Raw genomic sequence first — 115,343 nt, 5'->3', positions numbered from 1 at the left:
ACCTGGGCGCTGTATGACAGCAACAACGTCAAGATTGCCGGTAACTCATTCAATGGCGGATTGCTGATTGGCGGCAATATTGATATTGCCCTCAGCGGGGTAGTACTGCACCCCGGCAACTATCGCCTCGACTATACCGGCAGCGTCGGGGCTCTGGGGCTGGGGAATATCACCATCACCCCCAGCGTGAAAGGCACGATAATCGACCTGCAAAACTTCGAGACTTCCACAGCGAATAGCGTCACCGGCAATATTTATGACGGAGACCATATTGCCAGCGTGCATACCTTGCTAACGGTGAATGGCACGGGCGGCAGCGCCGCCACGCTGGATCCGCTGAGCAGCACGACCAGCGCCATCATTAACGGGTTGTACGGCAAACTGACCATTGGCATTGATGGTCATTACACCTATGCCCTCAACAGCGATGTCTCGCTCTCCACCATCGTCACCAAAGAGACATTTACCTACACCCTTAACGACCTGAATGGCCATACCGATACCGCTACGCTGACCATCAATATGAATCCGCAAGTGGTGAGTACCGTCGATGCCGATCGCCTGACTGGCAGCGCCTACGGCGATACGCTGATTTATCACCTGCTCAATGCCAACGACGCTACCGGCGGTAACGGAACAGCGGACACCTGGACCAACTTCTCGCTGGCCCAGGGTGACAAAATCGATATCGGTGACCTGCTGGTGGGCTGGAACGGGCAGAACGCGACGCTCGGCAACTACCTCACCGTTACAACAAGCGGTAACAACACGGTTATTGCCATCGACCGTGACGGTACGGGCAACACTTATCACTCAACCAATCTCATCACGCTGGAGAACGTACACACCACGCTCGACGAGCTGGTGCAACAAAATCACATTGTGCCCTGAAGTGAACATATAGCGTTAAAGCGCCATAACTACAGCCCCGGATGCGATGACATCCGGGGCAATAACAGTCGTCGCTGCCGTATTTTGTAAGGGATAATCTATGAGAAATGTCGCGCCTGTTGCCTTACTGCTGGCATTAACGCTCTGTACCCTGCGGGTGAATGCCGAAGATGAACCGCAAATTATTACGCCGGAAGGACTGGCCACTAGCCAGATGCTTCCCTCGCTGGACGGCGCGGTTGCCGATCTGCCGCTGAGCGCTGCCGCTCCCGGTAGCCTGACGCTCAACGACGCGGTGAGTCGTGCCGTGAGCTGGCATCCTTCTATTCGTGAATCCATCGGCAAACTGCTCTCACAAAACGAGCAAATCGACGTGGCGAAGTCAAAATATTACCCGCAGGTTTCTGCCGGAATGAACAACGGTTACAGCAATACCTACACCGACCACGGCTTTAGCCCGGCGCTGGTGATTTCGGTATCGCAAATGCTGTACGACTTCGGCAAAGTGGCAAGCCAGGTCCGCGCCGAGACCGCCGGAGCCGCACAACAGCAGGCGAATGTGTTACTCAGTATTGATACCATCGCCCACGCCACCGCCAACGCGATAGTCCAGGTGCAGACGTGGCAGCAAATGGTGGACGCCGCCGAAGAGCAGCTCACCGCCTTAAACGGCATTGGTCGGCTGACCCGTCAACGCAATGATGAAGGGGCAACCTCGCTGTCAGACGTGGTGCAAACCGATGCGCGTATCGAGTCTGCACGTTCTCAGTTGGCGCAGTATCAGGCCAATCTCGACAGCAGCAAGGCAACGCTGATGAGCTTCCTCGGCTGGAACTCGCTTAACGGCATCAGCAATGAATTCCCGGTCAAACTGGACAGCAGTTGTGATGTGGTCAAACCGGACGATAAACTGGTTCCCGCGGTCCTGGCGGCCTGGGCACAAGCGAATGTAGCGCAGGCAAATCTCGACTACGCCAACGCGCAGATGACGCCCACCATCTCTCTGGAACCGTCGGTTCAGCACTATCTCAACGACAAATACCCCAGCCATGAGGTACTCGACAAAACCCAGTATTCTGCATGGGTAAAAGTTGAAATGCCGCTGTATCAGGGAGGCGGACTCACCGCCAGACGCAACGCCGCCAGCCATGCGGTAGAATCTGCACAATACTCCATCCAGCGCACCCGACTCGAAGTACGGCAGAAATTACTGGAGTCCCGCAGCCAGGCGATGAGCCTCGCCACCGCCCTGCAGATTCTGCGTCGCCAACAGCGGCTGAGCGAACAAACGCGCGAGCTTTATCAACAGCAATATCTTGACCTTGGCTCGCGCCCGCTGCTCGACGTGCTTAACGCCGAGCAAGAGGTGTATCAGGCCCGTTTTGCTGAACTCCAGACTCAAAACCAGCTGCGCCAGCTCCAGTTGAACTGTCTCTATAACACCGGCTCGCTTCGCCAGGCGTTCGCCTTAAATAATCGCAGCATTCAATCGGTGGAGATCAAGCTATGAGCGACCTCGATTCACATGCGGATGATGTAATTGGCGAACACGCCCTGAGCCAGTGGGCGCAGGCGATGACGCATATTGCCAATCACTATCGCGTGGCCTGTTCTCCTGGCGCAATCCAGGCCAACGCCCCATGGTTTGCGGGAAAAAGCCGGGCCACGGCCCTGTCGCAACTGGCGCGTCAGGCGGGACTGTCATTTCATGCGCTGAATACCGCCGCGCAGGCGTTCGGTCAATGGCGCCTGCCAGTGGTGGCGGAACTGCGCGACGGCCAACTGATGGTAATAGAACATTTCAACGGCGAAGATACGTTAGATGTTTTCATCATCGCCGAAGAGGGCCAGCGTAACAGGTTAACGATTGCAGAACTTCTGCCGGAGATCGTGAGCATTACCGCGCTGCGCCCGCTGTCGGCGCTGAAGGACAGTCGGGTAGACCGCTATATTTCGCGCTTCAAGCCCGACTGGATGCGCGAACTGGTGTTAAAGGACATCCGCCCTTACCTGCCGGTCATGATTGCCGCCTTTCTGATTAACGTCCTGTCGCTCGCCGGGATTATCTTTTCCATGCAGGTCTATGACCGGGTGATCCCCGCCCAGTCTTATCCAACGCTGTATGTTCTCTCTACCGGTGTTCTGGTGGCGGTGCTGTTTGGCTTTTTGCTGCGCGAAGCGCGTACCCACATAATGGACCTGCTCGGCAAACGCGCCGATATGCGCATTTCCGATCGCGTGTTTAGCCACGCATTGCGGCTGCGCAACAGCGCCGTCCCCCGTTCGACGGGGAGCTTTATTTCTCAATTGCGCGAGCTGGAACAAGTTCGCGAGATGATCACCTCCTCAACCATGTCGACCATTGTCGATCTGCCGTTTTTCTTTCTGTTTATCGTGGTGCTGGCCTGTATTGCCCCACCATTGGCGTGGATAGCCCCCGTCGCGGCCCTGTTGATGATCCTGCCTGGCTTGCTGTTACAGAAGAAGCTGGCGGTGCTCGCCAACCAGGCTGCCCATGAATCCACCCTGCGCAACGCGGTGCTGGTCGAAAGCGTCCAGGGGCTGGAAGACATCAAGCTGATGCAGGCGGAAAACCGCTTTTTACAGCAGTGGAACAGCTATATCCGTATTACCGGAGAGTCAGGGCTACGCACGCGTAAGCTGACTCAAGGGCTGATTGGCTGGGGCATGTCGGTACAAAGCCTGGTCTACGCCGCCATCATTATGTTTGGCGCGCCAATGGTCATTGAAGGCACGATGACCACCGGCGCCGTGGTGGCGGCTTCAATGCTCGGTTCCAGAATGATTGCCCCGATGGCTAATCTGTGCGGCGTGCTGGCCCGCTGGCAACAGGTCAAGGCGGCGAAGATGGGATTAGACAACATCATGCAGCTTCCCACCGAAACGCAGTATGACGAAGACAGGGTGCATCAGGAGATTTTTCACGGCCATTATCTTTTTGAAAACGCACACTTTCGCTACCACAGCGACGATCAGCGCGTTCCACTGCGGATCACGCGTCTGGAGGTCATGCCCGGCGAACGGGTGGCGATCCTCGGGCGTAACGGTGCCGGAAAATCAACGCTGCTACAGGCCATGGCGGGTGGTGTGGAGATTATCCAGGGCGATGTCCGGCTCGATAACCTGAGTCTGGCGCAAATTGATATGGCCGATTTACGCCGCAACATCGGTTTTCTCAGCCAGAATGCGCGACTGTTTTTCGGCACCCTACGCGAGAACCTGACCCTCGGCGCACCGCACGCCAGCGACGCGCAGATCTTCGAAGCGCTGGAGGTCAGCGGCGCGGCTGCTTTCGTTAAACAGCTCGCCAAAGGGCTGGCGCATCCCATTATGGAAGGCGGCAACGGTTTGTCCGGTGGACAACGGCAGTCGATCCTGCTGGCTAGAATGCTGCTGCGATCGCCCAATATCGTGCTGCTCGATGAACCCAGCGCCTCGCTGGATGAACATACCGAGCGGGAATTTATTCAGCGCCTCAACCAGTGGTTGGGTAACCGCACATTGATTGTCGCCACCCATCGCGTACCGGTTCTGGAACTGGTCGAGCGTGTGGTGGTGTTGAAAGAAGGTCAACTGGTCATGGATGCCCCGAAAGCGCAGGCGTTGAATGCGAGCCGGGCACCTGCCCCAACTCACGGTCGGGAGTGGAAAAATGAAAACCAATCCGCATGATGCCGCCATGGACGACCTCGATATCCGCCGCGAGCACCGTTTTTCCGGGGCCAGCCGCATTATTCTGCTCAGCACGCTGTTGTTTGCCGTCCTGGGTATCTGGGCATATTTCGGCAAGCTGGATGAAGTCTCAACCGGCAGCGGGAAAGTGATCCCCAGCTCGCGTGAACAAGTCTTGCAATCACTGGATGGCGGTATTCTCGCCGAACTGACGGTCCGCGAGGGAGATAAAGTCCAGGCTAATCAAATTGTTGCTCGCCTCGACCCTACCCGTTCAGAGTCCAACGTTGGGGAGAGCGCCGCCCGTTATCGCGCCTCACTGGCCTCCAGCGCAAGGCTCAATGCCGAAGTTAACGATCTGCCGCTGGTCTTTCCCGATTCACTGCGCGCTTGGCCGGATCTCATCGCCTCCGAAACTCGCCTGTATAAAAGCCGCCGCGCACAGCTTGCGGATTCAATGGCGGAACTGCAGGATGCGCTGGTCTCGGTAAATAAAGAATTGGCCATTACTCAGCGACTGGAGAAAAGCGGTGCCGCCAGCCACGTAGAAGTGCTGCGCCTGCAACGCCAAAAAAGCGATCTGGGATTAAAAATCACCGACCTGCGCTCGCAATATTTCGTGCAGGCGCGGGAAGCGCTGTCAAAAGCCAACGCCGAAGTGGATATGCTGGCGGCTATTTTAAAAGGACGCGAGGATTCCGTCACCCGCCTGACCGTACGCGCGCCGATGCGCGGTATTGTGAAAAATATCCAGGTCACCACCATTGGCGGCGTTATTCCGCCTAATGGCGAGATGATGGAGATTGTACCGCTGGACGATCATCTGCTGATAGAAACCCGCCTGTCGCCGCGTGATATCGCGTTCATCCATCCCGGCCAGCGGGCGCTGGTGAAGATAACCGCCTATGACTACGCCATTTACGGCGGTCTGGAAGGCGTAGTCGAAACCATCTCACCGGACACCATTCAGGATAAAGTGAAACCGGAAATCTTCTATTACCGCGTGTTTATCCGCACCCATCAGGACTTCTTACAGAACAAACTGGGACGCCATTTCTCCATCGTACCGGGCATGATTGCAACAGTGGATATAAAAACAGGTGAAAAAACCATCGTCGACTATTTAATCAAACCGTTTAATCGCGCAAAAGAAGCGCTGCGTGAGCGCTAAATCCTTGAGGATTAGGGGTTGCGGGGGCTGGTCACGCGTGTCACAAGTCTGTTATACTTGTCCTAACACATTGGGGCTGATTCTGGATTCGACGGGATTCGCGAAACCCAAGGTGCATGCCGAGGGGCGGTTGGCCTCGTAAAAAGCCGCAAAAAAATAGTCGCAAACGACGAAAACTACGCTTTAGCAGCTTAATAACCTGCTCTGAGCCCTCTCTCCCTAGCTTCCGCTCTTAAGACGGGGATCAAAGAGAGGTCAAACCCAAAAGAGATCGCGTGGATGCCCTGCCTGGGGTTGAAGCGTTAAATCTAATCAGGCTAGTCTGGTAGTGGCGTGTCTGTCCGCAGGTGCCAGGCGAATGTAAAGACTGACTAAGCATGTAGTACCGAGGATGTAGGAATTTCGGACGCGGGTTCAACTCCCGCCAGCTCCACCAATCATGATTGGACAGTGATAGTACATCACTAGCAAAAACAGGAAGTTAGAAGTCTCAGCAGAACACCGACCAGACGGTGAGGGGACAAAAAGGATACGCAAGGGAGCCGCGGCTCCCGAGTGACAAAAAAAGCCCGCTTATGCGGGTTTTTTTATGCTCTTTGACCCGTCCTGAATAGCGTTGGCACGTTCCAGACTTAAATCCGGAGAACGTGATGATAGATGAATACGAACAAGCAGATTAATTTCCTGATACCCCTTTTTATTTAACAGTGAACGACCAGGCTTAAATAATAGCCCTATAAGCTTAAAATCGGCACTATAAAAAGAAACGTATTTTTTAGAACATTCACCATTTAAACGTTCGACATCGCCAGACAACCCCGACAGAGAATCGTGTAAAAACATCCAGTTAACTTTTCCATGAACAACTCTTGAATTTTCCTACTAAATACATATATTACGCATCCCGTTCAGTACATAGAATAACCTTTGATTTTTTTAATTGATATTGGAGTTACGAATGTCAAATAAGAAAATTTCGCGGAGCAATGGGGCAACAGGCCCCGTTAATAAGGTTGTCGCATGGTCAACAATCGCTTTACAGGCCCTGTATCCTGCCCTTCTTAGCTTCACGCCAACTATTAGCCATGCGTCAGCCGTTAAGGCATCGCAGACCGCCGCAGAACAGCAAGAACTGCGCGGCCTGTCTTCTCTCGCCGCGCAAGCTGGCAGAAGTATTGAAAACGGTCATGCGGGCAGTTTTGCTGCCAATACCGTCTCAGCACAGGCAACGAAGGAGGTGGTAGAGTGGCTACAGAAGTACGGTAATGCGCGTATTCAACTCAACGTCGATGACGCTTTCTCGTTGAAAGATTCGTCGTTCGATTTCCTTTATCCGTGGATTGATACAAAGCAGCATGTTTTATTTAGCCAGACATCGCTTCACCGTACCGATGACAGAACCCAAACTAATATCGGTATGGGTTATCGCTACTTCACGGCGGATAATTCAATGCTGGGCGCAAACTTATTTTATGACTACGATTTAAGTCGTCATCACGCACGTATGGGTGCAGGCGTTGAGTATTGGCGAGATTATTTACATGCAGGCGCAAATGCTTATTTAAGATTATCAAAATGGAAGGATTCCCACGATCTGGATGATTATCAGGAACGTCCGGCGGATGGATGGGATATCTATACCCAAGGTTGGTTGCCATCGTATCCGCAACTGGGCGCATCGCTTAAATATGAAAAGTATTACGGCAAGAATGTCGGCCTCTTTGGCAGCGATCATCTTCAGGAAAATCCGTACGCCTTTACAGGCGGGATCAGCTATACGCCGGTTCCGCTAGTTACGCTTTCCGCTGAACACAAGCAGGGGCAGAGCAATACTCATGATTCACGCTTCGGCGTAGAGATTAACTATCGCCCCGGCATCCCGCTGGCGAAGCAGTTGGATAGCGACAATGTTGCGTTGATGCGCGAAGTTCAGCACGGACGCTACGATTTTGTCGAACGAAATAACAATATTGTTCTGGAATACCGCAAAAAATCGGTTCTGAAAATCCGCCTGCCTGAAAGCGTACAGGGGGAAGGTGGCGCCGTTGTTCCGGTGACTATTTCACTGGATAAATCCCACTGGGGCATTCAGTCGGTAGAGTGGAACGATAGCGCATTTGCCGCCGCTGGCGGGCGCATTTCCGGTAGCGGCACGTCATGGCAACTGACGTTACCCGCTTATACACCAGGCGGCACCAATCAGTGGCAGATCGGCGCAACGGCGCGAGATGTTAAAGGAAACGTCTCTAACTATGCAGTGATGAGCGTAACGGTGACGGGGAATTCAGCCTCTGTCGGCACAATGGATTTTACATTGAACGACGAGCAGCAACCGATCATCGCGGCTGATGGGAAGTCACAGCATCCGGTTAAGCTGGTGATTAAAGATACCAATGGCAATCCGTTAACAGGGCTCGCACATGACATTGAATTGTCTTTGGCATTTACGCCTGACGCACAGAGAAATCGTGAGCGTTCGGCACAGGCTCCAAAGCTTGGTGAAGTGCAGGAAACCCGTTCAGGGGTGTATACCGCTATGCTGACGCCGGGTTTAACGGCGGGGACGGCACGCATAACCGCTAAAGTCCTGGGTAAAACAGAAACCCTGACAGTGACACTAAAAGCGGTTTCCGCCGAGTCGGCAAAATCGACATTCACGGTAATGCCCATGGAGCAGGTCGTAGGGCACCCGATTAACCTAGCGTTAGAAGCAAAAGATAAAGACGGGACTGCCATCACCGGCGACGACAGCTTACGTTTTTATGCTGTTTCGGCCAGCGGCGAGATCCGTTTTACTGCAGTAGAAGAGAAAGACGGCGTGTACAGCGCTAAGGCAACGTCTGAACTGGCTCAGGCGACACGCATTGGTGTGACGTCACAAAAACATGATTTCTCCGGGCTGGAAAAACAAGCCAACTGGATTGCAGACAAAACGCAGCCGGTGGTGCAGGCGTTTAACCTGACCAGGGACAATGCGCTGGCGGATGGCAAACAGAGTAATGTCGCGGTCGTTACCCTGACCGACCCTTATGGTAACGCGCTATCCGGATACACGGTCACCCTGGCGTTACCGTCACAGGTCAAGGTTGCGAATGGCGAGAACGTTGCCACCACCGATGCCAAAGGTGAAGCAAGATTCTCACTGACCAGTTCAACGCCGGGAACCTATGAGGTTACGCTGAACGCGGGGAACATCAGCTCATCGCTAAGCGTCACATTTGCCTCTGCAATGGAGGGGGCAACATTGTCTCTGACAGCTAAAGACAATGGCGCAATCACCGATATTGCAGCAAACGGTCGCGATGGTGCCACGCTTGAGATCATGCTCAACAATACCAACGCGTCGGTTGAAGGACAGAAAGTGGAGCTTATCGTAACGCCACAAGGGCTCGTGTACCCGGACAAAATCACCACCAATAAAGAGGGTTACGCGACGGTAACGTTAACAACGGTTAAGGCGGGTCATTACACCGTTAATGCCAGGGTTACAGATGGGCAACACAGCGTTGAGTCCTCAAGCGTTGACCTGGAATTCGTACCTGATATTAACAGCGCAGTGCTGAATTTGGCGGCACCTGCTGAGAGCATCGTGGCAAACGCATCAGCTACGCATGAAATTCAGGTACAGGTTGTCGACGGTGAGAACAACCCATTTAGTGGCAACGTGCACCTGACCAGTACCCCTGCCAGTGGATTAAAACTGGGCCAGTCAGAACTGACATTGGATGAGAAAGGAATGGCATCAACAACCTTTGTTGCCACAGAAGCCGGGCACTATCAATTGCAGGCAACCTTCATCAAAGAGGGTAAACGCGTTACGGCGGGTAAGGCGATTGAGGTGGTATCAGATCTGCAAAATGCAGCGTTGACGATCGAACCGTCAACCACATCCGCCGTAGTGAGTGATGTGGATAACGTGGCGTTTACCCTGCATCTGAGCGATACATCGGGGAACAGCGTCAGCAACCGTAAGCTGAAGATTACGGCCACAGGCCCATCGCCACGCGATCCTCTGGTGATTGATAATACGCTTGTCACCACCAATGCTTCCGGTACTGCGACCGTAAATGTCCACGGTCAAAAGGCGGGTCGTTACACGCTGACCGCCACATTGGCAGAACACGGTAGCAACGTCTCGGCAAATGCTTCGCTGATGCTGAATGCTGATGCCCAGAATCCAATACTCACTCTGGAGCAGGATTTTGGCTACGTCGTTGCCAACCTTGAGCCGATGGGCTTTATGGCCCGATTGCGGGATAAATTTGGCAATCCGTTAAACGGCAGTGTCGAATTTAGCGCAGGCAGCAGAGCCAAACCCGACAGCGGAACCTTTACGATGACACCGGATAAAACCAACTTTAAGTTAGGAAATGCCTACTCTGAACTGAGAACGGATACTGCTGGTGAAAGTTGGGTGAAAGTGAAGGCAACGACGGGAGATAAAACGTTGGAAAAAGAACTCACCGTCTGGGTAGTTGAGAATCATCAACCGAATTCCTGATCAGGATATAAACAGGAGATAGCCGCAGCATGGCGGCTATCTCCCTTTCTATATATTGCCCGCACGTCTTCTACCCACTAAGACTCAGAACTGTAATAGGTATAGCAAAGCTAAGTTCACTCTCGACGATTCCCCCTCCCCCGTTGATTTGAAAACAAGCAGCAATATAATAAAGGGGCTGGAAATATCAGCAAAGCCTCAGGTAAAATATTTTCAGACTGATGGCTATATTATCAAAATTAATTTATCACGTGACAAACTACGCAGGGAGACTTGAATCGAGTATCCAGTACCGATGTTTACATCACATTAATGACACATGACATATATCATCAATTCGGAGATCTGCATTTTCACTCTCAAAAATGTAGCCCGATAAATACCTTACCAAAAAAGTGTTAAATTTTTATTATGATTATTTTGCGGAGAGTTTATGAACAAAATATATCAAATAAAATGGAATAAAGTCCGTAATTGCTGGTGTGTGTGCTCCGAACTGGGAAGGAAGAACACGAAAAAAAAGTCCAGGGCGTTATTAGCCGGTGCTGTAGCGCTATGTTCATCAATGGCCTTTGCTAATGATATTGATGTCAGCACAGATAACACCGTTGATTTTGGCGAAAAAAACCAGTCTATTAATTACCATATCAATGTAAAAGATAATGCTAACCTGGTAATCAATGCGCCGGACTCTCGCCCCCGCCTGACCTTCACATCAGGTGGTGGGCTGGATATTACCCAAGGAACAGTGCGTATCAATGGTGAGCTAAACGTCCTGCTGAGAGGTACGGGTTACCTTAACGTGTCCAATGCAGGCAGCGAACTCTATGCTGACGACTTATATGACAGCGCATCAGACAACTGGCGAACTGGCGGTTATTTTAACGTGTCTGATGGCGGTAAGATTCATGTTAAAGGGACCAGTCGTCTTACCTATGAAAGGGGAAACATTAGCGGCGAAGGTAGCCAGGTAAATACACAAACATTCTTTATGGGTGTTTTCAAGAGCTACGGTGGCGATCAATTCCTGTCGGTTAATAACAAGGGTGAAATTAACGCCAGTGAGAAATTAAGCCTGGGGTATTACAATCAAGATTCAAATACCACGCTGGTGGTATCTGACATGGGGAAAATATCTGCCCCAGAAATTAGCTTGAGTACGAACTCAGAATTAGCATTAGGCGCTCAAGAAGGTGAGAAAGCTAAATCTGCTGGAGTTATTGACGCCAAGAAAATAGAGTTTGTCTGGGCTAGCACAGACAATAAAAAAATCACACTGAACCACACCAGTGATAACGCAAATATAACAGCTGATATATCAAGCGGCAGTGAGGGGCTGGGTAATATCAATGCGCTAAATGGTACAACGTTTTTATCTGGTGATAACTCAAAATTTAGCGGCAACGTAAAAATTGCCAGGAATGCCACCCTTGGGGTTACGCAGAACCTGGGAACCGCTGATATTAGCAATAGCGGCAAACTCTTACTGAACGCCCAGGACAACATGGCGTTTACCAATAAGGTTTCGGGGAACGGCATTATCTCCGTCGGCGCCGGAAATGTGGCGTTATTAGGTGATAACACCGCCTTTAAAGGAAAGATCAATGTTGAATCGGGTGCCGTTGCAACCGTGTCCGATCAGAAAAACTTGGGCTCTGCCGGGTTATCCGTTGACGGGAAACTGCAGCTCAATAGCACCAGCGACTGGTTGTTTAGCCACCAGATTTCTGGGTCTGGCATCCTGGGGGTCGATACGGGAAATCACGCTTTCTCTTTTAAAAATAGCGCAGCGACCTCTGGGTTCACTGGTGATCTGGCATTACAAAATACGACATTCAACCTGCAGGGAACCAACACCGATGCTCTTGCAAAAGCAGGGCTGATTGCAGGAAAAGGGAGTGAAATTTCACTGGGCACAGGCACACAGTCCATCGGAAGTCTGGCCTTTTCTGGCGGTACCATTGAGTTTGGTAACATTACCCCCGGCATACACCAAACCGACAAAATGGTGAATGTTAAAGACCAGTTAGACCTGACGGGATCTGGTGCTGTGCAGGTGAATCCTGTGGGCGTAGTGGACGCCATATCTCAAGGTATTGATACCGGTCTCTCCTTAATGGAGCAGGAAGACGCCAATGCGGAAATTAAACTGGTTTCCACCAATTCAGCAACCGTTGTAACAGGAGATGCCGGAAACCTGCAACTGCAGGATCTGAACGGTAACGCGATAACAGACGCTGTTCAGCATGACATCAGCCAGGACGGGCAGGTTGTAGCAAAGGGAACATACGACTATCGCCTGACCAGCGGGCAAAACCATGACGGCCTTTATGTGGGCTACGGTCTGACGCAGATTGAACTACAAGGACAGGGTCAGAATGCACTGATCCTGAACGCCAACGGAAAAGTCGGGGCGGCTGCGGAATTGAGTTCCCGCCTGACCGGCTCCGGGGATCTGGCGCTCGACAGCCAGAAAGGCCACACAGTTTCACTATCTGGTTTGAATAATGATTACACCGGTTTGACCGATTTGCGCAGCGGTAATCTACTGATGCTCAATGACAATGTTCTGGGCCATACAGCAGGTCTGCAGATGGCAGAAGAGACCGTTTTGGATATGAATGGGCATAGCCAGACGATTGGGCAGCTAACCAGCGCAGCGGGATCAGTTCTGAATATTAATGGCGGTAGCCTGACGATTTCTAACGGCGGAACATCCGCGGGGGCATTGGTCGGCAGCGGTAATCTGAATATCGATAACGGTGTCTTTAGCGTGAAGGGCTGTAATGCGTCCTTAAACGCAACAACGGCCATCGCCTCCGGCGCAGAGGTCACTCTGGATAATGTTCAGGGATTGGGAACCGGGAAGATTATTGCCGATGGTCATCTCAACCTCAATGCCGTTGAGGGACACTTGTCCAACAACCTTAGCGGTAAGGGTGAAGTTTCATTCAGCGAATCTAACGTCGCTCTTAAGGGGGATAACAGTGGATTTAGCGGCCAGCTTAACCTGGATAAAAACACACAATTAGTGGCGTCAGCCGCCGAACATCTGGGGGAGGCGACGATTCACAATCAGGGTGACATGATCCTTAGCAGCATGGATGACTGGACCATGCAAAACCAGGTCGATGGCAGCGGTAATATCATCAAGCAAGGCCAGGGCACTGTCACTCTGACTGCGAATTCCACCTATACCGGCACCACGGATCTTCAACAAGGGAGGCTGATGCTGGGTCAGGAGGATGCGCCTGTTACTTTAGCGAGCCAGCAGGTCAATATATCTTCGGCCGGTATGCTTTCAGGCGCGGGAACGGTACTAGGCAGTATCCATAATGCCGGACTGTTTGTTGCCGGAAATGGAGCATCAGGCCACTTTACTGTTGGCGGAGATCTCACCAATCAGGGTGCGATCTCTTTGGGGAATATTGGACAGTCCGCCGGCAACCAGCTGATTGTTGAAGGAAATTACCACGGCAACAATGGTCATATTAATTTTGATACGGTTCTGGGGGACGATCGTTCGGCCACCGATAAGCTTATTGTAAAAGGTGATACCACTGGCAATACTCAAGTAAGTGTCACCAATGCAGGAGGCCAGGGTTCACAAACTCTGGAGGGGATTGAGCTTATTCATGTTGATGGCCGTTCTGATGGTGATTTTGCTCAGAGCGGGCGTATCACTGCGGGTGCGTATGATTATTCATTGGTTCGAGGTCAGGGGGCTAACAATAATCACTGGTATCTGACCAGTCAGTTGATTAAGCCTGAAAATCCCGAAAAACCGGTTTCGCCCACAGAGCATATGCTTCGCCCGGAAGGAGGAACCTATACCGCGAACCATGCTGCAGTAAACACCATGTTCAACATGCAGCTACACGATCGCTCGGGCAAAGCTCAGTACACAGATGTGTCAACCGGAGAGATGAAAACCACCGGTATGTGGATGCGTCAGGCAGGTAGCCACCAAAGTTGGTATGACGGTAGCAGCCAGTTGCGTACTCAAAGTAATCGCTATGTGATGCAGCTCGGCAGTGATATCGCGCAGGGCTCAACCAACGGGCATGATAGCTGGCGTCTCGGGATCATGGCCGGATACGGTCATGACAATAATCAGACCCGCTCATCAGCAACGGGTTACACCTCGCGAGGTAGCGTCAATGGCTATAGCACTGGCCTTTATGCCACGTGGTTTGCCGATAACACTGATCATAAAGGCCTGTACTTCGACGGTTGGGCACAATATGGATGGTTTGATAACCATGTCAAAGGTGAAGGACTGGCTTCTGAGTCCTATAAATCCAAAGGTCTGACGGCATCTGTTGAAACAGGGTATACCTTTAAAGTTGGCGAATTCTCTGGCAGCAAAGGAACCGTTAATGAGTGGTATGTTCAACCGCAGGCGCAGGTTACCTGGATGGGGGTCAAATCTGATGACCATCGGGAAGCTAACGGAACGCGTATCGAGATGAATGGTAACGGTAATATTCAAACCCGTCTTGGAGCCAGAGCCTATCTGAAAAGCTTTAATAAAATGGATGAGGGCAAAGGCCGCGAATTCCAGCCATTTATTGAAGCTAACTGGCTCCATAATACACGCAGTTTTAGCACAAAAATGGACGATGTTAGCGTCAGCCAGGAAGGTGCACGCAATCTGGGAGAGATTAAACTGGGTGTCGAAGGCCAGATTACGCCAGATTTAAATCTGTGGGGTAATGTGGGCGTCCAGATGGGAGACAACGGTTACAACAACAGCGCGGCAACGTTAGGACTGAAATATCATTTCTAATCAGCCCGCAACAAAATATAGCCGGGGTGTTTTCGACAGCACCCTAGCTACTGCCATAACCCCAAATATATCGACGCTTGCATTATTCTCATAGCCAGGCGAGCTATGAGAATAATGAGCACTTAAATAGTACCAACCGTCATCCCATTCCTCCCATTTTACTGATCAAAGGGAGGGAAAAAACGACTCGCTTTTAACAAAGCCATTCAAAACCTTATTTATCAACTGGATACTCGCGATTAATCCACGCATGTTCATCTTCCCAGGTGAACATCCATTTGCGTACCGGGCCCGCCATCACGTTGAGGTAGTAGCTGTCATATCCTGCCAGGGTTGCCACCGGGTGATACCCTTTTGGCACCATCACGACATCACGGTTATAGACAGCCATACACTCGTCAAGCGATCGGTCGTCGGTGTATACCCGTTGCAGACAGAATCCCTGCGGCGGGTTGAGGCGATGGTAGTAAGTCTCTTCCAGATAGGTCTCCTGCGGCGGATTGTCGGTATCATGCTTATGACTTGGCCAGGAACTGGTACAGCCTTCGTTGGTCCACACCTCCACCACCAGCAGGCTGTCGGCGGGTTTATCTTCCGGTAAGATGTTGTGCACGTAGCGCTGGTTATGACCTTTGCCACGCGCTTCGCCGTCGATATCCTTAGGTGCAATCAGCCGCGTCGGATACGTTCCTTTCCCTGGTGCCGCGCAGACCGCCAGCTCCAGTCTGGTCACCGCCTGGACCTGTATTGCCTCGCCAGAAGTGACATACACCGCCCACGGTTTGATACGCTCGAACGGGCTCATTCGCTCGCCGATATCCGTAAAGGTTGCGCCCGGCGTGGTGACGGTCGCGCGTCCGGCGACCAATACCAGACAACGTTCTTCGCTGACGGCGGGCAGCGTAAGCTGCTGCCCCTCTTCCAGTTCGTACGCTTTAAAGCCAACATATTCCCAACCGGCGCTTTCCGGCGTCACTGACTGCGTACGCCCCTGCGCGTCCGGCTGCTGCCAGCGTGATAATAAACGTGACATATCACCTCCTCAGATAAGACCAGCGTCACGCGCCAGACGGCTAAGGTTGTTATAGCCCAGACGCGCATACGTTAGCGGATGCGCGATGGCCGGATCCTGCTCCGCCTCCACGACTAACCACCCCTGATACTGGTTCGCCTTCAGCAAGGCCATGATCGGCGGATAGTCAACGCAGCCATCGCCCGGCACGGTAAAGACCCCACTCAGTACCGCATCGAGAAAGCTGGTTTTGCGATTTTTGACATCCGCCAGCACGTCGGCACGCACGTCTTTACAGTGAACATGGTTGATACGCGATGCCCAGCGCTGCGCCACCGCCAGCGGATCGGCCCCGGCGAAGGTCAAGTGTCCCGTGTCGAGCAGCAATCCCACTTCCTCACCGGTATGGGTCATCAGGTTGTCCACGTCATCGGCGGACTCAATCACCGTTCCCATATGGTGGTGATAGGCAATCTGTACCCCCTGCTGCTGGGTGTAGCGCGCAAACTCGGTGAGCTTTTCACCGTATTCTTGCCAGCGCTCTTGCGGGAAGCGCGGACGCAGATGTACCGGCGTCTGCTGCTCGCCGTGAATGCAGCCACTGACTTCGGCAAAGACCAGCACCTTGGCCCCCAGCTCGCGCAGTAACGTCAGATGTGACTGCACGGCGGCAATCTCCTCCTCCACACTGCGTTCCAGTAGACGTCCGGAGTACCAGCCGGAAACCAGTTGCAGGTCGTGACGCTGCAAAATGGGGCCGAGCAGTCGCGCCTCGCGCGGGAATTTATTACCCAGTTCGAAACCAGCAAATCCGGCCTCTTTGCCCTCGCTCAGACAAGTATCAAGCGACGTCTCAGCGCCCAGTGAAGGAAGATCATCATTCGTCCATGTCAGTGGATTAATACCTAATTGTACCGTCATTATCTTCTCCTGAATTATGCTTGTCCGCGCTCGCGCCACCAGGCGATAAGCTGCAGGTAGTTATCTTTAATGCGCGCCACCAGTTGCGCATCGTCAATATCGTGTTTCAACCACGCGCGGGAAGCGTCGCCAAACAGCGTGCGTCCCACGGCAAATCCTTTCACCACCGCATGACCCGCAGCCGCTTTGAAATCCGCGCGCAGTTGCTCTGCCGGTGCGTCCAGACCAAGGATCACCACGCCACGGCAGTGCGGATCGCGCCGTTCGATAATGTCACTCAACGCCGTCCAGCCAGCAGAAGTCAGCGGTGGGAGTTTCCACCAGTCGGGGTAAATCCCTAAGTTGTAGAAGCGGGAAATAGCGCGCAAATACAGTTCATCACTGCGCGGCATACTGGCCGGCAAAATCACCTCCAGCAGCAGCTCATGACCAGACTGGCAACAGGCGCGGTACACCTCGGCGATTTTCTGTTCTTGCTCCAGACGCAACGCATGGGCATCTTCCGGATGGAAAAAAACCAGACACTTCACCACATGTTCCTGCGGCCAACTGATGAGCTGCGAGCCAATATTGCCGTGTTCCATCTCCAGCGGGCGAGATCCCGGCAGTTCGATAGGGCGACCTATCCACCAGCCCTCTCCGGTTATCGAATTCAGCGCATCCTGACCAAACGTACCGTCGCAAAGCAGCCCGGCCTTGCCCTCCAGCCCGGCGCTGTTGGCCGCTTCACGGCTGGCCTGCAAAATAAGCTGTTTCAATGCCGGAATACGCTTCAAAGACGCGCCGCACTGTAGCGCCATCTCTTCAAGCTGACTGCGGTGATCGAAAGCCATCACGCACAGTTCCGGCCATGTGCGACGGCGAGTCGTCACGCGATGCAAATGGTTGAGATGCGGATCGAGATCCGGACGCGGAACCTCCGCAGCACGAGAAAGATAATCATCTAGCTCAACTTTGCTCGGCATCGCCGGCGCACAGCCGTGACGAGATACCACCAGCGCACCGCAGGCATTAGCATAGCGGCACGCCTGCTCCCATCCCTCATCGTTGAGGTAGCCGCGCAGCAGGCCGGACATAAAAGCATCCCCCGCCCCCAACACGTTCAGCACCTCCACGCGTACGCCGGTCACCGTCAGGCCATCGTCCAGCCGGGCCGGGATCGCGTCGGTATACACCGAGCTACCGAGCGCACCGCGCTTGCAGACCAGCGTCGCGTTACTCACGCCGCGAACCTGCGACAGCGCCTGCAGCGTATCGGTACTGCCGCCCGCGATATGAAACTCCTCCTCGGTGCCGACAATCACATCAAAAAGATGCAACACCTCCTGCAACTGACGGGTGACCTGATCGGCGGCGATAAAACGTGTTTCGCCGTCGCCTAAGGATGTAAGCCCCCACAGCACCGGGCGATAGTCGATATCCAGCGCCGTACGCACGCCGTGACGGCGGGCGTAAGCGAGCGCCGTCAACACCGCCTCGCGGGTTTGCGGATGAGAAAGATGCGTCCCGGTGATAGCAAGACAACGAGCAGAAGCGATGTACTGTTCATCAACATCGCTGGCGGTAATCGCCATATCCGCGCAGTTATCACGGTAAAAAATCAGTGGGAAGGTGTCCCGGTCTTTAATGCCGAGTAGCACCAGCGCTGTCAGGCGGTCTTTATCGGTAATCAGATGGCTAGTATCGCAGCCTACCTGGTTTAATTCTTCACGCAGGAAACGCCCCATATGTTCGTCGCCAACCCGCGCCAGCATTGATGAACGCAGTCCCTGTCGCGCCGTTCCGTAGGCCACATTGCCGGACGATCCGCCAAGATATTTGGCAAAGCTCGACACATCTTCCAGGCGTGCGCCAATCTGCTGACTGTAGAGGTCAACCGCCACGCGGCCCATGCATATCACATCAAACTGCTTTTCCACGTTGATACCTCTTCAGACAATGTCGTTCACATTCAGCCAGCGGCCTTCCTGGTGCGAGAGTGCGATGGCGTCAAGCACACGCGACACCTTCCAGCCCTCTTCGAAGTCCGGCCACATCGGCGCGTCGGCGGCAATGCCGTCCACCAGGTCGCGCACTTCCACTGTTTTCTGGTCGTTAAAGCCGATGCCATGCCCGGCTCCCATACAAAACGCGCCGTAGTCCGGATGCGCCGGACCAACCAGTAAAGTGCGAAACCCCTGGCGGTTGACCGGATCGTCATGCAAATAGAGCTTCAGCTCAGCCATGCGCTCCTGGGTAAAACTGATGGTTCCTTTGGTCCCGGTAATCACATACGACAACCCCATCTTGCGGCCACAGGCAACGCGGGAGGTTTCAATCACCCCTTGCGCACCGCCTGCAAAGCGCACCATCGCGTGGGCCTGATCTTCGTTCTCTACCGCCACCATTTGCGAGGAACCGACCTGCGCCGGACGCTGTGGCACCACGATCTTCAGGTCGCCGCAGACCTGATGAATATCCCCAACCAGGTACTGCGCCATATTGACGATATGCGCCGCCAGATCGCCAAGTGCCCCCAGACCCGCCGTTTCTTTAAAACAGTGCCAGTGGATCGGCGCAAGCGGATCGGCCATGTAGTCTTCGTTGTGGGTGCCGTAGAAATGGATCACCTCGCCAATTTCTCCGCGCTCAATGATCTCTTTCGCCAGCTGCGCCGTTGGGTTCTTCATATAGTTGAACCCCACCAGGGTTTTCACTCCTGCCCGCTGTGCAGCCTCAACCATTTCACGCGCGTCGTGGGCGTTCAGCGCCAACGGCTTTTCCGAGTACACATGCTTGCCGTGGCGAATCGCTTCCAGCGCCATCTCTTTGTGCAGATGGTTGGGAGAGCAGATATCCACCACATCAATGGCCGGGTCGGCCACCAGCGCCCGCCAGTCTCCGGTTGAGCGATTGAAGCCAAACGCCTGCGCCCGCTCGGCGGCCAGCTCCGGAGAAACTTCCGCTACCATTTCACGCACCAGTTTGCCGCGCAGGTTAAACACCGTCGGGGCCTGGGCATAGGCGATAGCATGCGCCTTGCCGATATACCCGGTGCCAATCAATCCAATACGAACTTCTTTCATCATGATCCTCACAGTGCGCCGCGACGGCTCTTGGCGTAGGTATCGAACGCCACCGCCAGAACGATAATTAAGCCAGTAATAATTTGTTGGTAGTAAGCCGAGACGTTCATCAGCACCAGACCATTAATCAGGATGCCCATGATGATCGAGCCGATAATGGTGCCGCCGATACGTCCGTACCCACCCATCAGCGACGTGCCGCCAATCACCACCGAAGCGATGACGCGCAACTCAAAGGAGATCCCGGCGACCGCTTCCGCACTGCCTAAACGCGCACTGAGGATGAAGCCCGCCAGCCCAGCCAGACAGCCAATCAATACGTAGACGCTCACCAGCACGCGCTTCACATTGACCCCTGCCAGACGCGCCGCCTCCGGGTTGCCGCCGATGGCGTACACGAAGCGCCCCCAGCGGGTTTTATGCAGTGCCAGGTAACCGCCAATAGCGACCAGAGCAAAGATCCAGATTGGAATCGAAATGCCGAGCAGCTCGCCGCGTCCCCACCAGCGGTATCCCGCGTCGAAACCGGCAATCGGCGCGCCGTCGTTGATCACCAGCGTCAGGCCGCGCCAGATGGTCATCCCGCCGAGGGTGACGATAAACGGCGGCAGACGCAGGCGGGTCACGCCGAGGCCATGCAGAAAACCAATCGCGGTGCCCATCGCCATACAGATGCCAAGGCCAATCAGCCAGCTCATGCCGCCCCAGGCGTTCGGATCGACGGTGGTGAAGTTGTCGCCCTTGATCACATACGCGGCGGTCATAGCGCAGACCGCCAGGATAGAGCCCACCGACAGATCGATGCCGGCAGTCAGAATGACAAACGTCATACCCACCGCCATGATCCCGTAAATGGAGACTTCGGTCAGAATGTTGAAAATGTTGCGTTCAGAAAGAAAATTGCTGTTCTGCAACTGAAAGAAAATCAGCAGCAGGATCATAAAAATCAGCACCCCAAAGCGCTCAAAAAAGGCAATGGGATCGAGACGTCCACCGCGTTTGGCTGGAACCTGCGTTTTAGAAATAATCTGCGTCATGAGTCACTCCGTTATGCCGCATTCAGGGCGTTGTGGTTGATGGCCATCATCGTCATTAGCCGCTCTTCGTTGGCGTCATCGCCGTGGATCTCGCCAGTCACCCGGCCTTCACTCAACGTGATGATCCGATCGGAAACCGCCATGACTTCCGGCAGATCTGAAGAGATCACAATCACCGCCACGCCCTTTTTCGCCATATCAAACAGCACCTGATGGACTTCTGATTTGGTGCCAACATCGATGCCGCGCGTCGGTTCATCCACAATCAACACCCGAGGGTTAAGCGCCATGCAGCGCGCGAGGATCACTTTTTGCTGGTTTCCGCCGGAGAGCTTGCGCACCTCCTGCGCACTGTTGACCATTTTGATCTGCAGCGCCTGGCGGTAAGACTCAATCAGGGCATCTTCTTTGCGGGTATTCACAAACCAGCGCCAGTGCAGCAGTGACGACAGGCTGGAGAGCGACAGGTTGTCGCGGATCGACAGTCCCAACACTGCACCCTCTTTTTTACGATCTTCCGGTACCAGCGCCAGCCCCTGATCCAGCGCAAACAGCGGATCGCGCGGCTGATACGGCACGCCATCAAGTTCAAAGCTGCCGGAGGTAAAACCGTCGGCGCCAAACAGGCAGCGGGCCACTTCGGTGCGCCCGGCACCCACCAGTCCGGCAATACCTAATACTTCGCCAGCATGCACGTGGAAGCTAATGTCGTGCAGCGCGATGCCATGCGGATCCAGCGGCGGTTTTTCGCGGCTAAGCCCCTTCACCGCCAGACGCACAGGTTTATCTTCATGGTGAGTTTCGCTGGCCGGGCGGCGATTAAAGGCCACATCGCGCCCCACCATCAGGCGGATCAGCTGTTCTACGGTGGTCTGTGCAACCGCGCCATTCCCGGTGAATCGTCCATCCTGAAAAACGGTGAACTGGTCGCAGAGTTGAAAAACTTCATGCAGGCGATGGGTGACGTAGATAATGCTCACGCCACGCCCTTTAAGTTCCCGCACCACCCGGTGCAGACTTTCTACTTCGCTGTCGCTCAGCGCGGCGGAAGGTTCGTCCATGATGATCAGCTTTGCGTTCAACGTCAGCGCCCGCGCAATTTCCACCATTTGCTGCTGCGCCACGCTCAGTCGGGCCACGGCTGTGGTTGGCGCAACGTTCAGTTGCAGGTAATCCAGAATCACCTGCGCCTCCTGATTTACCGCCTTTTCGTCCACAATCAGATTGCGTTTACGCGGTTCGCGTCCGAGGAACATATTCTCGGCGACGGTCATATTGGGCAGCAGATTAAATTCCTGATAAATCGTGATAATGCCCTTGTTCTGCCGCTCAACCGGAGAGTCTTCTACCGGCAATGTTTCGCCGTTGAACCAAATATCCCCGCGTGTTTGCGGCTGTGCGCCCGCCAGCGCTTTCAGCAGGGTCGATTTTCCGGCACCGTTCTCACCTAACAGCGCATGAATTTCGCCTGCTCCGACAGTCAGTTGTGCGCTGCTCAGCGCCCAAACGCCGGAAAAGCTTTTCGCCAGGTCGGTCACTTTCAGTAAGGGTTGCGACATCGGTCTGCTCCTCCTCATAGAGAGCCGCCACTTGCGCGGCGGCTGCGGACATATCAGTTACCGGCTTCGTTAATACGCTCGGCCTGCTGCAGGTTCTCTTTGGTGATAAGCGTTGGCGGGTAGTCAGCCCCGGTGATCGCAGTCTTCTCACGGACGTTATTCACCAACTGGCTCATGGCCGTTTTCACCGCAAAGCCAGGACGTTGATCCGCCGTCACTGCCAGCCAACCGTCGCGCACACGCGCCAGTGCTTCCGGCACGGCATCGAATCCCGTGACCAGAACTTCACCCGGCTTCAGTCCTTGTCCCTGTAATGCTTCAATCGCGCCCAGCGCCATATCGTCGTTAGCGGAGAGGATCACCTGCGGACGCTTCGGCAGCGAAGGCAGCACGCTTTCAACAATGCGCATCCCTTCAGAACGCATCCAGTTACCGGTCTGATCGGCAACGATCTTGTACTTTTCACCACCCGCCTTCAGGCTGTCGCGAATACCTTTAGTACGTTCAATGTTGGAGGAGGAGCCTGGCTGGCCGGTCAGCAGAATAATGTCTGCCCCGTCTGGGAATTTGGTTTTGACAAAGTCGCCAATCGCCTGGCCGCCTTTGTAGTTGTTCGCGCCGAAGTGCGGCACTTTTTTCTGGCTGTCAACGGAGCGGTCGAGCGTGACCACGGGCAGTTTCGCATCCTGAATTTCATCTACCGCGCTGGATACCGCGTTGACATCGTTCGGCGAAACAATAAAGCCCTGTGCGCCACGAGTTATGGCGTTTTCCAGGTCAGCGACCTGTTTTGGCGAGCTACCCTGCCCGTCCAGGACCTGTAAATTCACGCCCATCTCTTTTGCGGCTTTCACCGCCGTGCGCTGCATGTGAACTTCAAATGGCATCGCCAGGTTTGGCGTACTGAAAACAATTTGCTCATTTTCAGCAATGGCTGCCCCGGATGTCATGGCGATGAGGACAGCTAAGATCAATTTTTTCATTATTATGTCTCTCTGTGTAGGGTAGGTTGTGGTGACAATCAGAGGAGAACTTCACGCTGGCTATGCAGTGACTCCAGCGCTTTATCCGCCAGATACAGCGCACGCTCGCCATCGTCCCCGCTGCAATCAGGGACCGCTTCGCCGCGCAGTACCGCAACAAAGTGTTCCCATTCCGCGGCATAGGCCGATTTATAACGCTGCAGGAAGAAGTGTTCAGGTAACGCGCTGGTGCAGCCCTGTTTGCCGTAGTGCTGCACCTGGTTTTCGAGAATATTGCCCGCGCACAGCAGCCCTTCAGAGCCGTGCAGCTCAAGGCGCTGATCGTATCCGTAAGAAGAACGGCGGCTGTTGACGATGGTCGCCATCGCGCCGGAGGCATATTTCAGTACGATGAACGCGGTGTCGATATCGCCCGCTTCGCCAATCGCCGGATCCACCAGATTACTGCCCTGGGCATACACCGAAACCGGCTCTTCGCCCATGATAAAGCGCGCCATATCAAAATCGTGGATGGTCATATCGCGGAACATACCGCCGGACACACGCACATATTCCGCAGGCGGCGGCGACGGATCGCGGGAGATGATCAGCAGCGATTCCGGCTTACCGATACGCCCGGCCAATGCGTCAGTTTTCACGCGGCGAAACTGCGGATCGAAGCGGCGGTTGAAACCGATAAACAACGGTACGTCGTACTCTTTGACCACTTTCAGGCAGTCGCGTACACGGGCCAGATCCAGGTGGACCGGTTTTTCACAGAAGATGGCTTTGCCGTGGCGTGCGGCCATTTCAATCAGATCCGCGTGGGTATCGGTCGCGGAGGCAATCAGCACGGCGTGAACGTTAGGGTCCGTCATCGCCTCATCCAGGCTTTGCAAACGAGCCTGGTACTGTGTGGCAAGACGAGTGGCAAATTCCTGATTCGGGTCGACGACCGACCAGAGGGTAGTAGCACTGTGACTGGCAATGTTAGCTGCATGTACCTGGCCAATTCGGCCAGCGCCCAGTAAAGCAATGTTAAACATAACGGCTCCCGGTGTTGGTGAATGCGATGAACTAACGACCCTTTAAATAAAACATTTATTTCATTTTTATAAATAGTGAAAATTATGTTTTTGGGTGCAAGTTAACACTTTTGAGATGATCGAGATAAAATTTGTTATCAATATCACAACATAAAGACAGGAAAGATGAAGGAATTGGCCCCCTTCCGTTCAGGAAGGAGGTGATGGATGAAGAGAAAGGAAAAATGAAATGAAAATTTCGTTGTCGCAGGTTGCCGGATGACGATGCTAACGCCTTATCCCGCCAGAAGGTAGAATCCGCTGTAGGCCGGATAAGCGCAGCGCCATCCGGCATTAATCGCTTTTAGTACTGACGTGCGTTTTTCACCTGCTCAAACGTCTGCTCAGCCGCTTTTCGCACCGACGGAGAGTCTGCCACCTGCGCATCGCCAGTGCGCCACCAGGAGGCATAGTCGTGGGTCATGGTTTTCGGCAGAACTTTGATATCCAGCAGCACAGGCCCCGAATGCACACGGGAGGCTTCCAGCGCCGCCAGCAGGCTTTGCTCGTCATGTACGCGCCATGCCCGACAGCCGTAGCTTTCCGCGTTTTTGGCAAAATCGACCTTCACCAACGGTCCATCTAACCGTCCGGTTTGCGGGTTGCGGTGGCGGTTTTCCGTACCGAAACTCCCCATCCCATGCCCCATCTGCAGGTTGTTAATGCACCCGAAGCTGGCGTTATCAAACAACAGGATAGTGACTTTTATCCCCTCCTGAACGGCGGTTTGTAGCTCGGAATGCAGCATCATGTATGAGCCATCCCCCACCATGGCATAAACCGGCTGCTGTGGCTTCGCCAGCCTGGCCCCAATAGCAGCCGCAATTTCATAGCCCATACAGGAGTAGCCGTATTCCAGGTGATAGCTGTCCGGGGTTTTGACCTGCCAGATACGCTGTAAATCGCCAGGCAGCGATCCAGCGGCCCCCACGACGATAGCGTTATCTTCAATGTGCTGATTGATAAGTCCCAGCACCTTCGTCTGGGTCAACCGGGTGTTTAGCGTGTCGCCATATTCCGCTAACTGAGCGTCAAGATGCCCTGCCACTTCGGGTTCGTCGTCGGGACGCCAGTCGCGATCCCATAAACGTTGGCACTCATCGCGCCAGGCCTCTTGCGCCTGCGTGACCTCCTTCCCCCAATCGCTGCGGTAGTCTTTCAGCGTTTCAGTTAACGCCGTCAGTCCGGTACGGGCGTCGGCGATAAGCGCGGTGGCATCAAACTTCAGTGCGTCAAACTCCGCCACGTTCAGCAGCAGGAACTCAACCTCCGGATGAGAAAACAGCGCTTTCGAACCGGTGGTAAAGTCGGTGAGGCGCGTACCGATGCCGATCACCAGATCGGCTTGCGGTGCGAGCTGATTCGCTGCCATCCCTCCAGTTACCCCAATGCCTCCGAGGTTAAGTGGGTGGTCACTAACCAGTGCGCCTTTTCCGGCCTGAGTTTCGGCAAACGGCAGTTGCAGCGTTTCAACAAACGTACGAAACGCCTCATGCGCGCCGGAATATCGTACCCCGCCGCCGCATACCACCAGCGGACGGCGTTTGCGGGCAATCAGCGCCCGCGCCATCGCCAGACGCTGTGGGTCGGGCGGTCGACGTTCAATCAGATGAACGCGGCGCGCAAAGAAACTCTGGGGATAGTCCCAGGCTTCTCCCTGTACATCCTGTGGCAGGCAGATGGTCACGGCACCAGTATCTGCGGGGTCAGTAAGCGTTCGCATCGCGTTTAGCATCGCACTCATTAACTGCTCCGGGCGGTTAATCCGGTCCCAGTAACGCGAGACCGGGCGGAAGCAGTCGTTGGTGCTGATGCCGAGGTCATGGTATTGCTCAATTTGCTGCAATACCGGGTCCGGCTGACGGCTGGCGTAGACATCGCCTGGCAATAACAACAGAGGAATACGGTTCGCCGTTGCGGTCGCCGCTGCGGTCACCATGTTTGCAGCTCCCGGCCCAACCGATGACGTCACGGCAAAAATACGCTGGCGCCGATGCTGTTTGGCGAATCCGGTCGCCATGTGCGCAATTCCCTGCTCATTACATCCCTGCATCACCTGCAAATGACCGGGATCCTGCTCCAGCGCCTGGCCAATGCCAAGCACATTACCGTGACCAAAGATGGTGGCGACCCCCTCGACAAAGGGCGTTTCCACGCCATCGACACAGATATATTGTTGATTAAGGAATTTGACCAGCGCCTGAGCCATGGTCATACGTTCGGTTTGCATAACCCCTCCTGTCAGCCCAGCGTTGGCATGGAGAACGCTGCCCCTGTGTCCTGCAGCATCTCCGGCCAGCGTGCGGTGACGGTTTTCATCCGGGTATAGAAGCGCACGCCATCATTGCCGTGAACATTGAGCGCACCAAAAATGGACCGCTTCCAGCCGCCAAAACTGTGGAACGCCATCGGCACCGGAATAGGCACGTTAACGCCCACCATGCCCGCCTGCACCTCTTCGCAGAAACGACGCGCACAGCCGCCATCACGTGTGAAAATTGCCGTGCCGTTACCATATTCATGACGATTAATCAGTTCCACCGCGCTGCTGTAATCTGCTACGCGCACCACAGAAAGCACCGGTCCAAAAATCTCTTCTTTATAAATGGTCATCTCCGGCGTGACGTTATCAAACAGGGTCGGCCCAACAAAATAGCCCTGCTCATGACCTTTGACGCTAAAATGCCGACCATCCACACGCAGGCTGGCCCCCTGCGATTCCCCACTGTCGATATACCCGAGCACTTTATTCCGATGCACCGAGGAGATAAGCGGTCCCATTTCGTTTTCCGGTGTCTGATCAAGCCCCGGCCCGACACGCAGCGCCGCAATCTGTTTTTCCAGTCTCGAGCACAGCTCATCTGCCGTTTTATCACCCACCGCCAGCACGACAGAAAGCGCCATGCAGCGTTCACCCGCCGCGCCGTAAGCGGCCCCCATAATGGCGTTGGTCACCATATCCATGTCGGCATCCGGCATTAAAATGCAGTGATTTTTAGCACCACCTAACGCCTGGCAACGCTTACCGTGGGCTGACGCTGTCTGATAAATGTATTCCGCAATCGGCGTAGAGCCGACAAAGCTCACGGCTTGCACGCGCGGGTCAGTCAGCAGCACGTCGACGGACTCTTTATCTCCCTGTACGACGTTGAACACGCCGTCCGGCAGGCCCGCCTCTTGCAGCAGTTTCGCCAGAGCCAGGGCGAGAGAAGGATCTTTTTCCGAGGGTTTCAGCACAAAGGTATTCCCGGTTGCCAGCGCGATGGGGAACATCCACATCGGTACCATTGCCGGAAAGTTAAACGGCGTGATCCCGACGCAAACCCCGAGAGGTTGCATCAGCGAATGGCTATCGACGCCGGTGCCTACGTTGGCTGAGTGTTCGCCCTTTTGCAGATGTGGGATGCCGCAGGCAAACTCCACCACTTCCAGGCCGCGGGTCAGCTCACCAACTGCGTCAGAGAACACCTTGCCATGCTCTTCGCTGATGATGCGAGCCAGCCTCTCCATGTTTTCTTCCAACAGCGCCTTAAAGCGGAACATCACTCGCGCACGTTTTAACGGAGAATGGCGCGCCCACCCGGGGAATGCGTCGTGCGCTGCCGCAATGGCCTGCTCGGTTTCCTGTATCGTACTCATCACCACCTGGCGGATCTGCTCGCCGGTGGCCGGGTTGAAGATTGCCTGAACGCGCTGGCCTGAACCGGTGACACATTCGCCGTGGATAAAATTCGCTACTGTCTCCATCCTTAACCTCTCGCTGTTGATACGTGACTGTTACCTGAACACTGTTATCTGTGTACTATATATGAAACAAACATTCCATTTTAAGTTGAAATAAAATAAATAATGATTAATGTGATCAAGGATGGGTTTTTATGTTAACAAGCGGAATCGCATGATTAGCGTGCACTGGCAGAACGTTTCAGCGAACGGCAAACCTGAAGCTTTTGTTTCGTTTTTACAGCCAGATGAATGAGTGACATTTCAAAGACGCGGTTTTGCGTTTAGAATCATAAAACTATGTACCAGGAGGTAAAATGACAACAGCAACCAGCCTGAACGAGCTGCAGCAGCAAATCCGCGATCGCTACGATAGCCTGAGTAAGAGGCTGCAGCAGGTGTCCCGCTATGTGCTGGATAATACCAATAGCGTGGCCTTTGATACGGTTGCCGTCATTGCTGAACGTGCCGGAGTGCCACCCTCAACGCTGATCCGCTTCGCCAATGCCTTTGACTTCACCGGCTTCAACGAAATGAAACAGCTGTTTCGTATGAACCTGGTGGAGGAAACCGCCAGCTACAGCGACCGCGCGCGCATGTTCCGTGAGATGGAAAGCGAAGCCGTGCCGGAAACCCCGCTCGATATCCTGCAGGAGTTCGCCCGTTCGAATACTCAAGCGCTCCAGCAGCTGGCAGCCCGTGCCGAACCTGAAATGCTGGAACGCGCCGTACAATTGCTGGCAGAAGCCGACACCATTTACATCGCCGGTTTACGTCGTTCGTTTAGCGTCGCCGCCTATCTCACCTACGCCCTGAGCCATCTTGAGTGTCGCCCTATTTTGCTCGACGGAATGGGCGGAATGCTGCGCGAGCAGATTAACCGCATTAAAGCGCGCGATATCGTGGTGTCGATAAGCTTCTCGCCTTATGCGGAAGAAACGGTGATGGTCAGCGAAACTGCAGCCAATGCCGGCGCGCGCCAGATCGTGATTACCGACAGCCAGATAAGCCCGCTGGCAACGTTCAGCGATCTCTGCTTTGTGGTGAAAGAGGCGCAGGTCGACGCGTTTCGCTCCCAGTCAGCGACGCTGTGCCTGGTACAGTCACTGGTCGTGGCGCTGGCTTACCGGCTAGGTGACGGGAGTAATGAACGCGGTCATTCTGTCGGTTGATGAGCGACGCGAAAATTGATGATCCGCTTTATTACATTCCCGCCAGCGTGACGTGAAATCGTGATGTCTGCAGTTACTTTTATGGTCGTTGAAAATATCACCATCATTCAGCGACCGGATAAAATACAATCCGTTATTACCATGAGCTACAATTATATTAATTTTAGATAATCAACAATGCATGTGCTGACAATAATACGCAAAGGTTTACTATAGCCCTGTCTTTTTTAAGCAGGAAAGTAAAATGAAAAATACAAAAGGGTTGATGATTATTGCCCTTGCTTTCACCCTGGCATCATGTGCCGCCATTCCTGAGAATATCAAAGGTAATAATCAACCCGATATCCAAAAAAACTTTATCTCCGTGCATAACCAGCCTGGTTTATATACCGGTCAGCAGGCCCGCTTTGGCGGTAAAGTCATCAATGTGATTAACACCAAAAAAGATACGTTGCTGGAAATCGCCGTTTTGCCACTGAACGACTCTGCTAAGCCACAAATTGACGCGAGCTATCAGGGACGTATTCTTGCCCAGCAGAAAGGTTTCCTCGATCCGGTAAACTACAGAAACCATTTCGTGACTATTTTGGGAACAATTCAAGGAGATGAGTCAGGTTTCATCAACAAAGTCCCGTACAACTTTGTTAAAGTTGATTTACAAGGTATCCAGGTTTGGCATTTAACTGAGTCTGTCAACACCACTTATAATATGTGGGATTATGGTTACGGTGCGTTCTGGCCAGAGCCGATGTGGGGAGCGCCTTACTACGCTAATACAGTAACTCAGGTAACTCCGGAGCTAGTGAAATAATCCCAGAGGTAAGATGGCGCGACTATATTCCGGAGTCAGGTGTTGGCAAACAACCCTTCTCATTACCCCGCGTTTATCTTATTGCGCCATCCTGCTTCAGGAGATCCTTCGCTTAACATGCATTCTTCCTGTTACATATAATTTTTAACCGCTAATTCTTTAGCGAAGAAATGGGCTTTACCCTTCTCATGCCTGACCATCTTTTGTTATTTACCGACAACTCCCCCACCCTGCATGCAATAAAAGAACATTTGTGTTTACACATTATTCAGGGATTACTATGAACAGAAAATGCTTACTGTTGATACCATTATTCTTTAGTAGCGTCATCATCACTGCCTGCGATAATAAACCTGCAGTAAAAACCACCATTGAGCCCGAAGTCGGCGTTGTTACCTTAGTCCCCTCCTCAGTAAATATTAAAAGTGAACTTCCGGGTCGCGCACTTGCGTTCGAGATCGCCGAAATCCGCCCTCAGGTTGGTGGGATCATCATAAAACGCAACTTTGTTGAAGGTGATAAAGTCAGCAAAGGAGAATCACTGTATCAAATTGATCCAGCCCCACTGCAGGCACGACTGGACTCAGCCAAAGGCGCGTTGGCAAAGGCACAGGCTACCGCCAATAATGTTCGTCTGACACTAAATCGGCAGTCAGCATTAATAAAATCTAATTACGTCAGCCGCCAGGACTATGACACCACGCGTTCACAGCTTAATGAAGCGCAAGCCAATGTTGCCGTCGCTAAAGCGGATCTTGAACAAGCCACCATTAATCTTCGATATGCCAATGTTACCTCGCCCATTGATGGCATTAGCGGCAAATCTTCCGTGACCGTGGGTGCCCTGGTTACTGCCAATCAGGAAAACTCGCTGGTCACCGTTCAGAGATTAGATCCGATCTATGTTGATTTAACGCAGTCAGTACAGGACTTCTTACGCCTGAAAGAAGAGAAAGCTAACGGCAAAATTGCCCAGCAACAAGGCAAAATTCCGGTTGAGCTGATGCTGGAAAACGGCAAACCCTATCGCCATACCGGTACGCTTGAGTTTTCCGATCCCGCTGTTGATGAGACCACCGGTTCGGTAACCCTGCGCGCCGTATTTCCCAATCCTGAAGGTGAAATTTTACCCGGCATGTATGTCACTGCGTTGCTGGACGAAGGCAGTCAACAAAACGTGTTGATGGTCCCCCAGCAAGGAATTACGCACAACGAGCAAGGAAAAGCCACCGCGCTGATCCTTGACCAGGAAAACGTAGTGCAACTGCGTGAAATAAACGCAGTGAAGGCCGTTGGTAATCAATGGTTAGTGACCGCGGGATTACGCCCCGGCGATCGGGTCATTGTGTCCGGATTACAAAGAATTCGTCCGGGAAGCAAAGCCCGGGTCCTCCCTTCAAAACTGAACACACCTGACACGGTAGCTGAACAGTAATATTTCAGGTATTAAGGACACTTTCTTTATGGCCAACTTTTTTATTGAGCGCCCAGTTTTCGCCTGGGTGCTCGCTATTATCATGATGTTTACGGGCGGTATCGCGATAATGAACCTGCCAGTCGCCCAATATCCACAAATTGCGCCCCCAACCATTACCATCAGCGCGGCCTACCCCGGGGCAGATGCAAAGACCGTTGAAGACTCCGTCACCCAGGTGATTGAACAGAATATGAATGGTCTTGACGGCCTGATGTATATGTCATCCACCAGTGATGCGGCAGGTAATGCCTCGATTATCCTGACCTTCAAAACGGGTACGTCACCCGATATTGCGCAGGTTCAGGTACAGAATAAACTGCAGCTGGCGATGCCTTCCTTGCCACAGGAAGTACAACAGCAAGGGATCAGCGTTGATAAATCCAGCAGCAATATCTTAATGGTCGCCGGTTTTATCTCTGATAATAACAGCCTGAGCCAATATGATATTGCCGACTATGTGGCCTCGAACATTAAAGATCCGCTAAGCCGCACTGCCGGGGTGGGGAGCGTGCAGTTATTCGGTTCGCAATACGCCATGCGCATCTGGTTGGATCCGCAAAAGCTCGACAAGTATAACCTCACTCCCGAGGACGTCATTACCCAGCTCAAAGTACAGAATAATCAGATATCTGGCGGGCAACTGGGGGGCATGCCTCAGTCAGCCGATCAGCAATTAAATGCGTCGATAATCGTCCAGACGCGTCTGCAAACAACCGATGAATTTGGCAAGATCTTCCTTAAAGTTCAGCAAGATGGTTCTCAGGTTCTACTGCGTGATGTCGCACGCATTGAGCTGGGTGCGGAAAATTATGCCACGGTTGCACGTTACAACGGCAAACCCGCCGCCGGGATTGCAATTAAACTTGCCGCAGGCGCCAATGCCCTTGAAACGTCCCAGGCTGTTAAACAAGAGCTGAACAGATTATCAGCCTGGTTTCCGGCCAGCATGAAAACCGTTTATCCCTATGACACCACGCCGTTTATCGAAATTTCGATTCAGGGTGTTTTTCATACTTTGATCGAGGCAATCATTCTGGTATTCCTCGTCATGTACCTGTTTTTGCAAAGTTTTCGTGCGACGCTCATCCCCACTATCGCCGTTCCGGTGGTTATCCTTGGCACCTTTGCCATTCTCGACGTCGCCGGTTTTTCGATTAATACGCTCACGATGTTTGGCATGGTGCTGGCGATAGGGTTGTTAGTCGATGATGCTATCGTGGTGGTTGAGAACGTAGAACGTATTATTGCTGAAGAGCACTTGTCTCCAAAAGCGGCAACGCATAAAGCAATGGGTCAGCTCCAGAGGGCGCTGGTTGGTATTGCCGTGGTGTTATCCGCCGTATTTATGCCGATGGCATTTATGAGCGGCGCGACAGGAGAAATTTTCCGTCAGTTTTCCATCACCTTGATCTCCTCCATGCTGCTGTCGGTGTTTGTGGCGATGAGCCTGACGCCAGCACTCTGCGCCATGCTGTTAAAAGCACATGATGACGAGCAGGCAAATACACATTTTCTGTTTACCCGATTCAATCATTTCATGGAGAAATGCACTCAGCACTACACGGACAGCACCCGAAAACTGTTACGTTGCACGGGCCGTTACATGGTCGTTTACTTAGTCATTGGCGCGGGCATGATGGTGCTGTTTTTACGTACGCCGACCTCCTTTTTGCCTGAAGAAGACCAGGGGGTATTCATGACCACGGCGCAATTGTCCTCAGGTTCAACGATGGTGAACACCAGCAAAGTGCTCGGGGAAATAACGGACTACTACCTGACGAAAGAACAGAAAAACGTTGCTTCTGTTTTCACCGTCGGCGGATTTGGTTTCAGCGGTCAGGGACAAAACAATGGCCTGGCGTTTATCAGCCTGAAGCCGTGGTCAGAACGCGTTGGCGAAGAAAACTCGGTTACCGCCATTATTCGACGGGCAATGATGGCCTTAAGTACCATCAATAATGCCGTCGTTTATCCGTTCAATTTACCCGCGGTCGCAGAATTGGGCACCGCATCAGGGTTTGATATGGAGTTGCTGGATAACGGTAATCTTGGGCATGAAAAAATGATGCAGGCCCGAAACGAGCTTTTGGCTCTGGCCAACCAGTCCTCAGGTGAGGTCGACGGGGTGCGCCCAAACGGCCTGGAAGATACGCCGATGTTCCGCATTCACGTCGACGCCAAAAAGGCTGAAGCTATGGGCGTTGCGTTATCGGATATTAATCAGACCATCTCCACCGCGTTCGGTAGTCGCTATGTCAATGATTTCCTGAACCAGGGGCGCGTAAAAAAAGTGTATGTCCAGGCCGATACGCCGTTCCGTATGTTGCCGGACAATATCAATCACTGGTATGTACGTAATGCCTCTGGCGCGATGACCCCACTTTCCGCCTACTCATCAACCGAGTGGACCTACGGCTCTCCACGCCTTGAACGCTACAATGGTCAGCCAGCAATGGAAATTCTGGGCCAGCCGGTAGAAGGGAAAAGCAGCGGTGATGCGATGAAATTTATGGCATCACTGATTAATAAACTGCCCGCAGGCGTCGGTTATGCCTGGACCGGTCTGTCTTATCAGGAGGCGCTATCCACAAACCAGGCACCAATGCTGTACGGCATTTCGCTGATCGTCGTATTTCTGGCGCTGGCGGCGCTGTATGAAAGCTGGTCGATCCCTTTCTCGGTGATGCTGGTTGTGCCAATCGGGGTGGTCGGCGCGTTGCTGGCCACCGATCTGCGCGGCCTGAGCAATGATGTTTATTTCCAGGTCGGCCTACTCACCACGATGGGGCTATCGGCTAAAAATGCTATTTTGATCGTCGAGTTTGCCGTCGAGATTATGCAGAAAGAAGGGAAAACGCCGCTTGAGGCCGCGGTGGAAGCCGCGCAAATGCGCTTACGTCCTATTCTGATGACCTCACTGGCCTTCATCCTGGGGGTAATTCCACTAGCAATAAGCAACGGCGCGGGCTCTGGCGCGCAAAATGCCGTCGGTACGGGGGTTATCGGTGGGATGCTGGCCGCGACGGTACTGGCGATCTATTTTGTTCCAGTATTCTTTGTACTCGTTGAAAATACGTTAGCGCGATTTAAAGCCCGACGTTGATCCCCTGCTCTATCCCTGGGTTTAGATTATTAAATCCAGGGATGGGACTTCATTTGTCAGGTCTACAGTTATTAGCGGGCACGGCTATCCAGCGAGTTTCTCGTGGATAGCAGGGTAAGCATTACGCGGACTTTTCTTGTAGGGGAACAACTGGGGCAGGTACAGAGGTTGTCAATTCTAACTAAAGCCAGGCTATCAAAACGGTTAATCAATAGTGCAGACCGGAACCTTTCAGATTTACAGCCAGTTCACCCAGTTTTGTATTCGGATGCTGATGACACATTTTAACCATTTTCGGTACAGCTTCCGTTTCCACCTCATGCAGGGGAACATAATCATCGCCTTTAAAGTCCGAATTTTTATTAACAATCACAAAGGCAATTGCCGTCTTGTATTGCTGACTCATATCAACGAATTCTTTACAGGTCATATCTTGTGGCGCAGCTTCCGTTGCCTGAGTAGCAAAAGCACGGGTCATTGGCGCCATAACAGAGGTCACAAGAATAGCTGCAGAAACCATCATTTTAATATTCACTATGCGCTCCAGAGGTAGCATTAATTTTTATCGGCGAGCTTATCAGTTTTTACCAGCGTCGCATTTCTACGCAGACTGATAAAAGCTAAAGAACTAAAGATCATCTCGACACCAATAAAAATTGAGGTAAATACATACGATCTGTCGGGATCCATATTCAGCCACACGCCGGCAATAAGCAGGTCAAAAATACCAATAAAAATGTTCCATCCATAACCCGGACTGTGGAACAGTTTGACCCCAGATGCGATACGAAAAATACCACCCAGAATAAACAGGCAGCAAAATACCATTGCCAATGAATTCATGCCTATCACAGGATTCACCAGGAAACAGTAACCCAGCAGTAACCACGCGATAGCAAAAAAGGCATAGGTAAATTTGGCTTTCAATTGCTTTTTACTTGAGCTAAACAGGCTATAAATAGAATAAAAACCACATACCAGGAACATAAAGCCAGTTGCATAGCTTAAATAAACACCTGCAGCAATCGGATAAATCAAGCAGCAGATGCCACAAATCAACATCAACACCGCCATAATCGTCGCATGCTTTTTATAATGAACGAGTGTTTTTTCATTAAACGCTCTCAGGCTACGCTGATTAAAAACAAACATACATCCTCCGTTATACATAAACGCAATGTAACCTGTTGACACAAGAATTATTACTCACTCAACATATGTTACTTACAATGGAATGATAAGACTTCCGCTAAGGAAGCGTATATAAGAACAAGAGAATGTCGCTATGCGTATATTCCTACACATGTCAGACATCTGACACTTGTAAGATTAAACGGTCATTATTCTATCGTGGTTCTGATTTCGCTCTTTAACATTATTTAATATGCTTATTGCGTTTGGTGACATATACCAAATTTATTCAGGAGAAAGTAATGAAAAAGATTATTCTTGCGGGTGTGCTTGCAACCATGATGGGTTCAGCACCAGTGATGGCTGCTACTGCTACCACAACTACTCCGGCGCAAGCTACTACCGCAAATGTACAAAAAGAAGCTGCCGATATTATGCAGGTCGCAGTGCAAGGCGCAAATGCGATGCGTGATATTCAGCTTGCTCGTTTGGCCCTGTTTCATGGACAGCCTGACAGCGCTAAAAAATTAACCGATGACGCCGCTTCCCTGCTGGCAGGCGACAGCAAAGATTGGGCGAAATTTGTAAAAACTGCGCCTAAAGCCAAGATGATTGACGATCAGTACGTGGTTATTAACGCTACGATCGCGCTGTCAGAAGACTATATTGCCACTCCAGCCAAAGAATCCGCTATCAAAACAGCGAATGGCAAAATGGCCAAAGGCGACTGGAAAGGTGCAGTGGATACCCTGCAACTCGCTGGTATCAGCGTGCTTCAGACCCAATACCTGATGCCCCTGAATCAGACTCGTAAAGCCGTTACCAGCGCGCAAAAACTGCTGTCTTCCGGTAAATATTATGAAGCAAACCTTGTGTTAAAAGGTGCTGAAGAAGGTATTGTGATCGATAGCGAGATGATCGGCGCAGGCCAGTAATACTCAGCACTACGGAGTGTTGAACCAGGACTTTCTCTCCTGATCGGGCAGCTACGGCCACCCGATCAGGGGGATTAATGGCTAATCAGACTGTCTATCTCAATCTCAATTTCCCGCATAACAGCAATAATCTTCTGCAATGCCTCCTGGCGTACTGCCAGAGGAAGATCGTCAGGTCGTCTGGATTCGAAAGGTTCGCACAGGTTTTGTAGCGCAGTGATGCCCAGAATTTGCGCCGAGCCATGCAACCGGTGAAGAGCGCGCAAAAACAGCTGAGGTTCATCTTGCAGAACAGCTTTCTCAGCCGCTTGTATATCATTCAGCGTTGCCTCGCGAAATGTCTCGAGAATCTCGTTCATTAGTGCGCGATCGCCGCCGGTATTCTCCGTCAACACATTGAATTTCAAATGCCGGATTGAACAAGGAGACGAATAACCGGTTTCGATTTTACTCAACTCATGTGTCAGTGTCTGAATCGACACAGGCTTGAACAGGCACAAATTCATACCATTTTGCAGGCATCGATCGCGTGACTGTGGAAGTGCGCTGGCCGTCAGTCCCCATATTTGTAAATTCGGCTGTTGACGACGTAGCGAAGCCGCGAGATCAAACCCGTCTTTTTTCGGCATATTTACATCGGTTATCAGCAGATCGTACGATTTTTTCGCCAGTTTGGCTTCTGCCTCCTCCCCATCACACGCTTCATCCACATTGTAGCCAATGGCATTCAACTGTCGCTTGAGCAGCAGGCGATTGGTTGGGTTATCGTCTGCAATCAAAATAGACAGACACGGAAGCGGTAACAGAGTACCAGGCGCATCGCCATCCGGTACAATCGACTGTCGAGCCGTTTCAACCGGCAGCGTTATGGTAAACGTGGTTCCTTGCAACGGGACGCTCATCAACTCCAGCGTCCCACCCATCAGCGTCACCAGTTCTTTACAGATAAATAACCCCAGACCGGAACCGGTTTGTTGACGCCCGCAACGCCCCTGAGCGTAACGATGAAACAGCCCCGCCTGCTCCTCTTCACTAATCCCGCAACCGGTGTCGCTAATGGCAATGGTCAGGGTACCGTGATTCTCCCCGTCAGGCGTCAAACGGGCCGTCACATGAATACTGCCCTGCTCGGTAAACTTCAACGCATTGCCTACCAGGTTGGTGAGAATTTGCCGCAAAGCCTGCTGATCGACAAATACCCGTTCGTTTGCCGGCAACTGGCTAACGCAAGCCAGCGTAATTCCTTTCTGTCTGGCTAAAGCATCGAAAGAGTGGCACTGCAATTCAATGAGCTGCGAGAGATCCGTCCATTGAGGAACAACCTGGTATTTACCAGACTCAATCTTATCCAGATCCAGAATCTTACCGATCAGCCCAAGCAATGACTGGGCTGTCGCCCCGGTAAGGGCAATCGCCTCTTTTCGCTGTGCCGGGCTGAGTTCTGAACTCGACAGTAATTCCACAAAGCCAACAATCGAACTTACCGGGGTACGTAATTCATGGCTCATACTCGCCAGAAAGCGACTTTTGGCCTTGGTTGCTTCAATCGCTTTATTCTTTTCGTTTTCCAGTTCTTGAGATAATGCCTCTTTGAGATGAAGCTGCTCTTCCAGTAGCCGCTGAGATAGTTTCCTTTTCTTTACCTCACGGGAGAGTGAGATCCCCCAGATCAGGCTAATCGCTATCAGCAGCAGCGCGAATATCCCCAGTTGATAGAACTGTTTGCTATATCGACTCCATAAATCAACCTGCGTATTGGAAATTTTCGACCACTTCTCCGTCATCTGCAAAATCTCACGTGGCGGTATGGCCTGTAGCGCTTTATCCATAACAGACTTCAACATAGGCTCGTGAGAAGAAATCGCAAAACTTACAGAGGCACCAGGCATATCTGGAAGCCTAAAAAAGTGCATATTTTTCTGATAGTAATGATCGACCATAAACCTTGCTGACAATTCGGTAGCAATTGCCGCATCAGCGCTGCCCTCCTTGACCATGACCATCGCAACACTGCTAGTATCAGCATTAACCCAGGTGGCCTGCGGATAGCGTTGCTTCAGCTCGCTTTCCAGTACATGCCCGGCTGGTAGCGCAATACGTATCGGCTTCTCCAGTAGCGAGTCGGCGGTTTCCTCACGGGAAGTGATCATCACAAATGCCACATTCATCAGAGGATCGCTAAAGGTCGAATTGTGCGGGTTTTGATGAGTGAGCGTGATAGTGGGATACATATCCCACTGTTCGCCGCTTATTTGCTTTGTCTGCTCACTTTTAGAGTTAGCTAAAATGGGTTCAAAATCGAGCCCCGTTTGCAGATGAATAATATTCAGTAAATCGCCAAGAATACCGCGTAATTCACCGCTGCGATCGACCAGCGTATAGGGCGGGTAATCTGGGTTGATTAAAATGCGGATGACATGCTTTTTCTTCAACCACGCTTTTTCCTGAGTGGTGAAAGGTATAGGTGCATTCAGATAGGCAAGGTTGCCGCGGTTCAGCCAGTTCTGCATGACTTGCATATGAATTTCATTACTGATTGACGTAATGAAACCATCAAGAATATTTCTTAATACCGGCTGATCTTCGTTAACGACAAAATAATTATATTGTTCTTGCTTATCAAAGTAGTGCGTAATAACCAGTGATTGTGAGAAGTATCGAGAGATGCAATGGCTGCTGGTGATATTGTTACCAATATAATATTGGTTATCACCATTCACTACCGAGGCCATGGCCTGATACTCGTCATCATAAAATGAGACTTTAGCCTCAGGAAAAGCCTCCTGGATAACATCGAGAAAAGGGCAATCCCGCACACACGCGACGCTAACCTGATGGTTCGTGGTCAGCGGCAGCATAGTGTTTTTTAGTGATGTTACAAGCGTCGGCCACGTCGTCAGCAATACCGAAGTACGCAACAAATTTCCGCCCACATCCTGGCGTCGGGACAGTTGGGTTATCAGCGTATCAACATCGTTATTGGCGAGCGCGGCCAGCGCCTCTTGCTCATTATCATACTGCTTTATAATGATTTTCAGATTGAGGTTCTTTTGCATTAACGCAAGGTAATCTGCGTTGACTCCCCGATAATATTCGCCGCTATTTTGATAAACAATGGGGGAGACTTCAGGTAACCAGGTACCAACAACCAAGGTTTTTTTATGCGCTAACCAGTTTGTTTCTTCCCTGTTCAAGCTGATATTTTGTACTGAAGTATTATAATTACTTTTTAGCTCAACTTGCCGAGCTGAGCTTACACCCGTAGACAACCCGATGGTAAATATGACCATCAAAAAAATAAACAAGCGTTCCAGCATTACTCTATCCTATTTTATTTCTCTGCGCATAATCATAAATTTCCATTAATGATGAACAATCTAATTTTTCCATCAACCGGCTTTTATAGGTACTCACCGTTTTATTACTGATATTCATTTTGCTGGCAATTGAGCTGTAATCCATGCCATTAAGGATATAACGCAATACTCTCATTTCCTGATTCGACAACGTATCAAGCTTATCCTGCTCGCTGACGGATGAACCAGTAAAATGCTCAAGGGAAAAGGGAAAATAGCTATAGCCATTTTTTGCTGCTTCGATTGCGGCAAGAATATTATTCATACCTTCTTTTTTACTCACAAATCCGTTGGCACCGTATTCGGCGCTACGTTTACCGTAAAAAAATTCATTTTTGGCTGAAATGATAATGATTACACCAGCATAGTGCCGCTTTCTCAGCTGCTCCAGCACTTCGATGCCACTGATACCGGGAATATCTACATCGATAATCAACAGCTCCGGCTTAGTTTTTTCAACGGTTTGAACCACTTGATCTCCGCTGTCGAGTTCGGTGGTCACAGCGATACCATTAGTATCGAGTAAGTTGCGGATGGCAATGCGTGCCAATGGGTGATCGTCAACAATTATCGCGTTCATTGCGTATAAGAATCCCGATAAATAAAGAGAGGCGATGGCTATAGAGCAGGCGAGCCTTCAACATTATAATTTCTGAAAATAAGGCTTTATCAGGTAAATCCTAACATAATCACGCGTATATTTTATTCATTTTTTATAAAAAATGCAGAACAAGGTATAAACGCAACACTGTAATTTACAAATTTTAAACCTTGAGCCTATCTAAATATCAAACCATTAACACAACATAAAAGGAATATTCCTACACGCGTAGGACAAATCTCTCATTTATTATGATTTATTCTTAATGCTTTGGGACATATAACCGGGATATTGTTCATCAGAACTGCGAGGGGGGATATGCGAATAGCTATCTAAAAATAAATTTCATACCTGGTCAAATATGGAGAACAAGAGTACAAACCTGCTGAATTTAGAGAGAAACTCCCCGCAGCTCTGGAGCAGCAGTGCCACAGGGAGGCAGCGATTAATCAGGCTTTACTGGGCAATGCCCCTACTGCATGCGAGCTTTTCACAGTCAGTGTAACGACGGCAGAACACAACAGTGCGGCAATCATAAAGATAAAAGCGCTGTTATAGCTTCCGCCGCTACTTTGGATCAACCAGCCGATGATGGGCGCTGATACAACCCCTGCCATCTGGCCGCCAAAGTTAACAATACCGGATGCCCGCCCCATGATGTTGCTGGGAATGGTATCCATCAGAATACCCCAGAACGTTGCCATAGCGAAAAACATGAACAAGGCTGAAATACACTGATAAACCACCGCCATATCTGCACTGCTCACGCTGAAGGTCAGATACAGGAAACCCGCGGCAATAACAGAGGTTACGACATACAGCGTTTTACGCTGGGGTTTGAATTTGTCTGAGCAATAACCGCCTAATAATGTTCCGCCGGCCCCGAACAGGAAGGGAATGGCTGCCATGACACCGGTCTTTGCCAGAGAAAACTCTCGTACGGTAATCAGGTAGCTTGGCAGCCAGGTTGAAAAACCCCAGAAGGTGATATCAAACAAAAACCAGATACTGGCCATTTGCCAGAGCACCGGCATTTTGAGTACGTCTTTAAACGCGATAGCACTGGTGTTTTGCAGGCTCCCCTGGTCGTCAGCAGCCAGCTCCGCCAGGTCTTGTTGCGTAATGGCAGGGTGATCTTTCGGGTTGTCACGCGTAAATAAGTAGATACCTGCGGCGATAAACAGACCGGGAATACCCAGCACGATAAAAACCATGTGCCAGCCAAATGCCCCGATGATGCTTGCCGCCACGACTACCGCCAGCGCTGGGCCTAAGGTGTTTACCGTTGACTGAATCGCCGTGGCGCGACCACGCTCTTTCGACGGGAAATAGGTTGATATCATCTTCCATGAGGCCGACGGGAAACATCCCTCACCAATACCAAAGAAGAAACGTACTGCTAACATCAGCGGCAGCGTCAGCACAGCGCCGGTTAAGCTGGTGAACACAGACCACCATGCAATACCAATGGCCATGATTTTTCGCGAGCCAAACTTATCCGCCAGTAATCCACCGGGAATTTGAAACGCGGCATAACCAATAAAAAAGGCGCTAATAATTAAACCTTGTTGAGTCGTATCAAGATTTAAATCTTTGCCAATATAAGGGAGTGAAACGCTCATCACCATTCTGTCGAGAAAAGAGAGCAGCCACGCCAGCCAGATCAGTGTCAGGACGGTATATCTTGCTTTCCAGGTCTTGGGTTTACCTGAAGGTAAAGACGTTTGTAGGTTCATTGTGATGTCCTTAGGGTGTAGTGATCTACCGCGGCCATAAATAGTCGCGATAGATCCATGCGTGTTTAGCGTTATTTATTAATATTGTTTTCTAATAACCGTACCGCTACAGGCATAACTTTCCGTGCCATTGATTAAGGCAATGCGCCCATTAACCATGACAATTTCAATCCCTTCCGGGTACTGATTGGGTTCAACAAAAGTGCCTTTATCCGCAATTGTGTTCGGATCGAACATCACGATATCCGCTGCATAACCGACCTTCAGCAGTCCGCGATCCTGCAAACCCAATACTTCAGCAGGTTTCCCCGTCATCTTGCGGATTGCCGCTTCCCAGCTCAGACATCCCTCTTCACGAACATATTTACCGAGCACGCGAGGGAATGCGCCAAACACGCGCGGGTGCGGTTTGCCAGCCCCCATCAAGCCATCGGTACAGACGTTTTGTTCAGGTCGACAGAGAAACTTAATCACGTGCTCTTCGGTACCGTAGAAGTCGACCATCCCCACGGCGTTTTCCTCTTCAAAGAGCAGATCGAAGGTGGCGTTGTACGGATCTTTTCCACGCAGCTCGCCCAACTGGACGAGGTTCAAACCGACAGCATCCTGATTTTTTGCCGTTTTCACGCTGGTGACAAAAATCTGGTCCAAACCGGCAAAATCGATAAAGTTATCCCAGCCAGGAATACCCTGCTGAATATCGTCAATCATTTTGGCGCGCAGTTCGGGCGAGGCGAGACGCTCAAGTAATTTGTCTGTACCACCGGAGTGAACCCAGGGCGGCAGGATCACGCCGAGCATCGTGCTGCCCGCCACATACGGATACTGGTCGAAAGAGATACGAATCCCCTCTTTCTGCGCCTGTTCCAGCATGCCCAGCATTTGGTCGATCAGCCCCCAGTTTTTCTTGCCGCAAACCTTCATATGCGAAATATGCAGCCAGACGCCGGTGGCTGTGGCTATATCAATCAGTTCCTGGGTTGAGTTGATAATATCGTCAGCTTCACTGCGCTGATGCACCACAAAAATCCCGTCATATTTCGCCGTGACCTTACACAGTTCAATCATTTCGGCAGTATCACCAAAGGCGCAAGGCATATAGATAAGACCAGTGGAAAGTCCAAATGCCCCGGCTTTTAACTCCCGCTCAAGGACCTCACACATCTTCGCCACATCTTCACGGGTCGAAGGACGCCCATCCAGGCCCATCGCTTCCATGCGCACGTTGCCATGAGGAACTAAATACGCGAGGTTTGTCGCCGGATGACGCGATGCCAGCAGATTGAGATAACCGTCTGTATTTTTATATTTCCAGTCAATTTTGTCGGTGTCACCGTCCAGTCCGGCGATATTTTTACGCCAGGCTGGAATATATTCTTCCGGTAGCGGTGCTAAGGCGACGCCATCCTGGCCCAACAGTTCGGTGGTGATACCCTGACGAATTTTTGCCGACAGAGCGGGGTTAATAATGGCTGACAGGTCAGAGTGCGTATGGGTATCAATAAAGCCAGGGCAAACTATTTTTCCTGTTGCATCAATAACCTGCTCATTGACACCAACCTCAATTTGGCCGATTGCGACAATACGTCCTTCATCAACCATCACATCGGCAATTCTGCCTTCACTGCCCGTCCCATCAATTACATTTCCGTTTTTGAAAATGGTTTTCATCGTTATTCTCCATGGCGGTGCTGCTGAGCTACACCGCCTGTAAGGTAAGAGGTGGTTATCTTTATTTTTATTGGCGATAGAGTGTCTGGATAATGCTGTAATAGCCGCTGGCCGAGCCGGTTAATTGCTCGATCTCGATATACTCATCAATGGTGTGTGCCAGGTTTTCTCGTGAAGGACCGAAGCCGATGGTTTTGATTCCCGCTTCGCCCGCATAGTGGCTACCGTTGGTACAAAATGAGTACTGCGTAATGGTTGGATTAAAGCCAGCCTCACGAACGCCCGCCAACGCTGCCTGCACGAATTCGTCGGACTCGTCGTACACCCAGCCAGGGAAGAACCGCTCTCCCTCAATCGTGGCGCCGGTATAGCAAGACTCCTGACCCACCGCGTAGGACACTCGGGCCTTAAACTGCGGATCCTGAGCAATAAGTTCCGCAAGCGCATTTTCCAGCGGAGCAATCACGCTTTCTTTGGTTTCACCCACCAGCAAACGGCGATCGTAGGTTGCGCGACAGTAATCCGGTACCACCGAGGCCCCCGGGTACGGCGAAGATTTAATGTCGGTCAGTTCCAGAATGCCAGGCCCCAGAACCGGATGCGTTGGCGGCGTGATCGTGCGAATTTTGTCGATCAATTGCGCCATTTTGTACACCGCGTTAATCCCCGCCTGCGGGTTAGCGGAGTGCGCGGGTTTACCAAATGTTTCGACCACAATTTCAGCGCGGCCACGCTGACCAATTTTCAGGTTTAACTCGGAAGCTTCACCGATGATCACATAGTCTGGCTTATAGCGCTCGCTGACCAGGCGAGCGGCAATACCTTCGAAACACTCTTCATGCACGATGCACGCAACGTAGATTTTCCCGGCAAAATTTCGCTGATTGTCCTGACCGAAAAAGCCCACGGCGGAGATCATCGCCGCCACGGCACCTTTCATGTCAGTTGTGCCGCGACCATAAATTTTGCCATCTTCAATATCGCCGCCGTATGGGTTGCGGGACCACTTCTCTTCGTTCACCGGCACAGTATCGATATGTCCATCGAGAACCAACGTTTTCCCTGGCTGGTTGCCGACAATACCGCCAACAATGTTGCCGTACTTATCAACGTGGATGTCATCGAATTGGTAATGCTGCATCATTGTTTTTATGGCATTAACCACTTCACCTTCCTGACCGGAATAACTTTTTTGTTGGATCAGTGCCTGACAGTTTTTAATGACTTCTTCAATGCGGTTTGCAGATAACATGGGTTTCTCCGTTATATCTCTTAATCAGGGAATTATTTGTTGATGCCCGGGTACTGTCCGCCCCAGACAATATCCAGATATTGTTGCGGGTCGGTATCCCCTTCGGTGCTGACTAACAGCACGCGAGAATGCGCATCCAGCCCCAGTTGCTCACGCGTTTGCGCCAGTTCAGGTGAGGTCATCAACAGCGCCAGCAGACCGGTAGTAACCGCACCTGACTCACCCGAAATAATCTGTGGATCGCCTGCCAGCGGGTTGCCCAACATGCGCATGCCTAACGCTGCAACTTCATCAGGGCAGGAAGCAAATGCGTTGGCATAGTCGCGCAGCAGTTTCCAGCCGATACTGTTCGCCTCACCGCAGGCGAGACCGGCCATCACGGTTTGTAAATCACCGCCCACCGCAATGGCATCCCCCTCTTTCGAACGGGCTGAGCGGTAGAGGCAATCGGCAATTAACGCTTCGGCGACGATCACTTTCGGGCGATTCTCACCCCAGGCTGCCGTCACCATTCCCTGAACCATGCCGGCAAACGAGCCGACGCCTGCCTGCACAAAAATGTGAGTCGGCGCAACCTGATGCAGCTGATCTATCGCCTCCAGCATCAGCGTGCCGTAGCCCTGCATAATCCACTGCGGGATCTTTTCGTATCCTTCCCAGGCGGTATCCTGCACGACAATCCAGCCATACTTTTCGGCCTGCTCTGCGGTCATACGAACCGCATCGTCATAGTTCATATCGACGATCTCAGCGGTAGCGCCTTCGTTACGGATAGAGGTCAGACGTTGCTGCGAAGAGCCCTTTGGCATATAAACCACGGCGTTTTGCTTCAGTTGGCGCGCCATCCATGCCACGCCGCGACCGTGGTTGCCATCAGTGGTGGTAGCAAACGTGACGGTTTGCAGATCGTGGCGTACCTCTTCGCTGGTCATCACGTCAAACGGCAGTTCACTGATATCCTTACCAACTAATTCAGCGATATGGCACGCCATCGCATAGGAGCCACCCAGCGCTTTGAAGGCTTTCAGGCCAAAACGCTGAGATTCATCTTTGAGGTAGATATTTTTTACGCCCAGTTTTTGTGCAAGCGCCGGTAACGTATATAGCGGCGTCGGCGCGTAGCCCGGAATAGACCGATGAAAATTCAACGCTTTTACCAGTTCCTGGCGGCTAAACGGTGCCAGCGGCGCGTTCGGATGTTCGGTAAACGGTGTCTGGTTGATAAAAAATGATAAGTTTTCCTGCATCATAAAACCTCATTGTCCTGGTATTTCACTCCCTGTAATCGGTGCAATACAGAGATATTTCCGTTATCGGTAATGGCAATAGAGCAAAATACTTACCAGCTTTTTATGAATTGAGTAAATTCTTATAAATATTTTAATAAAGGCTTTAATTTCAATAAATTAAATAGAATTTGAAATTGACAACCAAAAATATCAACGCATCAGTTTATCGCTTCATTTTGATAAATTCTCATCATTGATAAATAGTGTGATCGCGGAAGATAAAATAAGAAAAACATTCAAAAACAGCGTTGTGGATTGATTTTTCGCAAATCATTTTTGCATTGTTTCGCCTATTTATCATTTTCCTTGAGAAATGTGACACACCGCCGGAGAAGTACCATGATTTCAGTACTCAGCAATATTCAGGATGATATATGCAATTACGCCGACGCTATTTCTGGCATAACGGGCACGGACGTTGAAATCATTGATGAATCTTTAATGCGCATCGCGGGTACCGGGAAATACCGGCATATGCTCAATGAGAACGTGGCCAAAAATGGCTACATTTATCATCACGTATTGCAGGTGCGAGAAACGGTACTGATCAAAAACCCCGGCGAGCATCCGCTGTGTCAGTTATGTGAAAAACACCACTACTGTTCTGAAATGCTGGATTTGAACGCACCTATTTTTCTCAATAATCGCGTGATTGGCGTGATCGGGATTATTTGCTCAACCCAGGCACAGCGTGACACGTTACTGAACCAGATTGATAAATTTGTCACCTTTATTGAGCAAATCGCCGTAATGATCTCCAGTAAGGTCTTTGAATGCCTGGAACGTTTACGCGCACAGGAAACGCTTGGCGCATTTCGGCGTCTGATCGATGCCATGGACCGCGGCGTGGTAGCGATTGATGGCAAGGGTCTTATCTGGCATGCCAATCATTCAGCCGATCGCATCCTCAACCGCGAGGTTCAGGGATTACCTCTGACCATTGAAACAACCGGGGACAGCCTGTATGGCGATGAAGAAGCGTGGCTGACGCTTGAAGGTCAGAAACATCATGTACTGTGCAAACAAATTTCGCTCTCCTCGCAGGATAACGATCGCTTAACCATGGTTATCTTTCGTGATGCACACGACTACCTGAGTAACCTTACTCCATCCCCTTATGAGTCCGACATACAGGTACGACTAATTGGTCACTCTCCCTCAATGGAACAGCTCAGAAGTACCATAGGTAAAATCGCCAACAGTTACGCCAGCGTGCTCATCACCGGGGAAAGTGGCTCGGGGAAAGAGGTCGTGGCATTTGCCATTCACCAGAGCAGTCCACGTAAAGCCGCGCCTTTCGTAACAATCAACTGCGCGGCTATTCCAGAACAACTGCTGGAAAGCGAACTGTTTGGTTATGTTCGCGGCGCATTCAGCGGGGCTGATCCCAAAGGGCGAATGGGGAAATTTGAACTGGCCAACGGCGGCAGCCTGTTTCTGGATGAGATTGGCGATATGCCACTGCACCTGCAGGCCAAGCTGCTCAGGGTATTGCAGGAAAAGGCGATCACCCGCGTTGGCTCTAATAACACCATCAATATTGATGTGCGCATTATTGCTGCAACTAACAAAAACATTAACGCGATGGTGGAAAATAATCAGTTTCGTGAAGATCTTTTCTATCGCCTGAACGTGGTCCCTCTGGTACTTCCTTCCCTGCGTGAACGCCGAGCTGATATTGCGGTCCTCGCACAGTATTTTGCCGATGAGTTTTCGGTCAGTTACCAGCGACCACCGCAAAAACTGCCTGATGACGTTATTAATCGCCTTTATGCCTGGCACTGGCCGGGTAACATTCGTGAATTACGCAACGTGATCGAATACATTTTTGTGATGCGCGGAGAAGCCGCTGGGATCAACGCCAGCCATCTTCCCCCTTACCTGCTTACCGCCGCTGACGGTAGAAAAACGACGATGACCGCGCAACCCCGACAGCTTGCCAGCAAAGGAAAACAGGCGGAAAGGGAGGCTATCGAAAACGTCATCCAGCGATTCGGCTCAAGCGTTGAGGGAAAAAAGCAAGCCGCGACAGAACTGGGGATCAGCATTGCCACGCTCTATAGAAAAATAAAACTGTACGGACTGTAAGCTTTCCTTATTAACTGAGAAGCCCGCACAACGCGGGCTTCTCATAGGTAGAACAGAGCAAATTAAGCCCGAAAATACTTAATCAAACACACCATTAATTACCGCGGTGACAATCGCCGTACTAAGTGCAATCAACACCAGATTGTCGCCCACAACCTGCCATTCATAACCTGGATAATACGGCAATTGGTTCAGCATAGAGGATGGAACACTTTTCTTAGCGATCCCCGGAGGAAGCGGCTTTCCTCGCGCCAGATTTTTGGCGATACCCGGAGGCAGTGACTTATAGCCCGTCAAACCATATCTGACGGCATACTGTCTGGCCACGTTATAGCTGATGTCACTATCAACATGGTCCGGCTTACCATAATTTTTACGTTGTTCTGCCTGCGAATTGCCTTTCTGGCTATTGCCCTTATTCCCGCTATTACCATGATTGCTACTATTTCCATGGTTGCCACTATTACCATTGCCGTTGCCATTACCGGGGTTAGCCAATACAGGAGTGGTACACATCGTCATCGCAGCAACGGCAACTACCGCTGCGACTAAAGTACGAAGCTTGGGCATGATGATTCCTTAACCTGTGGATACAAATAAAAATGTACGGTATTCGATGAATACTGGCTATCGCTACAACTCCGATTTATGGGCAAATAAAGGATGTTGTTTTGCCATGAGCTCCCCAGTTTGAGCGTTTTTGAGATTACAGCTCGCCATTCCCGCTATCTCAGATCGACAAGCGACAGGCACAGGATCTGAGTTTTCGGGAATAACTTCGCGAAAATGGAGAGAAAACGACGTTTTTTTTCGGTTAAGCTATGTTCATGCTTTGGCGTTACCCCATGGCCGGAATCACTATCCAGGAACCCAACCATAATGGCAAAAAGTACCCCGCAGCTGCCGCTCGACCCACATATGTGTCGCAGCTATGAGAAAAAGTCGCGAAGTCCGCTGGCGCTCTATTCAGAGTATCAGCGTATGGATGTCGAACTGCGGGCGCCACTGGCCATGACCTACAGCCACTGGCATGGTCAGGTTGAGGTGAATGTGCCGTTTGATGGTGATGTGGAGTATCTTTTTAATGACGAAGTGGTGAAGAGCAAACAGGGCTTTATCACCTTGTTCTGGGCCTGTACTCCCCATCAACTCACGGATGCCGGGCACTGTAAACAGATGGCCATCTTCAACTTACCGATGCATCTGTTTTTGTCCTGGCCGCTGGACAGGGATCTGATTAATCACGTGACCCATGGGATGGTGATTACTTCGTTGGCTTCACAGCAGCTGAGCGCGTTTGAAGTGCAGCGTTGGCAGAATGAACTCAATAGCGATAACGAACAAATTCGCCAGTTAGCCATTGATGAAATCGCGCTAATGCTCAAGCGCTTTAGCCTCGCTGGCTGGCGGCCGGTACTGGGTAACAAAACGTCGCGCACCCAGAAAAACAGTATTTCACGGCATTCACAGTTTTACGTCAGCCAGATGCTGGAGTTTATTGCCGCCAACTGCAACAAACAGCTTACGGTTGATGCTATTGCCGAACACGTTAAGCTCAATCCAAATTATGCGATGGGTATTTTTCATCGGGTGATGCAACTGACGATGAAACAGTATATTACCGCGATGCGCATCAACCATGTGCGGGCTTTACTCAGCGATACGGATAAAACAATTCTGGATATCGCTACAATTGCAGGTTTTCGCTCCAGCAGTCGATTTTACAGCTCATTCCATAAATACGTCGGCATGCCGCCGCAGCAGTATCGCAAACTGAGTCAACAACGCCGACATCATTCACCTTATGCCGAGGGGTAATTTATTCGCCAAACGTTCTCTTACCTTACTTCTAAAATATAAGCATCAAAATAGCAGGTCAAAAAATATAATCTGCAGCAGTTAATAAAATAGGGTTCAGCCATGAGCCCTGGCAACTATGTCACTCAGATATGAGTGACCTGTAGCAGGTATTTATTTGACGTGTTCAACCATTAACGATTGGGATGGAATTATGGAATTAAATAACTGCACCGCCAACAACAGAAAGCCATTGTCTTTCTTTTGGTCAGTTTTACCCATGGTAGTCATGCTGGGCGGGATTAGTATCGGATATTTTATCTTCAATATTCGTGCTGAGCCCATGATCCTGATGGGAACGGCAACCGCCTCGTTTATCGCCATCGCTCACGGCTATACGTGGGATGACATTCTACAATCTATTTGCAATAAAATATCTGAAGCGCTGCCGGTCATATTAATCGTCGCCAGTATCGGTTTCTTAATTGGCGCATGGATGGTGTCAGGCACTATTCCAATGATGATTTATTATGGTCTGAAGTGGATTAACCCGCAGTATTTCTATATCTCGGCATTTATGCTGGGAGCCTTAATCTCAGTATGCACCGGTACCTCCTGGGGTTCTATCGGGACCGTTGGTATTGCCATGATTGGCGTCGCAATTGGTCTGAATGTCTCACTGCCCGTTGCCGCTGGTGCCATTGTTTCAGGCTGCTGGTTTGGTGATAAGCTCTCACCGGTTTCTGATTCAACCAACATGGCCGCACTGGCTGCCGGGGTAAATCTGTACTCGCATATCGGCCACCTGCTGTGGACTACCGGCCCAGGTTTTATTATTTGCTGCGTCGTTTACAGCTATATGGGCATGGGCATTGATGCCTCGTCCAGCGCACCTGAAAATATCACCAACTTGATGAATTCTATTGGTCAGATTTATCACTTTAATATTCTGCTGCTGCTCCCGCCGATCATCGTTTTATATGGCTCACTGTCAAAAAGACCGCCCATTCCGATGCTCTTTTTATCTACGATTGTTTCAATGATATTAGCGTTAGTCTTTCAGCAATTTACCGCATCCTCTGTCGGTGAATCCGTGGTTAGTGGCTTTAAGCTCGCAATGCTTACCGGAGATAATCTGCCGACACTGTCTTCCGATGTTTCCCGCTTACTGGAGCGAGGCGGCGCTATTTCAATGTTTAGCAGCTTCGTTACCGTCTTCAGCGCCTTCAGCTTTGCCGGAGCAATGAGTGCGACAGGCTCTCTGCACACCGTAATAAACGCACTGACAAAAGGCGTTAAATCCACATTCCGCCTGGTGGCTACCACGATTGTGACGACATTTACCATCTGTGCCTGCACGGCAAATGGGACCTTGCCGCTACTGCTGTGCGGTGATGCCTTTAAAGAGGAGTACAAAAAACGAGGGCTTGCGGCAAAAAACCTCTCGCGAACCACTGAAGATGCCGGAACCGTTGTCGAACCGATTATCCCCTGGTCCGCTTCAGGCGTTTATTGCGCCACTATGCTGGGTGTTGCCACACTTGATTATTTGCCCTGGGCAATCCTCTGTTACAGCGGCGTCATCTTTGCCCTACTGTGGGCGGCAACCGGTATTGGCATTGCTAAATATGAGCCTAATGAAACCACTGAGAATATGGTTGAGCAAAAATCATAAACTATTAATTAGCTAAATATTAGCTATCACCAGGGTAAATTTAATATATCCATTAGATATACATAAATATTCTTCGCTTTTAGCGTGGCTTACACTATTTTCAGAGACTTTCCAGGAGTCAGCAATGTCTTTGTTTGATGATATTGTCACAAGGGATGTTAATTGTCGTAAATACGGGCAATTACAACAGATGTACGGTACCACCGATGTAGTACCGCTGTGGATTGCAGATATGGATTTTGCGACACCAGAGCCAATCATGAGCACGCTGCGTTCGGTGGTATCGCAGCCGGTGCAAGGCTATAACCTGGATTATCCACAATGGAAAGAATCTGTTATCCATTGGTATGCACAACAGTATGATGCCGATATCAAGGCAGACTGGTTACATTTTATTCCCGGTGTCATAAAAACTATCGTACTCTCTTTAATAGCGCTTACCCGTCCGGGCGATAATATTTTAACCTGTACGCCAATCTATGATCCCTATCCTAATCTGGTAAACACCAGCGGCAGGAATTTGATTCAGACGCGCCTCATTGAGAAGAACGGGCACTATGAATTTGACTGGCATGATTTCAGCGAGAAACTCAAGCAGTGCAAAATGTTTTTGTTCCCTTCACCACATAATCCAGGTGGAATGGTTTGGTCGCGGGAAACGCTGGGAAAAATAAGCCACTATTGCCAGCAGGCTGGCGTCATCATTCTGTCTGATGAAGTGCATAGTGATTTAACCCTGCCAGGGAAGCATCATTTGCCGTTTTTTACTCTTGATGAAGCGCCAGATAGTCGGGCAATCGTGCTTACTTCCATCAGCAAGACCTTCAATACGGCGGCGATCCAGGGTGGAATCGCCATTATTAAGAATGATGAATTACGCCATCAGTTCTACCACTTTCTGGATAACTGCTACCTTGCCGAGACGCATTCATTGCAGCAGGCGGCTATTTATAGCGCTTTTACCCATTGCGCCGACTGGCACCAAAAATTATTAGCCTATCTGGCCGACAATGTAGCGTTTGTAAAAAGTGAAATCGAAAGGCACTGTCCCTTGATTTCCATTGTGTATGGCGGCGCATCGTATCTTTTATTTCTGAACGCGGAAAAAATGGAGCTAAGCGATGATCAGCTAAGCGCTTTTTTTGTGCATGACGCCAGGCTTGGCCTTTCGCCTGGCGCGCAATATGGTCCCGGTGGAGAGGGGCACATGAGGCTCAACGTTGGCTGCTCACGTTCCATCCTGGTAGACGCGATGAACAGGCTAAAAGCGGCATACCAGAAATGGCAGAACGCATAGCGTACATCACACGATTTGCCCTGCCACGGTGGGGCAAAATTATCCAAAGATGTTGCTGAACTGCTATAAAGTCTTTCTCTTCTGTCGGCTGGTGTTAAACTGGAAAGTGTGATCTTCATCATAACCTGCTTAAACAGAGACAAGAGACACTGCTATGCAACATATCATCGAGGGCTTCCTCAACTTCCAAAAAGAGATATTCCCTCAACGCAAGGAACTCTTCCGCAGCCTGGCATCCAGCCAGAATCCTAAGGCACTTTTCATCTCCTGTTCTGATAGCCGCCTGGTACCTGAACTCGTTACTCAGCAAGATCCAGGACAGCTTTTCGTTATCCGCAACGCCGGTAATATCGTACCGTCATTTGGTCCGGAACCGGGTGGTGTATCCGCAACCATCGAATACGCGGTTGTCGCACTTGGCGTAACGGATATCGTCATCTGCGGTCACTCCAATTGTGGCGCGATGAAAGCCATTGCCGATAGCCAGCCCTTGGATCCGATGCCCGCTGTCGCTCACTGGCTGCACTATGCTGATGCCGCGAAAGCCGTGGTCGAGAAAAAAACCTGGGATAACCCAATCGACAAAGTTAACGCCATGGTAGAAGAAAACGTTATCGCACAGCTTAACAACATTAAAACGCATCCTTGTGTCGCGGTTGGGCTGCGCAATAATGCGCTTCGTCTGCACGGTTGGGTGTATGACATCGAAAGCGGTGAAATCCGTACCCTGGATAAAAACAGCAAAACCTACGTTTCCCTTGCAGAAAACCCACAAGTGCATTTCGAGTAATTCCTCCACTGGAGCAAGGATGCTCTGGACATCTCCTCCCCCTATTTCTGTTAGTGGACAAAAAACGGACTTGCGACTAGCTTTAAAGTGGCCACTGGTGTTCCCACATCGGTTTTCGCACATTTTATAAAATATTGCGACAGGTCTCATTTCCTGAGTCGCAAACAGCTGTTCATACATGGTGCAGGCGATAAAAGGAGCCGGTACGAATGCAAGCAAAAATAAAAAGAATAATGAATATGTTATTTTATCATGAGTCGTGGGATATCATGCTTATTAAGGATAATGGCACACACTTATTCCCTGATAACACCCTGGAGATATTAAGCAAATCCACTGCACAGCAGTTAAAAAAGAAATATACATTTCAGGCTGACCCTTTTCTGGTTGAAAAAGACGATAAACTGTATGTTTTCTATGAAGCTCTTAGCTTTCGCAACTCAAAAGGCACGCTACGATGTCGCGTTCTTGACCGTGAACTGGTTGAACTTGATGATATTAAGCTTGAGGGCTTTGACGACTTAAAGTGTCATTTGTCATTCCCTTATCTGATTCATATCAACGATCAACTCTTCATGATCCCCGAGTCTTCAGAAAGAAAAGAGGTAATACTGTTTCAGTCAATAGAGTTCCCTGCACGCTGGAAGCAAGTTAAAGTTTTAATCTCTGATATCGAATTAACCGACAACGTATTTATATCAATTAATGAAGCCTGTTATCTTTTGTCCACCACGATGGATAATGAAATAATTATTCATTCGGCAGATCATATTTATGGACAATGGCAGCGGATTACCCCCTCATTGAAGGTGAGCAATCCTCATCATCGAGGCGCAGGAGCCTCCTATCAGGTCGAAAATAAAATGTACTTCCTTACTCAGGAGTGCACACCTGAAACTTATGGAAAATCAATCTATATCAAAGAATTAGTGACACTGAACGACGCTAATTTTGATGAGAACCTAATCGAACAAATCAATTCGTCGATCAACCACAGTGACGGCGTCCACACGCTGAACTTCTCAAATAACTATATTGTTTATGATACAAAAATAAACCAATTCAGCTTTTTATCTATACTTAAAAAAATATCTTATAAATGCATGGTGAGGTATCGCAACTATAACCTTACCAAACGTCACCAATAACGCGTTCTCTATGGTACTGGCGTGACTCAATCCCCGTTTATCTGGAGTCTGTATGGCAATTCTGGTCACTGGTGGTGCAGGTTATATTGGTTCACATACTGTTTTAACGCTACTGGAAAGAGGCGATGATGTCGTTGTCATCGATAATCTGGCGAACGCCAGTCAAATCTCGCTGGACAGGGTCGCGGAACTCACTGGAAGAGAGCCTATTGTCTATATCGCCGATGTTCTCGACAGGCCGGCATTGAAAAACATTTTCGCCAACCATAACATCACCGATGTCATTCATTTTGCCGGGCTTAAATCGGTTTCAGAGTCGATAAAAGAGCCCCTCGCCTACTATGAAAACAACGTCACCGGAACGCTGGTTTTACTGGATGAGATGCTGGCCGCAGGCGTTAATCGTTTCATTTTTAGCTCATCCGCCACGGTATATGGTAATCCGGAAAGCGTACCGCTTAGCGAGCAATCGCGTACGGGCGGCACCACCAATCCGTACGGCACGTCTAAGTTGATGGTCGAACAAATTCTGGCTGACTTCTCTCGTGCACAACCCGATTTCCGCATTACCTGCCTGCGCTATTTCAACCCGGTCGGCGCCCATCCATCGGGTCGGATTGGTGAGGATCCTAACGGTATCCCCAATAATCTGGTTCCGTACATCTCCCAGGTCGCGATTGGTAAGCTGGAAACCGTGTCGGTGTACGGTAATGATTATCCCACTCCCGACGGTACCGGCGTGCGTGATTATATTCACGTCATGGATCTGGCGACCGGTCATTTAGCCGCGCTGGATTGCCTGAACAAAGGCGCGGCTTACAAGGTGATTAATCTCGGTACCGGTGTCGGTTATTCCGTGATTAAGTTGATTGAAGCATTTGAAAAAGCAGCGCAGACTAAAATTAATTATAAGGTTGTCGCCAGAAGACCTGGAGACATTGCCGAATGTTGGTCTGACCCATCGCTGGCATATAAGGAGTTAGGTTGGAAGGCCATCTACAGCCTTGATGAAATGATGCGTGACACCTGGAACTGGCAAAAAAACAACCCGAATGGGTATCAAATTTAATGTTCACAGCAGCGAGCCTAACCGTCAGGCTCGCTGCTGTGTCTGACTATTGTACTGTTATTGTTGATACCCGGTACCAGCCGCTGTTCTGCTTCCCTTCATTGGCAAAGTTAATTCTCGCCGCACCCGACTTATCCAACATCGCAACCTCAATCGCGTACTGCCCTTTTGCCAGTCGGCCTGGCATAGATAACGCATAACTGACCTGATACTTACCGGGGAGCCAGCGGCGAATATCCTCCGCGGAATTCCCCTGTGCCACCACCTTATTAGCATTGTCCACAACACGGAATGCCAGCATATAAGGCAGATAAATCGGAGCGATACCCTCATTGTACCAGGTACTGTTCAATGTCAGCGTTTGTCCGCTGTCCCACACGGACTCATGGCTCAGGGACGCCAGGCGAAATCGATAGCCCAATTTGGTCAGCGCATCGTCGACAATAGGTCGATAGTCGCTCGGTATCGCTCTCGATTTCAGGTTAATGGTACTGGCGTGCTGTTTGACCGCCCAGTCAAAAATCCCCTGCACTTCAGCACGTGTATAGTGAAAGGTATTCTTCCAGTCCTGCATATACGAGCAGATCTCCAGGCTCACCGGCGCACGTTTCCATGCGTCGTTGAACCCTGAATAACTCTGCTGCGCAGCCAGCAATCGCTGCGGGTAATCATCAGTCATATGGTTCCAAGAGTCCGAAAATACGCGCAGGTCCCCCCAACAGTCCGCACGCCATCCTGCCCCACGCTCCACCGCATTCGCCAGACTTTGTCCGCCGCTTATCAGCATGGTTTTTGGCGTCACCGGAAAAGCAGAAAAGTGCATCGCGACGTAGCGATCCAGTTGCGCCGTGGTGTATCGCTCCAGTAATGGCTTCAGGTTCGGGAAGTTGCTGTTATGCCATTCTCCCCATGATCCCACCATGCCAATATCAACAAACGCGAGATTCTCATTACCATCGTAGCGCTTACCAAATGCGTTCAACAGACGCTGGCTGTATTGAATAAACAGAGGATCGTCTAAATCCGGGGCAAATGTCTTTTTATCCGGCGTCCAGGTACCTTTCACGCCTTTTTTAATCAGCCAGTCAGGAATTTGCGAGCCGCTTTCCGGCTCTGCCAGTACCATAAATCGTAGCCCGACATTCATCGCTGGACGATGTGCCGCCGCGTATTTGAAGGCATCATCCACCAACGCAAAATTGTACTGGCCTTCGACTGGCTCCAGGTCCCGCCAGTAAAAACGCTCGTATTCAAATCCGGTATTGGGATAGTCCGCCAGCCCCAGCGTTTCACCGTATCCCTGATGAAAACTTGCCACGCCAATCCCCGGATTGGTTAGCGGGCCCGTCAATGCTTTGGGGGTAACGGTCGTCAATGCGGCCATGACCGTCAGCGGGAAAAACATGCTCAACAACGCACAAACCCATTTACGTTTCATCGCAATGACATCCTCCACCAATTTGTAAACGCTAGCGGTCTTTAAGGCTTAACCACCAGTCCCAGATACCTACGTGAAAATTTTGGAACACATCAATACCTAACGCGGATTTGATCATATACAGCGTCAGCAATATGCAGCAGGTGACGAATAGCACGGCAATCAACAGCAAAAATGTGAGCAGCATTCTCGACAGGGTTGATTCCTGGCGATGCTGACGGCGTAAATCTCTGCCAAACAAAAAAACCAGATAATAACGCTTACTGAAAAAGGGAAAGCTTCTGCGAATATCGATCTGATGCCGCGAAGCCAGCGTCGAGGCCAGGATCGCATTTTCCACCCCTTCTTTTTGTTCAGGGGTCAACCCCTGCGCAATCGTCTCATCAAGATGAGTATAAAATCGTTCGATTACGGGGGGACGATTTTGAGGACTGGTCAAAATTAACCTATATCTTTATCAATTGAGTGATAGACGTTAACCGTCTTTTTGGCGATTTCATGCCAATTGTAGTTTTGCAAATATACACGATAGTCCACGCTATTTGCTGTTACCCCTTGGCCTAATTTTTCGGCCAGACCGGTTACATCTCCCACCTTAAAATAGGTCTCGGCAGGCAGTTGAACTTCAAGGTTAGCAGGAATATCGCTGACGACGGCCGGAAGAGAAAATGACATTGCCTCCAGCAGCGCAATGGGCAATCCTTCATGGTATGAAGGCATCACAAATAGCCTGGCCTGCGAAAACACCGCCTGCAGCTCATCACCACGTAAGAAACCGGTCATCACTACGCCTGGCGTGTCGGCGGCAAGCTTTTTGAGGCGAATGCTGTATTCGGTTGGATGATCCGCATCACCAATTAACACTAACGGCATGGTCAAACCGCTGTGTTGATAGGCGGCAATGGCATCATGCATCCCTTTTTCTTCCACAAACCGTCCAACCACAACGAGATAATTTTTCGGCTGCAGCCCAAAGCGGGAGAGCGTATTGTCGATGGTGAGCTCTGATAACAACCGCGGCTCATTTACGCCATTGTGAATTAAATGCGCATCATAGCGACCATGTTTTTTCTGGATCAGTTGATTAATAACTTCAGAAATCACAATCACCTCGTTGGCATATCTCACCGCCCAACGTTCGCCCAGCAGCAATATTTTTTTTGCAACGAAACCCCATTTCTGACGATCGTAATCAGGTCCGTGGTGGGTGAAAACCACCTTCTTACCCATCACGCGTAAGAGTGGGATCACAAGGCCAGGGCCGATAGCATGGACATGCACAATATCCGAATGGTCGATACGTGTCCTAAACGCCGCTAAAACGGAATGGACAATAGCTTCCAGCGAGCGCTTTTTGGGTGCCCACAGCGCGTAGGTCTCGACTTTTTTATAGACCGAACGTTTGTAATTTACATATGGCGAGCGAGCAATCACGCAAATATCCACATCGAACTGCTGCTTAATAGCAGGATAAAGATTCTGACAGTGTGTCTCCACACCGCCCAATACATCGGGAATACCACGCGTTCCAAAAACCGTTATTTTTTTACTCATTCTATGGCCTGCTCAGCAGTTCTTTATACAGCGCCTGTAAGGTATCCATATGTTTACTCAGCGCATATTTTTCACTCAACCGCGCACGGCCATGTAAGCCCATATTCCGCGCCTTCTCTTGCGAGTCAGCCAGGACGTCCATCGCATTTGCCAACTCCTGCGCATTGCCTGGTTCGAATAAAATCCCTTCGATACCGTCACGAATTTGTTCCGGGATGCCGCCAATGCGCGACCCAATAACCGGCTTGCCTAAGGACATCGCTTCCAATATCGCCATAGAACAGTTTTCATAGCATTCAGAAGGAAGGATCACCGCTCGCGCATGCTTAATAAGCTTGTCGAGGGCTTCTCCTTGTTGCACATAACCTAAAAATTCAACATCAGGGTATTTGGCGGCTAATTCATCATGCAACGGACCGTGCCCCACAACTTTCAGCGGCGCGCTGTTCTGCATTTTTTTATGCGCTGCCAACAACGTTGCCACGCCCTTTTCACGGCTCAGACGGCCAAAGTACAGCATATAGCCCTCATCGCTTACTTCGGCCAGGGGACGACTGTCATCAACGCCATTGACGATGACATCAATGCGCGAATTTGGCAGCGTACGCAGCAGGATACCTCGTAAAAAAACACTCGGTGAAATAATCACATCCAGCGCCTGATAGTTTTGTGCAATGTACTGCCAGGTTGCCTCCAGGGAGAGCAGTAAGCTTTTTGAGGCTGAACCTTCCTGGCAACGATACCTGAAGGCATTGAAAACCGTCCCGGTAATACAGGAATCGCACACTTTGCCGTCGCGCAGCATGGAATACGAGGGGCAAACAATCTTATAGTCATGCGCAGTCAGCACCGTTTTGCAGCCAAAATTACGCGCAACTTTAATCAACGCCGGTGTTAACTGATGGTAGATGTTGTGAAAGTGGACAATATCCGGGCGCTCTTTTTCTAATAGCGCCAGCATTTTTTTGCAGGCCTGCGAATTGTGAATAAAGTTAACCGCCGTTTTGATACCGCCCAGCAGATTGCTCTCTTTGTGGTAGTCCACATTGCTGACGAAATAATCCGCATAGTCCGAGGGGAAATTATTATCATGATGCATAGAGAAATCAATAACCTGCACTCCGGCCTGTTTCAGCATATCGCGCTCTTGAAAATAAACCGTTTCCGCGCCGCCTTTAATGAAAAAAAACTTGTTAACTAATAATACTTTCATGGCGCCTGCCCCGGTTATTCATGAATGATTTTACTGTTAGGTGGAGTCAACGGATCGCGTACGGGATAAAAAATACCTTTGATCAGCCCCGCTGAGCGTACGATTAAGTTAATAACGCTTTGCAGCCCATCTGTTAACGAGCGGTTTTGCACAATCTTCAACAAGGTAAATGCCAGTAATGGTAGAAGCGCAACGGCAAACACGTCGATATTAAAAGTGAGCAGCGCCACAAATAAGAGAATAAGGTAGAGCGCAAATACCGCCTCATTCTTCACGATGTTGAATGACTGGGAAAACCAGGGTTTCCCCCAACTACAACGCAAAAGCTCACCCGGAGCCTGGTAATAACCGCTGGTCCAGCGCCGCGCCAGCATCTTAAACGTCGGCAGCGTATGTGACGTATGGCTGAAGTAAGGAATATCCAGACGCCGCAGTTTATAGCCCGCTTCGATTAAACGCAGACCCAGCTCAGCCTCTTCATACGCGTGCAAATTACGGTTAGTCAGATAACCAATTTTCTCAATCGCAGAGCGACGATATAATCCACCACCGCCTAAATGGTCACTATCCCCGAGCGGATATATTTTATTAATGCGTTGCTTACGAGACTTAAATTCATAGTTAACGGCATCATCCATTTCAACGGTTCCCGCAACGCCTGCATATTCTGGTTCAGCCTGCAAAAAGGCGACGGCCTGATCCACAAATCCTTCTTCCAGCTCCATGTCGCCGTCCATCAACAACAGATATTCCCCTTCGCTATACAGATAACCTAACTGGTGCCCGACGCCACAGCAGCGATCGCCAGGGTCAGTTAAGGACACTACGGTCACCCCTTTATCGATCGCAAGCTGTTGGGTGTTATCCGTTGAGAGACTATCTGCCACAATAATTTTATGTGGATAGTCAATAAGCTGCTTACGGATGCTGTCAATCGTCTTCTCAATACATTTAGATTCATTGAGTGTTTTAATGCTCACTGAAATAAACGGTTTTTGGTCCATACAATTACCCTACGCAGCGAAGGACGGTTCGACGAATCACTAAACTTGCCCCTAGTGATAAATAGAACAGGAATTGTAACATCGGTGTAATCATCAGTATCTGGCTGTAAGGTAAGCTAATTAAGCAACTGATAGCAAAAGCGTTAAACGCCGGTGCAAAACTCAGCAACTGGAGATCCTGCTGGTCCAGTTGTTCAAGTCTCAGTAATGGCTTTGGTTGACAAACTTTCAGGATATAAATGAATAAGCTAACAAAGAGTAGTGTACCAATCGCCCCCACTTCCCACAGCAGCATACTCAGGGAGGTCGAGTCGAGAATTAAGTTGTAGATAATATTCAAAAATCCCGGCGACACCGTACTACCACTGTTAGTGGCGTTGAGTCCGTAGCCAAATAACGTTCCTGAAAGCCCCCACAGATCGTTATTTTTCAACCAGAACAGGAACGTCGTAAAGCGCCCTAATTCACCGGTAGACATAATGTAGTTCGGATCAAAGATATAGCTTAAGGAGTCGATAAAAATACTTAACGAGCTTTTCGATGGATCGCCACCGAACGCCGTAGAATAATAGTACGCGAGGATCACAATCGACAGGCTAATGAGCAACAGCATTCCCGCCACAATAACCAATAACGTTTTCAGATTAACCTTACTAACGTCTTTGACGTAGCTCGGTGAGAGCCACACCCACGCCAGGAATATTGGCGATAGCAGGATGACAAACTTCACTTCACCAATTATGCATAAACCGATACCGAGAACAATATGCAGCGCCATGGATTTGAACGTGGTGAGCCCATGCTTATATTCGGAGACTTTTAACAACATAATTAACAGGCAAAACAGCCCCATTGCGGCAGTATTCCCGCCCCCCATGGGGTCACCGCCAAACGTGCCAACCACGGAGTCCCATTTCTCATCTTCGCCGCGTACCGCGACGCGCTGGGGAACGACCAGTAAAACCTGATAAATCATTACCGGGATCTGCGCGTAAAAAATCCAGTACAGATAGCGTGTTACACGATAAATCTGCGACTCCCGGCAAAACCCTAGCAGCAAACAGATCATCACCAGCGACAATGCAATTTCGTTTTTAAATGCCACAATCGCGACGGTGATCCCGCCCTGAATCAACGTCGATGTCCCAGCCAGTACCAGGAACGAGAAATACAACGCCAGAACAATCGTCTCCTGCGCATCCAGTTGCAGCGAGCCATCACGCGTCTGCATCACCAATAATCCCACCATCAATAAGGTGAGGAAAAAAGGTATCCACAGCACTGACTGCATACCGGTAAAGTATTGCACCAAGCCACACAGGATCAGCGTGACAAAAGTATAAACCTGTAAATAGTATCCGGTATTCAGTGTCATATTATCACCGGCTTGTCTTTCAGGAGATTGGCTCGCTTATTCATTTTCAGATAAATGAAGGCGTAGCGAATAAATGTCAGTGAAGAAAACAAGATGACCGACGTTGCATAATCTTTATAAAAATAGGGCGTCACGACAAAAGCGAATAGTACAATCGCCAGCTGTTCCAGTTGGATACGCAGAAAATAGCGATGGGAACCAAAAATAAGTTCTATCACCGTCAGAGGGCTTATCGCCAGCGCAGGGAATAAATAGGGCAACATGTAGCGCGACGTCTCAATGGAGTTAATCCAGTCTTCGCTAAAACCGAGGCGCATCACAATCGGATAGAAAATAAAAACCCCAAGGGTACAGATAACCCCTAGTACCAGCAATAGCATACGTACCTTGGTATATTCCTGATAGTTAAAGGTATTATTTCTGAAGTCGATAGACCACTTGGAAAAAATAGTATTGCGTACCGCGTTGCCGATGATCACCACCGGTGCTAGGCAAAAGCGGCTAACCACGGAAAAATAACCCGCCGTCAGCGCCGAGAACCAAAAGTTAATCAGCATAATCGGCAAATTGCTGCTGGCCATCGCCAGCACTTCCGCACTGCCCACTTTGGTAATGTGATGAATATTCTGTTTGAAAAAATGCCAATTACTGGCGGGTCGCAGATGTCTGGCTGCCACCGAACGAATATCAAACGAATGCAAAATACAGCTTATGGTCAGCACCATCGTCGCGCAGGCCCACGACCAATAAAACAGCTGTACATAATGCGTAACCAGAACCGAAAGTAATACCACCACTGAAACAGAAATACGCTGGAAAATCAGAAAACGAAAGTTGGCCGTGCGTAGCGACAGGTTTTCCGAGATCAAAACCCACGCCGTTGCCAACGTCAGCAAATAGAGAAACAGGATGTTCTGGTGAAACAGCCACGCGGTGAGCACGGCGTAAGGTAAGGCAATGATCGTGCTTTGGATCAGGCAAAACACAACATTCTGTACCAGTTCGTCATCCTGCTGTTTAGGAATTAACAGCTGTGATGCAAAGGTACATACCTGAGCGCCCACCACGGCGATACTGTAGTTGAGCGCATAAAGCCCCACCTCAGCCATATCGTACTTGTGTGAAATCAACCAAATAGACAGTGCACCAATCAGCTGCGAGATGACTGATGAACCGGCTATCGTGGAAGCGCTCTTCAGTAGACTCATACGCGGCCTGGCGTGGTCATCAGTTGATCGGTACTGAAGTTCAGTGAACGCAGACCTTCTTGCGTCTCAAGATCTTTTTCTTCAACCGCATTAAGTACCGCGCCAATTACCACGCCGTTATTTTCTTCCAGCTTATCCAGCGCGTTGGCGATTTGCCCGGCGGACCCCGTCCCGGCTTTCACGATGAAAATAACCCCATCAACGGCGCGTTTAATCAGTTGAACATCCTGACTCTGATTCACAGCAGCGACATCAATAATAATGCGCTGATAGTGCGATTTCAGTTCACGCATTAAGGGCTCAACGTGCCCCGACGACAGCATCAGTAAAGAAGAGATGGTTGTCTTGCCGTGCGGAATAAAATCGAGATGATCACTGAGCGTAATCCGCGCCTTTTCGAGCTGAACCTCCCCGCGCAACAGTTCCGCCAAACCTGCGGATGTTGCCGACGCCAGTTCAGAAGAGAGCCCGTCAGTGTTAAAGAAATCCGCATCAATAAGCAGTGTTTTCTGGTCGAAACTAAAAGAGTTAGCTAACAGATTCGCCAACAAAGAACGCCCATCACCGTGCTCTGTCGACGCCACGGCAAGCGTCTGTAAAGGTCGATTATCCAGCATAATCCGGGTACGGATACCGTGCACAATATCGGCATTCAGCGGGTTCTTCATGATCATGTCCCGCACCTGCGCGCGCCCTGAGGTTCCGCTAAAACGACGGATTTCACCCAGCGGAGCAACATTGAGCCGTTTTTTCATGCGACTGAGAGTACCGATTGAGTTATCCATTGCCGCTTTAACAATGAAATACATGATGCTGAACACCACCACCAGCATGACCACCATCAGCAACAGCAAAGATTTATTCGGTTTCGCCGGTTTTAACGCGGGTGCCGCAGGGTCGTATAACACCGCATCAGCATTCACACCGGACAGCGACAGCTCTTGAGTACGTTGATAAAGCGATTTATACAGGTCTTCCATTTTATCTAACGACAGCTTTTGACTGTTCCAGGCATCCCGTTTTGACGCCATTTTCTGGAAGATCTCTTTCTGCTCAGTCACCTGCTGTTGATAGTTTTTTTCGTCCGCCAGCGCCGCCAGATATTGCTGGCGTAAACCGACTTTCAGCTCACCCAATACTCGTCCAGTCTGGTTTTGGATCGACTGAACATCGGCCTCTGCTTTTAAAATGGCGGGATTTTTTGGCCCGTAGACTTTACGCTGTTCGGACAACGTTCGTTGCGCCTGAATCAACGCAATGCGCAAATCCTGGATCTGAGCATGATTAGAGACCGAAGGCAGCGAGATAACGCTCTCAATGGACTTACCTCCCCCGTTCACCTCGTTATAGACGGATTCAGCGGCAACCCGACGCTGAGTTGCATCGGCAAGGCGATTGGTTACGATACTTAGCTGCTCGGTTTCAAAACCATCGATTCCACGGAAGGTCAGCAGCCCGGCATTTTTCAGATAGTTGTCCATCTCGTCTTTTTGCTTAGCTATCGACGTCTGAATCTCTTCCATTTTTTCAAAATTCAGTTCACGAGCTTGCTCCACTTTCAGACGCTTCTGCTCCACCGTGTAGTTGATGAAAGCCTGCGCGACGCCATTCGCAATGTCAGCCGCAACCTGTGGGGACGTTGATTCATAGGTAATAGACGCCAGGTTCGTCGTACGAATACCAATGACATTCAGATTTTTCGCCAGCGTTTTCAGCGCCTGTTCCATTCTCAGTTGCCGACTTTCATTGCTATCAGCCCCCCGAGCACCGGCTTTTTCCCCGGTAAACTCCGGGTTTTCATCCAGCTTCATATCACGTATGGCTTTCTCCAGCACAATACGTGAATGCATCAACGCATATTGTGTTTCGTAGTAACCACTACGCGTTGAATCGAAACCATCAACCTGTGGAAACGGAGAAACGTTATCAGCTTGCGCCTTAATCAGCACCGTCGCCGTTGAAACATACTTTGAGGACATCATGCTGATTAATGGATACGCGACGACCCCAGCAACGATACCGGCCAGCGCGATTTTCCAGGCGTTCTTTTTCAGCTCTTTGGCAAAGCGGGAGAATTCGACACTGCTTTCTCGTTTTTTGCCGTTTTCCACTATAGATAGTTTCATCGTTAGAAGAACCCCATGCCAATAATCACGACATCCCCTGGATGAACAGAGTGCGTTAAATCGACATTCTCAAGCAGCTGATTGCTACCCGACAGACGAATGTTGATATCTTGACGGTCCGCACGGTCTGTAAACCCACCCGCCTGCGCAATAGACTTCTCGACGGTAAGCCCTGGCTCATAGGCGAAGCCATTTGGACTTTTCACCTCGCCTGAAACATAGTATTTGCGGAACTCGGCAATGCTCACCGTCACCATCGGAGTGGTAAAATAATCTCCGGTCAGGCGTTGAGTTAATTCTTTTGTCACTTGATCAACGGTTTTATCTTGTAATTTAAGAGCACCAACAAATGGGAAATTAATTTCCCCACTCTTATCCAAAATAAACCGCATCGTCATATCGGGTTGACCATGAACTGCGATATTGACCGTATCCCCCGCCCCAAGTCGGTAATCCTGCTGAACAGTAGCAGGATCGTCCATTAATCGCGGGCTGGACGTTGTGCATCCGACCAACAGGATACTGAAAAGCAAAACCGCGCACAGTTCTATTATTTTCATTTTAGATCTGAACCTTAGCTTTAAGCATAATCATAGAATTATCATAACCCAACGTTCTAATGACTTCCTGATTGTCGTTGGGACCGATATAAAACGAGTCAGTATCCCTATTCGAATTTAATGTATCTATCTGATATTTAATCTCAAAATTAACCGACGGCGTATAGTCATAGCTCATGGTTACGCTAAACACACCATCTTTATCATGTCGATCCTTGTTCTGTTTTTTATAGTCTTCCGAAGTAAATGAGTAGTCCAATAAAGTAGAAAAACGAGTGCCTAACCAGAAATGCTGGTAAGAAAGGCCATACTGGGTCACTAAAATATATCCCCCAACTTCCGATGGGTCTTTAATGCTTTGCGCAGAGTGGGCCGTGAAAACAGATTGTTGTAATGGCTTCCACTCCGCTTTTATGTCCCAGTTTAGACCATTAAAATCATGCGAGTTTGCGTTGTTTTCAAATGTTTTATACAGCCATGAAATATTCATGTCGACATTGGTTTTCCCCGTCAACTGCGACTTCAGGCCATACAGCAAATAGTACTCATTAGTGTCTTTTTCTGAGTTGTTATCATAGCGACGCTGGTTAGTAATAAAACTATAGCGAAAGCGCGTTCTGGATGAGTATTGGTCAAAAACTTCCGCTATCAGGCTATTTTCATGCCATTCCTGTTCCTGAATATAATTGTAGAAGTCTTCACTGCTGTCCCGAACATCAGAAGTGTTACCGAAAGTCAGTTTTTTGTATAACAACGCCAGTTCCGCTTTGCCGCGACCATCAGGCGCACCATAGCTGTAGCGCAATTCACTATTGATAAAATTTGTCGTCAGCGGGGATTTAATCCCATATTGCTCAAATTGACTCGGTAGAAAACCCTCGGTGATGTCACGACCACGGGATTCATGCCCAAGCGAATCCTCCAGATTAAGGGTTAAACCATGCTTGAGCCCATAACGCCAGGCACCGTTAAAACGGAAAAAATGATCGTTGTAGTTATCAGCAGAATCGCTTGAGTAGTTACGGTAATCCCCGGAGTACATCAGCAAATACTTATCCTGACCACGCTCTCCACTCATACTCAGCACTGGCGCTGCACTCTGAAATGAGGAACCGATAGCATCGTTGCTATGTGGCTGATAAGAGACGTTATCATTATAACCGTAGTCCACAGCAACCTTGCCCTGGAAGTCTATCCCCGCAAAGCCAATGTGTGATTTCGGTGTTAAATCAGCCCATGCGGACTGCGATATCACGATTCCGGTAATCACTATCAATTTAGTATGCATTCTTACCGACAAATCCTTTGAAAATAGTTTTAATAATAATTTTTAAATCCAGCCATAACGACCAGTTTTGAATGTACTCAATATCGTACTGAACCCGTTTTTCCATCTTATAAAGCGCATCAATTTCCCCACGGAACCCGTTGATCTGCGCAAGCCCAGTGATCCCAGGCTTAACTTTATGGCGGATCATGTAATTTTCAACCTGTTTGCGGTACTGCTCATTATGCGTAACCGCATGAGGTCTGGGACCGACAATCGACATACTTCCCTGCAAAACGTTAATAAATTGCGGAAGTTCATCCAGCGAAGTGCGGCGTAAAAAGCTCCCGAATTTGGTTACCCGCGGATCGTTTTTCGTGGCCTGAATAACCGTATCGGAATTCTCCATGACGCGCATAGAACGAAACTTCCAGACCTTAATTTTTTGCCCGCTAAGACCATAGCGGTCCTGTTTGAAAAACACCGGCCCGCGGGACGTGAGTTTGATACCAATGGCAATAGCCAGCATCAGGGAGGAAATCATCACCATAATGATGCTGCCAAGAACCAGATCTTCCGCCCGCTTAATAAACGACCCCGCCCCTTCAAACGGTGAACTGAAGATACCGATAGTTTGCAGGTTGTGGATGGAGCGTAACTTGGACATGTTGTTACTATAAGTATAAAAGTCAGGGACAATATAGGTATCTACGGTGGTGTCAGACATCATCGCTAAAAAATGACGAATTCGGTGTAAAGCAACCATCGGTAAAGCGATGTAGATTTCGTCTATATTTCCCTGCCTGGCTTCCTCAACCAGATTGATCACCGGACCACGAAAGGGACTTTTAACTTTATCAACGATATCACCACAGCGAGATAAGGCGCGCTCATCATAAAAAGCCAAATCTAATGTGATATTGGCGTATTCATTCATTAGCGCAGTTTCTGCAGCCAGACCATTGTCGGTCAGACCAATAATCGCCACGCGTATACTCTTTTTCGTTGAATACTTAAAAATAAAAAAGCGAATGTAGTAAAGAAAAGGTAATGGAATGAAGTACCAGTAAATAATGGCTGAATAAAACGGTGAAGGCAGTCTGTCTAAGTAGCCGAGTGATTCAGGCTCAGCCACCGTCATACTGACCAGTTCGTTAAAAAAAATCGCCAGCAGCGTACAAAAAACCAAGCGTTTTTGATTACGCAAACCGATCGTCTTAATCTTTTGCTGGTACATTTTAATGTATTCAGCAAACAGTAAGAAAAAGATCGAGAAGAGAAGACTCAAAATCGCAATGGTGTTAAAGGGCAGCAAACCCAACAGATGGGCGCTAAAAATTAACACCACATTGATAACAATGAAATCGACCAGTTTTAAAAAGACTGGATATCCTTGGCTGCTAATCTTTAGCGATTTTTTAAGCATATCTCAGCCCATTATTTATTGATCTTTAATTGTTTTTTTCTCATTTCATGTTGCTAATTATATCACAAGTCTAAAAAACGCAATGGTACATTGTCAGTAAATGTAAAAAATAATACTCATTACTGTGACAAACATCTCCAGAAAAATCGCATCTATATGATTTTAATACAAATAAAATCAATAACAGTTTTATCCACCTCAGCAAAAAAGATAATATTTAACAACATCATTGCTATTGACAGGTAACAATTCATGGTCTATGAAAAAGTGTTTTATGTATGATGAATTGCAAAAAATATTGTTTCATTGACGCTGAATCACCTTAGAGGTGCTGTTTAATACGGTAATTAAAATAAAAACAACTTCCTTAAGACAATATTTCAAATGACATTAATAATAAAGTTAATTACTTTTTATTATAATAAAATAACAAATATCATAATCACGAATATATCATACCGTAGCTCTTAAAAAGCGTACCCGAACCATCAGCCCACCCAATGTCTCACTACGTATTAACTGAGGATGCGTGCGATGTAGACGAGCAATATCATTAACCAGCGCCAGGCCGATCCCGGCGCCTGGGATATTGCCTACGTTATCAAGACGATGAAACGGTAGCAGAGCCTGATGAACCATCTGCTCGTCTATGCCCGGCCCACTATCTTCGACTACCAGCACCACGGCCTCTCCTTCTCGTTGCAGCCGGGCGGTCACTATCCCCTGCGCCGGCGTGTATTTCAGTGCGTTATCCAGCAGATTCCCACACAGTTCACCGAGCAGCACTTCATCTCCCTCGACCCACACCGCGTCCTGATCCCCTTCATAGCCCAGATCGATCCCTTTACTACGCGCCTGCGCCAGTCGGGTAAAACAGCTGGTTTGCACCACCTCATACAGATTAACCGGCGAGAAATGCCTTTCCCCTTGCTCTTTGCGCTTCACCGCAGACAACTGCAACAGCCTCTCTGTCAGTTGAATGGTGTTATCCAGCGTGCTACTCATGGCTTGTAAGCTCTCATGCCATTGCCGCGGCTCGGCGCTGGCGAGGGCCACCGATGCCTGAGTTTTCAGTACCGCCAGCGGCGTTTTAAGCTGATGGGAAGCATCCGCGCTGAAGCGCTCCTGGCGAGAGATCAGACCGCGAAGTCGGTCCAGATAACGGTTGAATGCAACAATCAGCAGACGGGTTTCCGACCACGGCAGCAACTCCGGCAGCGGCGTCAGCAGACCTGGCTCACGACGCACCATCAGCGATGACAGCTGGCGCATCGGGCGCAGCACCCGGCGCAGCAGCCAACCAACCAGCACCAGAGTCAGTAGTACCAACAGCCCTTGCGAAACCCACGAGGAAAACAACAGCTGTCGCGCCAGATAACGCCGCGATTGCAGCGTTTCGGCAACATAAATCTCCGCCATGCCAACAATGCCACCTTCGTTGACAGGCTGCAGCAGACGTGCCACACGGATTGCCTCACCGCGATATTCAGTGTGATAAAACCATGCCAGCGCCGGATAAAGCCGCGTGCGCGAGGTAGCAGGCGGCATCGCCGGTAAATCGTCATAACCAGAGATAACCTTCCCCGCCGGATCAACCACTTTGTAATACAGTCGGTCGTTCATATTCAATTCAAAGCTATCCAGCACCACCCATGGCACATTCACTTCTAACTGTTTATTGCGCACCACCAGCCGCTCGGAGACGGTCCTGGCGGATGAAAGCAGCGTGCGGTCATACGCCTGGGTCGCCGCCTGTAGCGCACTGACATAGCTGTTAAATGCTGACAGGCCCCACAGCAACATTAGCGGCAGGCCCAAAAACATCAGCAGTTGCAGGTATAACGATTGGGGTTTAACCCACTTCATCGCTTCGCTCCAGCACATAGCCCAGACCACGCAACGTGGCGATGCGCACATCACTTCCCTGTAGCTTTTTGCGCAAACGATGGATATACAGCTCAATGCTTTCAGGACTGACCTCATCACTCAGGCTGAAAACCTGCTCAAACAACTGCTGGCGTGAAACCGGTCGCAACCGACGGTACATCAGCACCGTCAACAGCGCCTGTTCGCGCGGCGTGAGCGCCAACGGCTGCCCCTGCAACAGAAAATAGCCTTCATCGTGAAACGCCAGTTCCCCCAGTTGCTGGATGCCTTGTACCTGCCCCGCGCTGCGCCGTAGCAAGGCCCGCAGCCGGGCATCCAGCTCCTCGATTTCAAACGGCTTTGCCAGATAGTCATCGGCTCCGACGTTCAGTCCCTTCACCCGATCGGCCACCGCGCTGCGCGCCGTAAGCAGCAGAACGGGAAGCGTCTGTCCGCGTTTACGCAGGCGCTGAACGACTTCGAGGCCGTCCAGCCCCGGCATATTGATATCCAGCACCGCCAGCGCGTACGTTTCACTATGTAAAAGGTGATCGGCCGCCAGGCCATCAAAAACGCAGTCAACGGCAAAACCGTTTTGCACCAGCGCTTTCTCCAGCCAGTGAGCTAACTCACGGTTATCTTCCGCTAATAAGAGACGCATATCACATCCTGTAAAGTTTCTGCCGCATTGAAAGGGAATTGAAAGGTTAATGTTTTAACAATCACGCAACCGAACTGCTACACATCGGCTCACATAATCACAAAAATCTTCTTCCGTACCCGAAAATCCGGTTTTCCGGCGTGAGGATAAACAATGAAAAAACAGTTACTTCGTACCCTTACTGCAAGCATTTTACTGATGAGTACCTCTGTACTGGCCGAACAAGCGCCATCGCGCACCGAATGTATCGCCCCTGCTAAGCCCGGCGGCGGTTTCGATCTCACCTGTAAGTTGATTCAGGTGAGCATGATGGAAACCGGTGCTATCGAAAAACCGATGCGCGTGACCTACATGCCTGGCGGCGTTGGTGCCGTGGCCTATAACGCGATCGTCGCTCAACGCCCGGCTGAAGCGGGAACCGTGGTGGCCTTCTCCGGCGGCTCCCTGCTGAACCTGTCACAGGGCAAGTTTGGTCGCTACGGTGTGGATGATGTCCGCTGGCTGGCAAGTGTCGGCACCGACTACGGCATGATTGCCGTACGTCAGGATGCGCCATGGAAGACGCTGAAAGATCTGCTTACGGCAATGGAGAAAGACCCTAACAGCGTGGTCATTGGCGCAGGTGCTTCTATCGGTAGCCAGGACTGGATGAAGTCGGCGCTGCTGGCGCAAAAAGCCAATGTCGATCCGCATAAGATGCGCTATGTGGCTTTTGAAGGCGGTGGCGAACCGGTTACCGCATTGATGGGAAATCACGTACAGGTGGTTTCCGGCGATCTCAGTGAGATGGTGCCCTACCTCAGCGGCGACAAAATCCGCGTGCTCGCGGTGTTCTCTGATGAACGCCTACCGGGCCAGTTAGCCAACGTGCCAACCGCCAAAGAGCAGGGTTATGACCTCGTGTGGCCTATCATTCGTGGCTTCTACGTTGGGCCAAAAGTCAGCGACGCTGAGTATCAGTGGTGGGTTGATGCCTTTAACAAACTCCAGCAGACCGATGAGTTTAAAAAACAACGCGATCTGCGCGGTCTGTTTGAGTTCAACATGAGCGGCAAACAGCTCGACGACTACGTGAAAAAACAGGTTACGGATTATCGTGAGCAGGCGAAAGCCTTCGGTCTGGCGAAGTAAACGCAGAGGCAAAGATGATGAGCGATCGTATTTTTGCAGGTATCTGGCTGTTGCTCTGCATAGCCGGGCTGTTCGTGGCCTGGCAAATCAGCAGCGAATACAGCTATGAACCCGTAGGGCCGCGTCCCTTCCCGCTGGGCATTATCAGTCTGATGTTGGTATGCGCCGTGGCACTGCTGTTGCGCCATCCGGACACCATCAGTTGGCCCCGTCGCCACGTGCTGCAAAAGCTGCTGACGATGGTAATTGTTCTGTTGATGTACGCCTGGGGTTTTGAGTGGCTCGGTTTTCCCATCGCTACCGCCATTCTCACCGTGGTGATTGGCATGCTGTTCGGCGCAACCATCCCGGCTGCGGGTATTTCCGGCGCGGTGCTCGGCATTCTGCTGTGGTATGCCTTTGACCGACTGCTTGACGTCACCTTACCACTCGGCGCCTGGCTGGGTTAACGGAGAAACGATGGATACCTGGATTTATCTTTCTCAGGGTTTCGCGGTGGCAATGACGCCGGAAAACCTGGTCATCGCCTTGATAGGCTGTTTTGTAGGCACCATTGTGGGTTTGCTGCCTGGCCTTGGGCCGATCAACGGCGTGGCGATCCTGCTGCCGCTGGCCTTTGCTTTGCATCTGCCCGCAGAATCCGCGCTGATCCTGCTGGCTACGGTCTACATTGGCTGTGAATATGGCGGGCGCATCTCCTCCATCCTGCTGAATGTTCCCGGCGATGCGGCGGCGATTATGACCGCGCTGGATGGTTACCCGATGGCGCAGCAAGGACGCGGCGGCGTGGCGCTCTCTATCTCGGCGGTCAGCTCTTTCTTTGGTTCACTTATCGCCATCGGCGGCATCATTCTGTTTGCCCCGGCGTTAGCCCAATGGTCGCTGGCCTTCGGTCCGGCAGAATACTTTGCCTTAATGGTTTTCGCCATTGCCTGTCTCGGCAGCATGATGGCGCAAAATCCGCTGAAATCATTTCTGGCAGCGCTTATCGGTCTCGGACTTGCGACCGTCGGCGTAGACGCCAACACCGGGGTTTATCGCTTTACTTTTGACAGTGTCCATCTCTCCGACGGTGTGCAGTTTATCGTAGTGGTGATTGGGCTGTTCTCTGTCTCTGAAATACTGTTAATGCTGGAACATACCAGCAGTGGTCAGACGCTGGTGCGTAAAACGGGCCGCATGTTGTTCAACGCCAAAGAAGGCGCACAGTGCGTAGGAGCCACCCTGCGTTCATCAGTGATTGGCTTTTTCGTCGGCGTTCTGCCTGGCGCTGGCGCCACCATTGCCAGTGCCATCACCTACATGACCGAGAAAAAGCTCAGCGGCAACAGCGACAGCTTTGGCAAGGGGGATATTCGTGGCGTAGCGGCGCCAGAAGCCGCCAACAACGCCTCGGCCTGCGGCTCTTTCATCCCAATGCTGACGCTCGGCGTGCCGGGCTCCGGTACCACGGCGGTGATGATGGGCGCGCTGACGCTGTACAACATCACTCCGGGGCCGGCGATGTTCACTGAACAGCCGGATATCGTCTGGGGGCTGATTGCGGCGCTGCTGATCGCTAACGTAATGCTGCTGGTGATGAACATTCCACTGATCGGTCTGTTTACCCGCATGCTGACCATTCCGCTGTGGTTTTTGGTACCCGCTATTGCGGCAGTCTCCGCGGTAGGTGTGTACGCTGTCCACAGCACTACCTTCGATTTGGTGTTGATGGTCGCCCTCGGCGTGCTGGGCTACATTTTGCGTAAAATGCACTTCCCAATGTCGCCATTGATTCTGGGCTTCGTTCTCGGGGAAATGCTGGAGCAGAACCTGCGCCGGGCGTTGTCTATCAGTAACGGGAGTATGGATATTCTGTGGGCCAGCGGCGTGGCGAAAGTGCTGCTGGTGATGGCGGTACTGGTTATCGTGGTCCCGCCAGTGCTGCGCATGATCCGTAAACGCAACAGCAAACCGCAGGTGGATATCGGTTAGTAACGCGCCTTGTCCGGCCTACGATTAATCGCCACTGTAGGCCGGATAAGCGCAGCGCCATCCGGCATTTTCATCTTAATTCCTGAACTGCACTAAGAACGTGCTCAACAAACCGTGTCAGCTTGGGCAACGGACGCAAATCCTGTCGCCACAGCAAATGAATCGGCCGCGGCTGTGGCGTAAATCCTTCCAGAATACGAACCAACTTGCCAGTAGCCAGCTCTTCTGCCAACAGCACCTCCGGTTGCAATAACAGCCCAGCCCCCGCTACCGCCGCCATACGCAGGCCATGACCATCGTTACAGCGCAGGATCGCATCGCGTTTCCATCTGACTTCCCCCGTCACGCCAGGCAGTATCCACTCGTTGCGGGCCGTCCACACGGTATGGGACAGACACAGATGATCCACCAGATCCGCGGGCGTTCGGGGGGTGCCATGGCGGGCAAGATATTCTGGCGAAGCACAAATTGCCATACGGTAGGGACACAGGTATTTCGCCACCACGTCAGTCTGATGGATATCGCCAATGCGGATCGCCAGATCAACACCTTCATTAACCAGATCAACCATCCGGTTGGTTAGATCCAGTTCAATGCGCACCTCTGGCCAGGTCTGTAAAAACGCAGCGGCCAGTGGCGAGATCACGCAAGCGCCAAAAGACGTGGGCGCGCTTATGCGCAGCGTCCCTGCTGGTGCCAGCCGCAGACGCTCTACCGAACGTTCGGCTATCGATACCTGCTCCAGCACGCGACGGGCTTCTTCAAAATAGACGCGTCCGGCATCGGTCAGACTCTGGCGACGCGTATTGCGCTCCAGCAAACGCGTGCCGAGCTGCGCTTCCAGTTGGGCGATATATTTTCCCACCATCACCGCAGACATCTCGAGCCTCGTCGCCGCAGAAGTAAAGCTCCCGCTCTCCACCACGGCGACAAACGTTTCCATGCCGCGTAACTTATCCATATTGCAAACCCCTGGTTAGTAATCATCTAACTTTTAGCCAGTTTATCCGATTTCATTTTCATTAAAGAATAGCGGCTCACACTATTGCGGAGGTGGTTATGAAAATCGTCATTATTGGTGCCAGTGGTACAGTGGGTCGCGCAGTCACAGAAACGTTGAGCCGTAAACATGAGGTGATCCGCGTAGGTCGCACGCAGGGGGATTACCAGGTCGATATCACCTCGCAGGAGAGTGTCGAGGCATTGTTCGAAAAAGTCGGTCGGGTAGATGCGATCGTTTCCGCCACCGGCAATCTGTTCTTTGGACCGCTGTCGACAATGACCGACCAGGACTTTAATCAGGGGCTTCAGGATAAACTGTTAGGCCAGATACGTCTGGCCTTAACCGGGCAGCATTTCCTCAATGATGGCGGTTCGATAACGTTAATTAGCGGCATTATCGCCCACGAGCCCATCGCACAAGGCGCAAATGCGGCAACGATCAATGCCGGTCTGGAAGGATTTGTGCGCGCCGCTGCCTGTGAGCTAAAGCGTGGTCAGCGTATTAACCTGATAAGCCCGACCGTGCTGAGTGAATCCGCTGCAGCCTATGACGGGTTCTTCCCCGGCTTTGAAAGCGTCCCCGCCGTCACGGTCGCCAACGCCTATCGCCGCAGCGTCGAAGGCATCCAGAGCGGGCGCATTTATAAAGTGGGTTACTGTTAACCGCTTTTTCTCGCCTCTTACGTCATCAGTAAGAGGCGATGAGTCGCATATTTCAGGCACCCGTTTCGTTTCTGATCCGCGCATTGATGTATTCCACGGCCTGCGTGACGTCCATAATGCCGTTAATCGCATTCGTCACGCCTTGCCCGATAATAATCTCTGCCTGTCGCAGGTTAAAAGACTCACCTTTACTTCCCTGAGACTCCCGTATTCCCGTCATGCCTTTTTCATTCAGTAAATTAAACCACGGGTAGAGATTGAGAACATTTTGATCGTGACATATTCCAGACCAGGCGCTGTTGCCCCCCAATAGAACCAGATGGCGCGAAATTTCATCGGAATAAAGCCAATGAAAAAACTGCTCAACCTGTTTTTTCTTCTTACTGTAGCGAGACATTCCAATAGAGCCACCGCCCAATTGTGGAAGCTGCCCCGGAACGGGAGCATAGCCGATCGTGGGGGCGATGGTCGTATGCGCAACATCGTTAAACAAATTGAGATACATAATCAGCATGGCGAGATTTCCACGCTCAAACTGTTTAACCGCATCACTCCACCACTCACCAGGGAGATTCACGGCGATAGAAAGCTGGTGCAGATATTCTTCGAGTGCAGCGGCAGCAAGCGAAGCATCAAGTTGTACCGGCTCGCCCTCACGCACCAATCGTCCACCTAACGCGTAGTAACGTAGCAAGTACTCAGTGGCGATAAGTCCTGAGCTGCCCAACGTCACCGCCGTTCCCATTGGGCGCTGTCTGTTTTCTGGCTGATGCAATTGACTAAAGAAAGCGGCAATCTCATCAAATTGTGCGAAATTCTCTGGTAGCGTTAACTCTTTGCCTGTTGATTCATAAAACATCCGTTTAATCGTCGCATCTTCAAACAGATCTCGTCGATAAAACAGAAGCTGCATACTGGCATCAAAGGGAATTGCCCATGCAGTCCCATTCACCTGGCTGAAGTGCTGCTGAATTTGCTCAGAGAAGTTATCCAGCAATAACGGGAGCTCGGGGGAGACCGACTCCAGCGGCAATAATGCTTTTTCTGCAAACCAGGGAAAACATGCCATATCGATTCGCAGTAAATCGTAATAAGGGTGCAGGTGAAGATGAGAGAGAATTTCAAAAACCTCATCATACGGATAAACCGCAAGATTAACCTTAATACCGGTCTGGCGATAAAAGTGAGGTAACAGTTTCTTCAGCGCATCGGTCGAAGGGCTGGGCAAAATTAACATATTCAGCGTCGCCTCCGTCTCATGAGGCGGAGCGTATTGCCCATTCCAGGAAAAACCGCAATTCGTCAGAATACGGTGCTTCTCTTTACTTTTGGGTTGGCGAATACATGAAGCAATAGTTGTCCCCAGGCGGGCATAATCCATCTGATAGCTGGTGATTCCATCAAAAGATGCAGGAAGATTATCACTCAGTTGTACTATCGGCGGGCAGGACTGAGAACTCCCAAACCAGGACGCTTGCGTCAACGCACGCGTCTTCTCACTGTCCTGAACAATAAACAGATCGGGTATCGCCCCCCGGAAAAAGTCAAACGCGACGGTGTTAACTTCACTGGCATGCGCAGGTATAACCGTAAGCTTTGTGTGCGGACTTAACTCCCGGCATACCTTCTGTATCGCTTGAGTAAATCGTGCGCTGTGGGCAAATTCCAGCGGCTCGCAGAAAACACCAATATGACCCGGCTGCTGCGCCAGTGCCCTTCTTGCGGTTTCTTCCCCTGCGGTCACATAGTCAAGGCTAAAATAACAAACTGCACCGGCTGGCTGGCGATACGCAAAAAGCACATTCTCCGGGGAGAGCCTGAGCATATCGTAATAGGGCTGGCTGTTGTCCAGGCAACTCACGGTGACAACAGCCTGGTAAGACTTTGCCGCCAGTGTTTGCAAAATATCCAGTTCCAGATTGGGCAAATCATTAGTCAGGTAAAGATCAACTGGTTCGCTGAGTGAAGGTTGCCAGGCCTGGTGTAATCCCCGATAAAGTTGATAGTAACGTTCCGCATTGATGTCCGGCAGAATCAAGGCCACTCCCTGACTTTTGCTGGCTCTCAATGATTGCGCCTGCGCATTCAACTGATAGCCAACTTCTCGGGCCGCACGTTGAACCGCTTCAATCTTCTCAACGCTTACATTTCCTCTGCCATTGAGCACATTCGAGACAGTCCCATGCGACACACCGGCAATTCTTGCTATGTCTTTGATAGTTGGCATTTTTACACCCTTCCCCTGATGTTTTGATGCTAGCACGGCGCTCATCAGGAAACTATCTCCAGCAAGATAATTTGAACGTTACAATATTAAAAAGTGCATTTTATCAACACATTCTTATAACCACCTTTCAACCCCACATAGCACGAAGAAATGAACTAAAAATTTCAAAGCTATGAAATATAAAAATAAATTATTAAATTCTTGAAGAGGATCACTTATGCAACAAAAGATCGTTGTTGCCTTGAAGCTGCAGGATAATAATTGACACGTTCCAATTACGTTTCATTACATTTTCGTTCAAAAAACAACACTCTGTTTTGATCAAGAGGGAAACATGAATATTCATTTTCTGGGAACCGCGGCATCCGAAGGGATACCCAATCCTTTTTGCCGTTGTGAGCACTGTCAGCAAGCCCGTATTCGTAAAGGCAAAGACATACGCACGCACTCCTCAGCGATCATCGACGATGAACTGTTGATTGATGTCGCGCCTGAATTCAGCCAGCAACTGCTGCGAGATGGCCTGGACGCAACAGAGATCAAATCGCTGCTGTTCACGCATACACATCCCGATCATTTCAACGTCGGCGATCTTTTTAGCCGAATGGAAGGGTACGGATTTGAGATTACTCATCCGTTGCACATTTTTGGTAATGACCGTGCGATTAACGGCGCGGCACAAGTGTTACCAGGCTACAGCGCAGAAAGATTTGCTTTTCATTGCCTGGTTCCCTTCGTAACCGTTGAAACCCGCGGATACCGAATCACTCCACTGCTGGCGAACCATGCCAAATGGGAGCTTTGTTATACCTGGTTTATCGAAAAAGATGGTCAGTCAATTTTCTATGGACATGATTCGGGCTGGTTCCCTGAACTCACCTGGCAATGGTTAAAAGGGAAAAAGATCGATTTAACGGTGCTGGAATGTACCTACGGTTTTAATGGTGATAACCGTACAAATAACCACATGAGTCTGGAAACCGTTTTCGCCGCCAGAGACAGGCTTGCAGAACTGGGCTGCCTTGAGAAAAATAGCCAACTCATCGTCTCGCATGTCTCACACAGCGGCGGTCTACTGCACGACGATCTCGTGGCGGCGTGCGACAAAGAGAACATTCTTGTCGCCTGGGATGGGCTTAACCTGAGCATCAACCAATAAGGATATGCAATATGGACCTTAATAAAACACCACGCCTGCTGGTTATGATGTTCATACAATATTTCATGCAGGGCGCCTGGAATATGACCATGGGACTGGTATTAAGTACCTATGGTATGGCGACCATTATTGGCTCATCTTATGCTTTGCTTGGTCTGGCGACCATTCTTTCGCCACTCTTTATTGGCATGGTAGCCGACCGTTTCTTTTCGTCACAAAAAGTCATGGCGATCCTGCATTTAATTAATGCTGGCGTACTGTTGTTTGTTCCACAATTTATTGAGGCACAAAACACGGGCATGACGTTGACCATGATCTTCCTGGTCGGTCTGCTGTTTTATCCAACAACTGCGCTGGCTAACAGCATCAGTTTCAGCCACATTAACGGGGTGAAATACTTCCCCTTTATTCGTGTGTTCGGCACATTTGGCTTTATGGTCATCGGTTTTATTATTGGTGAAATGGGCTATTCTGGAAATACCATCACCTGGTATATTGCGTCAGCCTCCGGTGTCGTGCTCGGCCTTTACTGCTTTACGTTGCCAAACACCCCACCGAAAGCAAAAGGAAGCGTATTTACACTCCGCGATCTGTTATGTCTGGACGCTCTGGCACTCTTCAAGGACCGCAGTTTCTCGGTTTTGATGCTCAGTATTTTTGTCCTGATGATCCCCAAAACAGCTTATTCCGCCTATATCCCGGTCTTTTTAAAAGCGCTTGGATTCGATAACGCCGCGTCAATGATGCAGGTCGGCATCGCCTGTGAAGTCATTTTTATGTTCCTGCTCTCGTTTTTCTTACTGAAAGCCGGCTTCAAAATTACTCTCATGTTGGGCGCCGTTTGCTGGATCATCCGCACACTGTTGTTTGCTCATGCATCACTGGATGCCAACATGATGTTTGTGCTGATCGGCCTGATGTTGCAGGGATTCTGCTGGGACTTTTTCTTTACCGTGGGCGACATTTATGTTGACCGTAAAGCCGCGCCAGAGATCAAAGCACAAGCCCAAAGCTTGCGATTTATCGTCTCCAACGGCGTCGGTTTGCTGTTTGCCTCTACCGTATGCGGTCAAATCTTCAACAGCACCGTGACGGAACAAGGCCCACAGGCGTTACCGCAATGGGAAACATTCTGGCTAGTTTCCGCAGGCGTTGCCGCAGTGGTCAGCGTATTCTTCCTGATATTCTTCCGGGACGATATTTCAAAACGCAAAGCAGACCTCCCATTGAAAAAAGCAAACTCCTGATCGTTAAAGACTCTTTCATTAAGGTAATTGCATGAATAATCTGGCCGCCATCATCAATGAGCAAGGATTGTTGCCTTTAACTACGATCATCAAAATCAGCATTGCATTTATTCTGGGTGGCATTATAGGCCTGGAAAGAGAATCGAAAGGGAAACCGGTTGGCTTCAAAACTTGCGTTATTTTATCCGTAGCCAGCTGTGTGTTAACTGTCGTATCAATACAATCTGCAGAATACTATGCTGAAATTTCGATGAACATCCGTAGCGATCCTATGCGTCTGGCGGCTCAGATTATTAGTGGCGTTGGTTTTCTCGGTGCGGGAGTCATTCTGCACCGACACGACGATGCTATTTCTGGTCTCACTACTGCGGCAATTGTCTGGGCATCTGCTGGGGTGGGAATCACCTGTGGGGCCGGTTTTTATTTTCATGCTTTTTTTGCCACGGCTTTATTTTTATTGGCAATTAAATTAAGCCCGTTCATTATTTTCTTACAGACTAAAAACCAGTTCCCCGGAAAAGTAAAAGTCAGGGTTATTCTTGATGAACGCGATGCGCTCGAAAATCTGATAACCCGCATCCATCAACAGAAAAACATTATTGAAAACATAACGATCAGGGATATTAAGAAGGGTAAAATCGAGGTTAATCTCAAAATCGTAATTCGTAAGAAGATGACCTTGCCCGACTTGTACCACGATCTCACTCATGTTGAACACGTCTGCGCTATTGCTCTTGAACATTAAGATGCTTTATTTCCCTCTTTAAAATCAGGTGGTTACCACCTGATATAACCGCTCTATCCCTGTCTTCGCTTTAAATCCCTATTGTTTGCAATGTTAAATATTTGTTGTTTTTGATCACAAATAATAAACAAACAAGCTCATTATGTGCGCGTTTTTCAAAAATGTAGATATTTTTAATTTATGGCTACGAAACGAGCTGCGCCATATCTCCCTGACAATCTACTGAGAGGAACGATTTGATGAACGCACTGACTGCCGTAAAACCGAACGCTGAAGATCCAGCCCAGCACTACAGCGGTTTCACGCTGAAACCATCAGCCCAGTCCCCACGCCTGCTGGAGCTGACTTTTTCCGCTGAGACCACTGAGCAATTTCTGCAGGCCGTCGCGCAGTGGCCGGTGCAGGCGCTGGAATACAAATCCTTCTTGCGCTTCAAAGTGGGCAAGATCCTCGACGACCTGTGCGGCAATCAGTTGCAGCCTCTGCTGCTGAAAACGTTGCTCGATCGTGCCGAAGGCGCACTGCTGATCAATGCCGTTGGCGTGAATGATGTGGCGCAGGCAGAAGAGATGGTCAAGCTGGCGACGGCGGTAGCACATCTAATCGGACGCTCGAATTTTGATGCGATGAGCGGTCAATATTACGCACGTTTTGTGGTGAAAAACGTCGATAACTCAGACAGCTATCTGCGCCAGCCTCACCGAGTGATGGAATTGCACAACGACGGAACCTATCTCGAAGAAATCACCGATTACGTGCTGATGATGAAGATTGACGAGCAGAACATGACCGGCGGTAACTCGCTGCTGCTGCACCTCGACGACTGGGAACATCTGGATCAGTACTTTACCCATCCGCTGGCGCGTCGCCCTATGCGCTTTGCCGCGCCGCCAAGCAAAAACGTGAGCCAGGAAGTGTTCCATCCGGTATTTGACGTTGACCAGCAGGGTCGTCCGGTGATGCGCTACATCGACCAGTTCGTCCAGCCAAAAGACTATGAAGAAGGCGTCTGGCTGAGTGACCTGTCCGACGCGCTGGAAACCAGCAAAAGTATTATTTCCGTACCGGTTTCAGTGGGTAAATTCCTGCTGATCAACAACCTGTTCTGGCTACACGGTCGCGATCGTTTCACCTCGCATCCTGACCTGCGCCGCGAACTGATGCGCCAACGTGGTTATTTCGCTTACGCGACAAACCACTACCAGACTCATCAGTAAGCGCGAAGGAAAAAAGCGGATGTATGATTTTGTGATTATTGGCGGCGGCATTATCGGCATGTCGACCGCCATGCAGCTGATTGATGTCTATCCGGACGCCAGAATTGCGCTGTTGGAAAAAGAGTCCGGCCCGGCCTGTCACCAGACGGGCCACAACAGCGGCGTCATTCATGCCGGGGTCTATTACACTCCCGGCAGCCTGAAGGCGCAGTTTTGCCTGGCCGGAAATCGCGCCACAAAAGCCTTTTGCGACCAAAACGGCATCCGCTACGACGTCTGCGGAAAAATGCTGGTTGCCACCTCCCCTCTGGAAATGGAGCGCATGCGCGCGCTATGGGATCGCACCGCCGCTAACGGTTTGGAGCGCGAATGGCTGAATGCGCAGGAGCTTCGCGAGCGTGAACCGAATATCACCGGTCTGGGCGGCATTTTTGTTCCGTCGAGCGGGATCGTCAGCTACCGTGAAGTCACCGCCGCGATGGCGAATATTTTCCAGGCCAAAGGCGGTGAGATTATTTACAACGCCGAGGTCAGCGCGCTGAAAGAGCACGCTACGGGCGTGATTGTCCATACCCGTCAGGGTCAGGAATATGAAGGCGCGACGCTGATTAGTTGTTCTGGCCTGATGGCGGACCGACTGGTGAAAATGCTCGGCGTTGAACCTGGCTTTATCATCTGCCCGTTCCGTGGCGAATATTTCCGCCTGGCGCCAGAACATAATCAGATAGTTAACCATCTGATCTACCCCATCCCCGACCCGGCAATGCCGTTTCTCGGTGTTCATCTGACCCGGATGATTGACGGCAGCGTCACGGTCGGCCCCAACGCGGTGCTGGCATTTAAACGTGAAGGCTACCGTAAGCGTGACTTCTCGCTCAGCGATACGCTGGAGATCCTCGGCTCTTCTGGTATTCGCCGCGTGCTGCAAAACAACCTGCGCTCAGGGCTTGGCGAAATGAAGAATTCGCTGTGCAAAAGCGGTTATCTGCGGCTGGTACAAAAGTACTGTCCGAGCCTGACGCTTAAGGATCTGCAACCGTGGCCTGCGGGCGTGCGGGCACAGGCGGTATCACCTGATGGCAAGCTTATCGACGATTTTCTGTTTGTCACCACGCCACGCTCAATTCACACCTGTAACGCACCTTCTCCGGCGGCAACATCGGCAATCCCTATCGGTGCACATATTGTCAGCAAAGTTCATGCGCTGCTGGAGAACCAGAGTAATCCCGGACGCACGCTGCGTGCGGCACGTAGCGTGGAGACATTACACGCCGCATTTACCCGTTAAACCGATTAAGACAGGAAGCAATCATGCAACTTAACGATCCAACCTTATTTCGCCAGCAGGCACTGATCGACGGCAACTGGCGTGACGCTAACAGCGGCGAGACCATCGCGGTGACCAATCCCGCCAACGGTCAGCAATTGGGTAGCGTACCTAAAATGGGGGCAGATGAAACCCGCGAAGCGATTAACGCCGCAAACCGCGCTCTGCCGGCCTGGCGTGCGCTGACTGCCAAAGAGCGGGCCAACATTCTGCGCCGCTGGTTCAACCTGATGATTGAGCATCAAGACGATCTCGCCCGTCTGATGACCCTGGAACAGGGAAAACCACTGGCGGAAGCCAAAGGCGAAATTACCTACGCCGCCTCCTTTATTGAGTGGTTTGCCGAAGAGGGCAAACGCATTTATGGCGATACGATCCCTGGCCATCAGGCTGACAAACGCCTGATCGTCATCAAGCAGCCGATCGGCGTTACCGCCGCGATTACGCCGTGGAACTTTCCCTCAGCGATGATCACCCGTAAAGCCGGTCCGGCGCTGGCAGCAGGCTGTACGATGGTGCTTAAACCCGCCAGCCAAACCCCCTACTCCGCACTGGCGCTGGCAGAACTGGCTAATCGCGCCGGGATCCCGGCTGGCGTTTTCAGCGTGGTGACCGGTTCAGCCAGCGCAGTCGGTAACGAGCTGACCGGCAACCCGCTGGTGCGCAAACTGTCATTTACCGGCTCAACCGAAATTGGCCGTCAGTTAATGCAGCAGTGCGCCAAAGACATCAAAAAGGTATCGCTGGAACTGGGCGGCAATGCGCCGTTTATCGTCTTTGACGATGCCGATCTTGATAAAGCCGTGGAAGGCGCGCTGGCCTCGAAGTTTCGTAACGCCGGGCAAACCTGCGTCTGCGCCAACCGCCTGTACGTACAGGACGGTGTGTATGAGCGTTTTGCCGAAAAACTCCAGCAGGCTGTGAGCAAACTGCACCTCGGCGATGGTCTGCAACCTGACGTCACCACCGGACCGTTGATCGACGAAAAAGCGGTCGCCAAGGTGCAGGAGCACATCGCCGATGCTCTGGATAAAGGCGCGCGCATTATCGCGGGCGGTAAACCTCATGCGCTCGGCGGTAACTTCTTCCAGCCCACCATTCTGGTGGATGTGCCTGACAACGCGAAGGTCGCCAAAGAAGAGACGTTCGGACCGCTGGCTCCGCTGTTTCGTTTTAAAGACGAAGCCGACGTCATCGCTCAGGCCAACGACACCGAATTTGGTCTGGCCGCCTATTTCTACGCCCGTGATTTAAGTCGCGTCTTCCGCGTTGGCGAAGCGCTGGAGTACGGCATCGTCGGGATTAACACCGGCATTATCTCCAACGAAGTCGCCCCGTTTGGGGGAATCAAAGCCTCCGGTCTTGGCCGTGAAGGATCAAAATACGGCATCGAAGACTACTTAGAAATCAAATATATGTGCATCGGCCTTTAATAAAATAAATACTGGAGAACACCTGATGAGCACCAACAAAGAACTTATGCAACGTCGCAGCAACGCCGTTCCCCGTGGCGTAGGCCAGATCCACCCTATTTTTGCCGAGCGTGCAGAAAACTGTCGGGTCTGGGACGTTGAAGGCCGTGAATTCCTTGACTTTGCTGGCGGTATTGCAGTGTTGAACACCGGTCACCTGCACCCGCAGATCGTCTCTGCGGTAGAAGCGCAGTTGAAAAAGCTGTCCCATACCTGTTTCCAGGTACTGGCCTATGAGCCATACCTGGAGCTGTGCGAAATCATGAATAAGAAAGTGCCGGGTGATTTCGCCAAGAAAACCCTGCTGGTGACCACCGGTTCTGAAGCGGTAGAAAATGCGGTGAAAATCGCCCGCGCCGCCACCAAACGCACCGGCACAATCGCCTTCAGCGGTGCTTACCACGGCCGTACCCACTACACCTTGTCACTGACCGGGAAAGTGAACCCATACTCTGCCGGAATGGGGCTGATGCCGGGCCACGTGTATCGCGCGCTTTATCCTTGCCCACTGCACGGCATCAGTGACGACGATGCTATCGCCAGTATTCACCGCATTTTCAAAAACGATGCCGCGCCAGAAGACGTCGCCGCCATCGTAATTGAACCCGTCCAGGGCGAAGGTGGTTTTTACGCCGCTTCTCCTGCTTTTATGCAACGTCTGCGCGCTATTTGTGACGAACACGGGATCATGCTGATTGCTGATGAAGTACAGAGCGGTGCGGGCCGCACCGGTACGCTGTTTGCCATGGAGCAGATGGGCGTTGCGCCCGATCTCACCACCTTCGCTAAATCCATCGCCGGAGGCTTCCCGCTGGCAGGCGTGACCGGACGCGCCGACGTCATGGACGCTATTCCACCGGGCGGTCTGGGCGGTACCTATGCCGGTAACCCAATTGCCTGTGCCGCTGCGCTGGCGGTACTAAACATTTTCGAGCAGGAAAATCTGCTGCAAAAAGCCAACGAGCTGGGGCAAACCCTGCGTGAAGGCCTGTTGGCTATCGCGGAAACCCACCGCGAGATTGGCGACGTACGCGGGCTGGGCGCGATGATTGCTATCGAACTGTTCGAAAACGGCGACCACACGAAACCAGACGCCAAACTGACAGCTGAAATTGTCGCTCGTGCCCGCGATAAAGGGCTAATCCTGCTCTCCTGCGGACCTTACTACAACGTGCTGCGCATTCTTGTCCCGCTGACTATTGAAGACGCGCAAATCCGCCAGGGGCTGGACATTATCGCCCAGTGTTTTGCCGAGGCAAAGCAGGGTTAAACCCGTATCAAAACGGGGAGTTTTAAGCCGGATAAGGCGGAGCCGCCATCCGGCAAACAGGGTCAATAACAATAATACGCGTGCCCCGGCGCGGGAATGCCGGGGTGCTCTCCCAAGTGAAATACTTTCGAGAGGTTTAAAGATGGGGCAACTGTCACAATCACATGATTTAGGGGGCGGGCTGAAATCACGCCACGTCACCATGCTGTCTATTGCCGGGGTAATCGGCGCAAGTTTGTTCGTCGGTTCAAGTGTGGCGATTGCAGAAGCCGGTCCCGCAGTATTATTAGCCTATCTGTTCGCCGGATTGCTGGTGGTGATGATTATGCGCATGCTGGCCGAAATGGCCGTTGCCACCCCGGATACCGGTTCTTTTTCCACTTACGCCGATAAGGCCATTGGCCCGTGGGCGGGTTACACCATCGGCTGGTTATACTGGTGGTTCTGGGTGTTAGTTATCCCGCTGGAGGCGAATATCGCCGCCATCATTCTTCACTCCTGGGTGCCTGGTATTCCTATCTGGCTGTTTTCTCTGGTTATCACGCTGGCATTAACCGGCAGTAATTTGCTGAGCGTCAAAAATTATGGTGAGTTCGAGTTCTGGCTGGCGCTGTGCAAAGTGATTGCCATTCTGGCGTTTATAACCCTCGGCGCGGTGGCGATTAGCGGTTTCTACCCTTATGCCGATGTCAGCGGGGTTTCGCGCCTGTGGGATCAGGGCGGCTTTATGCCCAACGGTTTTGGCGCCGTGATCAGCGCAATGTTAATCACCATGTTCTCCTTTATGGGCGCAGAGATAGTTACCATCGCCGCCGCCGAATCCGATACCCCGGATAAACATATCGTTCGCGCCACCAACTCGGTTATCTGGCGTATCTCCATCTTCTATCTGTGCTCTATTTTTGTGGTGGTGGCGCTGATCCCGTGGAACATGCCGGGACTGAAAGAAGTCGGTTCTTACCGCTCGGTACTGGAGCTACTGCATATCCCGCACGCGAAATTGATCATGGATTGCGTCATTTTGCTGTCGGTGACTAGCTGTCTCAACTCCGCGCTGTATACGTCCTCGCGTATGCTCTACTCCCTGAGCCGCCGTGGCGATGCCCCCGCCTTTATGGGTAAAACGAACCGCAGTAAAACGCCTTATGTGGCGGTGTTGCTGTCTACCGGTGCCGCATTCCTCACCGTCATCGTCAACTATTACGCCCCGGCCAAGGTGTTTAAATTCCTGATCGACAGTTCCGGTGCCATCGCACTGCTGGTCTATCTGGTCATTGCCGTTTCTCAACTGCGGATGCGCAAAATCCTGCTGGCGCGAGGCGGTGAAATTAAACTGAAAATGTGGCTCTATCCGTGGCTTACCTGGCTGGTCATCGCATTTATTATCTTTGTGCTGGTGGTCATGCTGTTTCGTCCGGCACAACAGCTGGAAGTTATCTCTACCGGATTGTTAGCCATAGGAATTATTTGCACCGTGCCCATTATGTCACGCTGGAAAAAACTGCTATCTTGGCAAAAAGCACCATTGCAAAATACGCATTAAACCTGTTCCCGGCGCAGGCCGGGAAATCCTTTCAGGAGTATGACCATGACCGCCATTCCCCAACCGACGGCCATTGATGGATACCGCTGGCTGAAGAACGACATCATCCGCGGTGTGTATCAGCCTGATGAAAAACTGCGTATGAGCCTGCTGACCTCACGCTATGAGCTTGGCGTGGGACCGCTACGCGAAGCGCTTTCGCAGTTAGTTGCCGAGCGGTTGGTGACGGTAGTAAATCAGAAAGGGTATCGTGTTGCCCCGATGTCAGAGCAGGAGTTGCTCGATATTTTCGATGCCCGCGCCAATATGGAAGCCATGCTGGTCGCGCTGGCCATTGAACGCGGCGACGACGCCTGGGAAGCTGAAATTCTGGCGCGCGCGCATATGCTTAGTAAGCTTGAAGCCATTGATGCCAGCGAACAGATGCTCGACGAGTGGGATCAGCGCCATCAGGCGTTTCACTCGGCGATTGTCGCTGGCTGTGGTTCACAATATCTGCTGCAAATGCGCGAACGACTGTTCGATTTGGCGGCGCGCTACCGGTTTATCTGGCTGCGAAAAACGGTGCTGTCGGTGGAGATGCTGGAAGACAAACACGATCAGCACCAAACGTTAACCGAAGCAATTCTGGCACGCGATGCCGCGCGCGCCAGCGAATTAATGCGCCAGCACCTGCTGACGCCGATTCCGATTATTCAACAGGCGATGTCCGGTAAATTGCTGACGGAATAAGCCTGAATAATATTACTGCTCCGGAATACGTAACACCTGCCCAGGATAGATTTTATCCGGACTTTTCAGCATGGGTTTATTCGCTTCAAATATCTGGTTATACAGGTTGGCATTACCGTAAACCTGTTTAGCAATAGCGCTCAGGGTATCCCCTGATTTAACGGTATAAAACTGGCTTTCGCTCGCGGGCGCAGAGGTTTTAACCTGATCATCTACGCTGGCAATACCGGAGATATTACCAATCGCGATCAGAATTTTTTCTTTCGCCTCCTGACTTAATCCATCACCAGAAACAGTGGCTTTGCCTTCGTTAATTTGCACGTCCACTTTATCCGCATCAGGGATGCCAGTTTTGTTCAGGTGTTCCTGCACTTTTTTTGCCAGATCGGCTGTGTCATGGTTTCCAGTGACCGCATCCCACAGTTTTTCACCCGCATCTTTTACAAAATTGAAGAGTCCCATATCCACCTCGGTAATTAACAATTAACACCCAAAAGTGTAGCAGAGGAGAAAGGGGGCCAAAGAAAACGGCGCCAAAGCGCCGTAGTTGAAAGGAATTAATTACGCGTCTGTATCCAGAAGGCATGGATCAAACCAGGGATGTAGCCCAGTAGCGTCAGAACGATATTGAGGATAAATGCCCAGCCGAACCCCTTCCCCAGCAGCACGCCAAGCGGGGGCAGAATAATAGTAAAAACGATTCTCCAGAAACCCATACACACTCCCTACAAGCAAAAAATTAATCATTGTTTAAAAAGAGATTTTATCTCTAAGAGTAGCCATTCTACCCAACTCTGCCAGCATTCCGCGGCTGTTTTACCCTCCTTTACGCTCTTTACGCTGGCGTACGTTGGTTGTTTATTTTAGAATGTGCTTAATTTAGATTGTGCTTAAATACATATGACTGAACTTGAACAACTCCAGGCCAGCGCAGAACAAGCTGCCGCCCTGCTAAAAGCGATGAGTAACCCGAAACGGTTGCTGATTTTGTGCATGCTCTGCGGTTCACCCGGTACCAGCGCAGGCGAGTTAGCCCGTGTTACCGGCCTTAGCCCTTCCGCCACTTCCCAGCATCTGGCGCGTATGCGTGAAGAAGGTCTGATAGAAAGCCAGCGCGATGCCCAGCGCATCCTCTACTCCATTAAAAATGCGGCCGTGAATTCGCTGATCGCCACATTAAAAACACTGTATTGCCCATAAGGAGCCATCATGACTATTGGGACGATTTCCCCGCGCGAGGCGCAGACACTGGTCGCGCAAGGTGCAAAACTGATTGATATCCGCGACGCTGACGAGTATCTGCACGAGCATATTCCTGAGGCTCATCTGGCACCGTTGCCCGCGCTTGAACAGGGATCGCTGCCTGCGAATTTACGCGCCGAGCAGGTGATTTTTCACTGCCAGTCAGGCAAACGTACACAAAATGCGGCAACAAAACTGAGCGCCATTGCTGCGCCCGCGCAGGTCTGGCTGCTGGAAGGTGGAATTGACGGCTGGAAAGCCGCAGGGTTGCCGGTGACGAAAGACAGTTCACAACCGTTACCGCTGATGCGTCAGGTGCAGATAGCCGCGGGTAGCCTTGCCTTACTCGGTGTTATTCTGGGTTACGCCGTCAGCAGTGCTTTCTTCCTGCTGAGCGGTTTTGTCGGGGCCGGGCTGATTCTCGCTGGCGTGACTGGCTTTTGCGGCATGGCGCGTCTGCTGGACAAAATGCCCTGGAACCGACGTACTCATTAAGCGGTAATCATTGAAACAGCACTGTACCCGCCGGTTGACGTGATCTATGGTGAGTTCTGCAATAAATGATAAATAAAGGAGCGCAACAATATGTTTAAACCTGGCGATCTGGTTCAACCGCGTATGGGCGGTCCAAAACTGAAGGTTGTTGAAGTCAATGACGATCAAATTGTGGCGGTACAAGCCAGTAATGAAAACGGTGATAAATTCACGCTGAAAGCAGCTGATGTCACGCGATATACCGAAGAGGGTGATTTCGGCGTTTGCTGAAAATAAGCGGTGAGGATCTCCTCACCGCCTTCGTAATTAGATCAAAAAGTCATCAAGAGATTTACCGGTAGCCATCGCCTGGGCAATTGGCTTCGGTGTGCGACCTTGCCCAGTCCATGTTTTCGTTTCACCATTGAGATCGATAAAACGATATTTCGCCGGGCGCGGTTGGCGTTTTTTAACTGAACGTGTCGTAGCCGGTGTTATGCTCAGCAGCTCCTCCGGGCTAATCCCGTCTGCCTGCATCTGCGCCAGCAAGGCATTAATTTTTGCCTGCTGTTCTGCGCGTTGGCGCTGTAGCTGTTCTTCTTCATCGCGCCGTTCTTTGGTCACTACCCTGAATTTTTCAAGCATATCTTCCAGTACATCAACGGAAAATTCACGAGCCATTGCACGCAGCGAGCGGATATTATTTAAGTTTTTTAACATTGAACTCATATTAACAAAACCTCTTTAACGTAAAACATAAAAACGGTATTACGCTAAATATTGTATGCAACTGATTATTATATTTCCAGTCTAATTTATTCGCAGATCATTAAACAAATAGCCAACTCTGATATTTATAGCATCCATTCTGCTATCGCTCAGACAATATATTCTATTACCCTGATTGCAGCTTTGAATATACCTGCAAGGTATCTCAGTGCGTCACTTAAGAAACAGGCCACGGCATCGCGTGGAACCAACGAGTATACATATTGCACATCAGTCAACATTCAGAAAAGGAGCGCAAAAAACCCAGAAAAACAAGCAAAAATAACTCTTTGATCTAAAAGAATTTTAATTAACACAGCAACGAAAACACCAAAACGAACAAAAAACAAACCATTACAGAGCATTTTATCGACAAAAAGGCAATAAATAAAAATTTTAAGCTAGTTGCTAGTTATTATCCAGGCAGATATCCTATTAAAACGCGAAAGCAGCAAGACAAATCACTAGCAGTTAAGGTATTCAAAACCTTTTTCCCCCTTTTTACAAGGAGCATTAACATGTTCTCTCCGCAGTCACGCTTGCGTCATGCAGTAGCAGACACGTTCGCGATGGTTGTTTATTGTTCTGTCGTGAACATGTTGATCGAAATATTCCTTTCTGGAATGAGCTTCGAACAGTCGCTGTATTCCAGATTAGTCGCTATCCCTGTCAACATACTGATCGCGTGGCCATACGGCATGTACCGTGATTTGTTCATGCGCGCGGCGCGTAAAGCCACGCAGGCAGGATGGGCAAAAAATCTGGCGGATGTGCTGGCTTATGTCACCTTCCAGTCGCCGGTGTATGTGATTATTCTGCTGACGGTTGGCGCAGACTGGCACCAGATTACGGCTGCAGTAAGTTCGAACATCGTGGTATCAATGCTGATGGGCGCCGTCTATGGCTACTTTCTTGATTATTGCCGCCGCTTGTTTAAGGTCAGCAGCTATCATCAGGCTAAAGCCTGACACGCTTCTTCGCGACTGGCACTGCCAGTCGCGTTATTAGTTAGAATTAACGTCGCCAAACAACCCACTCAGATAACGCTCCAGCGCAATTCGCGAGCTAAAGCCGTGCGGAATACCATAATGTTCGTGTGTCTCACCGGCTAAATACAGTGGGAATTGCTGATAATGATCGCAGGTTTTAATATCCGTCGCTGGTTCTGCCAGCGAAGAGCTGCGCTCTTTTAGCGTGGGATGGATAATTAATGCGGTACGTCCCATGCGTGCTTCACGGTTAACGTACACATAATTTTCGCCACGACGATAGCCGTACGTTTTCTGCGTCACTACATCAACGGTAAAGCCCACTTTTTCAAGTACGCGCGCCACCTCATCAGGTCGTAAATACATATTATTTTCCTCGTTATCTTTTACTGCGGGCTTACCTTACCTGATTCAGCATTAGCAACGCTTTCAGAAAAGTCCATAAACGGGTGGCGATGGTGGGACGCATATCGTAAGAACCTTATATACCCTAAATAATTCGAGTTGCAGGAAGGCGGCAAGGGAGCGAATCCCCAGGAGCTTACTAAAGTAAGTGACTGGGGTGAACGAACGCAGCCAACGCACATGCAACTTGAAGTATGACGGGTATAGATTTATGTCAGCGCCATCCGCAGTTGGTACGCCGCCTGTTGCGCCATTTCCGCCGAGCTGATATTGGTAAATGACAGCAATATTCCCCCCTTTCCTTCTGACGTTATTCGCCAGCGGCTTAACGCCTGAACAGCTAACCCGGCCTGATTCGCTTTGCGCACCAGCGCAATATCATCTCCGTCCACACTCATCACCAGTTGAATCCCACCTTCCTGAGGAATGACGCTAAATCCTTGTTCGGTCAGGGCGTTTTCCATCCATTGTCGTCGTTCGGCATAATGTTGTCGCATACGTTTTAAGTGTCGCCAGAAGTGGCCGTCTCGCATAAAATCCGCCAGCGTTTGCTGCCATAGAACCGGAACGCTACAGGCCGTTAGCGCCGCTTGTTGGCGAAAGTGTTCAACCTGGGTCAGGGGCACCACCAGCCATGCCGTACGCAAAGCCGGAAACATCGATTTGCTGAACGTTCCGGCATAAATCACCCGCTGGGGCGCATCCAGACTTTTTAGCGGCGGCAACGGCTTACCGTGGTAACGAAATTCACTGTCATAATCATCTTCGATTACCCACGCCTGCGCACGAGTCGCCCACTCCAGCAACTGGTGGCGACGGTCTAAAGACAGTGCTACCCCCAGTGGGCTTTGATGTGCGGGAGTGAGCAGTACAAAACGCGCCTGCGGGTAGTCGCGGATCCCGGCGCTGACATCCAGACCATCGGCATCCACCGCTACCGGCTTCAACTCAATGCGTTCTTGAGCCACCACAGGCCGAATCAGCGGAAAGCCGGGATCTTCGACCCACATTCCCTCTCCGGGATGCGCCAGAGCGCGCAGGATTAACGTCATTGATGCCGCATAGCCTGAAGTGATAAAAATCTGCTCTGGCTGGCATTCAATGCTGCGTGAGACCCGCAGGTAATCCACAATCGCCTGACGTAACGCCCGCTCGCCACACACATCGCCCACCGCCAGATCAAAACGCGTTTGGGTGCGTAAACGCCGTCCCATCACCCGCGCCCAGACTTCGCGCGGAAAAAGATCGAGTGCGGGTAATCCCATCTGAAAAGTTTGCGGTCTGGGATTTTCTCCGGCAAAAATGGCAGGAGAAGCAGGTGCCCTTTCTGGTCGCAGTTGCTCACTGACAAACGTTCCTGCCTGTCCACGCCGCGCGAGCCAGCCCTGCGCCACCAGCTCTGCATAGGCATTTTCTACCGTCGAGCGTGATACTCCCAGCTCCTGGGCCCAGGTCCGACTGGAGGGCAATCTGGTACCGGGCTTGAGTTCACCTTTCTCAATTGCGTTTTTTAACTGACGGGCGATTTGCTGATAGCGCGGCATTTATGGTCTGCTTTTTTGGCAACAATATGGCTCTCTGTAGCAGTCCATTATAGTGCTACATTGCGGGTCATCCAAACGAGGAGAAATACCATGACCATGTTACGCCAGCCCTATTATGAACTCAGCCCTGAAATCTATAACGCTCTGGTTCAGGCAAGCAAAGCGCTGGAGAACTGCGCGCTGGAACCTACGCTGACGGAACTGATTTACCTGCGGGTCTCGCAAATCAACGGCTGCGCCTTTTGTCTGGAAATGCACAGTAAAGCACTGCGCAAATCCGGAGTTGCGCAGGCCAAACTGGATGCGCTGGCAGGCTGGCGGGTGAGTCACCACTTCAGCGAGCAGGAACGTGCGGCGCTGGCGTGGGCCGAATCGGTCACTCAAATTGCCACTAGTCACGCCGAAGATGACGTTTATCTGCCGCTGCTCGACCATTTCAGCGCGAAAGAGATTAGCGACCTGACATTTGCCATTAGCCTGATGAACTGCTTTAACCGCCTGGCGGTGGGGATGCGCATGTGATTCTGCGCTTCCGGATGGCGGCATAAACGCCTTATCCGGCCTGGGAAGTGCTTTCCTGTAGGCCGGATTTGACGCGACGCGCGCCATCCGGCAACCTGCGATGGTACATATCACTTCCCCTGCCATGCCCATAACCCAGCCCATCATCAATCTAAAATTCCCATATCTTGTATGGTTGAATCTTTTTAAAACTACATCTAGTATCTTTCCTATCAGGACACACACAACCCGACGCCCTCTATCGCGCCGATCTTTTATTTTTAAATGGAAATACGAATCATGCGTATTATTATTTACACTCGCAATAACTGTGTTCAGTGCCATGCCACCAAACGGGCAATGGAAAGTCGTGGTTTTGACTTTGAGATGGTAAACGTCGATTTACAGCCCGATTTGGCTGATAACCTGCGCGATCAAGGGTTTCGCCAGTTACCGGTCGTAGTCGCGGGTGAAACCAGTTGGTCAGGGTTTCGCCCGGACATGATCAACCGTCTGCATCCGGAACACCGTGTGGTCAGCGCATGAGTCAGCTCGTCTACTTCTCCAGCAGCTCCGAAAATACGCACCGCTTTATGCAGCGTCTGGGGCTGCCTGCCATCCGCATTCCGCTTAACGAACGCGAGCCGATCCGGGTAGACGAACCTTACATATTAATCGTGCCGTCCTACGGCGGCGGCGGCACTGCTGGCGCGGTCCCAAGACAGGTGATCCGCTTTTTAAACGATACACACAACCGGGCGTTAATCCGTGGAGTGATCGCCTCCGGCAATCGTAATTTCGGTGACGCCTACGGTCGCGCGGGTGATGTCATCTCACAAAAATGCGGCGTGCCGTGGCTCTATCGCTTTGAGCTGATGGGCACCCAAAGCGATATCGACAACGTTCGAAAAGGAGTGAGCGAATTTTGGCAACGACAACCGCAGAACGTGTAATGCAGCCAACGCTGGATTATCACGCCCTGAACGCCATGCTGAATCTGTATGATAAAGCCGGGCGCATTCAGTTCGACAAAGACCATCAGGCGGTGGAGGCTTTCTTTGCCGCACACGTCCGCCCCAACTCGGTGGCGTTTGCCAGCCAGCAGGAGCGCCTGGAAACGTTGGTGGATGAAGGCTATTACGATGCCAGTGTGTTAGCCCGCTACGATCGCGCGTTCATGCTGAAGCTATTCGCCCACGCCCACGCCAGCGGATTCCGTTTCCAGACGTTCCTCGGCGCATGGAAGTTCTACACCAGCTATACGTTGAAAACGTTCGACGGTAAGCGCTATCTCGAAGACTTTGAGGATCGGGTAACGATGGTGGCACTCACGCTGGCGCAGGGCGATGAAGCACTCGCGACGCAACTGACCGATGAAATGCTCTCCGGGCGCTTTCAGCCCGCCACGCCAACCTTTTTAAACTGCGGTAAACAGCAACGCGGCGAGCTGGTCTCCTGCTTCCTGTTGCGTATTGAAGACAACATGGAGTCTATTGGTCGGGCGGTCAACTCCGCACTTCAGCTCTCCAAACGCGGCGGCGGCGTGGCATTTTTGCTCTCCAACCTGCGCGAGTCAGGTGCGCCCATTAAACGCATTGAGAACCAGTCCTCTGGGGTGATCCCGGTAATGAAAATGCTGGAAGATGCGTTTTCTTATGCGAATCAACTCGGGGCACGTCAGGGCGCAGGCGCGGTGTATCTGCACGCACACCATCCGGATATTTTACGTTTTCTCGATACCAAGCGCGAAAACGCCGACGAGAAAATCCGCATCAAAACGCTCTCGCTTGGCGTGGTGATCCCCGACGTCACCTTCCGGCTAGCGAAAGAAAATGCCCGGATGGCACTGTTCTCACCGTATGACGTGGAACGGATTTACGGCAAACCGTTCGGTGATATCGCCGTGAGTGAGCGGTATGACGAACTGGTGGCCGACGAACGCGTGCGCAAAAAATACATTAACGCCCGCGAATTCTTCCAGCGGTTGGCCGAGATCCAGTTTGAGTCTGGTTATCCTTACATCATGTTTGAAGATACGGTGAATCGCGCCAATCCGATTGCCGGTCGGATCAATATGAGCAACCTGTGCTCGGAGATTTTGCAGGTTAACAGTGCCTCCACCTACGATGAAAATCTCAATTACGAGCAGATCGGGCACGATATCTCCTGCAATCTCGGCTCGTTGAACATTGCCCATACCATGGATTCACCCGATTTTGGTCGTACCGTGGAAACGGCGGTTCGCGGCTTAACCGCCGTTTCGGACATGAGCCACATCCGCAGCGTGCCTTCGATCGACGCCGGGAACAGCGCGTCGCACGCGATTGGTCTTGGGCAGATGAATCTGCACGGGTATCTGGCGCGGGAAGGGATCGCCTACGGCTCGCCGGAAGGGCTGGATTTCACCAATCTCTATTTCTACACCATCACATGGCATGCGCTGAATACGTCAATGAAGATCGCTCGCGAGCGGGGTCAAACCTTTGCCGGATTCAAACAGTCACGCTACGCCAGCGGCGAGTATTTTAACCAGTATCTGCAGGGCGACTGGCAGCCAAAAACCGACAAGGTCCGCACACTGTTTGCCGCCAGCGGCATTACGCTACCGACGCGCGAGATGTGGGCACAACTGCGTGAAGATGTGATGCGCTACGGTATTTATAACCAGAATTTACAGGCGGTTCCGCCCACCGGTTCTATCTCCTACATCAACCATGCCACGTCAAGCATTCACCCGATCGTGTCGAAAGTGGAGATTCGCAAAGAGGGCAAAACCGGGCGCGTTTACTACCCTGCCCCGTTTATGACCAATGAGAATCTGGCCTTGTATCAGGATGCCTACGAGATCGGTCCACAAAAAATCATTGATACCTACGCTGAAGCAACGCGACATGTCGATCAGGGGCTTTCACTGACGCTCTTTTTCCCCGATACCGCCACCACGCGCGATATCAACAAAGCGCAGATTTACGCCTGGCGTAAGGGCATCAAATCCTTGTACTACATCCGACTACGCCAACTGGCGCTGGAAGGCACCGAAATCGAAGGCTGCGTGTCATGCGCGCTGTAAGGAGGAGAAAATGACATTATCCCGCGTGAGCGCCATCAACTGGAACAAGATTGAAGATGATAAAGATCTTGAGGTATGGAACCGTCTGACCAGTAACTTCTGGCTCCCGGAAAAGGTTCCGCTCTCCAATGACATTCCGGCCTGGCAAACGTTGAACGCAGCCGAACAGCAGCTAACAATCCGCGTTTTTACCGGGCTGACGCTGCTCGACACCATTCAGAATGTTGCCGGAGCACCAGCGTTAATGACTGATTCGTTAACGCCGCATGAAGAGGCGGTGCTGTCGAATATCAGCTTTATGGAGGCGGTGCACGCCCGTTCCTATAGCTCTATTTTCTCCACCCTTTGCCAGACCAAAGATGTGGATGCAGCTTACGCCTGGAGTGAAGAAAATACCCCACTCCAGCGCAAGGCGCAGATCGTTTTGGCACATTACGCCAGCGACGAACCGTTGAAGAAAAAAATAGCCAGCGTGTTTCTGGAATCCTTCCTGTTCTATTCTGGCTTCTGGTTACCGATGTATTTCTCCAGCCGCGGTAAACTGACCAATACCGCCGATCTCATTCGTCTGATCATTCGTGATGAAGCGGTTCATGGGTATTACATTGGTTATAAATATCAAAAAGGTCTGGAGCATATTTCCGAATCATCACGCGAAGAGTTAAAGCATTTTGCCTTTGACCTGTTGATGGAATTGTATGATAACGAAGCGCGTTATACGGAAGAATTGTATGCAGAGACCGGCTGGGTGGATGACGTCAAAGCCTTCCTTTGTTACAACGCCAATAAGGCATTAATGAATTTGGGATATGAGGCGCTATTTCCGCCTGAAATGGCGGAGGTTAACCCGGCAATCCTTGCCGCGCTGTCGCCCAACGCTGACGAAAACCACGATTTCTTCTCGGGTTCCGGTTCATCCTATGTGATGGGAAAAGCGGTCGAAACCGAAGATGACGACTGGAATTTCTAGCACTCATTTTCACGGGAAATACCGTACATTTTTCGCGGAAATATTTTAACAGGATCACACTTTTGTCGTGCAAATATAATTGTGTGATCTACACTCAATATCAGCCGCATTATTCGCCTGCATTCCAGCAATTCAGGCGATTTTTCATTGCCATTTACAAAAAATATTAAGCCGCTCACATTCGCGCTCAGCCCTTATATCATGGGAAGTCCCGCCATCTGGCCTTTGGCAATATTCATGCCACAACCAAATTCAGGGTTGTCTCAGATTCTCAGTATGTTAGGGTAGAAAAAGGTCACTATTTCCATCAGGTAATATATCGATATAAACAAATAACAGGAATCATTCTATTGCATGGCAATTAAATTAGAAGTTAAAAATCTCTATAAGATATTTGGAGAGCATCCGCAGAGAGCCTTCAAATATATTGAAAAAGGACTTTCAAAAGAGCAGATTCTGGATAAAACGGGGCTATCGCTTGGCGTTAAGAACGCCAGTCTGGCCATTGAAGAAGGCGAGATATTTGTCATCATGGGATTATCCGGTTCGGGTAAATCCACAATGGTACGCCTTCTCAATCGCCTGATTGAACCCACCCGCGGGCAGGTATTGATTGACGGCGTAGACATCGCCCGGATATCCGATGCTGAGCTTCGCGAGGTGCGCAGAAAAAAGATTGCGATGGTGTTCCAGTCCTTTGCCCTGATGCCGCACATGACGGTGCTGGACAATACGGCATTCGGCATGGAATTAGCCGGTGTTGGTGCGGATGAACGTCGTGAAAAAGCGTTAGATGCGCTACGTCAGGTTGGTCTGGAGAATTATGCTCACGGATACCCGGATGAACTTTCCGGGGGTATGCGCCAGCGTGTAGGCCTCGCCCGCGCATTAGCCATTAATCCTGACATCTTATTAATGGATGAGGCCTTCTCAGCCCTCGATCCATTAATTCGTACTGAGATGCAGGATGAACTGGTAAAACTACAGGCGAAGCATCAACGCACCGTGGTCTTTATATCGCATGATCTCGACGAAGCTATGCGTATTGGCGACAGAATTGCCATTATGCAAAACGGTGAAGTGGTCCAGGTCGGCACGCCGGATGAAATCCTGAATAATCCAGCCAATGATTATGTACGCACCTTCTTCCGCGGCGTTGATATTAGCCAGGTCTTCAGTGCGAAAGATATTTCACGCCGTAGCCCCGAAGGTTTAATTCGTAAAACGCCCGGGGTGGGTCCACGTTCGGCGCTGCAATTATTGCAGGACAAAGATCGCGAATATGGTTACGTGATCGAACGCGGCAATAAATTCGTTGGCGTTGTTTCAATCGACTCCTTAAAAACAGCGTTAAGTCAGGCGCAAGGTATTGAAGCGGCATTGATCGATGAGCCGTTAGCCGTAGATGCACAAACTCCTCTCAGCGAGTTGCTTTCTCATGTCGGCCAGGCCCCGTGCGCGGTGCCGGTTGTTGATGAGGAACAGCAGTATGTGGGCGTCATTTCAAAACGCATGCTGTTACAGGCTTTAGATCGTGAGGGGGTAAACAATGGCTGATCAAACTAATCCGTGGGATACCACACCAGCGGCCGACAGCGCCGCACAAACTGCCGATGCCTGGAGCACGCCATCCGGTGCGCCCACTGATGGCGGTGGCGCGGACTGGCTGACCAGCGCCCCCGCGCCGGCACCAGAGCATTTCAATATTATGGATCCGTTCCATAAAACGCTGATCCCGCTGGACAGCTGGGTCACAGAGGGGATCGACTGGGTCGTTACCCATTTCCGTCCGGTCTTCCAGGGCATTCGTGTCCCGGTGGATTACATTCTCAACGGTTTTCAACAGCTGCTGTTAGGTATGCCAGCCCCGGTGGCGATTATCCTGTTCGCGCTGATTGCCTGGCAGATTTCCGGCGTTGGGATGGGCGTTGCTACGCTGATTTCCTTGATTGCCATCGGTGCCATCGGCGCGTGGTCGCAGGCCATGATAACCCTGGCGCTGGTGTTGACCGCGTTGCTGTTCTGCGTGGTGATCGGTCTGCCGATGGGGATCTGGTTGGCGCGCAGTCCACGGGCAGCAAAAATTGTTCGCCCGCTGCTGGACGCCATGCAAACCACACCCGCGTTTGTCTATCTGGTGCCGATTGTCATGTTGTTCGGTATTGGTAACGTCCCGGGCGTAGTGGTGACGATTATCTTCGCCCTGCCGCCAATCGTACGTCTGACTATTCTGGGGATTAACCAGGTGCCAGCCGATCTGATTGAAGCCTCGCGCTCGTTTGGTGCCAGCCCACGTCAGATGCTGTTTAAAGTGCAGCTCCCGCTGGCAATGCCCACCATTATGGCCGGGGTTAACCAGACGCTGATGCTGGCGCTCTCAATGGTCGTCATCGCGTCGATGATTGCCGTGGGCGGGCTGGGTCAGATGGTTCTGCGCGGAATTGGTCGTCTGGATATGGGGCTTGCCACCGTCGGCGGAGTTGGGATTGTGATCCTCGCTATCATTCTGGATCGCCTGACGCAGGCCGTTGGTCGCGATTCGCGTAGCCGTGGCAACCGTCGCTGGTACACCACTGGTCCCGTTGGGCTTATCACTCGCCCTTTCACGAAGTAATTCACCCGTTGCCCGGTGGCGCATTGCTTACCGGGCCTACAATTCATTAACTTGCACAAAATCATTCAAGTTGCATCGCGGCGGCAAAGGAATGTATCCCCAGGAGCGTACAAGTAGTACGTGACTGGGGTGCATGAGTGCAGCCAACAAAGAGGCGGCTTGAAGGATGAAGTGCAATAAGGAACAACGATGCGACAGAAAATTATTATTGCCACAGCGTTTGCCACCCTTGTCTCCACCAGCACTTTCGCTGCCGACCTGCCGGGCAAAGGCATCACCGTACAGCCAATCCAGAGCACTATCTCTGAAGAATCCTTCCAGACGCAGTTAGTCGCTCGTGCGCTGGAGAAACTGGGTTACACCGTTAACAAAACCAGCGAAGTTGACTACAACGTCGGCTATACCTCCATTGCCTCTGGCGATGCAACTTTTACCGCCGTGAACTGGCAGCCGCTGCATGATGATATGTACGCCGCGGCGGGCGGAGACAAAAAGTTTTATCGCGAGGGGGTATTCGTTACGGGTGCCGCACAAGGTTATCTGATCGACAAAAAAACCGCTGAGCAGTACAAAATCACCAATATCGCCCAGTTAAAAGATCCGAAGATCGCCAAAATCTTTGACACCAACGGTGACGGAAAAGCCGATATGATGGGCTGTTCACCGGGCTGGGGTTGTGAAGCAGTAATCAACCACCAGAACAAAGCCTTTGATCTGGAAAAAACCGTCGAGGTCAGCCACGGTAACTATGCAGCAATGATGGCTGACACCATTACCCGCTTCAAAGAAGGTAAACCCATTCTTTACTACACCTGGACACCGTACTGGGTCAGCGACGTAATGAAGCCGGGTAAAGATGTGGTCTGGCTGCAGGTGCCGTTCTCTTCCCTGCCAGGCGAGCAGAAAGATATTGATACCAAGCTGCCAAACGGCGCCAACTACGGCTTCCCGGTGAACACGATGCATATTGTCGCCAATAAAGCCTGGGCGGAGAAAAACCCGGCTGCGGCGAAACTGTTTGCCATCATGAAGCTGCCGCTGGCGGATATCAACGCGCAAAACGCAATGATGCACGACGGGAAAGCGTCTGAAGCCGACGTGCAGGGTCACGTTGACGGCTGGATCAAAGCCCACCAGCAGCAGTTTGACGGCTGGGTGAACGAAGCGCTGGCCGCGCAGAAATAACCCACTCGTAGGCCTGATGAGCGTAGCGTCATCAGGCACAATAACCATACCAATGCCGGATGGTGGCGCGATGCGCCTTATCCGGCCTATCCACCCTCCTCCAATCGCACAATCCATCACTCAACAAATCAGCAACATTTAATCACTTCCGTTATGATTGTTTTCTGCAATCCATTATTCAGTTGAAAACCATGACGAAAACAACTCAGGGACTTAGCCCTTCGCTAATCCTGTTAATGTCTATCGCCACCGGCCTCGCCGTCGCCAGTAACTATTATGCGCAGCCGCTGCTCGACACCATCGCGCGCAACTTTTCGCTCTCTGCCAGTACCGCAGGGTTTATCGTCACCGCGGCCCAGCTCGGCTACGCCGCCGGCCTGCTGTTCTTAGTGCCGCTCGGCGATATGTTTGAACGCCGGATGCTGATTGTCTCCATGACGCTGTTAGCGGCTGGTGGCATGCTGATCACCGCCAGCAGCCAGTCGCTGGGTATGCTGATCCTCGGTACTGCCCTGACCGGGCTGTTCTCGGTAGTGGCACAGATTTTGGTTCCGCTGGCGGCAACGCTTGCCACACCGGACAAGCGCGGTAAAGTTGTTGGGACGATTATGAGCGGCCTGCTGCTAGGTATTCTACTGGCGCGCACCGTGGCGGGGTTACTGGCGAACCTTGGCGGCTGGCGCACCGTATTTTGGGTCGCATCAGTATTAATGGCGCTGATGGCGGTTGCACTGTGGCGCGGCCTGCCGAAGATGAAATCCGATACCCATCTCAACTATCCGCAGCTGTTAGGCTCCGTATTCAGCCTGTTTATTCACGATAAATTGCTGCGTACCCGCGCGATGCTGGGCTGCCTGACTTTTGCCAATTTCAGTATTCTGTGGACCTCGATGGCGTTTTTGCTCGCCGCGCCGCCATTTAACTATTCGGAAGGAATGATTGGTCTGTTCGGTCTGGCGGGTGCCGCAGGGGCGTTAGGCGCACGTCCGGCGGGCGGTTTTGCCGATAAAGGTAAATCCCACCTGACCACAACTATGGGGCTGCTATTACTACTGCTCTCCTGGCTTGCTATTTGGTTTGGGCATGCTTCAGTCCCCATGCTGATTATCGGTATTCTGGTGTTGGACCTCACCGTTCAGGGAGTGCACATCACCAACCAGACGGTTATCTATCGTATTCATCCTGACGCGCGTAATCGCCTGACAGCCGGATACATGACCAGCTATTTTATTGGCGGAGCGGCAGGTTCGCTGATTTCAGCCTCTGCCTGGCAGCATGCCGGGTGGGCTGGCGTTTGTCTGGCAGGTACGACCGTTGCCATACTCAACCTGTTGGTCTGGTGGCGAGGTTTTCACCGTCAGGAAGCCGTAAATTAAGCGTATAACGCATGTTTACCGCTGATTGGGCTCCACAGGGTGTTAAGGAGCCCATCAGTCTGCTAAGGTTATAACTCATTGAACCAAGTTATATTAATTTCGGTAATGAAACCTATAACCCTATGGAAAGCCCTGTACCCCAGTCTGAATCCAGTTCGGCAACGTTAACGGAAGGATTCAAAGACAGCCTGCCAATTGTTATCAGCTATATTCCGGTCGCTTTTGCATTTGGTCTCAATGCCACTCGCCTTGGCTTTACACCGGTTGAAAGCGTCTTTTTCTCCTGCATTATCTATGCGGGAGCCAGCCAGTTTGTTATTACCACCATGCTCGCCGCAGGCAGTTCGCTGTGGGTCGCCGCGCTGACCGTCATGGCCATGGATGTCCGTCATGTTTTGTACGGCCCTTCCCTGCGTAGTCGGATCGCCCAGCGACTGAGTAAACCCAAAAGCGCGCTGTGGGCTTTTGGCCTTACCGATGAAGTCTTTGCCGCTGCAACGGCAAAACTGGTACGGGATAACCGGCGCTGGAGTGAAAACTGGATGATCGGAATTGCGCTATGCTCCTGGGCCTCCTGGGTGTTTGGTACGGTGCTCGGCGCGTTTTCCGGCAGTGGTTTACTCAAAGATTACCCGGCGGTTGAAGCGGCACTGGGCTTCATGCTCCCGGCGCTGTTTATGAGCTTCCTGCTCGCGTCATTCCAACGAAAACAGGCGCTCTGCGTGACTGCGGCCCTCGCCGGGGCGCTGGCTGGCGTCATGCTGTTTTCCATCCCTGCCGCTATCCTTGCAGGTATTGTCTGTGGATGCCTGACGGCGCTCATCCAGTCATTTTGGCAAGGAGGTCCTGATGAGCTATGAAGTTCTGCTACTTGGCCTGTTGGTCGGCTGCGTAAATTACTGTTTTCGCTATTTGCCGCTCCGTCTTGGGGTCGGCAATGTTCGCCCGACGAAGCGCGGCGCGACGGGCATATTACTTGACACTATTGGCATTACTTCAATTTGCGCCCTGCTGGTGGTGTCTACCGCGCCAGAAGTGATGCACGACGCTCGTCGGTTCGTGCCTACTCTGGTGGGGTTTGTCATACTGGGTGCAAGCTTCTATAAGACCCGCAGCATCATCATTCCAACGTTACTGAGTGCTCTGGGCTATGGATTAGCCTGGAAAATGTTGGTTGTCTTATAGATAAAAACAATCATTTTAAATTAATAATACATTTACTTTATTTGTCACCGTCGTTACTATATCGGCTGAAATTAATGAGGTTATACCCAAATGGATAGTTCGTTTACGCCCATTGAACAAATGCTAAAATTTCGCGCCAGCCGCTACGAAGAGTTCCCTTATCAGGAAGTGCTTCTGACTCGTCTATGCATGCACATGCAGGGCAAGCTGCTGGAAAATCGCAATAAGATGCTGAAAGCTCAAGGGATTAACGAGACGTTGTTTATGGCGTTGATTACGCTGGAGTCTCAGGAAAACCACAGTATTCAGCCTTCTGAACTGAGTTGTGCGCTTGGCTCGTCACGTACTAACGCTACCCGCATCGCGGATGAGTTAGAAAAACGTGGCTGGATCGAACGTCGCGAAAGCGATAACGATCGCCGCTGTCTGCATCTGCAATTGACCGAGAAAGGCCATGCATTTTTGCAAGAGGTGTTACCGCCTCAGCATAATTGCCTGCATCAGCTCTGGTCGTCTCTTAGCACTACCGAAAAAGATCAGCTTGAGCAAATTACCCGTAAACTTCTGACCCGTCTTGATCAGATGGAGCAGGATGGCGCGGTGTTAGAAGCGCTGCGCTAAGGCGTCGACTCGCTCAGAAATCCAGATTTATAAATGAAAAAACCGACAGGCCAGCACGCATACTGCTGGCCTGTCTGATAAACAGGTCGGCTCAGCCGATGTGAATAAAAAGAAGATCGTGGAGAACAACATGAGCGCAAATGCGGAGACTCAAACCCCGCAGCAACCGGTCAAGAAGAATGGCAAACGTAAAAGTCTGCTTCTCCTTCTGACCTTGCTCTTTATTATCATTGCCGTGGCATATGGGATTTATTGGTTTTTAGTACTGCGTCATTACGAAGATACAGACGATGCGTACGTGGCAGGGAACCAGGTTCAAATCATGGCGCAGGTATCAGGCAGCGTGACGAAAGTCTGGGCTGATAACACTGACTTTGTAAAACAAGGCGATGTGCTGGTCACCCTCGACCAGACAGATGCCAAACAGGCATTTGAAAAAGCCAAAACTGCGCTGGCTTCCAGCGTGCGTCAGACGCACCAGTTGATGATCAACAGCAAGCAGTTACAGGCCAACATTGAAGTGCAGAAAACAGCTCTGGCGCAGGCACAAAGCGATTTTAATCGCCGAGTCCCGCTGGGCAACGCCAACCTGATTGGCCGCGAAGAACTGCAACATGCGCGTGATGCCGTCGCCAGCGCTCAGGCTCAGCTTGATGTCGCAATCCAACAATATAATGCTAACCAGGCAATGATTCTCGGCAGCAAGCTGGAAGATCAACCCGCCGTACAACAGGCCGCCACCGAAGTGCGCGATGCCTGGCTGGCGCTGGAACGTACCAGAATTGTCAGCCCAATGACCGGTTATGTATCCCGTCGCGCCGTACAGCCTGGTGCGCAGATTAGCCCAACCACGCCGTTAATGGCGGTTGTTCCGGCCACCAACCTGTGGGTGGATGCCAACTTCAAAGAAACACAGCTCGCCCACATTCGTATTGGTCAACCCGCGACGGTTGTCAGCGATATTTATGGCGATGACGTGAAATATACCGGTAAAGTTGTCGGCCTCGATATGGGAACGGGCAGCGCCTTCTCCTTGCTGCCAGCACAAAACGCGACCGGTAACTGGATCAAAGTCGTCCAGCGTCTGCCGGTGCGTATCGAACTGGATGCGCAGCAACTGGCACAGCATCCTCTGCGGATCGGTTTGTCTACGCTGGTTACAGTCGATACCTCCAATCGTGACGGACAAATTCTGGCAAGCCAGGTCCGCACCACGCCGGTATCAGAAAGTAATGCACGTGAAATCGACCTTGCTCCGGTCAATAAGATGATCGAAGAGATCGTGCGGGCCAACGCGGGCTAATTCAAAGGTGCGTGTGATGCAACAGCAAAAACCGCTGGAAGGCGCGCAGCTCGTCATAATGACGATCGCGCTGTCCCTGGCGACATTCATGCAGGTGCTGGACTCCACCATTGCTAACGTGGCGATCCCCACTATCGCCGGGAACCTCGGCTCTTCACTGAGCCAGGGAACCTGGGTGATCACCTCATTCGGGGTGGCGAACGCTATCTCTATTCCGATCACCGGCTGGCTGGCAAAACGCTTTGGCGAAGTAAGACTCTTTATGTGGTCAACTATCGCCTTCGTCATTGCGTCATGGGCATGCGGGATGTCCACCAGCCTGAACATGCTGATTTTCTTCCGCGTAATCCAGGGTATTGTCGCCGGTCCATTAATTCCGCTGTCACAGAGCCTGTTGCTGAATAACTATCCACCCGCCAAGCGTTCCATCGCCCTCGCGCTATGGTCGATGACGGTGATTGTTGCCCCGATATGTGGTCCTATTCTGGGGGGCTATATCAGCGACAACTATCACTGGGGCTGGATATTTTTTATCAACGTGCCAATCGGGGCTGCGGTGGTATTGATGACCCTGCAAACCCTGCGCGGTCGGGAAACCAAAACCGAGCAGCGGCGCATTGACGCCATTGGTCTGGCACTGCTGGTCATCGGTATCGGCAGTTTGCAGATTATGCTCGACCGCGGCAAAGAGCTGGACTGGTTCGCCTCGCAGGAGATTATCATCCTGACGGTGGTCGCCGTGGTTGCTATCAGCTTCCTGATCGTCTGGGAGCTTACCGACGAGCACCCTATTGTCGATCTCTCGCTGTTTAAGTCGCGCAACTTTACCATCGGCTGCCTGTGTATTAGCTTGGCCTATATGCTCTACTTCGGCGCCATCGTCCTGCTGCCGCAGCTATTGCAGGAGGTTTACGGCTATACGGCAACCTGGGCTGGTCTGGCGTCAGCGCCGGTTGGGGTGATTCCGGTGATCCTGTCGCCGATTATCGGCCGCTTCGCGCACAAGCTGGATATGCGTCGGCTGGTGACGTTCAGTTTTATTATGTACGCCGTCTGTTTCTACTGGCGTGCGTGGACGTTCGAGCCGGGTATGGACTTTGGCGCATCGGCCTGGCCGCAGTTTATTCAGGGGTTCGCAGTAGCCTGCTTCTTTATGCCGCTGACGACCATTACGCTGTCCGGTTTACCGCCTGAGCGTCTGGCGGCTGCATCGAGCTTGTCTAACTTTACGCGAACGCTGGCCGGCTCTATTGGTACATCGATTACAACAACGATGTGGACTAACCGTGAGTCGCTGCACCATGCTCAGCTAACGGAATCTGTTAACCCCTACAATCCAAATGCACAGGCTATGTACGATAAGCTGCAGGATTTAGGGATGACGCACCAGCAGGCGTCAGGATGGATAGCTCAGCAGATCACTAATCAGGGTCTGATTATTTCCGCCAACGAAATCTTCTGGATGTCGGCGGGGATCTTCCTGGTTTTGCTTGGTCTGGTATGGTTCGCTAAACCGCCCTTCGGCGCGGGCGGCGGCGGCGGTGGAGCGCACTAACTATCTGATAAAAGGGATCTGCGGATCCCTTTTTTATTGTGGCCAGCATCAGAAAAAATATTTGAATCTCAGGCGTCCACCGTAACGTGCATCTTCGCTGTTGTCGCCATTGTTCGGATCGGCCTCAACCCATGAGGCATAAGCACCGAGATAGATATTAAAGTTTCTCATATTCATTACGTTAGGGAATAAGTATGAGGCATGGATGGTGTGAATATCATAGCTGCCCGGATCGGTGATCCAGCAGTCTTCCTCGCAAACGGCCTCCAGGTTAGTGGCATTGAAAGCGTCAATGTTGTTATGCGCATAGATATAGCCCAGTTCGAATCGATGCCACAACGCGTTTACCCCAGCGGTAAAATTGGTCTCATCGGTCGCATCCATATAAGCAGTATTCAGGTTAATCACCGCGCCGTCTTCCGCATCGGTTTTTTGTCCGTCCCAGGTCATGGTAAAACCATACCCCGTACGATCGGACTGATCGATCCACTTCCCGTTCTCATAATAGCCGTAGGCGTTGTTAACGACGTTACTTTCCATCGCCACTGCCGTCGAGAAACGCCCGTTTTGCCAGGCGATCACCGGGCGCACGTAAGCCACGTTTTTATCATTGGTTAAGTCCATCCCGTGGTACTGCTTCTCGGTATAGAGCGTACTGCCATTTTCCATCAATGTATTCACTTCAAAATACCAGTTATCGATGGTTTTACTGATCAGGAAATTACCGCCGCTGTCGCTACGTCCACGCCCCTCTTTCATCATATAAATATAGCCATAGCCATCGCTGTAAAGGTCATTTGCCGTATTACCTGAATATTCAATAAACGTATCCTGATTCAGCGGGAACATATCGTACGCTTCAAAACGTCCGACCTTAATTTGCCAGTCTTTTTCCTGGCCAAAAAAGAACACTGCATCATCGAGATTCATTTTTCCGGTCAGGTCTGCCAGCGGCTGAACTGAGAATCCGGCGAAATTACCGTTGTTCAGTCGTTGGTAGCCATCAAACCCTAATAGTAGACGCCCGTTGATATCCCAACGTTCATTCGTTCCTGGCGCCCAATCTTTATTTGCCGAAGTTCTGGTTGATGTCAGACTACCAGAGCGGCTTGCCGCATCCATATTAAACTCAACGTCGCCATAGAACTTGATATCGCTAAAACCGGATAGCGTTAACTTGGGTGGATTTTCCGTAGAGGCGGAGGGTTCAGCAGACTGTACTTGCACCGTCGGCGCTGCAGCTACCTGCTGCTGCCTCAGCGAGCGAATTTGCGATTCAGCATCTGCGGCTCGCTGTTCGGCATTAATCACGCGCTGCTCCAGTTCGACAAGACGCTGTTCAATAGCGGTATTTGCTGCCCAAAGGTTATGCGAAAAGCAAGCGCCGACCACAAGCGCTAAATATTTCACCTTCATTTTTTATCCCTAAAGTTTAATGTATACCAGATAAGATTTGATAAAAACCCCATCCACCAGCGATGAAAAGAGTCTTTTTATTACCTGGATACCTGGCGTATTCCATTATGTTTTTCTATTAATTATTTATGTTTTTTGATTTATGTGATCGGTGTGGGCTGGCATCGTTAATTATCCATTATTTTCTGTTTACCAGATCACGTTTTATTATTTAACAGGTCACCCATTAATTAACTGAAATTATATTCCTGTCGTAAATATAATAGATATAGATTATATTACGAAATAAAAAACCCCGGACATAAACCGGGGTTAATTTAAATACTGGAACAGTTAATCAATAAGACTAAATATGCAGTTCCTGCAATTTCTCTTTCGGCAGCGCCAGCTCTTCATTGCTGTTCACGCGTACATCCCGCTCCAGAATATGACGCGCGATATCCTGTGCTTCGCTAAGAGAGTGCATCTGATACGTACCGCACTGGTAAACGTTCAGCTCCGGGATCTGGTTCTGATCCTGTACTTTCAGCACGTCCGCCATTGCCGCTTTCCACGCATCGGCAACACGCTGCTCGTCCGGCGTACCAATCAGGCTCATGTAGAAGCCGGTACGGCATCCCATCGGAGAGATATCAATAATCTCAACGCCGTTACCGTTCAGGTGGTTACGCATAAAACCTGCAAACAGGTGCTCCAGCGTATGGATACCTTTCTCAGGCATGACTTCTTTGTTCGGAATGCAGAAACGCAGATCAAACACGGTGATTGCGTCGCCATGCGGGGTGTTCATCGTTTTTGCAACCCGGACCGCGGGAGCTTCCATCCGGGTGTGATCGACAGTAAAACTATCTAACAACGGCATTTAGCCACCTCCGATAAATTTTTTAAAAATAATCTGAACTCTTTGTTCCGGGGCGAGTCTGAGTATATGAAAGACGCGCATTTGTTATCATCATCCCTGTTTTCAGAGATGAAATTTTGGCCACTCCCGAGTGGCCTTTTTCTTTTGTATCAAGCGTGCTTTTCCAGCCACACGCTAAACGGCTCAGTATCAGCCGCTTCTATCTCCTGCTGACGACGCTTCGAAGCCTCGGTTTCAGCAATAAATTCAGCTTCCTGCAATATTTCTAATGGCTCTTCACGCAGCAGATTTCGGTAAGCCTCGCCCAGCGCTTTGCCCGTGCCGCCAATGCCTTCATCAATCATAGACCGTAAGATCCGGGCAGAGAAAGTCAGTTCAGGATTGTCAAAACAGAAAACCAGTTCATCACAGACCTTCTGATACTCCTCTCCCCCATCGATGCTGTCCAGCGTTTGTGCCACGCGTTTAAGATCGCGGAACAAATCTTTCCCAACCTTAGGCAGCGGGAACTGGGCCGTTTCACAGCCAATACCTAACGTCAGTCCTGGCTTGCGACCTTCGAGAATCACGCGATTCCAGTTTTTACGCGTACACAGCAATTCATCGCTGCTCATTTCCGGGGCATCGGCCAGCGCACACCAGACCATAAACAGATCGAGGAAGCGTACCTGCTGCTCGTCCACGCCGATCGGTGAGAACGGGTTGATATCCAGCGAGCGTACTTCGATGTACTCGATACCGCCACGCAGAAGCGCATCAGACGGCGTTTCACCACGACGAGTGACGCGTTTCGGACGAATAGGCGCATACAGCTCATTTTCAATCTGCAGAACGTTGCTGTTGATTTGCAGACGCTTACCGTCTTTCTCCAGACCGATCGCTGCGTACTCCTCGGAGGGCGTTTTAATCGCGCGCTTTAATCCTGCCACATACTCATGCAAATCGTTAAACGTAATTCCAAGATTGCTTTGCGACTTATTGGTATAGCCCAAATCACTCAGACGCAACGAGGTCGCGTACGGCAGGTAGTACATCCCGCAGTCGGTTTTTTCAAACGGCAGAGTTGTTGGTTTTCCTTGCAGGAATGAGGAACAAATGGCCGGAGAGGCGCCAAACAGATACGGGATCACCCAACCAAAACGGTAGTAGTTGCGGATCAGACGGAAGTAGCCCGCGGAGATCTTCTCTTTAGCATCTTCGCCTTCGGTTACGCCGCACTTCGCCTGCCAGAAAGCCATTGGCAGCGAGAAGTTGTAGTGTACGCCTGAGATTGTCTGCATCAACGCACCGTAACGGTTTTTAAGGCCTTCACGGTACAGCGTCTTCAGGCGACCGGTGTTCGACGTGCCGTACTGCGCCAGTTCGATATCCTGGCCTTCGGCAATATAGCAAGGCATGCTCAACGGCCACATACGCTCGTCGCCCAGGTTTCTGGCGGTATAACGATGCAGGTCGCGCATGAATGTGAGCATTTTCTCAATGTCATCGCCTGGCGGAGTGATAAATTCCAGCAGAGCTTCGGCAAAGTCAGTAGTTATCCATTTATGCGTTAGCGCTGAGCCTAACACCTCAGGATGGCCTGTCGTTGCTAATGACCCATCTGCATTAACACGCAGCGTTTCACGCTCCAGACCACGTTGAATCCCCTTTAACGCCTGAGGATGGTTTTCCAGCCAGGCCAGCGCCTGTGATACGTCCGGGATCAAATTGACCTCCCGCCTGTCAAAATCGTTTTAATTAGCATAATGGTATTGGTTACCCTGAAGGCTATCTCACAACACAATTAGTGCCACCACATAATGCCTTGCGTCGTAACCGCTGCGACAACAACATAGCGCAGCGCCTTGCCAAGGCATAAGAAAAAGAGAACTGGACCCCACGAGATGCGCATCCACCCGGCTAACAGGCACAATAAATCACCTACAACCGGCATCCAGCTTAATAATAGTGTGACAGCGCCATAGCGCTGCAGCCAGCCAGTGGCTTTTTCTTGCCAGCGCGATGTTTTACGCAAAGGAAAGAAACGCCCAAGGATAACGTTAGTTAACCCTCCAAGGCTATTACCCATTGTTGCTGTTAAGACTAAGACCCAGGGATGACTTATCCCGGAGACCAGCAAAGCAACTAAAACGACTTCAGAATTACCGGGTAATAGCGTGGCGCTGAGAAAACTGCTGGCAAACAGTGACAGGAGCGACAGTCCATCACTCACAATAACCGGACATCCACGGCGTCCATTCCCGCAGCGTGCGCCGCCTGTATTCCAAAATCGGCATCTTCAAACACGACGCAACGAGCCGGAATAACCCCCATACGTTCGGCACAAAGCAAAAACGTATCAGGAGCAGGTTTGTGGCGTTGTACGTGATCGGCTGCGACGACAGCATCAAAATAGCGACGCAGTCCAAGGTGAGCGAGCAGCGCTTCTGCAATTGCGCTTTCACTCCCCGTTCCTACTGCCATAGGCCGACGCCCATGCCAGGCTTTCACGACGTCAACCAACGGCAGAGGCTGGACGCTATCCAGCAACATGCTTTTCACCTTGTCAGTTTTCTCGCGCGCTAAGGCATGGGGGTCAAGATCGGCATGATTCAATTCAATTACCGACTGGGCAATACGCCACGTTGGGGAGCCGTTGAGGGCGACCATGGCTTGTTCATCAAAACGCAGCCCATAATGCCCCAATACCTCATGCCACGCCTTACGGTGCGTTGGCTCAGTATCCAGGATGGTGCCATCCATATCAAAAATCAAACCCGCATAACGTTCGTACATCGTCTTCTCACAAGCCGAATGACCAGACGTTATTTTATCGTAATTGATTGATTTTGTCGCTGACAGCGAATTGAAGGGTGTTCAGAGAGTATGTGGAAATAATTTAAAGGGGGAGATGGTGCATCCGGGAGGATGACTCACTAGCGTTCGCCCTGCGGGCCGTTGCTGGAGCAACGTTATCCTTCCTAGTGCTCGCGATTATCTCGCAGACCATGAAACAACAGTTTTGCTGCTATCTCGGAGAAGATGGTGCATCCGGGAGGATTCGAACCTC

General features: G+C 50.9%; 94 protein-coding genes, 1 tRNA gene and 1 other RNA gene (2 of these 96 cut by a window edge). 50 read left to right on the top strand and 46 right to left on the bottom strand.

The genetic code is table 11. The features are described from left to right. From OGV71_RS25295 to ssrA, 5 genes are all read left to right on the top strand, one after another. Positions 1–891: the 3' end of a BapA/Bap/LapF family large adhesin gene (locus OGV71_RS25295; protein ID WP_286534188.1), read on the top strand. 10,326 nt of this gene lie to the left of the window's left edge; only the last 891 of its 11,217 coding nucleotides appear in the window; its start codon lies off the left edge, out of view; the stop codon is at positions 889–891. A 100-nt stretch (positions 892–991) separates the two neighbouring features. Continuing rightward, complete coding sequence (locus tag OGV71_RS25290; protein WP_003845860.1) at positions 992–2,401, top strand: TolC family outer membrane protein; 1,410 nt, start codon at positions 992–994, stop codon at positions 2,399–2,401. Further along, positions 2,398–4,584, top strand: a complete 2,187-nt coding sequence (locus tag OGV71_RS25285; protein ID WP_204583345.1) for a type I secretion system permease/ATPase — start codon at positions 2,398–2,400, stop codon at positions 4,582–4,584. The genes OGV71_RS25290 and OGV71_RS25285 overlap by 4 nt, the downstream gene beginning before the upstream one ends. A gap of 7 nt (positions 4,585–4,591) precedes the next feature. Beyond that, positions 4,592–5,755, top strand: coding sequence for a beta-barrel domain-containing protein (locus OGV71_RS25280; RefSeq protein WP_085951585.1), 1,164 nt, complete (start codon positions 4,592–4,594; stop codon positions 5,753–5,755). A gap of 72 nt (positions 5,756–5,827) precedes the next feature. Then, positions 5,828–6,191: a transfer-messenger RNA gene (gene ssrA / locus OGV71_RS25275) on the top strand. 137 nt (positions 6,192–6,328) lie between these two features. Here the strand turns inward: ssrA and OGV71_RS25270 are convergent. Further along, entirely contained in the window at positions 6,329–6,598 is a 270-nt protein-coding gene (locus tag OGV71_RS25270) for a hypothetical protein (protein ID WP_128298932.1), read from the bottom strand. Positions 6,599–6,713: 115 nt separating this feature from the next. Here OGV71_RS25270 and OGV71_RS25265 point away from each other — a divergent pair, with 115 nt between their 5' ends. Further along, the gene (locus OGV71_RS25265) at positions 6,714–10,256 is read left to right on the top strand and encodes an inverse autotransporter beta domain-containing protein (RefSeq protein WP_204583344.1); all 3,543 of its coding nucleotides are present in this window, start codon (positions 6,714–6,716) and stop codon (positions 10,254–10,256) included. Positions 10,257–10,689: 433 nt separating this feature from the next. Further along, positions 10,690–15,045, top strand: coding sequence for an autotransporter outer membrane beta-barrel domain-containing protein (locus tag OGV71_RS25260; RefSeq protein ID WP_204583343.1), 4,356 nt, complete (start codon positions 10,690–10,692; stop codon positions 15,043–15,045). Between the two features lie 214 nt (positions 15,046–15,259). Here OGV71_RS25260 and iolB read toward each other — a convergent pair whose 3' ends face one another. The 10 genes from iolB to OGV71_RS25210 all read right to left on the bottom strand — a co-directional run bounded on the left by iolB (position 15,260) and on the right by OGV71_RS25210 (position 28,433). Continuing rightward, positions 15,260–16,078, bottom strand: a complete 819-nt coding sequence (gene iolB / locus OGV71_RS25255) for a 5-deoxy-glucuronate isomerase (protein ID WP_204583342.1) — start codon at positions 16,076–16,078, stop codon at positions 15,260–15,262. A gap of 9 nt (positions 16,079–16,087) precedes the next feature. Next, positions 16,088–16,978, bottom strand: a complete 891-nt coding sequence (gene iolE, locus OGV71_RS25250) for a myo-inosose-2 dehydratase (RefSeq protein ID WP_204583341.1) — start codon at positions 16,976–16,978, stop codon at positions 16,088–16,090. A gap of 14 nt (positions 16,979–16,992) precedes the next feature. Next, positions 16,993–18,897, bottom strand: coding sequence for a bifunctional 5-dehydro-2-deoxygluconokinase/5-dehydro-2-deoxyphosphogluconate aldolase (locus tag OGV71_RS25245; protein ID WP_032938051.1), 1,905 nt, complete (start codon positions 18,895–18,897; stop codon positions 16,993–16,995). 12 nt (positions 18,898–18,909) lie between these two features. Next, entirely contained in the window at positions 18,910–20,043 is a 1,134-nt protein-coding gene (locus tag OGV71_RS25240) for a Gfo/Idh/MocA family protein (protein ID WP_086550382.1), read from the bottom strand. Between the two features lie 8 nt (positions 20,044–20,051). Next, positions 20,052–21,080, bottom strand: coding sequence for an ABC transporter permease (locus OGV71_RS25235; protein ID WP_003839791.1), 1,029 nt, complete (start codon positions 21,078–21,080; stop codon positions 20,052–20,054). An 11-nt stretch (positions 21,081–21,091) separates the two neighbouring features. Continuing rightward, a complete protein-coding gene (locus OGV71_RS25230; protein ID WP_003839789.1) occupies positions 21,092–22,639 on the bottom strand; it encodes a sugar ABC transporter ATP-binding protein in 1,548 nt (515 codons plus the stop codon). A 53-nt stretch (positions 22,640–22,692) separates the two neighbouring features. Beyond that, on the bottom strand, positions 22,693–23,622 hold the full coding sequence (locus tag OGV71_RS25225) for a sugar ABC transporter substrate-binding protein (RefSeq protein ID WP_003826099.1): 930 nt from the start codon (positions 23,620–23,622) through the stop codon (positions 22,693–22,695). Between the two features lie 38 nt (positions 23,623–23,660). After that, positions 23,661–24,647, bottom strand: coding sequence for an inositol 2-dehydrogenase (gene iolG / locus OGV71_RS25220; RefSeq protein WP_003845960.1), 987 nt, complete (start codon positions 24,645–24,647; stop codon positions 23,661–23,663). Positions 24,648–24,990: 343 nt separating this feature from the next. Beyond that, the gene (iolD, locus tag OGV71_RS25215) at positions 24,991–26,916 is read right to left on the bottom strand and encodes a 3D-(3,5/4)-trihydroxycyclohexane-1,2-dione acylhydrolase (decyclizing) (protein ID WP_204583340.1); all 1,926 of its coding nucleotides are present in this window, start codon (positions 26,914–26,916) and stop codon (positions 24,991–24,993) included. An 11-nt stretch (positions 26,917–26,927) separates the two neighbouring features. Further along, the gene (locus tag OGV71_RS25210) at positions 26,928–28,433 is read right to left on the bottom strand and encodes a CoA-acylating methylmalonate-semialdehyde dehydrogenase (protein ID WP_192474309.1); all 1,506 of its coding nucleotides are present in this window, start codon (positions 28,431–28,433) and stop codon (positions 26,928–26,930) included. A gap of 293 nt (positions 28,434–28,726) precedes the next feature. Between OGV71_RS25210 and OGV71_RS25205 the strand changes: the two genes are divergently transcribed. The 4 genes from OGV71_RS25205 (at position 28,727) to OGV71_RS25190 (ending at position 34,972) form a co-directional block, all read left to right on the top strand. Further along, the gene (locus OGV71_RS25205; RefSeq protein ID WP_003839777.1) at positions 28,727–29,581 is read left to right on the top strand and encodes a MurR/RpiR family transcriptional regulator; all 855 of its coding nucleotides are present in this window, start codon (positions 28,727–28,729) and stop codon (positions 29,579–29,581) included. Between the two features lie 244 nt (positions 29,582–29,825). Further along, on the top strand, positions 29,826–30,392 hold the full coding sequence (locus tag OGV71_RS25200) for a Slp family lipoprotein (RefSeq protein WP_003839775.1): 567 nt from the start codon (positions 29,826–29,828) through the stop codon (positions 30,390–30,392). Positions 30,393–30,672: 280 nt separating this feature from the next. Beyond that, positions 30,673–31,827: an efflux RND transporter periplasmic adaptor subunit gene (locus OGV71_RS25195; RefSeq protein ID WP_060855037.1), complete on the top strand. Its 1,155-nt coding sequence runs from the start codon at positions 30,673–30,675 to the stop codon at positions 31,825–31,827. Between the two features lie 28 nt (positions 31,828–31,855). Continuing rightward, complete coding sequence (locus OGV71_RS25190; protein WP_171858773.1) at positions 31,856–34,972, top strand: efflux RND transporter permease subunit; 3,117 nt, start codon at positions 31,856–31,858, stop codon at positions 34,970–34,972. A gap of 208 nt (positions 34,973–35,180) precedes the next feature. Here OGV71_RS25190 and OGV71_RS25185 read toward each other — a convergent pair whose 3' ends face one another. Beyond that, a complete protein-coding gene (locus OGV71_RS25185) occupies positions 35,181–35,528 on the bottom strand; it encodes an HdeA/HdeB family chaperone (RefSeq protein ID WP_008321512.1) in 348 nt (115 codons plus the stop codon). Further along, entirely contained in the window at positions 35,528–36,124 is a 597-nt protein-coding gene (locus tag OGV71_RS25180; RefSeq protein WP_044699615.1) for a DUF308 domain-containing protein, read from the bottom strand. Before OGV71_RS25180 ends, OGV71_RS25185 begins: the two co-directional genes overlap by 1 nt. A 281-nt stretch (positions 36,125–36,405) precedes the next feature. On the opposite strand from OGV71_RS25180, the gene OGV71_RS25175 reads away from it, so the two are divergent. Then, entirely contained in the window at positions 36,406–37,038 is a 633-nt protein-coding gene (locus OGV71_RS25175) for a YfdX family protein (protein ID WP_016150840.1), read from the top strand. A gap of 74 nt (positions 37,039–37,112) precedes the next feature. Here OGV71_RS25175 and OGV71_RS25170 read toward each other — a convergent pair whose 3' ends face one another. From OGV71_RS25170 to dpaL, 6 genes are all read right to left on the bottom strand, one after another. Continuing rightward, on the bottom strand, positions 37,113–40,355 hold the full coding sequence (locus OGV71_RS25170; RefSeq protein ID WP_204583339.1) for an ATP-binding protein: 3,243 nt from the start codon (positions 40,353–40,355) through the stop codon (positions 37,113–37,115). A 4-nt stretch (positions 40,356–40,359) separates the two neighbouring features. Next, entirely contained in the window at positions 40,360–40,974 is a 615-nt protein-coding gene (evgA, locus tag OGV71_RS25165; RefSeq protein ID WP_003839762.1) for an acid-sensing system DNA-binding response regulator EvgA, read from the bottom strand. Between the two features lie 470 nt (positions 40,975–41,444). Beyond that, complete coding sequence (locus OGV71_RS25160) at positions 41,445–42,731, bottom strand: MFS transporter (RefSeq protein ID WP_003839760.1); 1,287 nt, start codon at positions 42,729–42,731, stop codon at positions 41,445–41,447. 78 nt (positions 42,732–42,809) lie between these two features. Continuing rightward, positions 42,810–44,402, bottom strand: coding sequence for an N-acyl-D-amino-acid deacylase family protein (locus OGV71_RS25155; protein WP_204583338.1), 1,593 nt, complete (start codon positions 44,400–44,402; stop codon positions 42,810–42,812). Between the two features lie 67 nt (positions 44,403–44,469). Next, positions 44,470–45,654: a YgeY family selenium metabolism-linked hydrolase gene (locus tag OGV71_RS25150; protein WP_003839756.1), complete on the bottom strand. Its 1,185-nt coding sequence runs from the start codon at positions 45,652–45,654 to the stop codon at positions 44,470–44,472. Between the two features lie 32 nt (positions 45,655–45,686). After that, entirely contained in the window at positions 45,687–46,901 is a 1,215-nt protein-coding gene (dpaL, locus tag OGV71_RS25145) for a diaminopropionate ammonia-lyase (protein WP_008321489.1), read from the bottom strand. 381 nt (positions 46,902–47,282) lie between these two features. Here dpaL and OGV71_RS25140 point away from each other — a divergent pair, with 381 nt between their 5' ends. After that, a complete protein-coding gene (locus tag OGV71_RS25140; protein WP_204583337.1) occupies positions 47,283–49,031 on the top strand; it encodes a sigma-54 interaction domain-containing protein in 1,749 nt (582 codons plus the stop codon). Between the two features lie 78 nt (positions 49,032–49,109). Here the strand turns inward: OGV71_RS25140 and OGV71_RS25135 are convergent, their stop codons facing one another. Beyond that, positions 49,110–49,601, bottom strand: coding sequence for an anti-virulence regulator CigR family protein (locus OGV71_RS25135; RefSeq protein WP_204583336.1), 492 nt, complete (start codon positions 49,599–49,601; stop codon positions 49,110–49,112). A 309-nt stretch (positions 49,602–49,910) separates the two neighbouring features. Here OGV71_RS25135 and melR point away from each other — a divergent pair, with 309 nt between their 5' ends. The 6 genes from melR to galE all read left to right on the top strand — a co-directional run bounded on the left by melR (position 49,911) and on the right by galE (position 56,807). Continuing rightward, a complete protein-coding gene (gene melR / locus OGV71_RS25130; protein ID WP_086504453.1) occupies positions 49,911–50,849 on the top strand; it encodes a transcriptional regulator MelR in 939 nt (312 codons plus the stop codon). A gap of 193 nt (positions 50,850–51,042) precedes the next feature. Then, a complete protein-coding gene (nhaC, locus tag OGV71_RS25125; protein WP_086504454.1) occupies positions 51,043–52,503 on the top strand; it encodes a Na+/H+ antiporter NhaC in 1,461 nt (486 codons plus the stop codon). A 124-nt stretch (positions 52,504–52,627) separates the two neighbouring features. Then, positions 52,628–53,800 (top strand): MalY/PatB family protein, encoded by a 1,173-nt coding sequence (locus tag OGV71_RS25120; RefSeq protein ID WP_110249076.1) that lies wholly within the window; start codon positions 52,628–52,630, stop codon positions 53,798–53,800. A gap of 154 nt (positions 53,801–53,954) precedes the next feature. After that, positions 53,955–54,590, top strand: a complete 636-nt coding sequence (locus OGV71_RS25115) for a carbonic anhydrase (protein WP_003839748.1) — start codon at positions 53,955–53,957, stop codon at positions 54,588–54,590. Between the two features lie 209 nt (positions 54,591–54,799). After that, on the top strand, positions 54,800–55,738 hold the full coding sequence (locus tag OGV71_RS25110; protein ID WP_071697091.1) for a glucosamine inositolphosphorylceramide transferase family protein: 939 nt from the start codon (positions 54,800–54,802) through the stop codon (positions 55,736–55,738). A gap of 52 nt (positions 55,739–55,790) precedes the next feature. Beyond that, positions 55,791–56,807, top strand: a complete 1,017-nt coding sequence (galE, locus tag OGV71_RS25105) for a UDP-glucose 4-epimerase GalE (RefSeq protein WP_003839744.1) — start codon at positions 55,791–55,793, stop codon at positions 56,805–56,807. 46 nt (positions 56,808–56,853) lie between these two features. Here the strand turns inward: galE and OGV71_RS25100 are convergent, their stop codons facing one another. The 13 genes from OGV71_RS25100 to tctD form a co-directional block, all read right to left on the bottom strand. Next, a complete protein-coding gene (locus OGV71_RS25100) occupies positions 56,854–58,245 on the bottom strand; it encodes a DUF4832 domain-containing protein (RefSeq protein WP_086504457.1) in 1,392 nt (463 codons plus the stop codon). Between the two features lie 31 nt (positions 58,246–58,276). Then, entirely contained in the window at positions 58,277–58,684 is a 408-nt protein-coding gene (locus OGV71_RS25095) for a hypothetical protein (protein ID WP_016150846.1), read from the bottom strand. A gap of 2 nt (positions 58,685–58,686) precedes the next feature. Next, the gene (locus OGV71_RS25090) at positions 58,687–59,799 is read right to left on the bottom strand and encodes a glycosyltransferase family 4 protein (RefSeq protein ID WP_003037168.1); all 1,113 of its coding nucleotides are present in this window, start codon (positions 59,797–59,799) and stop codon (positions 58,687–58,689) included. Between the two features lies 1 nt (position 59,800). Next, complete coding sequence (locus OGV71_RS25085) at positions 59,801–61,012, bottom strand: glycosyltransferase family 4 protein (protein WP_003839738.1); 1,212 nt, start codon at positions 61,010–61,012, stop codon at positions 59,801–59,803. Between the two features lie 14 nt (positions 61,013–61,026). Beyond that, positions 61,027–62,016, bottom strand: coding sequence for a glycosyltransferase family 2 protein (locus OGV71_RS25080; protein WP_003037172.1), 990 nt, complete (start codon positions 62,014–62,016; stop codon positions 61,027–61,029). A 4-nt stretch (positions 62,017–62,020) separates the two neighbouring features. Beyond that, the gene (locus OGV71_RS25075) at positions 62,021–63,391 is read right to left on the bottom strand and encodes a hypothetical protein (RefSeq protein WP_016150849.1); all 1,371 of its coding nucleotides are present in this window, start codon (positions 63,389–63,391) and stop codon (positions 62,021–62,023) included. Beyond that, entirely contained in the window at positions 63,388–64,599 is a 1,212-nt protein-coding gene (locus tag OGV71_RS25070; protein ID WP_016150850.1) for a lipopolysaccharide biosynthesis protein, read from the bottom strand. Before OGV71_RS25070 ends, OGV71_RS25075 begins: the two co-directional genes overlap by 4 nt. Next, positions 64,596–66,725 carry a GumC family protein gene (locus OGV71_RS25065; protein WP_204583335.1) on the bottom strand — a complete coding sequence of 710 codons (2,130 nt, stop codon included), beginning with the start codon at positions 66,723–66,725 and terminating at the stop codon, positions 64,596–64,598. Before OGV71_RS25065 ends, OGV71_RS25070 begins: the two co-directional genes overlap by 4 nt. A 2-nt stretch (positions 66,726–66,727) precedes the next feature. Next, the gene (locus tag OGV71_RS25060; protein ID WP_003037180.1) at positions 66,728–67,285 is read right to left on the bottom strand and encodes a polysaccharide biosynthesis/export family protein; all 558 of its coding nucleotides are present in this window, start codon (positions 67,283–67,285) and stop codon (positions 66,728–66,730) included. Position 67,286: 1 nt separating this feature from the next. Further along, positions 67,287–68,573 (bottom strand): outer membrane beta-barrel protein, encoded by a 1,287-nt coding sequence (locus tag OGV71_RS25055; protein ID WP_016150852.1) that lies wholly within the window; start codon positions 68,571–68,573, stop codon positions 67,287–67,289. After that, the gene (locus OGV71_RS25050) at positions 68,563–69,978 is read right to left on the bottom strand and encodes an undecaprenyl-phosphate glucose phosphotransferase (protein WP_071696788.1); all 1,416 of its coding nucleotides are present in this window, start codon (positions 69,976–69,978) and stop codon (positions 68,563–68,565) included. The genes OGV71_RS25055 and OGV71_RS25050 overlap by 11 nt, the downstream gene beginning before the upstream one ends. Before the next feature lie 453 nt (positions 69,979–70,431). Beyond that, the gene (locus OGV71_RS25045) at positions 70,432–71,844 is read right to left on the bottom strand and encodes a sensor histidine kinase (RefSeq protein ID WP_286534175.1); all 1,413 of its coding nucleotides are present in this window, start codon (positions 71,842–71,844) and stop codon (positions 70,432–70,434) included. Further along, the gene (gene tctD, locus OGV71_RS25040; protein WP_003826032.1) at positions 71,831–72,505 is read right to left on the bottom strand and encodes a transcriptional regulator TctD; all 675 of its coding nucleotides are present in this window, start codon (positions 72,503–72,505) and stop codon (positions 71,831–71,833) included. The genes OGV71_RS25045 and tctD overlap by 14 nt, the downstream gene beginning before the upstream one ends. A gap of 153 nt (positions 72,506–72,658) precedes the next feature. Between tctD and OGV71_RS25035 the strand changes: the two genes are divergently transcribed. The 3 genes from OGV71_RS25035 to OGV71_RS25025 are packed head-to-tail and all read left to right on the top strand — an operon-like array spanning position 72,659 to position 75,610. After that, positions 72,659–73,636: a Bug family tripartite tricarboxylate transporter substrate binding protein gene (locus OGV71_RS25035; protein ID WP_003839716.1), complete on the top strand. Its 978-nt coding sequence runs from the start codon at positions 72,659–72,661 to the stop codon at positions 73,634–73,636. Positions 73,637–73,650: 14 nt separating this feature from the next. Continuing rightward, positions 73,651–74,085, top strand: a complete 435-nt coding sequence (locus OGV71_RS25030) for a tripartite tricarboxylate transporter TctB family protein (RefSeq protein ID WP_008321484.1) — start codon at positions 73,651–73,653, stop codon at positions 74,083–74,085. Positions 74,086–74,095: 10 nt separating this feature from the next. Further along, complete coding sequence (locus OGV71_RS25025) at positions 74,096–75,610, top strand: tripartite tricarboxylate transporter permease (protein WP_003826025.1); 1,515 nt, start codon at positions 74,096–74,098, stop codon at positions 75,608–75,610. 70 nt (positions 75,611–75,680) lie between these two features. On the opposite strand, the gene OGV71_RS25020 is transcribed toward OGV71_RS25025, so the two are convergent. Next, positions 75,681–76,571 carry a LysR substrate-binding domain-containing protein gene (locus OGV71_RS25020; RefSeq protein ID WP_003037204.1) on the bottom strand — a complete coding sequence of 297 codons (891 nt, stop codon included), beginning with the start codon at positions 76,569–76,571 and terminating at the stop codon, positions 75,681–75,683. A 98-nt stretch (positions 76,572–76,669) separates the two neighbouring features. Between OGV71_RS25020 and OGV71_RS25015 the strand changes: the two genes are divergently transcribed. Beyond that, positions 76,670–77,275 carry a short chain dehydrogenase gene (locus OGV71_RS25015; RefSeq protein ID WP_048217220.1) on the top strand — a complete coding sequence of 202 codons (606 nt, stop codon included), beginning with the start codon at positions 76,670–76,672 and terminating at the stop codon, positions 77,273–77,275. 52 nt (positions 77,276–77,327) lie between these two features. Here the strand turns inward: OGV71_RS25015 and OGV71_RS25010 are convergent, their stop codons facing one another. After that, complete coding sequence (locus OGV71_RS25010) at positions 77,328–79,502, bottom strand: extracellular solute-binding protein (protein ID WP_204583334.1); 2,175 nt, start codon at positions 79,500–79,502, stop codon at positions 77,328–77,330. A 334-nt stretch (positions 79,503–79,836) separates the two neighbouring features. On the opposite strand from OGV71_RS25010, the gene OGV71_RS25005 reads away from it, so the two are divergent. The 9 genes from OGV71_RS25005 (at position 79,837) to csiR (ending at position 90,214) form a co-directional block, all read left to right on the top strand. After that, positions 79,837–80,661 (top strand): MBL fold metallo-hydrolase, encoded by an 825-nt coding sequence (locus OGV71_RS25005; protein WP_003037212.1) that lies wholly within the window; start codon positions 79,837–79,839, stop codon positions 80,659–80,661. Between the two features lie 11 nt (positions 80,662–80,672). Then, on the top strand, positions 80,673–81,908 hold the full coding sequence (locus tag OGV71_RS25000) for an MFS transporter (RefSeq protein ID WP_003037215.1): 1,236 nt from the start codon (positions 80,673–80,675) through the stop codon (positions 81,906–81,908). A 31-nt stretch (positions 81,909–81,939) separates the two neighbouring features. Beyond that, positions 81,940–82,653 (top strand): MgtC/SapB family protein, encoded by a 714-nt coding sequence (locus OGV71_RS24995; protein WP_003037218.1) that lies wholly within the window; start codon positions 81,940–81,942, stop codon positions 82,651–82,653. Positions 82,654–82,892: 239 nt separating this feature from the next. Beyond that, complete coding sequence (gene glaH / locus OGV71_RS24990) at positions 82,893–83,870, top strand: glutarate dioxygenase GlaH (RefSeq protein WP_204583333.1); 978 nt, start codon at positions 82,893–82,895, stop codon at positions 83,868–83,870. Positions 83,871–83,889: 19 nt separating this feature from the next. Further along, the gene (lhgD, locus tag OGV71_RS24985) at positions 83,890–85,158 is read left to right on the top strand and encodes an L-2-hydroxyglutarate dehydrogenase (protein WP_003839703.1); all 1,269 of its coding nucleotides are present in this window, start codon (positions 83,890–83,892) and stop codon (positions 85,156–85,158) included. A gap of 23 nt (positions 85,159–85,181) precedes the next feature. Then, positions 85,182–86,630 carry an NADP-dependent succinate-semialdehyde dehydrogenase gene (gene gabD / locus OGV71_RS24980; protein ID WP_032944689.1) on the top strand — a complete coding sequence of 483 codons (1,449 nt, stop codon included), beginning with the start codon at positions 85,182–85,184 and terminating at the stop codon, positions 86,628–86,630. 25 nt (positions 86,631–86,655) lie between these two features. Beyond that, the gene (gene gabT, locus OGV71_RS24975; protein ID WP_071696792.1) at positions 86,656–87,939 is read left to right on the top strand and encodes a 4-aminobutyrate--2-oxoglutarate transaminase; all 1,284 of its coding nucleotides are present in this window, start codon (positions 86,656–86,658) and stop codon (positions 87,937–87,939) included. Between the two features lie 142 nt (positions 87,940–88,081). Next, positions 88,082–89,482, top strand: a complete 1,401-nt coding sequence (gene gabP, locus OGV71_RS24970; RefSeq protein ID WP_204583332.1) for a GABA permease — start codon at positions 88,082–88,084, stop codon at positions 89,480–89,482. Between the two features lie 45 nt (positions 89,483–89,527). Then, the gene (gene csiR, locus OGV71_RS24965) at positions 89,528–90,214 is read left to right on the top strand and encodes a DNA-binding transcriptional regulator CsiR (RefSeq protein WP_003037236.1); all 687 of its coding nucleotides are present in this window, start codon (positions 89,528–89,530) and stop codon (positions 90,212–90,214) included. 12 nt (positions 90,215–90,226) lie between these two features. Here csiR and lysM read toward each other — a convergent pair whose 3' ends face one another. Both lysM and OGV71_RS24955 read right to left on the bottom strand, forming a co-directional pair. Continuing rightward, a complete protein-coding gene (gene lysM, locus OGV71_RS24960; protein ID WP_003037241.1) occupies positions 90,227–90,676 on the bottom strand; it encodes a peptidoglycan-binding protein LysM in 450 nt (149 codons plus the stop codon). Positions 90,677–90,771: 95 nt separating this feature from the next. Continuing rightward, entirely contained in the window at positions 90,772–90,930 is a 159-nt protein-coding gene (locus OGV71_RS24955; protein ID WP_003037242.1) for a YqaE/Pmp3 family membrane protein, read from the bottom strand. A gap of 184 nt (positions 90,931–91,114) precedes the next feature. On the opposite strand from OGV71_RS24955, the gene OGV71_RS24950 reads away from it, so the two are divergent. The 3 genes from OGV71_RS24950 to OGV71_RS24940 all read left to right on the top strand — a co-directional run bounded on the left by OGV71_RS24950 (position 91,115) and on the right by OGV71_RS24940 (position 92,221). Continuing rightward, a complete protein-coding gene (locus OGV71_RS24950) occupies positions 91,115–91,414 on the top strand; it encodes an ArsR/SmtB family transcription factor (protein WP_003037247.1) in 300 nt (99 codons plus the stop codon). A 9-nt stretch (positions 91,415–91,423) separates the two neighbouring features. Beyond that, positions 91,424–91,951 carry a rhodanese family protein gene (locus OGV71_RS24945; RefSeq protein WP_032949883.1) on the top strand — a complete coding sequence of 176 codons (528 nt, stop codon included), beginning with the start codon at positions 91,424–91,426 and terminating at the stop codon, positions 91,949–91,951. A gap of 90 nt (positions 91,952–92,041) precedes the next feature. Further along, positions 92,042–92,221, top strand: coding sequence for a GDFGVC terminal motif YodC-like protein (locus OGV71_RS24940; protein ID WP_003037253.1), 180 nt, complete (start codon positions 92,042–92,044; stop codon positions 92,219–92,221). A gap of 36 nt (positions 92,222–92,257) precedes the next feature. On the opposite strand, the gene stpA is transcribed toward OGV71_RS24940, so the two are convergent. Next, positions 92,258–92,659, bottom strand: coding sequence for a DNA-binding protein StpA (gene stpA, locus OGV71_RS24935; protein ID WP_171858786.1), 402 nt, complete (start codon positions 92,657–92,659; stop codon positions 92,258–92,260). A gap of 557 nt (positions 92,660–93,216) precedes the next feature. Between stpA and alaE the strand changes: the two genes are divergently transcribed. Next, positions 93,217–93,666 (top strand): L-alanine exporter AlaE, encoded by a 450-nt coding sequence (gene alaE / locus OGV71_RS24930; RefSeq protein WP_003037259.1) that lies wholly within the window; start codon positions 93,217–93,219, stop codon positions 93,664–93,666. A gap of 36 nt (positions 93,667–93,702) precedes the next feature. On the opposite strand, the gene OGV71_RS24925 is transcribed toward alaE, so the two are convergent. After that, positions 93,703–94,053, bottom strand: a complete 351-nt coding sequence (locus OGV71_RS24925; RefSeq protein WP_003037262.1) for a DUF2002 family protein — start codon at positions 94,051–94,053, stop codon at positions 93,703–93,705. Positions 94,054–94,301: 248 nt separating this feature from the next. Then, complete coding sequence (gene pdxR, locus OGV71_RS24920; protein WP_003037264.1) at positions 94,302–95,636, bottom strand: MocR-like pyridoxine biosynthesis transcription factor PdxR; 1,335 nt, start codon at positions 95,634–95,636, stop codon at positions 94,302–94,304. 90 nt (positions 95,637–95,726) lie between these two features. On the opposite strand from pdxR, the gene OGV71_RS24915 reads away from it, so the two are divergent. The 14 genes from OGV71_RS24915 (at position 95,727) to emrB (ending at position 110,016) form a co-directional block, all read left to right on the top strand. After that, entirely contained in the window at positions 95,727–96,158 is a 432-nt protein-coding gene (locus tag OGV71_RS24915; protein ID WP_003037267.1) for a carboxymuconolactone decarboxylase family protein, read from the top strand. A 279-nt stretch (positions 96,159–96,437) separates the two neighbouring features. Next, entirely contained in the window at positions 96,438–96,683 is a 246-nt protein-coding gene (gene nrdH / locus OGV71_RS24910; RefSeq protein ID WP_003846033.1) for a glutaredoxin-like protein NrdH, read from the top strand. Then, complete coding sequence (nrdI, locus tag OGV71_RS24905) at positions 96,680–97,090, top strand: class Ib ribonucleoside-diphosphate reductase assembly flavoprotein NrdI (RefSeq protein ID WP_003037273.1); 411 nt, start codon at positions 96,680–96,682, stop codon at positions 97,088–97,090. Before nrdH ends, nrdI begins: the two co-directional genes overlap by 4 nt. Next, positions 97,063–99,207: a class 1b ribonucleoside-diphosphate reductase subunit alpha gene (gene nrdE, locus OGV71_RS24900; RefSeq protein WP_204583331.1), complete on the top strand. Its 2,145-nt coding sequence runs from the start codon at positions 97,063–97,065 to the stop codon at positions 99,205–99,207. The genes nrdI and nrdE overlap by 28 nt, the downstream gene beginning before the upstream one ends. A gap of 10 nt (positions 99,208–99,217) precedes the next feature. Next, positions 99,218–100,177 carry a class 1b ribonucleoside-diphosphate reductase subunit beta gene (gene nrdF, locus OGV71_RS24895; RefSeq protein ID WP_032949888.1) on the top strand — a complete coding sequence of 320 codons (960 nt, stop codon included), beginning with the start codon at positions 99,218–99,220 and terminating at the stop codon, positions 100,175–100,177. 354 nt (positions 100,178–100,531) lie between these two features. Then, a complete protein-coding gene (gene proV / locus OGV71_RS24890) occupies positions 100,532–101,734 on the top strand; it encodes a glycine betaine/L-proline ABC transporter ATP-binding protein ProV (RefSeq protein ID WP_003037282.1) in 1,203 nt (400 codons plus the stop codon). After that, positions 101,727–102,791, top strand: coding sequence for a glycine betaine/L-proline ABC transporter permease ProW (gene proW, locus OGV71_RS24885; RefSeq protein ID WP_003037285.1), 1,065 nt, complete (start codon positions 101,727–101,729; stop codon positions 102,789–102,791). The genes proV and proW overlap by 8 nt, the downstream gene beginning before the upstream one ends. Before the next feature lie 189 nt (positions 102,792–102,980). Further along, the gene (proX, locus tag OGV71_RS24880) at positions 102,981–103,976 is read left to right on the top strand and encodes a glycine betaine/L-proline ABC transporter substrate-binding protein ProX (protein WP_043017315.1); all 996 of its coding nucleotides are present in this window, start codon (positions 102,981–102,983) and stop codon (positions 103,974–103,976) included. Between the two features lie 191 nt (positions 103,977–104,167). Continuing rightward, on the top strand, positions 104,168–105,352 hold the full coding sequence (locus tag OGV71_RS24875) for an MFS transporter (RefSeq protein WP_003839673.1): 1,185 nt from the start codon (positions 104,168–104,170) through the stop codon (positions 105,350–105,352). 122 nt (positions 105,353–105,474) lie between these two features. Continuing rightward, positions 105,475–106,212 carry an AzlC family ABC transporter permease gene (locus OGV71_RS24870; RefSeq protein ID WP_003839672.1) on the top strand — a complete coding sequence of 246 codons (738 nt, stop codon included), beginning with the start codon at positions 105,475–105,477 and terminating at the stop codon, positions 106,210–106,212. Next, the gene (ygaH, locus tag OGV71_RS24865) at positions 106,202–106,537 is read left to right on the top strand and encodes an L-valine transporter subunit YgaH (RefSeq protein ID WP_003037297.1); all 336 of its coding nucleotides are present in this window, start codon (positions 106,202–106,204) and stop codon (positions 106,535–106,537) included. The genes OGV71_RS24870 and ygaH overlap by 11 nt, the downstream gene beginning before the upstream one ends. Before the next feature lie 90 nt (positions 106,538–106,627). After that, positions 106,628–107,158, top strand: coding sequence for a multidrug efflux transporter EmrAB transcriptional repressor EmrR (emrR, locus tag OGV71_RS24860; RefSeq protein WP_003037300.1), 531 nt, complete (start codon positions 106,628–106,630; stop codon positions 107,156–107,158). Between the two features lie 130 nt (positions 107,159–107,288). Continuing rightward, complete coding sequence (emrA, locus tag OGV71_RS24855; RefSeq protein WP_003037303.1) at positions 107,289–108,461, top strand: multidrug efflux MFS transporter periplasmic adaptor subunit EmrA; 1,173 nt, start codon at positions 107,289–107,291, stop codon at positions 108,459–108,461. Between the two features lie 16 nt (positions 108,462–108,477). After that, positions 108,478–110,016: a multidrug efflux MFS transporter permease subunit EmrB gene (gene emrB, locus OGV71_RS24850; protein ID WP_016154159.1), complete on the top strand. Its 1,539-nt coding sequence runs from the start codon at positions 108,478–108,480 to the stop codon at positions 110,014–110,016. 48 nt (positions 110,017–110,064) lie between these two features. Here the strand turns inward: emrB and OGV71_RS24845 are convergent, their stop codons facing one another. The 6 genes from OGV71_RS24845 to OGV71_RS24820 form a co-directional block, all read right to left on the bottom strand. Further along, positions 110,065–111,432 (bottom strand): carbohydrate porin, encoded by a 1,368-nt coding sequence (locus OGV71_RS24845; RefSeq protein WP_204583330.1) that lies wholly within the window; start codon positions 111,430–111,432, stop codon positions 110,065–110,067. A gap of 346 nt (positions 111,433–111,778) precedes the next feature. Beyond that, complete coding sequence (gene luxS, locus OGV71_RS24840; protein WP_003037312.1) at positions 111,779–112,294, bottom strand: S-ribosylhomocysteine lyase; 516 nt, start codon at positions 112,292–112,294, stop codon at positions 111,779–111,781. Between the two features lie 149 nt (positions 112,295–112,443). Then, the gene (gene gshA, locus OGV71_RS24835) at positions 112,444–114,000 is read right to left on the bottom strand and encodes a glutamate--cysteine ligase (protein WP_204583329.1); all 1,557 of its coding nucleotides are present in this window, start codon (positions 113,998–114,000) and stop codon (positions 112,444–112,446) included. 77 nt (positions 114,001–114,077) lie between these two features. After that, positions 114,078–114,506, bottom strand: coding sequence for a YqaA family protein (locus OGV71_RS24830; RefSeq protein ID WP_003037317.1), 429 nt, complete (start codon positions 114,504–114,506; stop codon positions 114,078–114,080). Next, entirely contained in the window at positions 114,503–115,069 is a 567-nt protein-coding gene (gene yqaB, locus OGV71_RS24825) for a fructose-1-phosphate/6-phosphogluconate phosphatase (protein WP_044699675.1), read from the bottom strand. Before yqaB ends, OGV71_RS24830 begins: the two co-directional genes overlap by 4 nt. Positions 115,070–115,316: 247 nt before the next feature. Continuing rightward, positions 115,317–115,343: transfer RNA gene (locus OGV71_RS24820), tRNA-Arg, on the bottom strand (it continues 116 nt past the right edge of the window).

The organism is Citrobacter sp. Cf088, from assembly GCF_030334295.1.
Taxonomy (GTDB): domain Bacteria; phylum Pseudomonadota; class Gammaproteobacteria; order Enterobacterales; family Enterobacteriaceae; genus Citrobacter; species Citrobacter freundii.
The sequence above is the reverse complement of the archived record's forward strand: the minus strand, read 5'-3'. Positions and strand labels throughout refer to the sequence as shown.

Bases quoted from the DNA above. Each gene is read 5' to 3' on its own strand.
- proW (WP_003037285.1), top strand. From the start codon at position 101,727: ATGGCTGATCAAACTAATCCGTGGGATACCACACCAGCGGCCGACAGC.
- yqaB (WP_044699675.1), bottom strand. From the start codon at position 115,069: ATGTACGAACGTTATGCGGGTTTGATTTTTGATATGGATGGCACCATC.
- OGV71_RS25290 (WP_003845860.1), top strand. From the start codon at position 992: ATGAGAAATGTCGCGCCTGTTGCCTTACTGCTGGCATTAACGCTCTGT.
- gabD (WP_032944689.1), top strand. From the start codon at position 85,182: ATGCAACTTAACGATCCAACCTTATTTCGCCAGCAGGCACTGATCGAC.
- OGV71_RS25005 (WP_003037212.1), top strand. From the start codon at position 79,837: ATGAATATTCATTTTCTGGGAACCGCGGCATCCGAAGGGATACCCAAT.
- OGV71_RS25030 (WP_008321484.1), top strand. From the start codon at position 73,651: ATGATGAGCGATCGTATTTTTGCAGGTATCTGGCTGTTGCTCTGCATA.
- OGV71_RS25175 (WP_016150840.1), top strand. From the start codon at position 36,406: ATGAAAAAGATTATTCTTGCGGGTGTGCTTGCAACCATGATGGGTTCA.
- OGV71_RS24955 (WP_003037242.1), bottom strand. From the start codon at position 90,930: ATGGGTTTCTGGAGAATCGTTTTTACTATTATTCTGCCCCCGCTTGGC.
- OGV71_RS25155 (WP_204583338.1), bottom strand. From the start codon at position 44,402: ATGAAAACCATTTTCAAAAACGGAAATGTAATTGATGGGACGGGCAGT.
- pdxR (WP_003037264.1), bottom strand. From the start codon at position 95,636: ATGCCGCGCTATCAGCAAATCGCCCGTCAGTTAAAAAACGCAATTGAG.
- OGV71_RS25140 (WP_204583337.1), top strand. From the start codon at position 47,283: ATGATTTCAGTACTCAGCAATATTCAGGATGATATATGCAATTACGCC.
- alaE (WP_003037259.1), top strand. From the start codon at position 93,217: ATGTTCTCTCCGCAGTCACGCTTGCGTCATGCAGTAGCAGACACGTTC.
- nrdI (WP_003037273.1), top strand. From the start codon at position 96,680: ATGAGTCAGCTCGTCTACTTCTCCAGCAGCTCCGAAAATACGCACCGC.
- OGV71_RS25270 (WP_128298932.1), bottom strand. From the start codon at position 6,598: ATGTTTTTACACGATTCTCTGTCGGGGTTGTCTGGCGATGTCGAACGT.
- OGV71_RS25195 (WP_060855037.1), top strand. From the start codon at position 30,673: ATGAACAGAAAATGCTTACTGTTGATACCATTATTCTTTAGTAGCGTC.
- OGV71_RS25210 (WP_192474309.1), bottom strand. From the start codon at position 28,433: ATGGAGACAGTAGCGAATTTTATCCACGGCGAATGTGTCACCGGTTCA.
- OGV71_RS25280 (WP_085951585.1), top strand. From the start codon at position 4,592: ATGGACGACCTCGATATCCGCCGCGAGCACCGTTTTTCCGGGGCCAGC.
- nhaC (WP_086504454.1), top strand. From the start codon at position 51,043: ATGGAATTAAATAACTGCACCGCCAACAACAGAAAGCCATTGTCTTTC.
- OGV71_RS25285 (WP_204583345.1), top strand. From the start codon at position 2,398: ATGAGCGACCTCGATTCACATGCGGATGATGTAATTGGCGAACACGCC.
- OGV71_RS25150 (WP_003839756.1), bottom strand. From the start codon at position 45,654: ATGTTATCTGCAAACCGCATTGAAGAAGTCATTAAAAACTGTCAGGCA.
- OGV71_RS25180 (WP_044699615.1), bottom strand. From the start codon at position 36,124: ATGTTTGTTTTTAATCAGCGTAGCCTGAGAGCGTTTAATGAAAAAACA.
- OGV71_RS24845 (WP_204583330.1), bottom strand. From the start codon at position 111,432: ATGAAGGTGAAATATTTAGCGCTTGTGGTCGGCGCTTGCTTTTCGCAT.
- OGV71_RS24945 (WP_032949883.1), top strand. From the start codon at position 91,424: ATGACTATTGGGACGATTTCCCCGCGCGAGGCGCAGACACTGGTCGCG.
- OGV71_RS25075 (WP_016150849.1), bottom strand. From the start codon at position 63,391: ATGACACTGAATACCGGATACTATTTACAGGTTTATACTTTTGTCACG.
- iolD (WP_204583340.1), bottom strand. From the start codon at position 26,916: ATGCAAACCGAACGTATGACCATGGCTCAGGCGCTGGTCAAATTCCTT.
- OGV71_RS25055 (WP_016150852.1), bottom strand. From the start codon at position 68,573: ATGCATACTAAATTGATAGTGATTACCGGAATCGTGATATCGCAGTCC.
- OGV71_RS25185 (WP_008321512.1), bottom strand. From the start codon at position 35,528: ATGCTACCTCTGGAGCGCATAGTGAATATTAAAATGATGGTTTCTGCA.
- emrA (WP_003037303.1), top strand. From the start codon at position 107,289: ATGAGCGCAAATGCGGAGACTCAAACCCCGCAGCAACCGGTCAAGAAG.
- OGV71_RS25000 (WP_003037215.1), top strand. From the start codon at position 80,673: ATGGACCTTAATAAAACACCACGCCTGCTGGTTATGATGTTCATACAA.
- OGV71_RS25190 (WP_171858773.1), top strand. From the start codon at position 31,856: ATGGCCAACTTTTTTATTGAGCGCCCAGTTTTCGCCTGGGTGCTCGCT.
- nrdH (WP_003846033.1), top strand. From the start codon at position 96,438: ATGCGTATTATTATTTACACTCGCAATAACTGTGTTCAGTGCCATGCC.
- iolG (WP_003845960.1), bottom strand. From the start codon at position 24,647: ATGTTTAACATTGCTTTACTGGGCGCTGGCCGAATTGGCCAGGTACAT.
- glaH (WP_204583333.1), top strand. From the start codon at position 82,893: ATGAACGCACTGACTGCCGTAAAACCGAACGCTGAAGATCCAGCCCAG.
- OGV71_RS25135 (WP_204583336.1), bottom strand. From the start codon at position 49,601: ATGCCCAAGCTTCGTACTTTAGTCGCAGCGGTAGTTGCCGTTGCTGCG.
- lhgD (WP_003839703.1), top strand. From the start codon at position 83,890: ATGTATGATTTTGTGATTATTGGCGGCGGCATTATCGGCATGTCGACC.
- OGV71_RS24995 (WP_003037218.1), top strand. From the start codon at position 81,940: ATGAATAATCTGGCCGCCATCATCAATGAGCAAGGATTGTTGCCTTTA.
- OGV71_RS25065 (WP_204583335.1), bottom strand. From the start codon at position 66,725: ATGAAACTATCTATAGTGGAAAACGGCAAAAAACGAGAAAGCAGTGTC.
- OGV71_RS25205 (WP_003839777.1), top strand. From the start codon at position 28,727: ATGACAACAGCAACCAGCCTGAACGAGCTGCAGCAGCAAATCCGCGAT.
- OGV71_RS24915 (WP_003037267.1), top strand. From the start codon at position 95,727: ATGACCATGTTACGCCAGCCCTATTATGAACTCAGCCCTGAAATCTAT.
- OGV71_RS25090 (WP_003037168.1), bottom strand. From the start codon at position 59,799: ATGAGTAAAAAAATAACGGTTTTTGGAACGCGTGGTATTCCCGATGTA.
- OGV71_RS24925 (WP_003037262.1), bottom strand. From the start codon at position 94,053: ATGTATTTACGACCTGATGAGGTGGCGCGCGTACTTGAAAAAGTGGGC.
- OGV71_RS25170 (WP_204583339.1), bottom strand. From the start codon at position 40,355: ATGCTGGAACGCTTGTTTATTTTTTTGATGGTCATATTTACCATCGGG.
- galE (WP_003839744.1), top strand. From the start codon at position 55,791: ATGGCAATTCTGGTCACTGGTGGTGCAGGTTATATTGGTTCACATACT.
- OGV71_RS25070 (WP_016150850.1), bottom strand. From the start codon at position 64,599: ATGAGTCTACTGAAGAGCGCTTCCACGATAGCCGGTTCATCAGTCATC.
- OGV71_RS25260 (WP_204583343.1), top strand. From the start codon at position 10,690: ATGAACAAAATATATCAAATAAAATGGAATAAAGTCCGTAATTGCTGG.
- iolB (WP_204583342.1), bottom strand. From the start codon at position 16,078: ATGTCACGTTTATTATCACGCTGGCAGCAGCCGGACGCGCAGGGGCGT.
- OGV71_RS24870 (WP_003839672.1), top strand. From the start codon at position 105,475: ATGGAAAGCCCTGTACCCCAGTCTGAATCCAGTTCGGCAACGTTAACG.
- OGV71_RS25010 (WP_204583334.1), bottom strand. From the start codon at position 79,502: ATGCCAACTATCAAAGACATAGCAAGAATTGCCGGTGTGTCGCATGGG.
- iolE (WP_204583341.1), bottom strand. From the start codon at position 16,978: ATGACGGTACAATTAGGTATTAATCCACTGACATGGACGAATGATGAT.
- melR (WP_086504453.1), top strand. From the start codon at position 49,911: ATGGCAAAAAGTACCCCGCAGCTGCCGCTCGACCCACATATGTGTCGC.
- OGV71_RS25085 (WP_003839738.1), bottom strand. From the start codon at position 61,012: ATGAAAGTATTATTAGTTAACAAGTTTTTTTTCATTAAAGGCGGCGCG.
- OGV71_RS25020 (WP_003037204.1), bottom strand. From the start codon at position 76,571: ATGGATAAGTTACGCGGCATGGAAACGTTTGTCGCCGTGGTGGAGAGC.
- OGV71_RS25240 (WP_086550382.1), bottom strand. From the start codon at position 20,043: ATGAAAGAAGTTCGTATTGGATTGATTGGCACCGGGTATATCGGCAAG.
- OGV71_RS24940 (WP_003037253.1), top strand. From the start codon at position 92,042: ATGTTTAAACCTGGCGATCTGGTTCAACCGCGTATGGGCGGTCCAAAA.
- proV (WP_003037282.1), top strand. From the start codon at position 100,532: ATGGCAATTAAATTAGAAGTTAAAAATCTCTATAAGATATTTGGAGAG.
- gabT (WP_071696792.1), top strand. From the start codon at position 86,656: ATGAGCACCAACAAAGAACTTATGCAACGTCGCAGCAACGCCGTTCCC.
- OGV71_RS25225 (WP_003826099.1), bottom strand. From the start codon at position 23,622: ATGAAAAAATTGATCTTAGCTGTCCTCATCGCCATGACATCCGGGGCA.
- OGV71_RS25060 (WP_003037180.1), bottom strand. From the start codon at position 67,285: ATGAAAATAATAGAACTGTGCGCGGTTTTGCTTTTCAGTATCCTGTTG.
- csiR (WP_003037236.1), top strand. From the start codon at position 89,528: ATGACCGCCATTCCCCAACCGACGGCCATTGATGGATACCGCTGGCTG.
- OGV71_RS25265 (WP_204583344.1), top strand. From the start codon at position 6,714: ATGTCAAATAAGAAAATTTCGCGGAGCAATGGGGCAACAGGCCCCGTT.
- OGV71_RS25235 (WP_003839791.1), bottom strand. From the start codon at position 21,080: ATGACGCAGATTATTTCTAAAACGCAGGTTCCAGCCAAACGCGGTGGA.
- nrdF (WP_032949888.1), top strand. From the start codon at position 99,218: ATGACATTATCCCGCGTGAGCGCCATCAACTGGAACAAGATTGAAGAT.
- OGV71_RS25160 (WP_003839760.1), bottom strand. From the start codon at position 42,731: ATGAACCTACAAACGTCTTTACCTTCAGGTAAACCCAAGACCTGGAAA.
- evgA (WP_003839762.1), bottom strand. From the start codon at position 40,974: ATGAACGCGATAATTGTTGACGATCACCCATTGGCACGCATTGCCATC.
- OGV71_RS25045 (WP_286534175.1), bottom strand. From the start codon at position 71,844: ATGAAGTGGGTTAAACCCCAATCGTTATACCTGCAACTGCTGATGTTT.
- OGV71_RS25025 (WP_003826025.1), top strand. From the start codon at position 74,096: ATGGATACCTGGATTTATCTTTCTCAGGGTTTCGCGGTGGCAATGACG.
- OGV71_RS25110 (WP_071697091.1), top strand. From the start codon at position 54,800: ATGCAAGCAAAAATAAAAAGAATAATGAATATGTTATTTTATCATGAG.
- OGV71_RS25015 (WP_048217220.1), top strand. From the start codon at position 76,670: ATGAAAATCGTCATTATTGGTGCCAGTGGTACAGTGGGTCGCGCAGTC.
- proX (WP_043017315.1), top strand. From the start codon at position 102,981: ATGCGACAGAAAATTATTATTGCCACAGCGTTTGCCACCCTTGTCTCC.
- stpA (WP_171858786.1), bottom strand. From the start codon at position 92,659: ATGAGTTCAATGTTAAAAAACTTAAATAATATCCGCTCGCTGCGTGCA.
- dpaL (WP_008321489.1), bottom strand. From the start codon at position 46,901: ATGCAGGAAAACTTATCATTTTTTATCAACCAGACACCGTTTACCGAA.
- emrB (WP_016154159.1), top strand. From the start codon at position 108,478: ATGCAACAGCAAAAACCGCTGGAAGGCGCGCAGCTCGTCATAATGACG.
- gabP (WP_204583332.1), top strand. From the start codon at position 88,082: ATGGGGCAACTGTCACAATCACATGATTTAGGGGGCGGGCTGAAATCA.
- OGV71_RS25120 (WP_110249076.1), top strand. From the start codon at position 52,628: ATGTCTTTGTTTGATGATATTGTCACAAGGGATGTTAATTGTCGTAAA.
- ygaH (WP_003037297.1), top strand. From the start codon at position 106,202: ATGAGCTATGAAGTTCTGCTACTTGGCCTGTTGGTCGGCTGCGTAAAT.
- OGV71_RS25100 (WP_086504457.1), bottom strand. From the start codon at position 58,245: ATGAAACGTAAATGGGTTTGTGCGTTGTTGAGCATGTTTTTCCCGCTG.
- OGV71_RS25035 (WP_003839716.1), top strand. From the start codon at position 72,659: ATGAAAAAACAGTTACTTCGTACCCTTACTGCAAGCATTTTACTGATG.
- OGV71_RS25230 (WP_003839789.1), bottom strand. From the start codon at position 22,639: ATGTCGCAACCCTTACTGAAAGTGACCGACCTGGCGAAAAGCTTTTCC.
- OGV71_RS25200 (WP_003839775.1), top strand. From the start codon at position 29,826: ATGAAAAATACAAAAGGGTTGATGATTATTGCCCTTGCTTTCACCCTG.
- lysM (WP_003037241.1), bottom strand. From the start codon at position 90,676: ATGGGACTCTTCAATTTTGTAAAAGATGCGGGTGAAAAACTGTGGGAT.
- emrR (WP_003037300.1), top strand. From the start codon at position 106,628: ATGGATAGTTCGTTTACGCCCATTGAACAAATGCTAAAATTTCGCGCC.
- luxS (WP_003037312.1), bottom strand. From the start codon at position 112,294: ATGCCGTTGTTAGATAGTTTTACTGTCGATCACACCCGGATGGAAGCT.
- OGV71_RS24950 (WP_003037247.1), top strand. From the start codon at position 91,115: ATGACTGAACTTGAACAACTCCAGGCCAGCGCAGAACAAGCTGCCGCC.
- tctD (WP_003826032.1), bottom strand. From the start codon at position 72,505: ATGCGTCTCTTATTAGCGGAAGATAACCGTGAGTTAGCTCACTGGCTG.
- OGV71_RS24875 (WP_003839673.1), top strand. From the start codon at position 104,168: ATGACGAAAACAACTCAGGGACTTAGCCCTTCGCTAATCCTGTTAATG.
- OGV71_RS25115 (WP_003839748.1), top strand. From the start codon at position 53,955: ATGCAACATATCATCGAGGGCTTCCTCAACTTCCAAAAAGAGATATTC.
- OGV71_RS25050 (WP_071696788.1), bottom strand. From the start codon at position 69,978: ATGCTTAAAAAATCGCTAAAGATTAGCAGCCAAGGATATCCAGTCTTT.
- OGV71_RS25080 (WP_003037172.1), bottom strand. From the start codon at position 62,016: ATGGACCAAAAACCGTTTATTTCAGTGAGCATTAAAACACTCAATGAA.